This is a genomic window from Bifidobacterium sp. ESL0798, from assembly GCF_029395415.1.
In the GTDB taxonomy this organism is placed as follows: domain Bacteria; phylum Actinomycetota; class Actinomycetes; order Actinomycetales; family Bifidobacteriaceae; genus Bifidobacterium.
Genome location: NZ_CP113914.1, coordinates 575447 through 690789, shown reverse-complemented (window position 1 = coordinate 690789; position 115343 = coordinate 575447). Strand labels below are relative to the sequence as shown.

Genomic DNA, 115343 nt, shown 5'->3' with positions numbered 1-115343 from the left:
GAGAAATCACCGTAGAAAACGGCGAAAATGTAGTAATCTCTCAAATTCCAGATGATAATGCGAAATCCAGTAATACTTTAAAGTTATTCGATTCACAAGGACGGGTAACTGATGCTAAAGTTCAATTACCAAGTGATGGGCCAACTATGGATGTTCATTTTACTGAAGCTGAGGCTGGAGCTCCTACAAATTCAAAACCACAATTACGTGAATTCATTGAGACTTTATTACCTGTCTTAGTAGATTTGAGTTCGGATGAAAAGGAATCTTTAAATCAATTTTTCAACAGCACAGCACCGATGACGCTTTTTTAATATTGTCGATATTCGGAATCTGACATCGTATTTCAACATACAAAATAACAGCTAAGGTCTAAACTGATACAAACTTATATTGCATATCCACGGGAATATTAGCTAGCAGATCGTCTTCTGTTAGCTCGAAAGCTCTTGGGTCTACGGTCTGCTGCGTGAGAGCGTTGCCCCAGACCTTTGACACATCTGGACTAGCGTGTTGCCGTCAACCAGCTGCATGTTGCATTCGCGCGCGTAAGTGACGGCCTGAGCGGTAAAGGTGCTGGTGGTAATGAAAATCAGCCCCTGCGCATGCTGTATCTCATTGGCACCGGCAAGCTTGCGCAACAGTGGCAGACCGACGTGGCGATTAGGCTCGAAACACTTACATTCCGCAATGTACGTGCGGCCGGCTTTGGTCAGTTTCAGATCAAAGCCGCCATCGTTGTTGGACGGCGTGACCGCAACCTGGTAGCCATAGCGACGATACAAGTCGGCACAGAATGGTTCGAAATCGGTGGGATTCGACGAAAAACTGGACACTATCTCCTGAACGGATGAGGAACGCTGGTGTGCCTTGGCCCGTTGAACCACACGTTGGCGTTTGAACGATTCCATGCGAGAATAACTGATTGGATTCCCGTTATGCCGCATATCAAGAACAAGGCTATACAAAGTCAGAGGGTTCTTGGACTTGAATGAGAATCCGGCTACTTTGAGCGTGCTTTTCGGCTTGCAGCAGATTTTATTGTTCGTATGACGTCGATCGGCGGTGCCGTCTTTCTTCGGGAATTGCCAGTATGGGTAATTCAAAACGAAAGTTCCGATTCCATCAACATCTCGCGCATGGCCGATTCTGACGCCTTTCGGCACCTCGACGTTGCAGATTTTACGTATTCTCCCCTTCAGCCATAGCTGCCAAAGCTCACGGAGCAACAAGACAACCAGGATGATACCGACAACAGCTATCACCAGCGGAATCGCGTAAGTCTTCAATATTGGCATGAGCTTGTCGCCGTATCCGAAATCAGTCATAAATAAAATATTACCTTTAGATAATCCCTACCCCAACAACTGCAACAGATCGTCCTTGGTGAGGTTCGAGATGCCGGCGGAAGTGCCGGTGCCGGCCTTGTCTACGAAACGGTGGGCCAGGTCGGACTTGGACTGCTGCATCTTGAGGATGCGCTCCTCGATGGTGTCCTTGGCGACGATCTGGTAGACGTTGACGTCCTGGGTCTGGCCGATGCGGTGGGCGCGGTCGGTGGCCTGCTCCTGCGCGGCGGCGTTCCACCACGGGTCGGCGTGCACCACCACGCACGCGCCGGTGAGGTTCAGGCCCGTGTTGCCGGCCTTCAGAGAAATCAGGAACACCGGGGTATCGTCGGCGTTGAACTGGTCGACTAGCTCGAGGCGCTTGCGCTTGGGGGTGGCACCAGTGATGACGTTGTAGGTCACATGGTTCTTGCGCAGGCGTTCGGCAATCAGGTCGAGGAAGCTGGTGAACTGGGAGAAAATCAGCATCTTGCGGCCGGCGTCCTGGCAGCTGGAGACGAGCTCTTCGATGGCGTCGAGCTTGGCCGAGGTGACCTTGCGCGGCTTGGTTGACGTTCCGGCTTTCGAGACGTCCGAAACGTTACGGCCTGTTGGACTCCCATTCCCCACAATCGCGTTCGCCGACGTATCGGCGGTCTCGCTAAGCTCATCGACATACCCGTCGATCGGCTCGTCATCTGCGCGCTCGGTCTCTCGGCTGGGCATACCCCAGACGTGTGCGTCCTTCTTGACGACGTTGCTGCCGACATTGCTGAACAGCAGCCGCGGGTCGCAGCAAGCCTGGCGCAGACGGGTGAGCTGGGCCAGAATCTGAATCTTGCCGGTCTTGTATTCGATGTCGCGCTGCTTGTTCAAGGTAGCGCGCAGCTGCTGTTCGAGCGCGGCGTAAAGTCTGCGCTGCTCCCCCTCAAGCTGCACGGTGATGACGTTCTCGATCTTGTCGGGCAAATCCTTCAAGACCTGCGACTTCAGCCGCCGCAGGATGAACGGACCGACGAACGCCTGCAGCTTGGCCTGCGCGTTTTCGTCGCCGGAGAGAATCGGCATTTCGAAGCGGTCGCGGAAGTGCTTGTAGGCCCCGAGCATGCCCGGCATGAGGAAGTCGAAGATGCTCCACAGCTCGGAAAGCCGGTTTTCGATCGGCGTGCCAGTCAGAGCGAAACGGTGACGCGCGTTGACAGTTCGTACGGCGTGGGCGGACTTGGTGGCGTGGTTCTTGATATACTGCGCCTCGTCAAGCGTCATGCAATAGCATTCGAGGCCGTCGTAATCGTCGATATCACGGCGCAACAGGTCGTACGAGGTAATCAGCACATCCGGCGCAACCCATTGGGAAGCGGCAATGTCATCATCGTCAACCAACGCTTGCGGGCTGTCGGCACTCTGCCAGCCATCATCACCCGAAGCGGATACAACAGGACCACCGACGCGGGCCGCGGAAACCGAGGAGCCATCGACAGCACGCTTCCCCATGACCTGCTGGTTAGAAGTCAGCGACTCCGCGCTGCCGGATTCAGCGAGCATCTGATTGTGGTTCAGAAGGTCAACATCATCCATCTCCATATCGAAACTTGCCTGCTGTGCTCCGGAAACATTCTGATTGACAGTTAGAAGCTCGGTCCGACCGCCGTTCAAACCGGAACAATCAGCTTTACCGTACCGCTTCCCAGTCGCCGACCCAAAACTTCCAGCTCCAGACGCTTTCCTGCCTTCATACCAAGCTTTGGTGTTCTTGAGCGTCGCGCGACGGGCGGCTTTGGAACCAGCCAGCACCTGCACGTTGAGTGACGGCGCGAATTTGGCGCATTCGGCGGCCCAGTTGTAGACCAAGGAGGCCGGGCAGACGATGAGGTTCGGCCCGACCCGCCGCTGCTCGTCGCGCCGCGTAAGCAGATACGAAAGCATTTGTACGGTTTTGCCCAAGCCCATCTCGTCGGCCAGAATGCCGCCGAAACCCTTGTCGGCCACGGCGTTGAGCCAGCGGAACCCCTCGACCTGATAGGGCCGCAGGACGTACGCCAGCGACTTCGGCACCTTGTAGGTCTTCGGGTCGATGACGCGCAAATCGTTCAAGTAGCTGCGGAATTCGTCGCTCTTATCCTCGTCATCGGCCTCGTTATCAAGGTAATAGGCCTCGTAGGCAGGTACGGAGACAGCTCCGGAATCAAGGTCGACGGGTTTCAGCCCCAAGTCGCCGCTGACCTCGTCCAGCTTGCTGGTGTCGACGTCGGCCATGTTGACGAACGCACCGTTGCGCAGGCGGTGGAACTTGCGGCGCTTGCGATAGCTGTTGAGCAATGCCGGCACTTCGGACGGGTCGATTTCGTCGGCGATCGGCGAGATCTCGACCAAGCCGGATTTGATGGACAAACCGATTTTGAAGACCGGATGCGGCGAAGAGGTGAGCCCGTCGAAACTCGGCGTGGAGAACACCTCGCCCAACCCGCGCAAAACCGGCAAGCCTTCGTTCAAAAGCTTGTAGATGGCTTTGTCGTTGTCCTCGTCGATGCGCGCTATCGGGCCGTCGGGCATCGGGAAATACTGACGCACAGCCTCCACGGCCAGACGCTCGGTTTCGCGGTCCCGCGCGACCGGTTCGTTCGGACCGATGCCGGAGAAAACGTGGAAGCGCTCGTCGCCGTACCTGGCCTGCACATCGCAGGTGATGCCCTTGCGGTCGCGGTCGAGATACGTTTCGATGTGGCAGGGCACGTGGCGCATGCGGATCAGTTCGGGCGGCAGCTTGACGGCAATACCTTCGTGGGAAGTGTCACCATCACCATCATCACGGACTGGATCGAGCGCGGGCAGCACCGTGCGCGAAAACTCTTCGATATCGTCGCTGCTCAAATACAAATCCCCGCGCTCGTCGCCCACGCAAAGCACTCCAAGCAGGTTGCGGTTCGTGGTCATCGCACTGGAACAGCGATGAATTTCGGGAGTATCCAAAGCGAAGGCGTGGCTGGCATCCGGCGAACCGACGACCACGAACGACGAACCCCGGCCGATGATGAATTTTTGTATATTGAGGGAATGACGGATGACATAACCGTATTTTTGAGACGATTTATCATCTTTCCGTCCCGAAGATTGCCAAGCCTGCGAATTCCCACCATTTCCAGCGCCGTCATCCTCGTCATCGACGCGAACGACCTCAAGGCCCAAATCAGGATCGCCGTCAACCACGCGAACGGGCACGGCCGAACCGAAATTGCCATGAACCGGCACATAGTCCAGCGTCGCGTCGGCATCGACGAACAGATCGAGCAATTCCGCGGTCTCGTCGTCGGAGAGGCGCATTTCCTGGGCTTCCGCCTTGCTCTGGTAGAACTCGTAATCACCGGAAACGCTTTTGCGAATCTCGATGGCACGGCCGAGAATGGCCAGAATCGAGCGGGAACGTTCGTCGAACGAATCACGGGAATGCACGAACGCGAGTTTTTTACCATAGGTGACGAATTCGCGGCGCTGCACGGCCTCGACCAGCGCACGCACATCCTTGACCACGTAGGAAATACCCTTGGACGGCACCGCGATATGCAGACGCAGGTACCAGTCGCGCGCCGAATTCTCCAGCATCGGACGCAGCACGACCGAACCGATGGGCATGTGTCGGCTCAAGGCCACCCCGCTGCCGATATCGCCGGAAGCGCGGCTGCTGACCTCCTTCAAGAGGTCGAGCTGACGGTTCTTGGCCTGTTCGGCGAGCGCCGAATCCTCCTGCTCCATAAACGAACGCAGCACCCGCGAGGTACGGCGAACGACCTTCTGCCGGCGAGCGCCGAGCCCCGTATTGCCGTGGGAACCCGAGGCGGCCACGCCGTTGCCGAGTTCCTCGAACTTCTGCGGCGTGTCATTATATTGCATGATCAGCGCGATGACATGCTTACAAATCGTGCCGAAGCGACCGAACGCCGGGCAGCTACAGTCCGAGTCGAGGATTTCGCCATGATTTTCGTCGATGCGAGCGCTCACGGCGTAATCGTCGGCGAATTCGTCGGCCGGTTCGACCGACGCGGCCAGCAGTGTACCGTCTTCGCCGGGGGTACAGGTGAGGTTGTGCATGCGACCGCTGGAAATGACTTCGTAGGCACGATAGAAGCTTCTGCCGCCGCGCTGCCGCAAAACCTTTTCGGGCACTGCCGGTTCGTTGGCTCCGAAGGTCACACCGCCGTCAGGGTCAACGATGCCGCCGAACGTATCGTCGCCGGAACCGGCACCAAGCCCAAATCCCCCAGAGCTCCCGGTTCTCGACCCGTACACCGACGCATGCCAATCCAAATCGCGTCCCTCTTTTCGCTAGCCTATGTGCCGTCGGCTTCGATATCGTCAAATATCAAAGACCGCAAACTTCTATTCTACTCCACTTAGGAATTCGGTGAAATCCTGTGTCTTCCTGAAACAGGTGCAAGAAAGCGGCGGAAAACGCAGTATTTAAGCCCAAATTGAACGCATTGTGTCCTTTTGCCGCGGTTTGTGAGACACTGTCAACAACGCACGAATAATTGCCATGGCAGGAAACGGATATGGAGGAGACATGACGAACACAGATAACGCAGAAACGCAGACCGCCTACTTTGCGGGTGGCTGCTTCTGGGGCGTCGAACGCTATTTCCAAGGTGTCGACGGAGTGACCGCCACGCAGGTCGGCTATGCGCAGTCCCGCAAGGAGAACCCGAGCTACGAGGAGGTCTGCAGCGGGGCGACGGATGCGGCGGAAACCGTGCGCGTCGACTATGATACGAAGCGCGTGACCCTGCGGACGCTGACGCTGCTGTTCCTGGACGTCATCGACCCGTTCTCGGTGGACCGTCAGGGCAACGACACCGGACGGCAATACCGCACCGCGATGTTCTATCTCGACGAGGTGCAGAAAGCCATATACGACAAGGCTTTGCAGCAGCTTGTCGCGCGCGAGGGCCGTGAGGCGGCGGTGATTGTCGAGCCGCTGCACAACTTCTACCCCGCCGAGGGCTACCACCAGGATTATCTCGACAAGAACCCGGGCGGATACTGCCATATTCCGGTGGCCAAGCTCATGAACGTGGGCAAGCGGCAACGCTATATCGAGAGCATCTGGCGGCTCGACCCGGAGCAGTACGCGGTGACGCAGGAGGCGGCCACCGAGCGCCCGTTCGCCAACAAGTACGACCAGAACTTCGAACCGGGCATCTATGTGGACGTGGTGAGCGGCGAACCGCTGTTTCTCTCCACCGACAAGTTCGACGCGGGCTGCGGATGGCCGGCGTTCTCCAAGCCGATCGACAACTCGGCTCTGACCGAGCACCGTGACACCAGGATTCCCGGACGGCCGCGCATCGAAATCCGCACCGCCGACTCGCAGATCCACCTGGGTCACGTCTTCGATGACGGACCACGCGATCGCGGCGGGCTGCGCTACTGCATGAACTCCGCCTCGTTGCGTTTCGTGCCGCGCGAAAAGATGGAGGCACAGGGCTACGGCAAATATCTGAAGTTGCTTGACGAGGCTCAATAAGCCGGGCAGACAAGAGGCAAGTAAACCCAAATCGGTCGCCATCACCTGATTGCAGCCGAAGCTTTTAATACGTGAAGGGCGGTATGGATGACTGTTGTATCCATACCGCCCTTCAACACTGAACCCGTATTATTCCAACGATTTCAGACACGTTATAACGCGGCCGGCCAAAGCATATCCTTTAGCCTTGCATATGCTTGGCCAAGTAACGGCCGGTGACACTTGCGGAATTACTCGCGATTTCGTCCGGGGTGCCGGTGGCGACGATGGTGCCGCCTTCCTCACCGCCGCCCGGACCCATGTCGATGACGTAGTCGGCGTTGGCGATCATGTCGAGATCATGCTCGATGAAAACCACTGTGGCGCCGCCGGCGATCAGCCGCTGGAGCACGTCAATCAGCGTTCGCACGTCAAGTGGGTGGAGGCCGGTGGTCGGCTCGTCGAGGACGAACAGCGATGTGCTTTGCTTCTTGCCGAGTTCGTTGAAAAGCTTGAGGCGCTGCGCCTCTCCGCCGGAAAGGTTCGGCGTATCCTCCCCGAGCGTGAGGTAGCCGAGACCAAGGTCGTGTAACGTCTCAAGTGCCCTATGAATGCGCTTGAGTAAGGTCGGAGTGATCATATCGCCGGGTTCAAGCGGGTCTAATGGTCCATTGGATTTTGCAGAATCCGCCAGGACACTGAACCGATGCTGGCGCACGGAACCTGCCGGAACATCGGACTGTTGACGATTGGCAGAACCGTGTGAATCGGAAACGAAGGCCGGACCAAAATCATCGTTCAGATCATCCAGCGCGAAGACATCGAGAGCGTCATCCACTTCCAGATCAAGCACCTCGGGCAACGTCAGTCCTTGCGGGTGGGTCGGTGTCACCAACCGTATATCGTTGACTTCCGCTCGATATCGCCGACCAACGCAAGTCGGACAAGTGATGGTGACATCAGGCAAGAACTGGATATCGAAGCTGATCTGACCGGTGCCATCGCATTGCGGGCAACGCAACGTTCCGGTGTTGTAGGAGAACGCCGAGACCTTAAGCTTGCGCTTTTTGGCCGAGGCCGTCGAGGCGAAGGCCTTGCGCAGCATATCCATGATGCCGCTGTAGGTGGCGACCGTCGATCGCACGTTGATGCCGATGGGTGTGGAATCGACCAGCCGCACGCGGGTGAGGCCGGCGGCGTCGAGAGAACTGACATGGGCCGGAAACGGCATATGGTTCTCCTGCGCCTGCAAAGCGGGGATCAATGACTCCAACACCATCGTGGTCTTGCCGGAACCGGAGACACCGGTGACGGCCGTCATCCGCCCACGCGGAATCGCAACATGAAGCGAATGCACGGTATGGATGGCATCGGTTTTCATACTGATCCAGTCGGCTTTCGAAATCGGCGGCAACGTAAGGCGTTCGCGGATGACCACAGACTGGGAACCATCGAGGAAACCCGCAATGCGTGATTTCGGATTACGCAATATCTCGCCCGGTGCACCTTGCGCGAGGATACGCCCTCCCCGACTGCCGGCACCCGGGCCCATTTCGATAAAATAATCGGCGGCGGCAAGCACATGAACATCATGATCGACGAACACCACGGAATTGCCGGAAGCCAAGAGATCCCGCATCACTCCGATCAGCCCTTCGATATTGGCCGGATGCAAGCCTGTAGAAGGCTCGTCGAGCACGTAGAGCACGCCAGTGGTCTCGTTGCGTACCGCACGCGAAAGCTGGGCACGCTGCCGTTCGCCGGTGGAGAGCGTCGCGCTGGCACGATCGAGCGTCAGATAGCCCAGACCAAGCTGAATGAGCCTACGGCCCATATCCTCCAACGTATCGACCAAACTGTCGGCCATCTGCCGCATATCGCCCGGCAATGAATCCGGCACACTCTTGGCCCATTCAAGCACTTTGCGCAGCGGCCAGGAAGTGACCTCGTCCAGATGGTATTCCCCGATTTTCGGAGCCCTTGCGGCAGCGTTCAGCCTTGATCCGCCGCAATCCGGGCAGACGCGCTCGACCAGGAACTTCGAGACTTTGGCCATACGCTTCTCGTCGCTGGCTCGATCGAGTTCCTTGGTCACGGTAAGTCTCGCGTTGCGGAACGTGAAATCAAGATGATGCACACCCTTGATCGAGGTGATGGTGATGGGCTTCTTCTCTTCCGGCCCGTTGAAGACGATGTCACGCTCTTTGTCGCTAAGTTCCTTGAAGGGGACATCCGTGCGCACGCCGAATTCACGGACGATATCCGGCTGGACGTTGAAGCCGAAGGTGCGCCACGGCACGACGGCACCTTCGTCGATGGTGAGGCTTTCGTCGGGGACCAGCGCGGCGTCGTTGACCTCATGGATGGTCCCGGTCCCCTGGCATTTCGGGCAAGCGCCGGTGGAGTTGAACGCGAGCTCTTCGGCGCTGGGAGGCTCGACAAGAGCTCCGCAGGCCGCACAATGGATGGGAATTTCTGCCGCTACATCGAGCGTCGGCTTCTGGTAGTGACCGTTGGGGCAACGGTGCGAGGCAAGGCGCGAGAACATCAGCCTCAGCACGTTCAGCGTCTCGGTGGAGGTGCCGAAGGTCGAACGCATCCCGCCGACGCCTGGCCTCTGGCGCAAAGCCAAAGCCGGCGGAATGAACCGCACCGAATCGACCTGCGGCTTCTCGGCCTGTGTCATACGTCGGCGGGTGTAGGTCGAAAGCGCGTCAAGATAGCGCCGCGAGCCTTCCGCGTAAAGCACGCCCAGCGCCAGCGACGATTTGCCGGAACCGGAAACCCCGGCGATGCCGACAAGCTCGTTCAGCGGAATCGAAACGTCGATATCACGCAGGTTGTGGACGCGGGCACCGCGCACTTCGATGGCCTGCGGCACAGAAAAACCTTCGGAATCCGTCCGATCACATGCCCACTTACGTTGTCACCGTTAATCGCGTTCTTCATACATATTCCATTCCCGCTGTCGTTCACTATGCCAACTCTATTCGCCGCACCTACTTTGTTTCGCACTCAGCGGCAATTTTCGAAGATATGCAATGCAAAAGGTGCCATGGAATCCATGGCACCTTTGATGAGACAAATTGTCACTAATTGGTACCGAACCTCAGACGGTCACTACAAGTTTCAGTGGGAACGACGGAACGGGGTCGAGTTGCGCTTGCCATGCGAACGGTGGAAGCCGTCGGCCTTGCGGGAGCGCTGGTTGCGGTTGCCGTCGCGTCCGCGACCGCCGGAGCGACCTTCGTAGCTCTCATCACGTCCGCGACCACGGCCGCCGGACTTGCCATAGCCGCCGTGACGGTTTGACTTTCCGGAGCCGTAGGAATCGCCATAACCCTCGGAATAACCGCCGTTGCGTCCGCCGGAACGGTTGCCCTCATAACGGCCCTTGCCGCCACGCTTGCCGCGATCGTCAAAATCAGAATGGCGCGAGCGCTTGCCGCTGTTCTTGCGGTAGCCGTCATCGTAGAAATCACGCGAACGTCGGTCATCGCGACGTCCACGCGAGGAACGGCCGTCAATGGGGCCTTGGCCGTCATCATAACGGGGGTTGCGGTTCTTGTGGCCGTCATGACGATTGCCGTTCGATCGTGAATCGTTGAAATCACGGGAATCGAAGCCACCGTTACGACCACCACGACCGTTGAATCCCTCGTCACCGTCTTCATGACCGTGCCGGCCCGACGAACGCCGGGAACCTTCATGACGGTTGTTGCGGTCACGCCGTCCGCCACGATCCTTGCGACCATATCCGCCATGACCGCCACGGCCCTCATTGCGTCCGCCACGACCAGTGCGTCCGGCCCTGCGGTTGACCACCGGCACCGTCAGCGTCCAGCCTTCGACCAGCGGGGCGTGCTCCCCCACCAGTTCCTCAAGTTCCGGGGCTCCGGGAACAATCTGCTGGCTCTTGGCCTTGATGCCGGCACGACGCAGCATCTGACGCGCGTCACGACGCTGATTGGGTAGCACCAGCGTGACCACATCGCCGGATTCGCCGGCACGAGCGGTACGGCCGGAACGGTGCAGGAACGACTTCGGGTCCTCCGGCGGCTCGGTCTGCACGACCATCTCCACATCGCTGACGTCGATGCCACGCGCGGCCACATCGGTGGCCACCAGCACGTTGACGTCACCGGAAGTGAATGCGGCCAGATGGCGGTCGCGTTGGTTCTGCGAAAGGTTGCCTTGCAGATCGACGGCCGGGATACCTTCATGCACCAGCTTGTCGGCCATCTTCTTGGCCTGGTACTTGGTGCGGGTGAAGAGGATGCGCTTGCCCTTGCCGCTGGCGAGCTCGCGGATGACCTCGTATTTGTTGCCCTGCGAAACCTCGAAGACGTGGTGGGTCATCGTGTCGACCTGCGCGTCGGCGGGAGCGATCTCGTGAATCTTCGGGTCGTGCAGGAATTGACGCACGACCTTATCGACACCGTGGTCGAGCGTGGCGGAGAAGAGCATACGCTGGCCGTTCGGGTCGACTTGTTCAAGCAGACGCTGCACGGACGGAAGGAAGCCCATATCGGCCATTTCATCGGCCTCGTCCAGCACGGCCACTTCCACATCCTCGATGGACAGCGCACCCTGGCGCAGCAGATCCTCCAAGCGTCCGGGGCAGGCGACGATGATTTCGGCGCCGGCCTTCAGCTCGTTGATCTGACGGCTGTATTTGACGCCACCGTAGATGGTGGCGGTCTGCATGTCGTAAGCGGCGGCGAGCGGAGCCACGACCTCGTTGATCTGGTTGACCAGTTCACGCGTGGGAGCGAGGATCATGCCATGCGGATGCGGCAGCATCGCACGCTTTCGGGCATTGCGATCGCCGCGGTCCATACGCTCGAAGTCGCGCATCACCGCCTCGCCCTCACCCTGTTCGCCCAGCCTGGCGACCAGCGGGATGGCGAAGGCAAGCGTCTTGCCGCTTCCGGTCTCGCCCCGGCCGAGCACATCGCGCCCGGCCAGCGAATCGCCGAGCGTATCGGCCTGAATTGGGAACGCGACGGTCTTGCCGTCACGAGCCAATACGCTTACCAGCGGACCCGGCACACCGAGCTCGGCGAAGGTGCGCTCGGGCCGGTCGCCGGACTTGGCGTATGCAGCCGCGCTTTCGGCCGCTTCTTCAGCCTTCTTGGATTTGAAATTATGGGAATCAGGATTATTCATTTCGTATTCTGCATGCCGCTCGCCGCTAAAATCGGCAGAGTTGTCTGGATTATTTTCGTAAGTACGACGCCTCGGCACAATAGCCTTTCAAAAGATTGAAGCCGACCTGTCGTTTATAGTTGCGGACCCCGGCTTCGTAATGGACAATTCAGTATATCAGACACGCCCCACAACAGCGAGATAAGCGATTGCCGCACTCGTCGCAATAGCACCGCACGAAATCAAAGCTATGTCGAATACTATCGTTGAATATCAAAGAAACTTCGCCGACAATTCGCAGAGGACGACATCATGCAACAACCCATCACCACCTCACCCGCCTTTCTCGCCAAGCCGAGCGCACCTGCCACGCCGGAGGATCTGAAGTGCGCGGCTGACCTGAAAGATACGCTTGAGGCGAATGCCGAGCGTTGCGTCGGCATGGCCGCAAATATGATCGGCGTACACAAACGAATCATCGTGTTTTCCGATGATCTGACCGGACGCATCATGACGATGTTCAATCCCGAAATCATCGAAAAGGCCGAACCATACGAAACCGAGGAAGGATGCCTTTGTCTGGAATCCAAAAGAAAGACGACACGGTTCACATCCATTCGGGTGCGTTATCAGGACAGGCGGTTCAAAGAGCGCACCGCCAATTTCAACGGATGGACGGCGCAAATCATCCAGCATGAGATCGACCACTGCAATGGCATAGTCATTTGAGCCTATCTCAGCCGTGCAAACCTCTGCCGGAAGTTACCGGCCAACACTCTAAAACCAACCGTCGCGTTCACTCCGATTCCACGACGGCAGCGCTGGGCGGGGTCTGCTTCTTGTGGCGCGGGCTCGGCTGCTTGGCTGCGGGGACATCCGTATAAGGGTGGCCCATGCTGGCCGTGGATGTATAGAAGCTTTTCGTCGTACCGTTCGCATTGACATTGGGCAACGGCGAGCTGGGAGCGTTTGGGGCACCGTCGGGATGCCCGGTCTCCCCTCGACGGTAACGTTCCATCATCCGCTTCTGCAGATCGGCGGCGCTCGGCGGCGTCCATGTCAGGGCGTTGGCACCGGCTGCGATGGTTTCTCGAATCGATTCGGCCGACCCGCCGGAGCTGGCCACCACTGGAATCTCCGGGTAGCGCTCCTTGATGCGCGCCACCACCTCGGCGGTGTTCCTGCCGGCGGCGACGTTGATGATCTTTGCGCCGGCCTCGATCTTGCGTTGCACCGTATCGTCCCATTTCACGACCGTCGCCATCACCGGGACATGAACGGTCATCGACACCTCGCGCACGATCTCCACCTCGCTGGGCGCGTTGAGCACGACACCGGCGACTCCTTGCATTTCAGCAAACACCGCTAATTCGAGCACGCGTGTGCCGGTGGTGGTACCTCCCCCGACGCCCACGAACACCGGGGCCTGAGCCACGGAAAGCACCGCCTGGTTGATGACCGGCTGGCCGGTGAACGGATAGACCGCCAGAATGGCGTCGGCGTTCGTATTGTGAATCACCGCGGCGTCGGTCGTGTAGGCGAAGGAACGCAAGCGACGGCCCTGCAGCAACATTCCCGAGGACTGTTCAATCTCCACGGGTACACGGGCATCGGTCGAGCTCAGCGGGTTCTCAACAGGCAAAGCCTCTGGCAGATTCGCCGGAAGATTCGACATTCTCCGTTCCATAGCGCCGCTCCCTTCATAAGTCTCAGTATCATTCACCTCAGCCGGTCACAGCCGTCTTTCCTCAAACATTCTAATCGTATGACATCACAACATTTAGACCGGACCAAGCACATTACCAGACCCAACATATCAGCGCTGCCATTTGTTCCCGCTTACACGTCATTTCTTGACAAAACGCACAAAAGGGACATTAAACCGAGGGTAAAGATTCCTTGAAACGTCTACTCGATATGCCAAAATTGGCTTGAATCCGCGGGTTGGTCAAACCCGGCGGAATGGTTGAAACGCAATGAGACAAAGCACACATTAACAACAAAGGAACGAATACTTGGCTGAGTTTATTTTCCAGATGATCAATGCTCGCAAGGCCTATGGCGACCGTGTGATCCTTGACGACGTGACCCTGAGCTTTTTGCCGGGCGCGAAAATCGGCGTCGTCGGCCCCAACGGCATGGGCAAATCCACCCTCTTGAAGATCATGGCAGGTCAAGAGACCGTCTCGAACGGTGAAGCGAAGCTGACCCCCGGTTATTCCGTTGGCATCCTGCAACAGGAACCGCCGCTGGACGACACCAAGACCGTCGGCGAGAACATCAAGGCCGCTTTCGGCGAGATCACCGACAAGGTCGACCGCTTCAACCAAATCGGCGAGGAAATGGCCAACCCGGACGCCGACTACGACGCGCTGATGGCCGAGATGGGCAAGCTGCAGGAAGAGATCGACGCGGCCGACGGCTGGGATATCGACTCCCAGCTCGAGCAGGCGATGGACGCTCTGCAGTGCCCCGACCCAGACACCCCCGTGAAGGTTTGCTCGGGCGGCGAGCGCCGTCGCGTGGCCCTGTGCAAGCTGCTGCTCGAGGCTCCCGACCTGCTGCTCTTGGACGAGCCGACCAACCACCTCGACGCCGAGTCGATCCTGTGGCTGGAGCAGTTCCTGCACACCTACAAGGGCGCCGTCATCGCCGTGACCCACGACCGCTACTTCATGGACAACGTGGCCGAGTGGATCTGCGAGGTCGACCGCGGCCACCTCTACCCCTATAAGGGCAACTACTCCACCTATCTGGAGACCAAAGAAAAGCGTATGGAGATCCAGGGCGCCAAGGACGCCAAGCTCGCGCGTCGCTTGAAAAACGAGCTGGACTGGGTCAAGAGCTCCCCCAAGGCCCGTCAGGCCAAGAACAAGGCCAGGCTCGCACGCTACGACGAGATGGAGAACGAGGCGCGCAACGCCAAGAAGCTCGACTTCTCCGAGATCGTCATCCCCGCCGGCCCGCGTCTGGGCTCGCAGGTGCTGGAGGCCGAGCATATTCACAAGGCCTTCGGCGATCGCGTGCTGATCGATGACCTTTCCTTCACCCTGCCGCGCAACGGCATCGTGGGCATCATCGGCCCCAACGGCGTCGGCAAGTCCACGCTGTTCAAGACCATCGTCGGCAAGGAGCCGCTCACCAGCGGCAAGCTGACGATCGGCGATACCGTCAAGATCTCATATGTCGACCAGAACCGTGAGGGCCTCGACCCCAACAAGAACCTCTGGGAGGCCGTCTCGGACGGCAACGACTTCATCGAAGTCGCCGGCGTCGAGGTGCCGACCCGCGCCTACGTCGCCAGCTTCGGCTTCAAGGGCAGCGACCAGCAGAAGCTCACCGGCATGCTTTCCGGCGGCGAACGCAACCGCCTGAACCTCGCGTTGACCTTGAAGCAGGGCGGCAATCTGCTGCTGCTCGATGAGCCGACCAACGATCTTGATGTCGAAACGTTGGAATCGCTGGAAAACGCGCTGATCGAATTCCCGGGCTGCGCCGTGGTCATCTCCCACGATCGCTGGTTCCTCGACCGCATCGCCACGCATATCCTCGCGTGGGAGGGCGATGACGACAATCCGGCCAAGTGGCATTGGTTCGAAGGCAACTTCCAGGCGTATCAGGACGACAAGGTCAAGCGCTTGGGCGAGGAGGCCTCCCGCCCCCACCGCATCCATCGCAAGCTGACGCGTTAAGCTGAATAACAGAAACATTGGCGGTGCCCCGATTCTATGGTCGGGGCACTGTTTTTATCACAGCTCTATGAAAATCCAACAGGTTCAGATAACGGCGTAATCCGGCCGGAAAGTTCGGCGTCGCGGATAAACTCGACCAAGATACTTTTAACAGGAAATGAGGAGTGACATGGCGGAAGTCAAGGCAGGCGACCCGGCACAGCAAGCGGTTGAGGCGCTTGAACTCGAAGCCGGACAGGAGCGGGACGGACGCACCGTCTTCCATGACGCCACGAACCTCTACTACCCCACCGAACGCATCTACGGCGGCCAGATGACCGCGCAGGCCATCATCGCCGCAGCCGATACCGCCGATGACGACAAACTCGTCAACTCCATCCACGCCACATTCATCAAGGTCGGCAAGCTCGATGAAGAGACCCGCTACGAAGTGGAATCGCTGCGTGACGGCCGTTCCTTCTCCACACGCCGCGTGGATGCCAAACAGGGTGAACAGCTGCTGTTCACCGCCACGGTAAGTCTGCAGAAAGCCGGCCAGTCCGGCGTCGAATTCAATGACAGCATGCCCCAAAACCTTCCTGCACCGGAAACGTTGACCAGCGCCAAAGAGCTGATGGAACCCTACACCGACAAGTCCGGGTTCGCCAAATACTATGCCTCTCAATCGCCGTTCGATATCCGCCACATCGGTTCGACGGTGATGCTCGAGCCAGATACGCAGAGCGCCGACAAGGACTCCGGCAAACAGATGGTCTGGATGCGCATGGCCAGCCCGATCACGGCCTCGCGCAATGTTCATCGCGCACTGCTGGCACTGGAATGCGACCAGGTGATGATGGAGCCGGACTTGCGCCGCGCAGGTCTGAGCATTTCCACGCCGGGCATTTTCTACGCTTCGATCGACCACTCGATGTGGTTCTACGACAACATCGACATGAACGAATGGCACCTTTACATCCAGGATGCCCCGGTCGCCGGTCACGGCCGCGCACTGGGCATCGCCAAGGTCTATTCGGCCGACGGCAGGATGCTCGCCGCGATGACGCAGGAAGCCACCATCCGTGTGCCGGAACAGAAGGATTAGACTCCGGCGGCGAGCTTGCGCTGGCGCTCGCGGCGTTTGGCGGCCTTGATCTTCGGGTTCTCCGCGCCTTCGCTCGGCGGCAGCTGGCAGAGCCATTCGCCGACGATGCCCACCACCATATCGGCGATGCAGATGAAACAAGTCACCACGCACTGGATGATCACGTTCTGGAAATACGGGATGCCCCAATGGCCGAAGACAAGCATCGCCTGAGCCAGATACCAGCCGGCAAGCCCAGCACCGGCGATGCCCAACGCCTTGCACAGCACCAGCGTGTAGACGGCTTTGGTCGGATCGATCCAGCTTTTACGCTTGGCGGGATCGGTGATGGCGTATTGGTGAACCTGCAAGGCCAACAGCAGCACCACCGCGCCGAGCAGCACCAGGATGAAAGCGACGAACCATGGAGCACCAATCAGCGAAAGCCCGCTCATTTCATCGGATTTGACCAATATCGCGCCGAACAGCAGGCCGATCAACGCCGCTATTACGTAATACCACCAGGGGGTTCGTCGTGCACTCATCGCGTCTCTCCCAGGATCCAGCGGTCGTCGACTTTACCGACACGTGCGGCATCGGGCGCCATGGCAAGCAGGAAGGAAACCGGGTCGCCGTCAAGATGGGCATCGGGATCCATATCAAGCCAAGGCGCCAGGATCTCGGCCTCTTGTTTAGCCGCAGCCAACGGCAGCTCGACGGCAGGGGCGGCATCCTCCGGCATCTCTTCGGCAGCGCCGCCGGCAATAACACCGTCACCGACCGCACAGGACTTGCCATCCGCGTTGCCGGCTGCACCCAACGCGCCTGTGGCCTCACCCTCGACGTCGACCAGACGCAGCGTGACGGCCCCTTCATGTGACACCGACAGGGAATCGAGCAACGATACGATGGCATGCGGTTTCAGTTTGGTGGTCAGCCGGATAACGGCGGCACTGGCGTCGCCACTGTCGATGCCCATGACGTGATAGAGCGGCGAGATTCCTTCGACCTGGTTGCCCGGCACGGCATCCAACGAGACGATGACCGAACGGAACCGCTTGGCGGCGTCGCCGGTTTTGCTGCGCATGGCGATGATGGCGCGCCTCGGTACAGCATAGACGTCATCGGCTTGGTCGTGCTGCAGGGCCTGTGCCTGTTGCGCTTTGTCCCGACGCTGCTGCTCGCTTATCGTAGCCCCGGCCAATGAAGCCTTGGTGGGGGCGGCGCTTGCGGCCGAACCGGACGTTTGCGCACCCTGCCTGTCGGTGTTGCCTCCTCTATCGATCGTCACCGGCACATCGGTGAACGCAAGACCCGTTGCCGACTCGTAATCCGCAGCGTTGCCATCATCGTTGCGAGCAGCAAATGAATCATCGAATTTCAGTACGACCTGCGCATGCACCTTGCCGGCGGCAACGGCCTGAAGCACCCGCTGCCACACCTCGGCACCGGCGGCGACATCCTCGCTTGTCGTCTCATCGAACGAAAGCGAAAGCCGCGCGCCTACGCCGAGGGGCGTGCCATCAGCTGTCACGCCCCTCGACTCTTGCGAATCATCAATCAACGGATTCGACATAGCTCACTCAGACTCTTCTGCCTTCATGCCCACGGAACGCTTAAGCGATTCGGGAATCGGCACCGGCGGGATATCGGAATCGGGGCGCGACGCGTCGGAAAGCCAAAGCCCGCGTTCCGGAGACATCTTCAGATTGGCGAAGATGACCTTCAGCTCCTTCTCGTTCAGGGTTTCCTTGACGAGCAGCTGACGCACCAGCTCATCGAGCACATCGCGGTTGGCGGTGATGATCTTCCATGCCTCGGTGTGTGCGGTCTCAAGCATGTCGTGCACTTCTTCGTCGATGATATCCTGCGTACGCTCGGAGTAATCGTGGATGAAGTTGTTGGCGGAATCCTCGCCGTGGTCGGCATCGCCCCATTTGACGGCTCCCAACTTGGAGGACAGTCCGAATTCGATGACCATCTTGCGGGCGATCTGCGTCGCCTTCTCGATGTCGTTGGAGGCGCCGGTGGTCGGGTCGTGGAAGACGATCTCCTCGGCGGTGCGTCCGCCCATGGCGTAGGCGATCTGGTCCAAGAGCTCGTTGCGGGACTGCGAATAGCGATCCTGGGTAGGCATGACGGCGGTATAGCCCAAAGCACGGCCTCGCGGCAGAATCGTCACCTTCGTGACCGGATCGGTATGGTGAAGAGCCGCGGCGACCAACGCGTGTCCACCTTCGTGGTAGGCAGTGTTGCGCATCTCATCCAAGGCCATGCCACGCGATTGGCGTTTCGGACCGGATTGGACGCGGTCGATGGCCTCGTCGATGGCACGATTGTCGATCAGCTGGGCTCCCACACGGGCGCACAGCAACGCCGCCTCATTCAAGACATTGGCCAGGTCGGCGCCGGTGAAGCCCGGAGTACGCACGGCCACGGTATGCAGGTCGACATCGGGGACGAACGGCTTGCCCTTGGCGTGTACCTTGAGAATTTCCTCGCGGCCTTCCAGATCCGGGGCTTCGACGGCCACCTGACGGTCGAAACGGCCGGGACGCAGCAACGCCTCGTCCAATACGTCCGGACGGTTGGTGGCGGCGATGATGATGAGGTTCGTGTCGTTGTCGAAACCGTCCATCTCGACCAGCAGCTGGTTCAGCGTCTGTTCGCGTTCGTCGTGTCCGCCGCTCATGCCCGATCCACGCTTGCGGCCGACGGCGTCGATCTCATCGATGAAGATGATGGCCGGCGCGTTCTTCTTGGCCTCGTCGAAGAGGTCACGCACACGCGAGGCACCGAGGCCGACGAACATCTCGACGAAGTCGGAACCCGCCATGGAGTAGAACGGCACGCCCGCCTCGCCTGCCACGGCTCGTGCCAGCAGGGTCTTGCCGGTTCCGGGAGGGCCATAGAGCAGCACGCCACGCGGAATGCGGGCGCCCAACGCCTTGTATTTTGAAGGATCCTTCAAAAAGTCCTTGATCTCTTCGACTTCGGCCACGGCCGCTTCCTCGCCGGCCACGTCGGAGAACTTGGTGGTCGGGGTCTTGCCGTCCAGAAGCTTGCCGTTATCCTTCTTGCCACCCATGCCGAGCATGCCGTTCATACCGCCGCTCATACGGCTGAACAGCCACCAGCACAGCAGCAGCAGAATCACGAACGGCAACAGGGTCGAAATCAGGTATGCCATCATCGAATCGGACTGCATGTTCGATGTCCAGCCGTTCTTCGGGTCGGCTTTCTTGACGGCCTTCAGCACCTCGGGACCTTCGGCCAAGGTGTAATAGAACTGGACGTCGCGTCCGTAATCATGGTTGGACCTGGTGTTCGGGTCGATCTTGTTGAAGTTCTGGTCGAGTTTGAGTTTGACCATCTGCTTGTTGTCGATGATCTGGATACGATTGGCACTTCCCTGCTGGATCAGCTCCATGCCGTCCTTGGTATCGATGGTCTGTGTGCCGTTGAGATTGAACAGCTCGAAACCGGCGAACACCAAAAGCACCAATACCACGATCCACAGCACCGGCGACTGCCAGAGCGGACGCTTGTCGTTGGGGTTCCGATCGCCCTTATTGTTGTTGCGGTTGTTGTTCTTGTTGCCGTTATCAGGATTGTTGCCCCTGTTGAAGGGGTTGAAAGGATTGTTGTTATTGTTGTTCGATCCGTTTGGGTTGCCCATCGGCCCCATGGGGTTGCGAGGATTCTGAGGATAGCTCATGCTGCTGCTCCTTGGTAGACAGACGGCTTCAGTACTGCGATGGAATCAAGGTTGCGGAAATGCTCGTTATAGTCAAGACCGAAACCGACGACGAATTCATCAGGTACTTCGTAACCCTTATACTTCAGCGGCACCTCGACCTCACGGCGGGATGGTTTCTCCAGCAGCGCAAACACCTCAACGCTCGCCGCTCCGCGCTCTTTGAGCTCGCGAACCAACCAATGAAGGGTAAAACCGGAATCGATGATGTCTTCGACGATCAGAATATTGCGTCCTTTGACGTCACAGGACAAATCCTGGCGAACGGTGATTTTCCCGCTGCTTTGGGTTCCTTCCCCGTAGGTGGACAGGCTCATGAAATCCATCTGCGCGTCGATGCTCAACGCCTGTGAGAACGCGGCCAGCGTGTTCACAGCACCTTTGAGCACGGCCACAAGCAAGAGGTCCTTGCCTGCGTAGTCTTTGCTCACTTGCGCTGCCACTTCTTTGATTTTGCGCTCGATCTGTGCTTTTGACACGAGTTCATGGTCAATTTCATCCTGTACATCCGCAATTTGCATAGATACCATTTTTACACACGCGAATGACGTGTTTCTGCCTATTGACTGAATATCCTCTGGGAAGTGAAAGATCGCCCTGTCCGTGCCAGTCGGTTATCAACGCCTCTATCGAGAGCACATGTCCTAAAGTCAACCCTATGTTCAGTTCGGCGAGAACGCGGGCGATGACACGGCGACGAATCGCGGGATGGGCATCGCCAAGCGGCTTGACAAGCATGATGGCTGTACCCTCGTCGCTGTTTCTACGTACAGCCTTGTGATACAAATCGTTAGTCGAAATGTCAAGAAAATCACTATCTTCACGAGCGATCACCGTCCCTTTGGCCAAATGACCGGAGACATCGCCGTCGAAAAAGTCCGAAAGATAAGGCATCAGGGTATGTCGCACGCGAGAGCGCAACGGATAGCTTGCCGGCAAGGGCCGGTCCACCGCGATACTGTCGCCATTGGTCGGATCGTCCCACCAAGGCAGGTTCAGTTCACGGCAGATAGCAGTGGTCTGGACGCGGGTAAGGCCAAGGAAGGGGCGGAGGAAGAGCATGCCGTCACGCCTGAACGCTGTCGGCATACCCGCCAACGCATCGACGCCGGCGGAACGGGTCAGCACATCCATCAGAACCGTCTCCGCCTGGTCATCGCGGGTGTGGGCCAGCAAAACCGCAGTGGCACCCACATCGCGTGCGGCTTTACCGATGGCCTCGTAGCGCGCCTGTCGCGCGGCGTCCTCGACACTTCTGCCGTTTTCGGTCCCTTTGACATCGATGACGCGCACGATGACTGGGTCCAGTCCCAGATCTTCGCACCGCGACGCCGCAACGTGCGCGACTTGGCCGGAACCGGCCTGAAGCTGGTGGTCGACGATGACGGCCGCACAATGGATTCCCAACATCCCGCAGACGATGTGGCTCATCGCCGCGAGCGCCATCGAGTCCCGCCCGCCCGAGCATGCCACCAGGATTGTCGGGGCATCGGCAAGAGCGGCATGCTCGCCGTGCTTGGCAAAGCGTGGGTCCTGCCGCTCGATTCCCGCTGCCGCAAGCGCGTTGCGAACGCAACCGATAGCCTTTTTTATCGTTGCCGAATATGCCAATTTTCGCCCCTTACAGCCCGGCCAACGCGGAGATGAAGGCGTCCACGGCTTTTCTGGCCGCCAGATAGTCCTGCGGTTGGTTGACGATGACCGCGAAGGCGAGCACCCCGCCGTTCTTGCGTGAAATATTGCCGGCCATGGAGGTGACCTGATCCAAGGAACCGGTTTTGACACGCATCAGCCCCGCAGCGCTCGAATCGGCAAGACGGTTCTTGGCAGTGCCCACCAAACCGGGGATGGACAATCCTTCGGCTGCCGCCGCTCCGGGACCGGCTTTCAGGTTGTGGCTCTGCACTTCGACCAGAGTTTTGACCTCCAGCGCGGAGCCTTCCGAGAGTCCAGAGCAATCGGCCATTTTGAGGTTCGGTGTGTCGACGCCGAGCTTGCGCAGTCTGGCCCTGACCGCCTGTGTCGCACCAACCGGGCTGTTGGCCTCGCCTGTTTTGAGCGCCAGAAGCCTGCCGAACTCTTCGATCAGAGTGTTGTCGGAATGACGCAGCGTGAAAGCCATCACCTCGGCCAGCGTCGCCGAAGAGACCGTTGCGATACGTTTGGCGTTTGCCGCGGCTTTTCCGGCGGCTGCATCGCCGTCCACGCCGATGCCTCGTTGGGCGAGCAGGGAGCCGAACACCGTCGCCGCATCATGCGCCGGCGTGGTGGACATTTCCGGGTAAGCGCTATAGAGATCCGGATCGTGTTCCACGCCTTTCCATTGCCGTCCTCCGTCGATGGCCAACGAGGAGATGCCGGTGAAATTGGTATTGCCGACGTTGTTGGAAGCGACGGCGGCCGGGGAACGAACGGCGCCGAAAAGCGTGTCGTCGTAGTTGAGGCGAACCTGGCTGATGTTCCTTTTCTTCAGCTGCGCCGCGGTGTTCTCGGCAAGGGTGGCAAGGCCGGCCCTGCCGTTGATATGGTTGGGATCGCTCGCCCCTGCGCCGAGCAGCATATCCCCGTCCGATTTGAGTGTCAGCGTCGCTTCCCCTGTGGCGCCGGCCGCAGGTTCGAGCAAGGCATTGGTATGGAAAGTCGAGCCCATATCAAGCGTCGAAGAAACAGCCAGGGCGGTCAGGGTCTTCATGGTCGAAGCCGGCTCACGGGGTGTGTCCGGAGCGCGTGAATCGACGATTTTGCCGTCGGCGTCGGCAATGGCAAGCGAAAAATCAGCTCCCAGACCGGGGGTTGCGGCAAAGGCGTTGACCACCGCCTCCGTCGCGTTTTTGTCGATCGGCTTGTCCATATCCGCCGAGTCCGCAACGGATCCGGCGGCGTGAATCGAACCCGCAAGGGCAGGCGTCGTTTTCCCTGCAGGAAGTATCGTCAGCGGACCGGGCATCATCCCGTTGATATCGGCCATGAAATAGCCTGCGGCAAGCAGCAGGGTCACCAATGTGGAGACGACGATGCGCCACGCACGATTGCGTGCCGCATGATTCACCTTGCGTGCGTGCGCCCCATGACCGCAATACGATGATCCCGCTGTATTCACTGTCAACCGCTCCCCTATGCCTCACAAAGTTGATCTAGCCTTTGTGCGCAATGGGCTTCCATTGCGCCTTCGAGAAAATGGCCTGGAAGGAAATCGGCACGTAGCTGGCCATGTAGATGGGGAAGCTCAGCACATAGGCCAGAAGCTCCTTGTTGGTGGCACCGATCTGGCCGCGTTCGGCAAACACCGTGAGCGCTGCCAGAAGCATCATGCCCAAGAGGCCCGTACCTGCGCCTGTCAGCCATCCGGACAACGAACCGAGTTGGCTTGACCATGGGACGAAACCGAATGCGGCGAAAAGCAAACCGAGCACCACGCGCAGGACGCTGAGCACCATAAACGGGCAGATCAGCATGGTGAAATCGACTGCTGAGAAATCGCGTTCGCGCACCGCACGCTTGATCAGCTGAGGACCGTAATAGCGGAACACCTGCAGGAAGCCTTTGCTCCAACGAAGCCTCTGCCGCCAGCTTTGCATAAACGAATCAGGCTGTTCGTCGTAGAGGATGGCGGTGCCGCAATAGCCGATGCGGTCGCCGTGCAGCACGGAATCCATCGTGAATTCGAGGTCTTCAGTCAACAGATGGAACTTCCAGCCGTTGTTGCGCTGCATCACCTCGCGCGAGAACATGAATCCGGTGCCGCCGACGTGGCAACTGGAGCCGAAAACCATACGGGAGTTGTTGAGGAACCGGGATTCACGGATGAACCACAACGCGGAACCGGAAGAGACCCAATTGTCGGAAAGGTTGGTGGAGTTGCGGTAGCTGGTCAGTATCTTGAAGCCTGATTGGAAGGCCTTGTTCATCTCCTCAAGATAGTGCTTGTCGAGCTTGTTGTCAGCGTCGAAAACGAAGAAAGCGTCATAGTCGTTGGCCACGCCCTTATCGATCATCGCATTGAGCAGATAGGTCAGCGCATATCCTTTCCCGACCTGTTGCAGATCATGGCGTTCGACGACCTTGCATCCCATCGAGCGCACCACATCGGCGGTTTTGTCGGTACAGTTGTCAGCGACCAGCCAGATATCGACAAGACGCGAGGGGTAGGTCTGCGCCCTGATGGAATCGATGAGATTCGGGATGACGTTTTCCTCGTTGCGTGCCGAAATCAGCACGGCATAACGCTTGTCCATCGGGGCTTCGGGAAACGTGATACGGTGATGGAACAATGAAGCGACAATGCAGATCGCTTGGTAGCCAAGACTCACAGCACCCAAAATAAACATCAGGATATCAAGGATATTAAGCAATACCATTTCAGCGCCACCTGCTTCTCGGGTTATCCGTCTTTTCTTCTTCCATGTTGCCTGTGACCACTCTACCCGAGGTAGCCCCCTTGCCTTTCGTCACAGGGTCCCCGCCTTTTGCATCGCGGGCGTCTTTGGCCGCCTCCTGCCGCAGCTCCTGAGTGTCGAAATCGCCGGAACCGTCCAAATCGCCGCCCTTGAGCGGCTTGCGTGTGGCGTTCCCAGAGCCGGAAAGCACCCCCTTGGGGATGGCGATGGTCTCGGACTCGTCGAGGTCGTGGCCGGTTGATCTGGCATTGGACTCGGCCGAGATGCGATAGACCTCGTCGCGCAGGTTGCGCAGGCTGTCGTCGACGGGAACACGTGCGCTCGAGCCTTTGGCGGCACGCGGCATATGCTCGGCGACCGGTTGCACCACATGCTCGTTGAACGCCTCGGCCCCGGCGACGACCTTGGATTTCTTGACCGGCTGCGGGTCGCTCATCAGCGGGGACTCCACCAGCTCGTAGCGCTTGGTATACACCTTGAACAGGGCCTGCAGGCTGGCGGTGATGGGCAGGGCGAGGAACGCGCCGAGCGCGCCGAACACCGCCCCCAGGACCAATACCGACAAGAAGGCGATGGCTGGATTCAGGTCCATCGTGCGCTGCGAGACCTTGGGAGAGATGATGAGGTTCTCGATCTGCTGGTAGATGATGATGAAAACGACCACGGCCACCCCGTAGAAGAAGCCGCGCGAGGACCAGGCGAAGATCACCGGCAGCGCGCCGCCGATATAGGTGCCGATGGTCGGCACGAACTGCGAGACGATGCCGCAGAACAGGGCCAACGGCAGCCAGTTGGGCACCTTGATGGCCATCAGGAATATCGAAGTGAAGAAGGCGTTGAACGCGGCGAGAATCGTACGTGAGAAAAGGAAACCGGAAATCTGGTCCTGCACGATGGTCCAAGCCAGCAGAAAGCGACGCTGCGCCACAGGGCCCAGCCACTGGCAAAGGCTCCTGCGCATCTTGGGGCCGGCGGCGGAGACATAATAGGTGACCATCACAATAGTCAGCACGTTGAGCAGTGCGCTGAACACACCCATGGTGGTGCTCAATGCCTGCCCGGCGAAATCGGTGACCCATGAGGTCTGCACATTCTTGGCGATCTCACTGCCCAAATTGGATATCTTCGGAAGCTTGAAATCGGTATATTGGGCCACAAGATGCTGCGCCTGTGCGTAGAGATCGGGAATGCCCCTGAGCATCGAGATCATCTGCACGACGAACATGTTGCCGAACAGCCCCAACAAGGCAAGCACGATAACGATAAGGCCCACCAGGCATACGGCTGCTGCGGCCCCTCGTTTCCATCCGTGACGCACGAGGCGGACGACCAAGGGTTCCATGGCGAGCGCCACAAAAACCGAAATGACGATGTCGAGGACGATGAACGCGACCTTGCTCCAGGACCTGAAGAGGAAGATACAGACGAACACCGCTATCGCGGTATACAGCAGGGCACGCCCCCACCAATCCGGAGGCCTGCGGGAATCACCCTTCTGCGGGAACACCGACGCAAAATCTATCTTCTGGCTTTCGGCACCGTCGGCCTTTTGTCCACGTTCTTTCATGATCTTCAATCCTACCCCGCCCCATGTGTAGACGACTGGGAATATCCTGTTATATTATGATAAGAATATCCATTGTGATACCTGCGTACAACGAACAGGACCGCATCGTCAACTGTCTGGCGAATGCGGTGTGTCAATCCGTTGCACCCTACGAAATCATTGTCGTTGACAATAAGTCAACCGATCGAACCTGCGAACTTGTGCAACGATTTATTGACCAACAGTCTAATCCATCGCTGATCAAATTGGTCCATCAGGATAACGAACAGGGGCTCGTCCCCACGCGCAATTTCGGTTTCTCCGTGGCGAGTGGCGACGTATACGGCCGCGTCGATGCGGACTGCATGCTCAAACCCGACTGGGTCAAGGTCGTCACCGACATCTTCGAGCGAGACCCCGACGCCATGGGCGCCACGGGCCCTGCGGTCTATTACGACATGCCTGCAGGGCGCCTTGGCCTGAAAGGCGACGACAAGGTACGCAAGATCACCTATCGCGCCGACAACGGCAAGGTGCTGCTGTTCGGTTCCAACATGGCGGTTCGAGCCAGCGCCTGGGAGAAAATCAAGGACAAGGTGTGCCGCGACAAACCCGATATCATGCACGAGGACATCGATATCTCCCTGCATCTGCTCGACCAGGGGCTGAAAACCGTCTACTGCGAAAAGATGATCACCGGGGTCAGCGCACGTCGTATGGATTCCTCCTTCTCCTCATTCCGCAAGTACATGCAGCGTTTCCAGAACACGTTCGACGCCCATCCGAACCATACGCGGGCGCACGATACCGAACGCACGCTGTACGTGCTCTATCCGGCGGTGCGCGTCTTCTATCCGGTCTACCAGAAATACCTCAATCACAGATGCGTCAATCCGGCTCGACGCATCTGGAGCCGCGAACAGCATAATATAAAAACAGGTCAAACGCCGACCTTGGCAGGAAAGGAAAAGTAGCGGGAAATGGAAGCACAGCTGGTGACGTGGGGATGGCAGGCCCTTTACCTTTTTGAGGCATTGGTTCTCTCTACCCTCATCGGTCTCGAACGTCAGGCCAGGCACAAGGATGCGGGCACACGCACGCACGCCTTGGTGGGAGTGGGTTCTGCACTGTTCGTCATCATCGGCAAATACGGGTTCATAGATGTGCTTGCCGCCAACGTACGTGTCGATCCCTCGCGCGTGGCCGCTCAGATCGTTTCCGGTATCGGCTTCATCGGTGCAGGCGTCGTCTTCACCCAGCGCTCGCACGTCCGCGGACTCACCACCGCAGCCTCCATCTGGATGACTGCCGCCATCGGTTCGGCTTGCGGGGCAGGCCTGTTCGTACCGGCGTTGGCCTGCACGGTCTTCTACTTCCTGGCCGTCACGCTGTTGCCGTTCATCACCAAGCTCATCGCCCCCGGCATTGGCAACGACGACATGCTGCGGCTGAAGTATCGAGACGGGCATGGCATCCTACGTTCAATCCTTTCAGTCTGTGCCCAGCACGGGGTTTCCGTCGAAGGCTTTTCGACCAGGAAATCCAAAGATCACGATGACGAGGAACCCGGCAGCCGAGGCCATGTTGTTTCCGCTGACCTTGAAGTACGCGGGCGCGACAGCAAAGAGCTTATCGGGGACTTGAGCGACATCGACGGAGTGATTTCTGTCACAAGAATTAATAATAACGATTGACATAATACAAATATCGGTCAAATTACCTGCCGAAAGGACGGCTTCAAACCTGTGAGCGTACCGAATATCGTCAGTCATGCTATATTAGGTACGTCGTCTGAGTACTGAAGACTTTCGAGAGGTCGGGTAGGCATGTCAAATCAACAGGAACTCCTGTTGCGCGATGATTTGAAGCGCGTGGTGCAAACGATGCACTCAGAAGAGGACAATGTCACTCCCTATCGGGAGGATTACCGCCACCTGCTCGACAACCATGGCAAAATGGTTCGCGCCTCACTGGTATTGCTTTTCTCTTATGTCGTTCAAAACGATGAACCTCATCACGTCAGCGATAGAGTAATCACCGGCGCTGCGGCCATCGAGATGCTGCATCTGGCCACCTTGGTGCACGATGACGTGCTTGACAACGCCTCGGTGCGACGCAACCAGCCGACGGTGCAAACGATACGTGGCAACAAGGCCGCGATTTATCTTGGCGACCTCATCCTTTCGCGCTATATGGAAATCATGTCCATCATCTCTCCGGACAAGGCCTTCATCTCCGAGCAGGCCCACACCGTCAACGAGATCGTATCCGGCGATTTGTTGCAGGAATGTGCGCGACACGACACCAGCACCACCAAGGAATACTATGAGCGGGCCATCGCCGGCAAAACAGCGGCGCTTTTCCGCCTGGCCGCACTCACCGGCATCAAACTGAGCGTCAGCGAGCCCTCGCAGCTGTCTCTGGACCAAGCCAAGACATTCGGTTTGCATTTGGGCATGGCTTTCCAGATTCTCGATGACGTAGAGGATTTCAACGTCGCGCACGACACCGGCAAGCCGAAGCTTGAAGACATCCGCGACGGCATCTACACACTGCCCGTCATCCTGGCGCTTGCGGACGATTCCTCGTTTGCGGATATCATCAAACTCGAGGATCCGCTGCAGGTGCTCGACTATTTCAAGGTCCACCCGCAGTTCATCAAAGGCGCCAAAGACGAGGCATTGCAGCATCTTGAAGCCGCCAAAGGCATCATCACCGACACCCGGTATCCGTCGATCAACGCAGGCACGGTCAAAGCCTTGGTCGCCGTCATCGACAAGTACATCAGGATACTCTGAGTTTTAGGCACTTTACGCCAGTATCGAACCGGTTATTCCGACATCGCATTGGCTTTCGCTTCAACTATATCGAAATCATTGACGGGTGGATGCTCAAGTTGAGCCATCCACCCGTCAATTCATATTACTGAAATTCAGTTTTTCATTATCCTCAGCGCACTGTTTCCAGCTCGCCGACGTCCATGCGGTAGAGCTCGCGGAAACGCTCGTTGGTGCGGTAGAGCTCGGTGGGGGCGCCCTGCATGGCGATTTTGCCGTTGTCGAGGAAGATGACCTTGTCGGACTGTTCCAGACCTTGCAGATGGTGGGTGACCCAGAGCATCGTGCGCTCGCCTGCTGCGGAGAAAATCATCGACATCAGCTCACGCTCGGTAACCGGGTCGAGGCCGATGGTAGGCTCATCCAGCAGGATCACCGGCGTATCCTTCAAGACGATACGTGCAAGTGCGATGCGCTGGCGCTGGCCGCCGGAGAATCGCTGGCCGGCTTCATTCACGGACGTGCCTATGCCATCGGGAAGAGCCGCGACCGTCTCATCAAGCTGCACGGCCTTGAGCGCCGCCCATACGTCCTCATCGGTGGCGTCGGGTGCGCCCAGACGCACGTTTTCGGCGATGGTGGAGTTGAAAAGGAACGCCTGCTGGTTCAGGTAGCCGAAGATGCGGGCACGCTCGTCCTGCAACGCCGCGACGGGAATGCCGTTGATGGTGATGCTGCCCTGTTGCGGGACCAGATCGCCCAGCAACAGCTGGAGAATCGTGGTTTTGCCTTCGCCGCTGGGGCCAAGCAGCGCCACCTTTTCACCTGCCTTGATATGCAGGGTGAAATCGTCAAGCAACGTCGGCTGGCCGGGGCCATAGGCGAAGGTGACATGGTCGAAATCGATCGCCTCGATCGGGCCGCTGAGCTTGCGCTGCTCGACCGGTTCCGCTTGACGAGACTCGACACGATCGGTCAGGTCGTTCAGGTGTTCGAGCGAATCGCTGTACAGCGGCACTTCGGCGGCGGCCTGGGCCACGTTGATGAAGCAGTCGACGAGCGGGAAGACCGCAAGCACGATGGAAGCGGACCAGTCGGCGACGGACTTGGAACCGGTCATCGTCATTGCCGCACCGACCATCAGGCCGATGGCGATGATGCCGAAAACAACCTGGATGGCGAAGTTGCGCCAGCGTTCGAAGGTCTTCTGCTGGTCCTTGCTCTCCTGGATGCGCCGGTACTCCTCGGCTCCGATGGAGACGAAATCCTTGTCCTTGTGGGTGATGACCCAGTCGCTCAGGCCGAGGTAGCTTTCGGTGACCTTGGTGTATTCCTGAGCCTGCTGCTGCTTCTCCAACGCGAAATGACCGGTCGAGAAACTCAGCGAAACCAACGGGATGAGGATCAGAACCAACGCCAGCATCAGGAAGAGCAACAGCGAGGAGACCCACGAGAAGACGCCCATGGCTATGGTGACGATAATCCAAAGGATATAGGCCACTACGGTCGGGAAGATGGTGCGCAGGTAGAAGTTCTCAAGGTGGTCGAGATCGTCCGCCAGAAGGCTCAGAACGCTACCTGTGCGCTCGTGCTCGTTGAGGAAGGCGGCGTCTTTGGAAAGTGTGCGGTAGAGCTGTACGCGCAGCTTGGAGATGACGTGAAGCACCCAGTCGTGGCTTTTGAGCTGTTCGACGTATTTGAAGACGGGCCTGCCGATGCCGAAGGCACGGGTCAGGACGATCGGTACATAGACCAGAAGGATGTTATAGGGCATGCGCGCCGAACGGTTGATGAGGTAACCGGCGGTGAACATCAGGGCCGCAGCGCAGACGAACGTCATGGACCCCAAGAAGAAGATCAGAGCGAGCTTGCGCTTGTTTTCCCTCAAGTACGGCCAGAACCAATGGTCGTTGTCCCAGATCTTGAGGTAGTCGCGTAGCGTGGTCTTTCCGCCTTGTGCCGCCGTGGCCGTAGCTGCAGGATGCGTGGCTGCTGTCGATGCGTCGATGTTGTTCATTTCGTTGCCGTTCTTGCTGCCGCTTTTTGATGGGTTCATACTTGATGCCGTAAGCTTCTCAGTCGAGGTATTGGCCAATCTGGTTGCCTCCCATCTCGCTGATGAGGCGGTCGAGGGGACCACCTGAGCCGATGAGTTCTTTTGGTGAGCCGGATTCGACCACCTTGCCCTTGTCGAGCACCAGCACCTGATCGACGTTGGCGAGCCAGTGCAGGCGGTGCGTGGCCAGGATGACCAAGTGGTTGTCCATAATCGGCAGCAAGGTCTTTTTCAAGTCATATTCGGTTTCGATATCGAGGTGTGCGGTGGGCTCGTCAAAAAGCAGGACCTCACGCGACTTGTCGAGCAGGACCCGGGCAAGCGCGATGCGCTGGGCCTGGCCACCGCTGATACCCCGGTTGCCTTCCCCGATCAAGGTGCCTAACCCATCGGCAAGTTCATCCAACCACTCGTCGAGCCCGGCTTCGTGCGCGGCCGCCCGGACGTCCTGCTCGCTGGCGTCGTTGACGTAGAAACGGATGTTGTCGGCGATCGATCCATTGAAGATATAAGGCGTCTGGGGAATATAGCTGATGTGGCGCTGCCAAGCCACGGCATTGAAGTTCTTGAGCGGCCTGCCGTCAAGTTCGATGGACCCTGCATGAGGGCTATTGAATCCGGCGAGCAGATTGACCAGTGTCGATTTGCCGGCACCGGATTTGCCGATGACGGCGATTTTGCCGTACCCCTTGAGGTCCATCGAAAGATGGTGCAACGCATCCGGCTGGACGTCTGCTTGGGTTTCAGAAGTGTCGGTTTCGGCTTGAGCCGGATTTGCGTCTTGATCGCTGTCGCCCTCACGCTGCTGTTCCACAGCGTTCATCGCGACATTGTGACTTGCCATGCTCTGGCCCTCGTCCTCGCCTTTCGGCTTGCTACCGGCAGGATAGGCAAAGTCGACATCTTCGAGTTTGAGTTCGCTGTCTGCCTTCCATCCGTCCCATTCGGTTTCGGTGTCTTGCGGCGTTTCCGGGCTGTCGATGAAGCTCATGATGTCGTGCAGAGCGTTCTTGCCGTCGAGCGTGGCGTGGTAGTTGTCGCCGAACTGGCGCACGGGCAGGAAATAGTCGGGAGCCATGATCAGCGCGAACATGGCCGGGAAAAGCGGCATGGTGCCGTTGACCAGCCTCAGACCAAGGAAAACCGCCATGATGGCGATGCCGAGCGTGGTGAACCAGTCAAGAGCGAAGGTCGAGGTCATGGCCACTTTGAGCACGTCGATGGTACGCTTGCGGAAGCGTTCGCTGACGCTGTAGATCTCGCCTTCGTATTCCTTGTCGACACCGAGCATCTTCAAGGTCGGCAGACCGAGGATGCTGTCGACGAATTTGGTGTTGAGAATATTGAATTGGTCATACTGTTTGTTGGAACGGTCGCGTGCGGCCAGTCCCAGAATGACCATGAAGAAAATAATCAGAGGATACATCAGCAGCAGAACCAGGCCACTGACCCAATCCTGCCACCAGACGGCAATCAGGATGACCAGCGAGATCAGCATCATGTCGGTCATCTTCGGCAGAAGAATCTCGATATAGTGTTCGACCTGATCGAGGCCGTCAATCAGCATCGTCACCGTTGAGCCGGTGCCGCGTGAGGCCAAAGCCGATGGCCCCAGCCTGAAGATCTTGTGTTGCAGCTGCGGACGAATCTGCCCGGCCACGTATTTGCCGTACTTGCTGGAAATGTGTTGCTTGGCCACATCACACAGATGACGCAGCGCATAGAAGGCAATGAATTCCAAAGACGGACCTATGAGGGTGGAAACCGCGTGGAGCTTCCATATCTCCACCAGCCCCCGAGCCAAACCATGGGCCTGCCCGACGATGGACAACGCCTGCACCAACGAAAGCAGGGCCAAAAGCCCCATACGTTGCCGCACCCCGTCAAATCTGAATAGACTTTTATCGATCACGACCAGTCCCAACTACTAACGAATATTCCTAAGACAAAGAAAGCCCGATACTCCCCCGCACCAATGAATATTATTGCACATTCATCGCTGCGGGATAAGAGTATCGGGCATTGAGCTAACTTTCAATCGAAAGAGCGAACATCAGTCCGTCACTCGGCCAAAGCCGCCTTGATGGCTTCCGGAGAATTGTCCGTGAGCAAACGCTTGCGCTGGATGAAATAGGACCAGCTGAAGTAGATCAGGACAATCGGCAGCAAGCAGCAAAGCACGATGGTCATGATTTCCAGTGTGTACTGCGAAGACGAAGCCGCAGATACGGCCAGGCTCTTGGACGGATCGGTCGCGATCATCACGTTCGGGAAAAGCCCGTTGAAGATGAAGGCGATGATACCGGCAAGGGTGACGCCCGAAGCGAGGAAGGCAAAGCCTCCGCGCTTCTTGTTGGCTGCGAGATGACCACAGATCGTCGCGGCCAGGATGACCACGGTGATCAGCAGTGTGGACTTGGTGCGACGCTGATAGAAATCAGTGAAGAAGAACGCCAGAATGACGAAGACCACAAGCGCCGGATAGGCGATCCAGTAGGCCTTCTTCGAGGTGTTGAGCATTCTCGCGGACGTATTCTCGTCGAGCTTGAGGCTCAGGAAGTGCAGACCATGCAGGAAGCTGAAGAACACCACAGCCACGCCCCCGACGATGGAGAGCAGATTAACCACGTCGAAGAAACCGGCGTGAACATTGCCCTGAGCATCCATCGGAACGCCCTGGATGACGCTGGTGAGCATCATGCCGAGTCCGAACGGCGCGATGACGCTGCCCGCGAAGTTGGCCCACTGCCAGACGCTGCGTTCACGCTCGGTGATGGCGTGTGCGGCGAACTCGAAGGAGACGCCGCGCAGGATCAGACCGACCAACACGATGAAGAGCAGCAGGTAGTAGCCGGAGAAGAGGCTTGCATACCACAGCGGGAAGGACGCGAACATGGCGCCGCCGCCGGTGATGAGCCAGACCTCATTGCCGTCCCAGTGCGGGCCGATCGCACGCATGTACAGCGCACGTTCGTCACCGTTATGGGCCAGCACACGAGTGGCCATACCGACACCGAAATCGATGCCGTCGAGGAACAGGAAGATGGCGAACACCAAAGCAATCACAAAGAACCACAGCAATTGCAGGAAATTGTTGCCATCGATCAATGGCTTAGCGAGAAACTCAGTCATGCCAACGCCACCTTTCTGTTAGCCGCGTGAGCTCCGACATATGAACCCGCGGTAGCTGTCTTAGCATCTTCCGGCTCCGGCCCTTGATGGAGCACGCGACGAGAATAGAAGATCATCACGCCGCCCATGAGGCAGAAGAGCAGGAAGTAGACGATATTGGTAATCAGCAAGCTGGCCACCGTAGCCGTCGGAGAGACAGCATCGGCGATGGTCTGCAGGCCATAGACGATCCACGGATAACGGCCGAGCTCGGTGATGAGCCAGCCACCGGTGGTGCCGATGAACGGCAGATAGGTGCAGACACCCAGCACCCAGAGCTTCCAGCGGCTGTCCGCCAGGGTGTTCTTGGAAGCGCGGGTGAACCAAAGCACGCAGATGGCGAGGATCAACACGGCGAACCCGACGGCGGCCATGAAGCGGAAGCTCCAGAACAGCACATTGGCAGGCACGTAATAGTTCGAAATCTCAGGATGCTCGATGCCGTTCTTGATGATCTTGCCGTTCTCGCTCTTGAAGAGTTCATTCAGGGTGTTCATGCCCTGAATGGTTCCGCCATAGAGCTTATGGAAAGCAAGCAGGGAGAGCATGCCAGGAATCTCGAGGCCGGCAGCGGTATGGCTGCCTTCGTTCATGAAGCCGACGACCATCCATGGCGCCGGGCTCTTGAGGTCATTGTAAATACCCTCGGTGGCCGCGAACTTCATCGGCTGATCCTTGATGATCTCCAAGGTCTGCAGGTCGCCGGTGATGATGACGAGAATCGAGCCGATCAGCGCGATGATGGCGCCGACACGAATCGAACGGGTGAAGAAGGCGCGGTCAGCATTCTTGTGCATGAAGCCGAAAGCGCTCATGCCGACCACAACCATACCGCCGAGCATCAACGCGCCCGTAGCGATATGGGGGAACTCACGCCAGAGCTGGGGATTGCCGACAACAGCGGCGAAATTCGTCATCTCGGCATGTCCGGTCTTCTTGTTGATACCGAAGCCCACAGGGTTCTGCATGAAGCTGTTGGCCGCGAGAATCCAAATGGCCGAAACCGTGGAGCCCAACCAGGTCAGCCAGATGAAGACAACGTGTGCGCCTGGCTTGAAGCGGTTCCAAGTGAACATCCAGACGCCGATGAACGTGGATTCCATGAAGAACGCCAGAAGAGCCTCAATGGCCAACGGCGCCCCGAAGATGTCGCCCATGAAACGCGAGTAGTTCGACCAGTTCATACCGAACTGGAATTCCTGAATGATGCCGGTCACCACGCCAACAGCGAAGCTCAGAAGGAAAATCTTCCCCCAGAACTGCGCCATACGCTTATAAATGTATTTCCGCTTCGCTACGTATAACGTTTCCATTACCGCCACTGTAAATGCCAGGCCAATGGATAACGGCACGAAGAAGAAGTGGAAGACCGTCGTCATCGCGAACTGGAATCGCGATAACCCTAAAACAGTCATTTTTATCCTTTCTTCCCAACTATTCCTTACTTATAAAAGCATGGAATCAATCACTTTTCAGCATAGTACCAATATTGGTCAACTCCAAGACGGCACGATCGGCGATGAGCTTTTTCGCAACACTGGCAATCCATCCCTTAAGGTTCCAATGTCCGAACATGTCAATCGATGCAATCCCCGCAGTCGGTCCCAACGAGCATACCGTACCGAGAGCCTTGAAAACGAATTTCTTCGTGGGCTGCCCGTTCATCAGCGCGACCAGATTTTCTGCTGCACAATCGGCCTGGATGATGGAGATCTGGGCGGTCGTGGGGTACAGACGGCCGTTATACGGGTTCGTGACGGCGGAGACATCGCCGATAAGGAATTGGTCAGGCTGACCGTTGACGCGCAGATCATCGGCGACCACCACGCGGTTGCGCTTCTCGTCGTAACCGGAATCGGCGATGACATGGCTGCCGTGCACGCCGGTCGTCCAGATGATGGTATTGGCCGGGAATTCCTGGTCGTTGCTCATCACGGCATTCGGCTTTACCTCGGTGATGGGGGTGGACACATGGAAGGTCACGCCCTTTTTCTCAAGATACTTGACCCCCCACTGGGCCAGACTCGGTTCGAACATACCGAGGATCTTCGGCCCGGCTTCGATGCAGTCGATCTTGGCCTCACTTAGAGGGAAACCATATTCCTTGGCAAGGCGTGGAAGGCGATAGACGAGCTCGCCGATGTATTCGATACTGGTGAAGCCCGCGCCGCATACGATGATACGCAGGTCGTTGGGATCGTGACTGGTCTGGTAACGCTTCAACGTGTCTTCAAGATGCTTGCGAGCCGCAAGCGCGGTATCGATGTCGATGATCGGCCAACCGTTCTCTTCGGCACCCGCGATGCCGAAGGTCTCGGACTCGAAGCCCAGGGCGTTGACCAGAAAATCATAGTGAAGCGGCTCGCTGTTCTTAAGCTCGATGCTTTTGGCGTCCTGGTCGATGCGGACCACCTCGTCGATGATCACCTGGACGTTCTTCTTACTGGCGAATACCTGTTTGACGTCGAAAGTGATATCCGCAGGTTCCTTGGTTCCCGCGGCGACTTCGTGGAGCTGAGTTGACTGATAATGATACGGATTTTTGTTCACCAGTACGATTTGCGCATCTACGTCTGAACCGGCTAATTTCTTAACGGTACGCATCCCTGCGTAGCCTGCTCCAAGAACGACGATTCTCTTCATTCCGATCACTTTTCCTTATAGCTCAATCACAAAAAAGGATGGGTTCTTGTCAAACTCCATCATTGTCAATACGCTTCAACAATATATGAAAAGCTGAACAAAAAACGATTAAAATCAAGCCTAAAACCGCAAGAATTCAAAAAACGATTTTTTTATGGCGCGTATCACGTTTACGTCATTCTTTTATGCCGCAAAACCTTCGTACGACTAGGCTTTTACGACAAAGGAACACATGCAAGTAGTTTTGAAGAACATTCAAACATCAATCGATAATTGTAACTAAAACATAAAACAAAAATAGGGCGTGCGGGGAGATCGGCACTTCCCGAACACACCCTGGCTTTTAATAACTGCTTGGCGCTTTACAAGCAAGCCGAGACGACCGGCTACCCCTTCATGATGCCGGGCATATCCGTCAGCTCGGTGACCGAACGATCGGCGACAGCTTTCTTGGCGACAGATGCCTTGGCGCCCTTGAGCTTCCAATGGCCGCCCATATCAACCTCGGCGATGCCGGTCTTGGGTCCAAGCGAGCAAAGCGTGCCAAGGGACTTGTAGACGAACTTCTTCGGATCCGTGCCATTGATACGCGCGATGACGTTCTCCGCGGCGGTGTCGGCCTGTGCGATGGAAATCTGGGCGGTGGTCGGATACAGACGGCCATTGTCCGGATTCGGAACACCGGAGACGTCGCCGACGAGGAACTGATCGGGATGGCCCTTAATCGACAAATCGTCCTCTACGACCACGCGGTTGCGCTTCTGATCGTAACCGGAATCGGCGATGACGTGGCTGCCGCGCACGCCGGTCGTCCAGATGATGGTATTGGCCGGGAAAGCGGTGTCGTTGCTCATGACGGCATCGGGTTTGACTTCGGTGATCGGCGTGGCCGTATGGAACGTGACGCCGTGGTCCTCGAGGTACTTGACGCCCCAATCGGCCAGCTTCTGGTCGAACATCGGCAGGATCTTCGGCGTCGCCTCGATGCAGTCGATCTTCACTTTATCAATCGGGAAATCATATTCCTTCGCCAGATCAGGCAGCCGGTAGACCAACTCGCCCAAGTACTCGATGGAAGTGAACCCTGCACCGCAGACCACGATATGCAAATCGTTTTCGTCGTGGCTGGTCTTGTAGTTCTTCAGGGTGTCCTCAAGATGCTTGCGTGCGGCTACGGCGGTATCGATGTCGATAAGCGGCCAGCCGTTTTCCTCGGCTCCCTTGATACCGAACGTCTCGGACTCGAAGCCCAGAGCGTTGATCAGATAATCGTAGGCAAGCGGGTTGGAACCCTTCAGCTCGACCTTTTTGGCGTCCTGATCGACCTTGGTGACCTCATCGATGATCACCTTGACCTTGGGATCCACGGCCTTGCGTATATCAAACGTGATCTGATCGGGTTCCTTGGTACCTGCGGCGACCTCATGCAGCTCAGTGGACTGATAGTGATACGGATTCTTGTTGACCATGATGATATCAGCATCGACATTGGACTTGGCAAGTTGCTTCGCCGCACGCATTCCGCCGTAACCTGCGCCAAGAATAACAATCGTAGCCATTGTAAACCCCCTTCGTTGGGAATTGTATAAGAGCAAATACATATCCGATTCCGTGTATCGCTCTTGTCTAGTAATTACAGTCTTAAAATATCTTTTACTTAAGAAAAAACGATTGAATTTGCACAATCAGATACTTTTCTGCACCAACCGAATAGCCAATATGACATATTTCACAAATGTATGTCGAAATCCAAAACCCAAAGAAAAGCGTTTGCACCAATCAGGCGAAACAATTAGGCCTGCATCACAGCGAACAAAATGTACTACTTTTCGAGAAAGATGAATGTAATCGAAAACAAATCCAGTCCCGAAGGAAAATATCGATTGCATATATCCTGGAAGCACTAAAAGGAATGTTTGAAAAACTCTAGAAGAAGTACCCCCCAAGAGAGTCGAACTCTTGTTGTCAGATTGAAAGTCTGGTGTCCTAACCGTTAGACGAGGGGGGCTAACAACCTATTCATATTAAAATACGAACTCGACTCGAGCAAGTCTCGGCGTGTTGACCAACGCCGATTGATTGCAATGCTTTGGCAAACACACCTATCGTCATCGCGCAATACAATCACCTTGCCGATATATCTCCGCCGCACAACTGAGGAACAGGCAAAAAGCCATATGCTCAACATAACGGCCTCAATCGGACTACACACAGCCTCAAATGGCTCGATAGGTAAGGTCGTGAATCACACGGCCTGCCGCCAAACCCTTTTTCTCGAAATTGGTGAGCACTCGGCCGTCATAGCGCTCCGCTTCTCTGAAATCGGCGTGAGGCAATGACTTGGCCTCGTCCGCCGTGCCCTTGCCGACGTGTTCGGTAGGCAACGAAACGGCCAACGTACCGATATTGGCAAAATCCGCACGTCCATCCATCACTTCGTGAACGTGAAGCGCATAGTCCTCGATATCGGTGGCCAGCCTCCACACCTTCCCCTCGCCCAACGACTTGCGGATATCGGACGCAAGCGCAGGCTGGACGATACGCCGCTTGTGATGGCGCATTTTGGGCCACGGGTCGGGGAAGAACGTCCACACCTCGTTAGCCACACCCGGCTCACACACGCTGAAGAGCTCCGGGGCATTGATCTGGGCGACCCGCAGATTGGTCAGGCCGAGTTTACCGGCACGCAGCATGGTATGGGCCACACCGGGGTCGTAGACCTCAACCGCAAGGAAATTGACCTCGGAGTGCTCCTCTGCGGCAGCGATGATGTTCTCGCCCTGTCCCGTGCCGATTTCGATGACCAACGGATGGTCGTTGCCCCACGATCGGCGCACGAAACCAGCATCGAAGGCAAATCCCTCCTTCAGATCAAGCGAGCCCTCCCCCGCATTGACGTCAAGCAGGAAATCAGGCGCATAGCGCTGCCAGGCCCGCTTGTACCGGTCGTCAAGACGCCCTTTCCTCCGGACGTATGAGAGCACATGATGAATTCTTTTGTCGTTTTCCTGCACGACCCCCAAGTCTAACGGAAGGCAAACCCGGAAACTTCACTTTGCACGCGTAGACTGTTGGCTATGAACGACAATGATTTCAACGCGACCCCGCCACAGGGGCAGTCTTCCTACCAATATGGCGACTCGGCCTCGCAACCTAGGCAGCAGTCGGGGCAAACCCCCTTCCAAGACCCAAATGCGGGGCAGCAGACATCGAGCTACCAGCCATATGCAGGGTCGGTGCCGCCTTCCGGCCCTGGTTCAATGCCGCCTGTGGGCCCTCAGGTCTACTATGCCCCGGCCCCGAACCAGAAGTGGAACACACTGTGTATCATCGGCTTCGTTCTTTCCTTCCTTATGCCGGTTATCGGCTTGGTGCTTTCCGTGGTCGCACTCGTTCAGATCAATCGCAGCGGCGAAAAAGCAAGGGAATGTCCATAGCCGGAATCGTCATCGGTGCGGTCAGGACAGTCCTGAACATCATTATCATCATTGTGTTCGTTTCGGCGTTCGGCTATGCAATCAACCATTCGGATACCGACGATCAAAGCTGCCACGGTTCGGACTGCAGCTCCGACCCCTACGATGATGACGACGGCGACGATCCCGACGACGACAATGAGGACACGGACTATGCCTATTACCTTTACGATTCCAGCCAAGGAAGCCCCATCACGAATATGAGCACGTTGCCGACCGCAGCCTGAACTACACCTGACAAAGCCCGGTCTACAGTCATTCTCTCCGATTGGCTTAGTGGACGTGAACTATTTTGAATTACAAAAGATTCGTAGCGTCCCTAATCATTGGCATCATGGGCGACACGCTGAAATTGCTTCCGGGTTGCGCTTTTCCTGATTCTGAGTAATATTAACACTCGGCTGCTTGATGAAAGCAAGCCACGGCTCCGTAGCTCAGTTGGTTAGAGCGCCGCCCTGTCACGGCGGAGGTCACCAGTTCAAGTCTGGCCGGAGTCGCTCGAATGGTTGAAAACCCGGTTCGCCGGGTTTTTGATTTATTCATGGCTCTGTAGCTCAGTTGGTAGAGCGAACGACTGAAAATCGTTAGGTCAGCGGATCGATGCCGCTCGGAGCCACCACTTAGGTCTCGAAACCAAGTAATTGCAACGGTTTCGAGGCTTTTCCATTTCTTGCAGTTGTATAGATTCTAGTCAAAACCCAGTGTTTACCCAGTAGATTCGGATGGTGTACTGGTTATGTTTGTTGTGAAGGTGACTCACTGGAATCTAGCCGACGAATAAAGCTTTTATCTGATGAGGCCGTAACCAAGCACTAGGAGTAAGCTTAACTTTCAACATGCCTCGGCCCCGATGCTCAGAAAACGAACACCGGGGCCGAGGCATATCTGCTCTCAGAGCTGCTGGGCGACCCAGTCAACGATGTATGGGGCGACGCCGTCGATCTGGTCGATGGCTATGTCGAAATCGCGCGGGCCGCCGTACCATGGGTCGACCAGGTCGATGTCGGACTCATGACCAGGCGCAGGCTTGGGCAGATTCGGATCAAAGCTGCGATAGAGATGCACTTCAGGCTTCTTGTCTGTAGGAAGCAGACGCAGCAATCCCCTCTCATGTGAGGCGGTCATGGGTAGGAACAGATCGCTTTCCTCAATCTCTTCAGACGTGATGCGGTGCGCGAAATGGTGCTTGGGAATCTCGTAGCCCCGCTGGCGTAGCACGCGCACGGCACGAGGGTCGATGGGATGGCTGTGCTCCTCGTCGCTGACCCCGCTGGACATCACACGTACCTTATCGGCCAGACCGCGTTCCTCGAAGTTGGCGCGCAGGATGATTTCGGCCATCGGGGAACGGCAGATGTTGCCGGTGCAGACGGTCATGACGGTGTAAGGATGATTGGACATAGCTGAAGTATCTTTCCTCTTGTAAGACTCAATGATATTGCTACCATCATAACGAATCAGCCGTAACGATGAAGGCTCAAAAAAAGCGACATAGCAAACGACGCAGATGGATCGCGAAAGCAACCACATCTGCGTCGAATTGAAAGAACAATCTCACTGATTCTTTTGATAGGTGACGAAGCGATAGGCTTCGACGGCACCCTCACGCTTTTTAGGAGCCATCCACACCCCATCCTCCTGCAGACGCCAGGCCCCGGCACGCACCAGCTCGTCCATATCGGGCCCATACGTGTCCGCGTCGAAACGGCCGCGGATATAGGTGACATACGCCTTGTTGGCAAACGGCATAATGGATCGGAACAGCTGCGCTCCCCCAATTACCCAGATTTCGCTGCGATCGAGACCATCGTCGGGAATAGCCTCCTGACGGGCGAAATCAAGCGCGGCGTCGATATCGTTGGCCGTAGTCGCTCCGACCGCACTCCAGTTCGGATCGTGCGAGACGACGATATTGTCGCGGTTGGGAAGAGGACGATATTTCGGATTCAGCGAATCCCAGGTCTTGCGCCCCATAATGACCGGGTGTGAAACGGTCAGTTCCTTGAAACGCTTCATATCCTCGGCAAGATGCCACGGCATCCCGCCATTGAACCCCATCGCATCGGGACGGCCCTGCATATCCTGCGCGCACGCCCAGATGAGATTGACCGAGAACGTCTTGACGACATCGTCTCCCCAGTCCTCGATGACTTCTTGCCCGGCAGGTCCGGGCTCGGGTTCGTGATAGCCAGTTCGGCTACTGTCATGCTCCATTTCATGTGCTCCTTGAATTAGGCAGTAATTCTTTAGTCTAACCAACGGTTCAGACGCGTTTTCACACCCTCTGAAACCCGCCTGAACCGTGGCCGAAGAATTCTTGGAATTCAGACAGCCACCGGCGCTTTGATGGCCGGATGGTGCTGGTAATTGACGATGTTGAAGTCCTCGTAGTGATAATCGAAAATCGAATCGGCCTTCCTGATCTCGATTTGCGGGTAAGGGTACGGATCGCGTGAAAGCTGGGTCAGGACCTGCTCGATGTGGTTGTCGTAAACGTGGCAATCGCCGCCGGACCAGACGAACTCCCCCGGCTCGAGCCCGGTCTGCTGCGCCATCATCAACGTGAGCAAGGAATACGAGGCAATGTTGAAGGGGACGCCCAGGAACATGTCGCAGGAACGCTGGTAGAGCTGGCAGGAAAGCTTGCCGTCGGCCACATAGAACTGGAAGAGCGCATGGCAGGGCGGCAGAGCCATTTCTTCGACCTCCGCGGGATTCCATGCGGTGACGATCATCCGACGGGAATCCGGATGCGTCTTGATGAGATTGAGCACGTTGGAAATCTGATCGATGGTATGGTTCGGATCGTCGGCGGTCGGTGCCGGCCAGCTGCGCCACTGCACACCGTAAACCGGCCCCAGATCACCGTTCTCATCGGCCCACTCATCCCAGATATGCACGTTATGTTCCTGCAGCCAACGCACGTTGCTGGAGCCTTTGAGGAACCACAGCAGTTCGTAGGCGATGCCCTTGAAATAGACCGTCTTGGTGGTCAGCAGCGGGAAACCCTTGGAAAGGTCGAATCGCATCTGTCGGCCGAACAACGAAATCGTGCCCGTGCCGGTACGGTCGGTTTTGAGTGTTCCGTTGGTGAGGATGTCACGTACCAAATCCTCGTAAGGCATGGGGATGTCGGTGTTCGGACGCGCGGGAATGCTCTGACGAATTTCTTGCAGTTGTTCTTGGTTCAGCATAGCTAACCATTCTAGCAAGCAGCATCGGCCACGTCGATACCGAAACGATGAACTTCTGTCTATCGTAAGACACTGAATCCATGAGAATAATCCAAGAAAGCGTAATTGTGTCTTTTTATTTGCTTACTCACACCGACTAAGTAAAAGCTATATTTAGAGCCGCTATTTGTGTTTTTTACTTAAGATTACCCAGCAAGCAAGTAAAAAGCACAAATGGGCCGACGAATTACGCAACCGGCCACGCCACTTCCATTTCACTGACAGAAAAGGAACATATTCGGATGTATCCTGTTCGTCCACCACCTCCTGCACCGGATACACATAACGACGGGGCTTGGGGTTAGATTGGTAGGGAAACGCCTCTGCGAAAAGCGAGGCATAAACGCAAGGAGGTACACAATGGCAAAGAAACTGTGGGTGGAGCGCAATAAGGACGGCTCCTGGGATGCATTCAGCGACGAAGGCGCACACATCAAGTTCGGTCACGGCAAGGGCCAGTTCAACCCCGGCGACCTGATGAAGGTGGCGCTGGCGGCCTGCGGCGCGCTTTCCAGCCAGATGACCATCGAGAATTCGCTCGGCGAAGGCAAGGGCGCGAAGATTATCGTCGACGGTGATTCCGACCCGCATGCCAATGTCTACACCGCTTTCCACGAGCAGGTGGTCGTTGACGCGCAAAGCGCCGGTATCCACGGCGAGGATGTCGAGAAGCTCAAGGACCGTGTGGAAAAGCACATCGAGAAGTCCTGCACGGTGATGCACACCTATGAGCGTGCCACGCCGGTGACGATGGAAGTCAAAGTGCTCACCAAGTAGTGGTTCCTGTCGCAATAGGGTAATTGCTGGAAATGTGTCGGAAGCCTACTTTGGGACATTGCGAGACCGGCGGATGGTTCTGGAGCTTCTCCGGTCTCGCACTATACGAAAGAATGTTTTGAGGCTTATTCCGAACAGACTTTCTGGCAGGTAATCCATTCCAATTCGAAAAAGGGCGGTGCCGATATCCTTTACGGGAATCGGCGCCGCCCTTAATGTCTGAAAGGCGAAATCTGCAATCAGGCCTTGTGCTCCGGATCAATGGAGGACTCGATGGCTTCAGCTGCTGAGCTGTCGGCCGTCTTGACCGAAACCTGCTCGACACCTTCGATGCCCTCGATGGCACCATCGGAGCGGGACTTTTCGGCTTCGACATACTTGCGTGGAACCACATAGACCGGGCCGGCCGCGTGCTGGATAAGGCCTTGGCTGGTGGAACCGACCAGGAGACCGGTGAACCCGCCCTTGCCACGGGAACCGACCACCACGATATCGTGGTCGTAGCTGGCCTTGGTCAAAGCGCTGACAGCGGATTCCGGAACGATGGTCTTGGTGATCTTCAAATCCGGATGGGCCTTGCGGACAGGAGCGATCTGCGTTTCGAGGTCTTCCATATAGGAATCGTAAACGCCGTCCTCATCGCTGACGCCCTGCAGACCCGCGACCGCATCGATGACATCAAGCTCGGCGCCACGGTCGGCGGAGAGGTCGGCCGCGATCTGCAACGCCTTCAATCCCCAGGCACTGGCGTCGATGCCGACGGCCACACGCTTGATGGTGTTGTTCAAATGCATCGTCTTGCCGTCATCATCGGTATACGGCACCACGATGATCGGGCAATAGGCGTATGCCGGCAACGACGAGCTGGTGGTTCCCAGAAGACGTTCGGCCAAGCCGCCCTTGCCGCGGTTACCGATGACGATGAGGTTGTAGTTGCGGGAAAGTTCGACGAAAACAGAAGAGGGATCGCCGGTGACGATCAACGTCTGCGCCTCGACACCCTGTTCGTCGGCGATGGCCTTGGCCTTGGAAAGAATCTCCTGCGCGTCGATATGGGCCGCGTTGTCGTCACCCATGGAAGTGTAGGTGGAATCGAACGAGACCGCGGCATAGCTCGGCAGCGAATAAGCGCACACTATCTGTAGCATCAGCCCTGCGTGCTTGGCATAGTTTGCCGCCCACCAGGTCGCCTTGTAGCTGGCCTGCGAACCATCCACCCCTACCAGAATAGCCTTGTCGTTTACCATGACTACCTCCTTGAAGTACGTGACACCGTTGATAACGGTTCTACCTCAAGAATACCAGTCTTGAGAGCAAAGCACTAAATTCTTCGTTATATAAGAAAACGTGCCCCTTTTTCGAGACACGTTTCAATGTTTATCTAGGCGATAAAACTTTTTTATCTGGTTTCACCCATTAAAACTCAAAGAAGCCTGCGAATAACATAATTACCTGAAGAGAAGGCATAGCCTATGGGGCTATACGTGGTACCGGCAGCAGGATTAAGCGCATTGACCACCTGACCATTACCGACATAAATAGCGGAATGACCGGGACCTGCAAGCAAATCACCAGGCATCGCCTGTGAAATATCCGCGACGGGCCTGCCTGCACTCATCTGGGCGCCAGAACCATGCGGAAGGGCAATGCCAAAGTTACCGAACACATACTGCACAAAACCCGAGCAATCCCAACCAGCCGGGGTGTTGCCGGTATATTTATAAGGAACCACGCCGACGAATTGATTGGCGAAGGTCAACAAACTGGCAACCGACTGCCCATTGGGAGGCGTGACGGTGAAATTCTGCGGCTGCGAACTCTGAGCCAACGAATTCCTTGCAGCAGAACGTGAAGCGGCAGCAGCATCTGCGGCGGCCTGATCGGCCCGAGCCTTTGCCGCAGCAGCGTCCTTCTCGGCCTGCGATTGCGTCTGAGGCACATCAAGAGATTCGATGCCTCCCCAATTCGACTTGGCGTCGACATCGGTGGAGGTGGATTCCTTCAGCAGGTCTTTACGCACGGTATTGACCTTGCGGAACGAACGCGAGGAAGTGACCGGGTCGTTGTCCTCATTGGCAGCGGAGGCGGCAGGAGAGAATGCAAGGAGGGCCGAGGCGCTCAACGCCAGCGCGGCCAAGGATGCACAAATCTTCGAAGCTTTCATCATGTCATTCAGGCTATCATAGAGCAGCAACATAATCGGCCGGCGACGAGGTTCCGGAAGGATGATTCCAAGTGGCCCCTGTCCTGGTTTTCAAACGCAAGATTCCTTGCATTTCAGGCCAAATATAGGTAACCGAAATACGTTCACCGCCAAATACAACCTTCACAAATTTCTGTGAAAGCAAAAATGACGAAAAGAAAAACGCAAACTCAGTAATGAATAATCTGGTGAGCTGCAACCTGATCGGCGGTATAGATCTTCGAGAAGGTCTTACCCTGATAGGCGGCGCCACACTCCGAAGTGACAACGGAGCCGTCGGGATTGATCTGTTCGATGATGGCGACATGGCCACAGGTCGGGTTGGAACCATCCTGACCGGGCGCAAAGACCATGATATCGCCGACGTGGCGCGCCGAGCGGTCGACCCAATAACCCAAAGCACGGGCCGAATCCGCCCACTGGGCACCGTTACCCATCTGGGAACCCACGGGAAGCCCAAGCTGATGCCTACGCACATAAACCCACCAAGTGCACTGGCTGAACTCATAGTTGTTGCCGGAATCACCCGTGGCATGATTGGGATCGAAGCCTGCAGGCAACGTCTGGTAGTCCTGATCCATCAGATTCGCAACCTGCGGATTGTTGGCGATCGATTTCGACATTGCCGAAACGTCGAGCGAAGTATTCGATTCCCCAAGACTCCACGTGCCTTTCGAGCCGGAAGACTGCAGAGGAACACGGTCCTCGGAGCGCGAAGCGGCATTGATCGGCCTCAAAGTAGAGGTAGTCGTGGTTTCTGCACTTGCGCTAAAGCTCGGTTTGCCGGGATTGCCGGACATGACAGCAGTGGCGGTGGCACCGACCAACGCAGCCAGGGAAGCCGAGACGACAACTGCATGGCGACGGTTTTCGGCTTCACGAGCCAAACGGATGGAACGGCGCGTTTCAGGAGCGATTTCGTTGAGTTTGTCGATGACGTCCGGGGCCAATCCCACCATTGCTCCGCTGGTTGCAACAGCCTGCGCCTGCCGCATCGCGTTGCGCGAATGCGTCCCCTTTACAGGAGAGAAGAGGGACGATATAGCGGCAGACCGCTTCGTGCCTCCCCGAGCCTTGTGCGCAGCGTGAACCATAAACCAACTCCTTGCGGACAACATTCCAACAGAAAATGCCTTAACGAACTTTACCGGTACAACACCGTATCAATAAGACATCGTAAAACGCATCTGCCATTCTTGATTTCTGCTACTAGAATACTTCAAGCCCTGATTTTTTTACACACATGACAACCGCCGCGCTATAGAAACCGCAGAATCCATTCGATTCGTCGGCGTGTCACATTTTCTTCACAAAAAACATACCTACGCAACAGGCCGAATACCGACGTATCCGTGCATGTCGGCGACACTATCGCCCCATCCGCAAACTCCTGCGAATTCAACGAAACGACGGGTCTCATACCTGCGTGGAAGCCATAATGAACGTGCCTGCCTCGCCATCCGATTCCAGCTGCACACGGCCGTCGGCGGCCGGAACGAAAACAGCCTCCCCCTGATGCAGAATCCTGGATTCGCGGGAACAGACGACCTTTACCGCCCCTTCGACGCACACCACGATCCTTGGGCCAAAATGTCGGTTGTTGAGCGAGACCTTGGTCATGAGCCTGCCGTATCGGCGAGACAGCCGCTCCATCATTTCCCAAGGATGCTGCCCCGCGCCGACCCTACCGTAACTCAGCATGAATTCATCGATTTTCGGCCTGTAGATGACCCGGTCGCCGAACATGGCCCCCCAATCGGCCATCCAGCTGACACTCGGGTCGACAGGGAGAGACGAAACGCAATCGAGGCTTTGCAGAAAGTCGGGGATGTCCTTGTGCTTCACCGTCATTCCGGCGCGTAGCACATTATCGGAATTGGTCATGATCTCCACACCGGTGCCATGAATATAGGCATGAGGCGTGCCGGCCGGAATGAAGACCGACTCGCCCTCCTGCAACTCAAGCGGATTCATCATCAGCAATGCCAATACGCTGGGGTCACCCGGGAAAGCCTCTTCTGCGGCCAGAGCGTGGTGAAAAGCGAGCTGAGAGCGTTCGTCGGAAACCTCGGAAGCCGCTTTTTGCAAAGCCTTGCGCAGGCCCTCAACATGACCAGCCGCGACTGCCGTATAAAAAGCGCGGAAAATCCGTTTATGGGAAGGCTGCCAGACGGCAGAGGCTATCGGCATCAGCGCATCGGCCTGTGCGAAATCCTCGTCTGTCGGTTCCTGGTTCTGCGCCAATACATTGAACATCCCATACATGCCATCGACAACGTGCATGCCGTGATGGGCTTGCGGCGTCAGCGCCTCCACCATGCGTCCGGCGAGAGGATGATCCACCAAGGTCAGGTTGGAAAGCATGAAAGCAGGCGTCGCAAAGCCGACGGAAGCCTCAAAGGGTTCCAATGCGACCACCATCTCGTTTTTCGCCACCGCGTCCTTGAATGAGCGCTCGGGCGCATCCATCGGCACATGGTATGCATTTTCGGCGTTAAAGCCTGCACGTGCCTGAAAATCGATGGGATGGACCTGCAGGGAAAGCGGGATACGCGCGGAAATCACTTTCAGAAGATATGGCAGAACCGGACCGAATTTATCGGAACAGCGAGCGCCAAGCATGTCTTCGGGATCGGCGCGGATAAGGTCGGTCAGTGCCATCGAAACATCGAGATTCCCGGACTCTGCATGGCCAGGAACACGCGAATGGTGCAACCTCGCCAACGCCCTGTTCCATTTATGCCGTTTATCTTTCGAAAGCTCTCCGTCGGCCTGCCGCAAATCCAAATCCACCTGTGAAGGCCATTGAGCATGGCCGCTGAACCACATCTCCGCTATGGGGGCGTCAGCGGCACTGGCGACGGGACCACGCGTACTCGGCATATCCGCAAAGGCGATTTCACCCCTATCCGTTGAAGACTCGGTTTGCGACTTCTGAATTACGCCTGAGGAGAACCGCTCCTCCCCTTCACTGCTCTTCCCTACACCTTCAGCAAGGCTCGAAGACTCGGCCTGGGCGGTCAGCTGGGAGGCGAACATCGTCTGCAAACGGGTATAGGAGCCCCAGGCATACCGCTTGACGACCGGGTGAATCGAATACACTTGCCAGGACTCCTTATGGACTGCGTTGATTCTATGCTCTCACGGCTCTCATACCGATTCGCAAACGAAATCAGCGTACAGCCAACATAAGGTTAACCCCGGATACTAAAATCAGATGCATGAAGTTCGCACCGATCATCAACCCCGATGTCTGTAAGCCCGCACCGAAGCCGGTTCAGGTCGATTTGCGCAAGACGTTCCTGATCATCACCAGCTGGTGGCTGATTGCCCTTGCGGTCAGCGCCATATTGCTCGCCTGCGGGTTCCACGTCGTTGGAGCGATTATTCTATGCTCATCAGGTGTTGTCATCGGCGCACTGATGCTGATTTGGGAACATTTTGACCGCTGGGACTATCGTCGGCTCGGCGCCAACTGAAGCGACGGCAAAATGACCCGCCCGTCTTCAAAAAGGCGAACGTGCTCGGCGATTCGGCCATTTCCTGATCGCGTGTTCTCGGCAACTACCAAGAACCTTAAAACAACAACGCATAACCGGCATATCCAACCACTATGAAAGAAGCTCATATGCGCGTCATCTACAACGAAGAGCTCAAAGCAGTCGCCGATGATCTGGAACACATGGCCAATAATGTTTGCGACGCGATTCACGGTGCCGGAAAAGCGTTGATAGACAAGGACCAGGACGCAGCCAAAGCCGTTATCGACGGCGATGCGACTATCGATGCGCTGGAAAAGCAGGTTCTTGACCAGTGTGTGAAGCTGTTGGCCCAGCAAAGCCCCGTGGCCACAGACCTGCGCGTGGTCGTCGCCACGTTGCGGCTCGCCTCCACCATCGAACGTATGGGCGATCTGGCACAGCACATCGCGCGAACAGCGTACCGGGCTTACCCCGCCTCGGCGTTGCCGGACGATGAGCAGACACGCCATATTTTCGAAAGCATGCGCGCCCTGCTTGACGTCACCGCGGACAGGTTGCCGGAAATGCTCACCGACCGCGACACGACGTTGGCCCAGCGTGTCATCGCCGATGACAACAAACTCGACGAGCTGCATCGGCAAAGTTTCGAACTGGTGCTCGATGACTCTTGGAAAGTCACCAGACAGCAGCTTATCGACGTAGTACTGACCGCGCGGTTCATGGAGCGCCTCGGCGACCATGCCGTTTCCACGGCCCGCCAGGTGGTCTACATCGTTTCCGGCTTCGATCCAAGCAAGGAGCCACGCGACCTCGACGAAGACTAAGCATAACGAATCCACGATTGGGGTGAGGGCTGAACGGCTCGATTGGGAACCGGACGCATGCACGTTATCTCTGACCGTTATGTGCTTGTGCGAGTAACAGGTCAATCCTGCGAGAAAACATACGTTTTGAACGTCAAAGCCATACGAAAGTTAGCAGGGCTGGCCGGTTACTCACAGAATTGACCGGTTACTCGCCGCAGATTCGTAAGTAATCATCCATACGTGGTACTGCCGTCCTTTTAGATAAAACAAAAGGACGGCCAACGACACGATGTCGTATGGACCGTCCTTTTTAAAAAGTCAGCGACTTACTTCTTGGCCTGGCCTTGGGCAGCCACGGCGGCGGCACCGGCCTTGGCGGCTTCGGGATCGAGATACTCGCCACGGGGCTTGATCGGCTTCATGTCCTCATCAAGCTCATAGACCAGCGGAATACCTGTCGGAATATTGACCTTGGAGATCTCCTCTTCGCTCAAGCCGTCAAGCATCTTGACGATGGCGCGCAGCGAGTTGCCGTGCGCGGCGATCAGAACGGTCTTGCCGCTCTTGAGCTCGGGAACGATGTCGGACTCCCAGTACGGAGTGACGCGCTTGACGACGTTGGACAGAGCCTCGGCCTCGGGCACCGGATCGCCGGCATAACGCGGGTCGTTGTTCTGCGCGAACTCGTCGTTCGGATCGATGTCTGGCGGCGGGGTGCCGTAGGAACGACGCCAGATCATAAACTTCTCATCGCCGTACTTCTCACGGATCTCGGACTTGTTCTTGCCTTGCAGGGCGCCATAGTGACGCTCGTTGAGCCTCCAGCTGCGCTTGACCGGAATCCACAGGCGATCGGCCTCGTCCAGTGCGTAGTTGGCGGTGTTGATTGCACGACGCAGCAGCGAGGTGAAGACGATGTCGGGAAGAACATTCTTCTCCTTCAAGAGCTGGCCACCGTGCTTGGCCTCTTCGACGCCCTTATCGGTGAGCGGAACATCCACCCAGCCGGTGAACTGGTTTGTTTTATTCCATGCGCTCTGGCCGTGCCGGAGCAAAACTAATCTATAAGACATAATTCAATATTAGTCGAAGAAACGGACAATGTAATAAGAAATCGTTAGCGCTAACAATCATCCGAATATAACACTAAAGTTAATTGCCTCACTAAATAAACCGACTAATCGTCAGGCAGCAAACACAACGGCTGCGAAGACACTACAAACGAGTAAAGCAACGCATCAACGCTGACCATCGGCAGAACCGTATGGGGATCCATCGGCCTGACGCCGCCCATGACCTTGTGGCCGGACCTTCGTCTACAGCGTCAACGCAATCTCCACAACGATAAAGACGATAGCAAACAGCAAAACCGTCATGCTGCACATCGGCAGAGCCTTCACAAAGTTGCCGCTGTTGATGCTATGCACCAAGTCCGCTGCCGCTTTGACGCACACCAGCGCGAAGACGACGGCGAGAACGGCCAGAACGATGCCGGCCACGCTGAAATGACGGAAAAGCATAGCCAACGGAACCAAAGCGCCGACCACTGTAATCACCAGCGGAACAAGGTAGGTGATAAACAGCACGGTCTGTGCGTTCTTGCGTCCCAGACGCACGCCAAGCGTCATCTTGCCGCTGATCTTGTCTTCGTCGACGTCACGCAAGTTGTTGACCATGAGAATGGCGCAGGAGAAGAGGCCGCAAAGCACCGCTCCCAGAACGCCTTCGGCGTTGAACCGTCCAGTGAGCACATATTCCGTACCCAATACCGCGACCAGACCGAAGAAGACGAAGACGCCGACCTCGCCGAAACCGGCATAGCCATACGGATGTTTGCCGCCGACGTAGAACCATCCGGCAAGCAGGCACAGCACGCCGAGCGCGATAAGCCACCAGTGACCGGTGAGGATGGTGATGGCAAGACCCGCCACACAGGCGATGAAGGCATTGACGCCGGCGGCGGCCAACACCTGCCGAGGAGTGACCTGGCCGGAGACCGTCAAACGCTGCGGTTTGGCGGTTCTGCTCTCCGTGTCGCCTCGCCCCGCGTCGGTACCACGGATACCGTCGGAATAGTCGTTGGCGAAATTGGCGGCAATCTGGATGAACAGCGCGACGATGACGCAAAGCACGGCGAGCAACGCGAACATACCCCAAGACGTGTTCGCGGCCAGAACGCTCAAGGGACTTGGCCCCGCTGCACAAGCCTCAAGCTGCTCTTTGCTGGTAACGCAACCCGACGGCTGAGATTTCAGCATACGATAGCCTGCCGCGACGCCGACCAATACTGGGGCGATGGATGCCGGCAATGTTTTCGGGCGGAGCCCGTTGACCCACAAATCCAGATTCTTCAACGCAATCCCAACTTCCTAAAAAGCAAACCGGCGTTTTATTGCGACGGCACAATTTGTTTAACCAGTAAAATCATAGCAGATTTGACTGCATTCCCGCTTATGCAAAGATTGCCGAGCTGTCGGAAAGCGAGAAACCAGTCACATCAATCGATGCATTAAACAGATGTATCAACAAGCATCAATTGTCATCGTGAGCATTCTCCGGTTCCTTGGCCGCAGACACCCGCGTACGGCGGTTGATCAATGCCGAAGCGCTCAAAAGCATAAGGTCGAGCACGGCGAAAACAGGGAACGGAACCTGCAGATTTGCTCCCCGCTCAGCGCCTCGACCTGGGCCTGGGTGACGTGCAACGAATCACGCATCTGCGGCAACGCGCCATTGACCGAGGGGGCGCTGACCAGTATCGTCGAGATGGAGAGCACCGCCAGCTTGACGGGCCAGCCGTCAATCTTTCTGCGTTTCACTGTAATATTATAAAATAGATTCTTTTTGCCGGGTTTAAAACACCCGCCTGTTCTCACTATTTTTTAAAAAATCGCCTACCCCACATTGTGTGGAATAGACGATTCTCGAATGTCTGTTTTATCTACTGGATGCTCAGTTCAGCGGCTTCACCAACGGGAAGGTGATGGTCTCGCGGATCGTCGCACCGGTCAGGGCGATCAGCAGGCGATCGATGCCCATGCCCATGCCGCCGGTCGGAGGCATGCCCACGCCGAGTGCCTCGAGGAAGTCCTCGTCGATATCCATCGCCTCGACGTCGCCCGCGAGCGCGTCCTTGGCCTGATCGACCAGGCGCTGACGCTGAACCACCGGGTCGTTGAGCTCGGAGTAGCCGGTGGCCAGCTCGAAGCCACGCACGTAAAGGTCCCACTTCTCGACCATGCCGGGCTTAGAGCGGTGGGCCTTGACCAGCGGGCTGGTCTCCACCGGGAAGTCGCGCACGAAGGTCGGCACCGTGGCTCCCAGATCGGCCTCGTAGAAGTGTTCCCAAAGGTGCTCGATCAACTTGCCGTGGTTCTCGACCTCGTCACGTTCCACGCCGAGCTTGTCGGCGATGGCGCCCAAGTGCTCGACGCTGGTCTCCGGGGTAATCTCCTCGCCCAGCGATTCGGAAAGCGAGTCGTACATGGAGATCTTCTTCCATTCGCCGCCGAAGTCGTATTCGCTGCCGTCGAGCAGGGTGACCTTGGTGGAGCCGAAGGCGTCGATGGCCGCACGCTGGATGAGCTTCTTGGTCAGATCAGCGATAGTGTCGTAGTTGCCGTAGGACTGGTAGGCCTCGAGCATGGTGAACTCCGGGGCGTGCGTGCCGTCGACGCCCTCGTTGCGGAAGTCGCGGTTGATCTCGAACACACGCTCGATGCCACCGACCAGGCAGCGCTTCAAGAACAGTTCCGGGGCGATGCGCAGGTAGAGGTCGATGTCAAAGGCGTTCATGTGGGTGGTGAACGGACGGGCCGCCGCTCCCCCGTGCACGGTCTGCAGCATCGGGGTCTCGACCTCTAGGAAGTCATCTTGCGCGAAGGTGTTGCGCAGCGAGGAGACGACCTTGGAACGCTTACGGACCATGTCGCGGATCTTCTCGTCGGCGATCATGCCGATATACGGTTTGCGGGTGCGGGTGTCCTCAGTCAGCTCCTTGTGAAGCGCCGGCAGGGGCTGCAACGCCTTGGACGCGATCTTCCACTCGCTGGCGAAGATGGAAAGCTCGCCGGTCTTGGAGGCAATCACGCGCCCCTTCAAGTAAAGGTGGTCGCCCAGGTCGACGAATTGCTTGAACGCCTTCAGCGAATCCGCGCCGATCTCCTTTTTCGAAATCATGCCCTGGATCTTGGTGCCGTCGCCTGCGGAAAGCTGCACGAAGCAGAGTCCTCCGCCGTTGCGCAGGAACAGCACGCGCCCGGCGATCGAAACCACATCCTCGGTCTCCTGGCCGGCCTCGAGCTTGCCGTCGTACTTGGCGCGAACGGCGGGAATCGTATCGCTCGGACGCACGACGACGGGATAGGGGTTGACGCCGTCCTTCAACATCTGGGCACGCTTGGCCACGCGCATCTGCACCTGCTCGGGCTGACCTTCCGGGCCGAACTGTTTGTTGCTCGGGTCGATGGCCTCGTCGAAGGACTTGCCTTCATTGATGTTTTCAGCGATGGCCTCGTCCTGTTTAAGCCGCAGCTCTGCACGCTCGACGGTGGACATTACCGGGGCCTCGGCCTCTTCTTCATTCCGGTTTTCGCCGGTTTCTTTGGTTTCGCTCATAGTTAACGAGTGTACCGAGCAGCCGATACACGTTTTTATCCCCAAAAAGACGCTCATTCAGGTTTTTATTCAAATCGAATGATAATTATTACTACAACCAATAGCGTTATACACCTTATAGCAATCCGGCATATTTGCGTTAAGGAAGCACATCATCAACGACACGCATACTGGACTCGTCTATGGGTTCGTTGTATCATGATTGCTGTTGTTCATCGGGCTGTAGCGCAGCTTGGTAGCGCGCTTCGTTCGGGACGAAGAGGCCGCGAGTTCAAATCTCGCCAGCCCGACCAACTAGAAACCCCTTGTTTTGCAAGGGGTTTCGTCATATCTGAAGCAGGCACGACCACTCTATGGCTGCACTTGCACGGTGAGGCCGTTGACGCCGTCGCGGCATACAGGCGTTATTGCTCGGACTGATGAGGCTTCTGTTCTCTGCCGCTGCACACGAATCCAATCACCATAGGCGTCAGCAAAACCAGCTGGAAGACAAACCGCGTGGGCGAAGGGCGTCCTGGGCGCGACAGGCTTTCTGCACAAACGTAAAGACTGGCGGCGGTCAAGAGCCACGGCAGACATTTAAGCAGTAGGCTTCGGCCGGCAGATACGGCATGAACCATAAAAGCGGCATAAGGCCGATGACTTTGACCATAGGTATCGGTTCGGTTGAATCGGCTTGCCTCATTGTCGCTTTCACCCATGGTCAGAATGTCCCGTCGCTGTTCTTTCCTGCGCCTCCACAAGTAATACAATACGAATCCGGGCAGAACCGACGTCCACAACGCCATGAAGAACGGGATGTTGATTCCCGGCGTATCGACGACGCTGCGATAGAGCTGTTTGACTGTCTCACTGGCCTCGGTGGGCGGCGTATGAGGCTGGAGCACGCCGTAGGTGTAGGAGGCCGTGTCGGAAGTGGTCATCGGCAGCATCACCACGGAAACCGGCTTGGGGATGGGCTGGTATTTGACACTAAAGGCATCAAAAGTCATCCATCCGGCTTCCAGGCAGAAGAAGCCCTGCAGATACGAATCGGGATGGCGCATTCCGACATCGAGCCAAGCCTTGGCAAACCGGGAGATCGGGACCTTGCCCTTGACTGTCCAGCCGATGGCAGGCACCGCAAGCCACGGGTCGTAGTTCCGGCTGATCTCATCCCACGAATATTCGATGTAGTTGTCGACGGCGTCGCGGTCCGACGCGCTGATATCGTCGGGATGGTCGTGCGCGGCACGGGCCATCATCTGGATCGGCAAGGCGAGCGCGGCTTCCGGCGTGCCCGGCACCACGTTGATACGTTGAAAGGCGAATTTCGGTATCGCCATATCAACGATGACGAACAGCACCACAGCGAGTGCGACGGCGGCCGCTTTGAGCAACGCCCGAAACTTGCCGACAACCAGCGCCAGCAGACACAGCACGATGATGTAAAGACCGAGTTTGCGGGTCAGCGCCACCAGCAGTCCGTCAAATGCGAACGCCACGACGAACCACGGGTTACGTAATAATTGAAGCTTGGTATCGACCAATTTGCAATACATAATCGCCCAAGGGACGAAAAACATCGCGCTGGTCGTGTCTTTGGCGATGGACATGACGCACATCGGCACCACCGGGAAGAAGCAGAAGAATGCGGCGCAACCGTGCAGTACCCTGCGATTGAGGTCGGTTCTGCCGAGGTACGCCAGCATCCACGCGACGCCGAAAGCGAACCCTACGGCCTGCAAAAGCGCGTATATATACATGCCAATGTTGTAATTGCCGAACAGCGTCTTGCCGATCGAGGCGAACCAACCGTAAAGATAGGTGTCGAGGAAGGGGTGATGGTCCCAGATCTTGCCCGCGTTCATGCCATACAGCGGCATCCCGTAATATTCCGCGATCTGGTCGCCGGTATCGAAATGAATCACGCCGGGAAACAGCAAAATAATATACGGCAGCCAGCAACACAGCAATATCGATGCATCGGCGGCGATGGCGGAAGGACGTTCGACATAGCGGAAGTGGAAATAACGGCGGACTGCGGCGAAACGCTTGTGGGGCGAAACGGCAGAATTGACAGATGTAGTTTCCCTGCTTGCGGTTGCCTTGGAACCGTCGAATACGCGGGTTCTCATGAATTCCACACCGCGGTATGCGATCATATACAGCACGGCGAACAACACTGCATAGCCGACCGCCTGCAAATAGAGATAAACGTGGTCAAAAGGAACCCAGCCGAACTGCGCGGCCTGACTCGAGCAGGCAACCATAAAGCCGAGCACGGCGGGAATCAGCAAGCCGACTTTCGAAGGCTGCAGGAAATTTCGAATCTTGAACCACACGCTGGTGTCTCTCGATTTGAGCGGAATATCGGCAATCACTTCCCGAACCGCCGACGTATCGCCGGACCGGCCAATTCGCTTATCCTCCACCACTGCTCCCCTGCCATATTGCCGGCAATCGCCGTACAAGACCCGTTTCCTATCTCTACGGTTAGTCTAGCGTGCCGGTTCGTCGAAATAGCACAAGTTTCCCGGATACAAAGGTTTATCGGGAAAACCAAAATCCTGTGATGTAGCTCACATGGAAATGAGACCTCTGGACATCATCGCCGGCAATAGACTTGGAACCAGCAAACGACAAAGGAGCAGTCATGGACGACAACGCGCAGGGCCAGACGCCCGAAGAGCTTTTGAGGGCTTTCAGCAAGGCACATTCCTCGGTTTCCGAAGAACCCGAAAACGATGCCAGCGATCCGAACAACGCGGCCGCACCCGCAACCAACACGACCTTCGACACCGACGAATTCCTCAAGGGGCTCGACGCCCTCTTCGACGCCCACGTCGCCCGCGACAAGGCCGAACCGTACCTGAAACAGGCGATGGCGGACGCCGAGAACGCCGGCGATGACGCGGGACTCTTGACCGTCTTGAACGAGACGATGGGCTTCTACCGTTCACACGGAAAACACAAGGACAACCAGTGGGTCATTCAGCGAGCGCTGGAACTCGGGTTGAAAATGGGCATCGAAGGCACGGAAGCGTGGACCACCACGCTGATCAACGCGGCGACCGGGATGCGTGCGGCCAAGCAGTACGACCAGGCCGCAGACCTGTACCAGCAGGCGTTGGCAACGGCCAAGAAGACGCTCAAACCCACCGACCGGCGCATGGCGGCGCTACACAACAATATTTCCATGTTGTATAGCGAGACCGGAAAGCTGGAGGCGGCGCAACGCGAACTGGAAACGGCGCTTTCCATTCTCGAGGCTTCAAGCACCAATCCACAAACCGATATCGACGTGGCCTCCACGCATACCAACCTTGCGCTGGTGCTGCTGCAACGGGCGAGCGAAGCGGCGAAAAATAAGCAGAACAGACAAGCTCAAGATTCAGGAAATTCCGATTCTCCGGAAACCGTTGACTCCTTGCTCGATCAGGCGATGAAGCACTCCCTGAAAACGCTGGAAATCTATCGGAACGGGCATCTTGAGCACAGCGCCCACTTCGCCTCGGCACTGGCCGGATACGCGCAGACCTGCTTCGCGGCAGGACTGTTCGACAAGTCCATCGACTCCTACCGTCAGGCGCTCAAAGTCATCAAGGAATGCTACGGCACCGACACCGATTACTACCGCATCACCGCGGGGAATCTCGCTCAGGTCGAGGAAACTGCGCGCGCGGCCAAAGAAGCGGCCGGAAATTCCAAGACATCAGAATCGGATAATAACCCCACTCAGATTGGAAACACTGAAGAAGCCGACAATAATGCCACATCTCCAGCCCCACCTGAACACTGCAAAAATGACGTCTCTCCAACTTCTGACCATTCCGAGGCCAACCATATAACCTTAGAAACCAAACCGGCCATCTCTGGACTCAAGCTCGCTCGCGCCTACTGGGAACAGTACGGCAAGCCGATGATTGCTGAGAAATACCCAGAATATCAAGGTCGCATCGCCGCGGGTCTAGTCGGACATGGCTCGGAATGTTATGGCTTCGACGACCGATACTCGCAGGACCACGACTTCGGTCCCGGCTTCTGCCTGTGGCTCACCGACGAGGATTACGACGCCATCGGCGAGCATCTGCAGGCCGATTACGAGGCGCTGCCTCAGGAGTTCATGGGCTTCGGTCCGCGGCAATCCACGGCACGGGCACAGGGTGGCTCACGACGTACCGGCGTTTTCCGCATCGGCGATTTCTTCGCCGGCATCACCGGCTACCCGGCAGCGCCCAGCAACGACAAACCGCACGAATGGCTGCTGCTGGACGAATCCACGCTCGCCGCGGCGACCAACGGCGAGATCTTCGCCGACCCGCTCGGCGCCGTCTCCAAAACGCGACAAGGCTTCAAAATGATGCCCGACGACGTGCGGCTTTCCCTTATTTCCCGCCGACTCGGCATGATCGCACAGGCGGGCCAGTACAACCTCCCCCGCATGCTCAAACGTGGCGACGGGGCGGCGGCATGGCTCTCCATCCGCGAGTTCACCACGAACGTCTGCTCGTTCGTCTTCCTGTTGAACGAACCCATCCGCGCCGGATACATGCCCTACTACAAATGGCAGTTCGCGGCGCTTCGCCGGCTTTCCGGACGCATGTCGACCGTCCTGCCGGATGTCTGCGAACAGCTTGAAACCGTCCTGCGCCTTTCTTCGGCGGCCTGCTTCGGCGGCTCCGGATTCGGCGAGGGCGGCAAGGGTTCCGCTCCGGCGCAGAAGCAGATACAAGACACCATCGAGCACATCTGCGCCGAAATCGTCGCGGAGCTCAAGGCCGAGGGGCTGACCAACAGTGACGAGGAATTCCTGGAGTGGCAGCGACCGTACGTCGAGGCGCACATCGGCAGTGACAATCCGGTGCTGCACAGCCTGTAAACGCGTAAAAAGCGAAAATGACCTGCCGACACTACTAGAGTTGGTAGCAGCACATTAACGAACGAACCAATAACGGCGGGCGAAACGGGCATAACGAGGAAAAGAGCAACAATGACCGAAAACACAACAAATCAAGAGACACCGGAAAACGTTTCGGCGGAAGATCAGGCGAGAATCGACCTGATGGAACGGGTGGTCAGGCACGAATGGGACCAGTTCCAGAAGACGGACAACGAGGGCGGACGCGCGGCCTGCCAAGGCAACTGGCCTACCTTCCACCAGATGCGCTTCAGCCAGTTCGCCACCTGGCCCGTGCCGCTGCTGGAAAGCTATGCCGACGACCTCGACGAGGCGGACAGGATCGGCCGCAACCTCATCACCGAAAAATACGGGCGCATGATGATCTCGACCTGGCCGGAGGAATACCACGCCAACATCGAGCCGTACGTCCCGGCGCGTTCCGCAGAACGCGTGGCGGCGCAGGAAAAGGTGATTACGCAGCAAGTGGCTTGGGCCGACGATTTTCGCGGTCGCTACCCCAAACTCGGCCGTGAGATGCGCGTGCTGCACACCAGCGAGGACACCCACGAAAACACGTCGTTCGAAACCTACCTGCGCGGCGAACTCGGCACGTATTCCGATAAGACGTTTAGCCTGTATCAGGACTTCATCGCGCAGCTCGCCGACGCCGATCGCAACCTCACCGAAGAGACCATCCGCAACACCGTGCTGCTCGGCGGATTCAAGTCGCTCGATGACGCCGAGGCGTTGCAACAATGAATCTACGACCATCGTTGTATGTTCTGTGATTTTTATAACGTAGACCACTGAATGCTGACACGAAATCCGTCAATGCAGCACTGAACATCGTAAATCCAAGATCCTGTGTTCCGTTCTGCGAATGAAGGATGACCTGAAATACATTACCGCGCAAACAAGCCATTCTTGCGATTGGCTTATGTTGGTTTCACAGCACGGAAGCATGAAAGGCCACCCTATTTCTCCTTCCCTGCTACGTATTTACAGCTTTATTACACAATTTTCCCGAGATTCCCGTTCCCTGCTATCGAGGACGCAAAATATCGAGAATGAGATAGAGTGGCACGCATGCGATTCCTGAAACGATTCCTGCCGTCTGTGGCTGTCTTCGTCACCCTTGTTGCCATTTTGGCGACGTTGAGCGCGGCGATGATGCCAGGATGGGACGTGGAACCGCTGACGCACCATATCGAAGTCGCTTCCGACTATTCCGCCATCCAAGCCCGCGACACGGCAGCTGCAGGAAATACAGGTATTCAAGCCGGGAAAAATGGAAATGGCACCAACGCCAAAGGCGTGCTGAAAACCGCTCAGGAAGGCACCTATCAGGTGAAAGCGGAAAACCTGCGGATCAGGCTCACTGCGAACGTCACCATCAACGCCATCCTGCGATCTCCGCTCGGCGCGCCCGGTAAAAGGCCTGCGACATTATTCATCCACGGGGCAGGCACCGGCAAAGCCAGCGAGGTCTACGGCGACATAGCCTCAGCCCTGAGTTCGGCAGGCATCGTCACGCTCGTGCCCGACAAACGGCTCGATACCTACACCACGTTCCACCGCAACTATTACGCGATGGCCGAAGACTACATGACCTCGCTGCACACCCTGCAAGCGCAGCCCGACGTCGATCCGGCGCATACCGGCATCTATGCGGAATCCGAGGGCACATGGATCGCCGAGGCGATGGCGTACCGCCACCCCGGGGCGATTCCCTTCATGATGCTGACCTCGCCGCCGGTGGTTTCCGGGCGCCGGCAGATGACCATGGCCGCCAACACCTACGTCGATTACATCGGAGCACCCAAAGGACTCAACCGTGATATCGACAAGTTCGTCGGACTCGATTTCTCCCCGCTCGGGCTGCAATATGCGGATTTTCCGGGCCAACAATACCTGAAAGACCTCACGATGCCGCTGTTGGTCAGCTTCGGCACCGACGACCTTTCCATGCCCATCGAGCAGGGCGCGACCGATATCATCGATGGCGCCGGCTCATCCGGCAACGACAACGTGCTCGTGCGCTATTACCGTGCCAACCACCAGATGCGTGTCGGCGCACACACCTCCGCGCCTGGCCTGCCGCTCGACTCGCACTATACCCACAATCTCGAGAATTGGACCAACGCCATCGCCGACGGCACGAAAGCCGACGATTGGGTTACGCCGCAAATCGCCGGGAGCCAGCCACACCAACGATTCGGCGTTCCCACAGCCGTCAGGCCCGGGCTGGTTCGATCGCTGAGCACAATATTGACGCTGCTGGTCTCGATTGCTCTGTGCACCGCGATGGCGGGAATCGTCGGTATTTGTATCGCAATTGGACATTTACGACAACGCTCCAAACAAAAGAATCAAGATTCCTCAAGTTCAATCGACAAGAATGTTGATGGACAATCTTCGGCAAAGACTACAAGAGTCCGACTCTCTTGGGGAGATGCTGCACAAAACCGATTCCCACACCACCTCACAACAGCTCTGACCCTAAACGGCTGCTGCGCGGTACTTGGCATCGCGGCATTCTTCATCTACGTCATCATCGCGGCGAAATCCGCGTTGACGCTGACTCCACGCGGCACTCTGCTCAACTGGGGCTGGGTGCTTTTGCAGGTCATCGCGCTCATCAACGTCGCGTTGCTGACCTGGCTGATTATGGAACTTTGGCGTTCGCGCGGCAGCAGGAGTTCAGAAGGCAAACAATCCCAAGGTTTCTGGACTCCCGCACACTTCATCGTCGCAGTACTGTGTATCATCGCAGCGGTGATCTCACTGACGATGATGGCATTCTTCGGGCTCTTTAGTCTCTAAAAGGTACTTGCAAAATCTTTAAGAACCAAAGCAATGGAAGCAGCAAGTCTCACTGTTTCTATACTTGCTTAATACAATGTTCATCAAGCCAAACGATGCCTGCGCAACGCCATAATCGTCACGCAAGCATCGTTGATACACCACCATTTATTCCGCAAACTGCTTATTGCCGTCTTCTAGCCTTCCATTTCGCAGTACCCTTCTGAATCAGCGACGCCAAACCGAGCAACGCCGCCAGCACGATCAGTAACGCGCCCAGCATGACGATGGCCATGGCAATCAGCGAGCGCACATCGACACCACCGGGTATCGACGCGAAGACCATCGGGGACGCCGAACCGATGAACAGCATCAATGCTCCCAGAAACAGCGGCAGCAGGCTCAGCACGATGGTCGCTTTGCTGGGCCCGGCCGGCGGTTGCGGTTTCGGCATCCGCGGCGGCACGTCACGCGGCACACGCACGTAGGCTCCGGAAGGGGCAGGCCCATTGGCAAAGTTCGATGGCGACACATATCCGGCCTGATTGGGTGCATCCGATGTGGTACTGCCGGTTCCAACTCCGGTTTCATACTCGCTCTCCGACCCCGTTTCGGTCTCGGCTCGGCTTTCTTCCGCTTCTGACGAATCACTTACAGCATTACTGTTTTGCGCAAGATCATCATCTTCGGCATCATCGGCAAAGACATCAGAGTCCTGGACCGAAACGATCTCGGTAGCGTCATCATTACCGTTTTGAACTGCAACAGCCTCGATATCGGTCCTGTCGCCGGTATCAATATTCTGAATTGGCATAGTCTCAGTAGTATCGCCGTTGCCATTTTGAGCCGGCATAGCGACGGTATCAATCATGTCATTGTCGGTTGCAGGGTTCGTCATTTCGTTCTCCTCATTCGATTCGTCACTCATCGTCATCGCCTCCATGCTCCCGTTGTCTTGCCTTTGACGAATTGCGCATAACTCGGCACCGTGCTTTCGGCAGGATACTGCACCGTCACGCGTCCTTCGACGATATAGGGGGCGTCAACGGTAAGCTCCGGCCCGTTCTTCGGCATCTTCTTCGTCTCCGTATACCATTGGTAGTCTTGATCGTTGCCATAACCGCTGCCGTAGCCGATGCGCTGATAACTCATCCCGCCAAAACCGACTTGCATGGCACGACTGATGGCAACATATCCGCTGCCCAATGATTTCGTGCCGGTCGCCGGGTCATCGCCAACCCATGAACCCATGACGAGATTGCCATCGCAGAAGCCATAGCAGAATCGGTAATCCCAACTTCCGTCAGCGGTACCGTCATAATAGTCGCTGTCGTCGTCGCCGATGTAATCATCGTCATCGTCATCTGTTTCACAACCGTCAGCTTCATCGCATTCATCATCATCGTCGGATTCATCGTCATCAGACCTGCTGTGCTTTGCGGAAGTGTCCGGCTTCGAGGTTTTCGAGTCTTCACGACGCTTCTGGTTCTGGGCATGCAAATCCACATTGGTGCCGTGGCTGAGCCGGTACGAGCAGCCTGCGGGCAAAGTGACGAACACCGTCGTCTTCCTGTCTGTCAAATGGATCGTTCCGGTCGGACAACCGGACTTGACGGTGCTGCCGTCCTTCAACGTGACATCGTGGGTACTGTGTGTCTTGGCGTAATCGCTGAAGTCGATGTTGACCGCGTCGTCATCGAGCCTGTGGCCTTTAATCGCGGTCCCGTGCGTCAGTTTTTTAAGCTGCTGGTCGTTACCGGCATCGATGGCTTTGAAACCGCTGACGTTGACCTGGCTATAGGACGTACTTTCCTGTTCCAAACCGGTCAAAACCACGGAATAACCGATATCGCTAATAATAAAGACCACCGCTATGAATGCCGCGATCCACACCAGGGGATGCAGCCCTCCGGCGCGATGCCCAGCCAAACCGAGTATGGCAATAACCACGCCTAGGAATATCAGAATCCCGCCAGTCCAGTACGTTCCATATTGAAGAATCGTGCCCATATAGCCGCCGTTACCAAAGCACTGTATTGCAACTAGCGCACCCGAAAGAAGAATAGCACCGAGCACGAGCAAGACGAGCACGAATCCGGCGGGTTTGCGCCGCGCGCGCCTCGGACCCCACGTTTTCGTCGCGCTCTGAGCCGTGCCTTGCGGATAAGGCTGCGCCGGTTCGGCCATATAAGTGGGAGGAGCGGCTGAGGCCGGAGATGCGCCAGTGGCAAACGGCGAAGCCCACGACCGCCCGGAAGGCTGGCGGTCATTGAAACCGGAAGCGTTCTGACGTCCATTCCAAGGCCCGTTTTGTGAGGTTTGGGTATCGGCGGAATATGTCTGATTGCCATCGTCAAAGCGGTTCTGACCGGTTACGGCATCGTTGGAATCAGGGTTATTGATATCGTTGTCCGACCCATCCACTTCCGGATTGGAATCAGCCTGACGCATATTCGCATCGTCGCCTCCGAAACGATTGCCCGCATTCACGCCGTCCTGTTGACGAAAGGTCGCCTCGTTAGCCCTCTGAGTTTCTTGCGTTCCTTGGGCTCCGGCTTGCGGATTTCCCTGCGTTTGCTGCCAGGATTGCGCAGCATACGGCGCACAATTCGCGCTCCCATAGAAAGTCGGGTTTGCGTTGCCGCTTGGATTATAAGGCATCGGCCTAGCCTGATATTGGCCTTGCGGCTGACGTGTCTGACCTTGAAACTGACCCCGTTGCGCGTTATTGAAATAAGCGGCCCCACGCTGCTGTTGCGCCTTGTTGGCGAGGCTGTTGATCATAATCAGCAACACCGCCACCGCGACGATGGCCAGCAGAACGCCGATGCCCGGGAAGCAGAACGCAATGACCATAAAAACAATCGGGCCGAGCAATGACCATTGCCAATGCCCGTACACCAGCTCCTCGCCGGAAATCCTGCCGTCTCGGCAATCGGGAAGCAACACCCACGCCGCCGCGTAGAAGGCCGCACCAAAGCCGAAGGCCAACGTAGAGGCGGCAACCACTGCACGGACGAAAACGGGACTCAGCCCGTAACGCACCGCAATACCATCGCAGACCCCAGCAATCCAGCGGTTGTTGCCTCGCATCAGGCCACTGCCGCGAATCCATGCGAAGAAACGGTCGATCTTGTCGTGACTGGGAGGCACGGGATTGTTCATGTTGGTCGGCTGTTGGCGGCCGCTGCCGTATGTGTTGTTGCTCATGGTTCCATTACAGCATTCCGAAACGCTCAAAAGGGTCAGGGAACACCCTGATTTAACCCTGATTTTTATCCGAACGCACCCTGAACCTTGCAAAATCATGCACAATGGAGGTATGAAGTCATCGAATCACCGGCCAGACGACCGACCGCATCAGCCAGCCTACACGTGGAATCAGTATGCACCGGCCAGTGGCTTCCCGGTGACTCCCAGGCTTCGTCTGCCGCTGCTACGCCCGAAAAAGAAACGCGTCTTCTGCGGGGTATGCCGGGGGCTGAGCCTGCATCTGGGCATGCCGGTGGTTTGGATCCGTCTGGCTTTCGTAGCAATGACGTTCCTGTTCGGCGCCGGTATCGCGGCCTATATCTTCTTGTGGGCATTCGTTCCCGCAGGAGATCCGCTTACCGCCGTGCAGCAACAGCGCGAGAACGATTGGCAAGCCGCGCATGCACCATTGTCATATGGCAATGCCAACAATATGGCACCAGGTCAAGCCGGCGATTCAGAAACCGCCAATGCCGACGGGCAACGAACAGCACAACGTTTCTCCTCCCCGTCGAACGCGGCCAACGTCGATACATCCGAAGGCGACGAGGCAGGCAACGGCCCGGAAAACCTTGCCCAGGCATTCAAGAACGCTTCAAAACCCTCGATCATCGCGCTTACCGGCATCGCACTGATTGCACTGGCCGTAATTCTTGAAAACAGTCCGCTGCCCAGCGACCTCACATTCGGCATTTTCATGGCCCTTTGCGGCATCGGTGTGGCCTGGATCCGTTTCAACGCCGAGGACGGACAGATACGGTACCTGCTAATCGGCGTGGCGCTGATGGCTCTGGGCTACTTCATTTGCGCCGATTCCGAGACATTCAGCCACCACCTTCCGTTTTCCGCCGCAATCGCCGGGGTGGCGCTACTGGCAGGGGTGGCGCTGGCCATTATTCCACTTGCCAACCGGTTCATCCACGAACTGAGCCACGAGCACGCACTGAAGGAACGCGAGGAGGAACGCGCCGACATGACGGCCCACCTGCACGACGGCGTGCTGCAGACCCTCGCGCTTATCCAGCTGCACAGCGATGAGCCCAAAACCGTGTTCACGCTAGCCCGCAAGCAGGAACGCGAGCTGCGCCGATGGCTGTATCAGGAACGCATCCCCTCCGACCGATCGGTGAGCTCGGGGCTGAAGGAGATAGCCGCGCATATCGAGGATGAATTCGGCGAGCCGATTGACGTGGTGAGTGTGGGCGACACCCGACCCAGCGCCCAGACCGATGCGCTTTTGAACGCCAGCGAGCAGGCGATGCTCAACGCCGTGCAGCATGGAGCGGAACCGATCTCGGTCTATTGCGAGGTCGGAGCGGCACAGGCCGAGGTCTTCGTGCGCGATCACGGCGACGGGTTCGATCAGAACGCCATTCCGCCGGACCGGCTCGGCATCCGCCAATCCATCATCGGCCGCATCGAGCGTCGCGGAGGCAACGTCAAAATCGTCTCACGTCCGAGCTGGGGCACAGAAGTGCATATGACCATGCCGATACCGAAGGAAAACGGCAGCGCTGATGGCACAACGACAGAAGATAGGCAACCGGAAACAGGAAAACAAAGAAATACAAAATCCGAAAAATAATCATAGATGGTTATCAAGGTTTTTGACAAAGACAAGCGGACATGATTGGCAACAGCGCCAATACAATGGAAACATCTACAGCGAGGGAACATGAACGGCGACAGCTCAAATCAGACCACAAATGGCATTCGTCAAACGAATGGAGACAACGCGCAACACAGCAACGAATCAGACGCAGGCCATCGCGATATCCGCGTGGCCGTGGTCGACGATCATGAGATGTTCCGCGCAGGGGTGATTGCGACGTTGAGCCCGCATTTCACCATCGTCGGTCAGGCGCCCGATGTGGAAGGCTCGGTGGCGATGATTGCTGCCACATTGCCAGACGTAGTGCTGCTCGACGTCCACGTGCCAGGCGGGGAAGGCGGCGGCGGCGCGGAAATACTGCTCAAATCACACCCGCTCTCCCCCGATTCCGCGTTTCTTGCACTCTCCGTCTCCGATTCACCGAAGGACGTCGGCGCGGTCATCCGCGCGGGCGCACGCGGCTATGTCACCAAAACCATCAGCGGCGACGACCTGATTTCCTCGATCATCCAAGTGAACGAAGGATATGCCGTCTTCTCGCCGAAACTGGCCGGATTCGTGCTCTCGACCTTCCAAGGTGCGGGGGCCGCCAAGCACGACGACGAACTCGACAAGCTCACGCAGCGCGAGCAGGAGGTCATGCGCCTCATCGCCCGCGGCTACACCTACAAGGAGATCGCCGCGGAACTGTTCATCTCCATCAAGACGGTGGAGACCCATGTCAGCGCGGTGCTGAAAAAGCTCCAGCTCTCCAACCGCACTGAGCTCACCCGCTGGGCCGCCGATCGCCGGATTGTATGAAAGCGCGGGGCTTCAGACAACTGTTGGAATCACGTTTCGCAGGCTGTCTGCATCTTTAAATTTGACCGATTGGAAACCAAGCTCCCCAATCCTCTTGACAATCTGCTCATTGTTGTTGACAAACAAAGTAGTTCCTGAATCAATACCAAAATGTTCGATGGCGCGACGCACCGGAACCGGATCAGGCAACCGAAGCTTTTCCTCAGACGAAACCACGAAATCACGCAATAAACGAAGTTCGGAGAAACGTTGCAGCGCCAGTTGCAGATGTTTTCTCGTCGTGTTCGCCAGTCCCCATAGACGAATTCCGGCAGCGTCCAAATCTCCCAGCAACTCAGGCATTCCCGGCATCATGCCAACGAACCCGTCCTTTTCATGGTCAAGGTACATCTTAAGTACCCACGCAATGGCCGGCCCGTGGTGTTTATTGTAGGAAGCGAGCACGCGTTCTTCGCTCCACCCGCTTTCAAGCATCGCCAGGTAAAATTCCATTCCCCACTCGTCACACGGATCAAACATCATATCGGCGATGCCTTGAGGATATTGCCCGGTAATCGGCCGCCGCCCGTCCCACTCGATGAGCACCCCATCGAGCCCAAACACCACGTCGGTTATTGATGTTGCCACAACCGTCATACCTCTTTACAAGCCGTCAATCGGAATCCTAACTTCTCTATTCTTATAGACGATTCACACGACCCAGCTAAATAAAACACTCTCTATTCGTTTACCAAACAGAAAATTATTGATATAAATAGAGAATTTTAAACATAATATGATATATAATTTCATATGTTCTCTCTGTTGCATATTTGCCGCTTGACAACCAAACAGCATGCATGTAACCAAATCAAGCTCTTAACGAAGAACAAGGAACGATAATGAACAGAAAGATACTTGCCGCCATAACATCCGTGCTGCTGATTTTCGGCGTTTCGGCCTGTTCCGAATCATCAACAACGAGTAACGATGCCCCGGCTTCAACGTCTTCTTCATCCAAACAAAATGCCGAAGCAAAGAAGAAGGCCGCGGAAAAGAAAAACAGGAAGCCAAAGAAGAGCAGGAACTCAACACCGCCAAAACCGCGTTAAACGACAAAATCGACGAGGCGCGCTCCCTGCTCGACTCCTCGGACAACAACGTCGCAGATCCTCAAACACGTGTTGACCTCACCAATGCCATTAATACCGCCACGGCATTTACCGGCACAAATTCGGCTGAATACAATCAAGCGACTGATTCGTTACAAAAAGCCATGGCTACCGTGACGAACAGCATCAATCAGAAGAGCCAGAATGATGCGGCTGCGGCCCAAGCCGCGCAGCAGGCACAACAGCAGGCCCAGGCACAACAACAGGCTCAACCTCAAAACCAAGGCGGCACAGGCTCACTGTATGCTACCTGCCGTGACGGCTCACAATCCGTATCCCGGCCTGGAGCACCGAACTATCAAGGTATGTGCTCCCACCATGGCGGCATAGCCCAGAAACTGGGGCCACGCTGAAAGGAAGCCCAACCTTCCATCACGAAGACGTTGACAGTAAGTTCAGTGTATTGCAAGGACAGATCTCAAGAATGAGTTATGGCGATTGCTGTCAGGTGGCCCTATCAACCGTCCCCATCACGAAGACGAGCAAATAGACCTTGGTGGCGGAACCACAAGACAGGCTAGATGCTTTCAGATTCCGGAACCCGTTAATATCCGACAGCTTGTCCAGATTGGGTTCTGATTTTTGAATGGGGACTCGGCTCAATGAACGGAGGATTTCCTATTGCCAATTCGAATGCCGTCGATCGAAAACCAAACGGGACCAGGTCTCTCAACTAGCCCCAAAACCTAATTTGCGTAAATTATTGGACAACATCTATACTTACCTTAGTTAGCGATATTTATTATCGCTTAAAAATATTGTTTACTATCAGCAACATCTCAGAGAGAAAAGGTTGACGATGACACGGGAACAGCACAGAAAACGGTTTGGGAAGTGGACTTTACAAGGCATAACAAGCGCAAGTACGGCCATCTTGGCTACGCTCCTGCTTGTTCCAACCTGCGCCCAGGCCGTTGAACCGGCAACGTCAGCTCCCCAAGAGGCAAAGGATTCTACAGCAAGCGCGGAAGTTGCTCGAGATTCGGCACAACATTCGCTGCTGCGAGAAGCACCACAACAAGTAAACGCCCAAGACAGCACACCGTCTGACGTGAGCGTGACACAGGCAAACGCCGATGAATTATTGAAGGTTTTGCTTGCCGACGATTCCCTCGCGGCTTCGAATGTGAAGTTAACGGGTTCCCCTCTTGCGGCTGGAACCTTTGCTCACGGACAAACCACATTGGGAATCGATAATGGTCTCCTCTTTTCCACAGGCGACATCACTGGAGGACATTCGGCGCTAGGCACTCCCGGCGACTCCGACTTGGATACGATTCTTGGCGCCCCAGAGACTCATGATGCGATCTCATTGGAATTCGATTTTGTGCCCAAAGGCTCCACGCTGTCGTTCAACTATGTATTTGGGTCAGAGGAATATCCGGATTACGTGGGAAGCGAATACAATGATACTTTTGCTTTCTTGGTAAATGGCGCGAACGTTGCGTTGATTCCCGGATCGAATAACCCCGTGAGTATCAATACCGTCAACGCCAACGAGAACAGCGGATATTTTATCGATAATTCCAATTCCGCGATAAAACCTCTTCCGGGAACCCAATTCGGAGGACTTACCAAAGTGCTGCCAGTAACAGCTCCAGTGATCAAAGGTAAAACAAACCACATCAAAATCGTGCTTGCTGATGCGAACGACAATATATACAATTCATTTGTCGCGATTCAAAAAAACAGCATGAAATCACTAGGTACCGTGAATGTTCATTATGTAGACCAAGCAGGGAAGCATCTGTCAGACGACGTTGTCCTTACCGGCAATATAGGCGATCCATATACGACTGATAAAAAGAGCTTTAACGGATATGTATTCCAACAAGTGCAAGGCAATGAACACGGGACCTTTGCCAATCAGACGCAGGAAGTGACATATGTCTATTCAGCCGTTCCGACGCCTGTGGGCCAGAGCCAAACGAGCCAAACCAATTCGCTTGCGGATACAGGAACGGTGATACTTCCCGCGCTGAGTCTGATGTCTCTTCTGCTGACAGCCGCCTGTGGAATGCTGGTATGCAAACGTCACAACAGCTAAAAATACCTTCCGTTCGGTTCAGGCTACGGAAAGGCTCCACGCCCGCAAATTAGTTCATTACCTCGGGCACCGGTGAACTGTGCCACTCCAGCCAGCTCCAACCCTCTGAATTCGAAGATGCCGGTAAAGACGCCTAGCAACTACTGCGAAGGGCTACCTGGGGCGGTGACATCGCGTACGGCAGCATGAACGCCGACGACCTGCACGCCGACATGGACGCCATCAACCTTCAACAACGCCTCACCGAACACCTCAGCCAGGATCCGATGAAGATCTTAAACGACTACAACCGCCAGGTCGACACGACCCGCGCCGAAGGGCCGACAATGGCAACAACTAGCGGCATATGCCGTTTAACGGCCATACGAATTCTCGGCTTTTCCTATTGCCCTCCATATAACATTATTCCCTTTATCATTACACCAAAGTCGACAGAATTGCCCGGCATGCGCAGCCTACTAGCAAATCGGCGAACAGGTATCATCTGAATAATCGATATGTGCAGTGATCCAGCGGTCGGTATTGTTCTTGACAACGATTGTGTAGTGCTCACCGACCACTGTCTTCCAATTCTTCTTCACGCCGCGGAAAGACCCGTAGCTAACGCCATCATCGCTCTGAACTTTCACTGTTACGTCAGGGCTGTCACTGCTCACATAGAGAGAGACACCTTCAATCAGCTCAATACGGTTTTTCACATTGAACTGCTTCTCCTGATACGGATAATATATGGCGTCGAACGTATAGTACTTGATAGCCGCAAAAGAAAACCAGAACACAAGCAGCAAAACGGGAACCAGAAGCACAACAATAATCGAGGTCGCCACCTTGTGACGTTTAATGGCGTTTTTTATCATGTGTTTTGCCATAGTCTTTGATTCCTTTGTCAATATCATCGGAATCCCCCTGGTTATCGCCATGGAAATTGAATTTAAAATTGCACAGATCCGACAGTATCTGTGCATCACCTTCCCCGTTATGCAATGTCCCCAATCCGATTCCGACGCTGCTGCCATAGTAGAGTCATAAGATCATGGTAAAAGGAATACCGACAGCTCTACGATAACGGTCTTATGCCGCTTGACAGCAGCTCACAACCCATGCCTTCCCATAACTTTTGGCCATATCTCGAATCCTTTATGTTTTATACTTCAGCTGTAAGTGTCGCATTCATGCACGTTAGCATGAATCCAATTGCCAGTAGCATTCTTGGCAACGAATGTATATGTCGTCCCCGGAGGCACAACGACCTGCAAATGTCCGACACTGTTGAAAGACCGGATTTGACGGCCTTTGTCGTTGTAGATTGCGATCCTTATATCCGCACTGTCATTACATACAGCCGTCAATGTTCCGTCATCACCCGGGTCACCTCGATTCTCTACCTTGGACACCGTCTTCCCCTGATGCGGCCAGTAGGTCGGATCAATCACATCCCACTTCAGCATCAACCCCAAAACCAGAAGCACAACCAGCAGGATTGCGGTAAGAGGAATACCGACGGCCACAATAGCCGCCTTATGCCGCTTAACCCCGATCCAGATTCCATTCTTCTCGCATTGCTTATCATGCATTTCTAATCGTCTCCGACTTTCCACAGATATCCGTGCCACCTTGGCACAGCTACAGCACATACCGGAACGAATCTAGCAGCAAACGCTAGCAACCCAACGGAGAGCATGCATTATCCCAATAATCGACATTGGCACGTATCCAACGGTCATCAGCACACACAGGCGACGCCCCAGTATCCCACATCGGCATGCACCCAGTGGTCGGTGTCGTTCTTGACCACAATCGTGTAACGACCATTAGTGGTGGTTCTGAAAACTTTCTTGACACCACGGAAAGAACCCACATTGGAGCCATCTCCGCTTAGCACCGTGACCGTAACATCCGGACTGCTGCTGCTCACATCGACAGCAACAGCAGACTCATTCTCCTTGAGGTCGACCGTTTCGCTGAACCGTTTCTCTTGGTAGGGGTAATACACCGGGTCAATCACTCTCTGTTGAATAAATTGTCCTAGAACCACAACCACAACCAGCACAATGGCAACAAGAGGAATGCCAATAGCGGTCGAAACGACCTTATGTCGTTTAATGGCGTTTCTTATCTTGCGCTTTGCCATAGTCCTCGATCCCTTCGTCAATATCAGAAGAGTCTCCCGGGTTATCACCGTGGAAATTGAGTTGGAACCTACCTAAATCCGACATCACCTGTGCTCCACCTGCACCGGTATGCAACATTCCCGAACCGATACCTACACTACTTCCGTAGTAACCATAAAGATAGTTCCCAAGGAAATCTGGCGAAGGATAACCTTTGTTTTTCTCATCTTGCGGATTGCCATCCCATCCTCTTGACCAGATGGAATAATTGTCTCTGCCGTAGGTATGAGACTTTAAATCCAATGGATGTCCGGTTTGCACCATGTTGTAAAACTCCGTTAAATCGTTTTTGGACGAAATCTTTGCGACATCATCACCGAGGCCCTGTGCAGCAACACGAATATTGACATGCGTATTATGCAGCACTTTGGAAAGCTTCTTGTCGGCAGCGATGACATCAGGATCGTCAGCTAAACGGTGATATTTATTCTTGCCATACTTCTTTTCGTATTCCTCCTTTGCCTTGTCATATTTCCTTCTGGCCTCGGCATATTCGTCGAAAGCGCTAGGAGCCAGAGAATGTAGCCAGTCTTCGTAGAACTGCTCAATTTTTTGGGCTTTGTCTTCAGGCTTGAGATTCGGATCATCTTGAATCTCCGTGACCTTGACTCTGTAGGAGACAGGAAGAGTATTCGGATCTAGGCCTGATTTCAGTTTGTCACCCCGCAAAGCGTCTAGCCAACTCATATTTACACCGGTCGGGAATATGATTGACCCGTCGGCGTTGGCGCGTGTACTGTTGATAGCCTTCACGCCCCGCATCGCGTCCTTGAACGCCTGCGAGCTGTCCTTGAACAACGGAGCCGTATCGTCAGCGAAAGCCCGAAGCGCAGCCAATTCCTCATCATATTCGGTTTTAAGTTTCTGCAAATTGTGAAGTTGCTTCTGCAGCTTCCCGTAGTCCGTCCCCAAAGCCTTTGCATCCTGCGCTGAAGAGCCAGCGGTTCCCATCGAATTGAGCTTGTCCTGATCCGTCTTAATCTTTTGCTGCACGACATCGATCATATGGTTTGTGTTGTCGAGCTGTTTCTGGACCAAGTCGCCGTCGATGTGGGTGTCGATCGCGCGTATTTGCCCATCGGAGGTGCGGTATGCGTTCAGATCGTTCTGTATGTCTTCGACGGCCTCGTTGAACTTCTGCACCATCGGATCGATATAGGCGACGAACATCAGGCTTCCTGCATTGTATGCTGCACCCTTCAATTTTCCAGAGTTGACGGCATCCACAAGATGACCGCTGCCTTTTGAAAGCCGTCCGAACACCTTGCTGGCACCCTTCAGGTTGGCTTGCAAGGCATTCATCAGGGCGTCCGAGTCACCGGAATCATAGACTACCATCGCGAATCCCTTCTTTTCTTCTTGAGTTCGTCAGCCTCTTCCTCCAGTCGCATCGAAGCGTCCAAACAGTATTTGTTGACTTCATCGCTATGACGTTCCGCCGACTCACGTACGTTTCGTTCAACATCCTCTATGACGGCCAATTGTTCCTGCTTACGTTGCGAAAGAGCAACCCCAGCATTTTCGTATAGTTGCCGCGTTCGCCCTGCAAGCGTCGAGAACTCCTCGACAAACTGCTCATCGCGAGCGTTCTCACGCCAGCGCAGACTTTCCAGATCCTCCTGTTCGGAAGTGATCTGACGAAGACGTTCAGCTCGTTTCAGATCTTCTTCCTCATCATCGGAAGGTTTCGAATGAACGACAGAATTCCTCGAATAATCTCCCATAGCGTTTCACCTCACTTCCATCGCTGTGCAGCGGCTTCGTCTCGTTCCTCGATGACATGCGCGATCTGCGGAAACTTGTTGGCCTGAGACAGAACACAAGAGACTACATCGGAAACGTCACCCATCAACGCGTTGCACAGACTCGCCCCGGCCTTCATAGACGCGACCGTGGCCGACCCCATGGTCACCGACTGGTTCGCGAAACGCGATGCATCAAGACCCGTCAGTTCGCCGATTGCCTCTTGGGCTTCCACAGCACCCGATTTGATTTCCCCTTTGGCCATACCATATCTTCCGATCCATAAACAAAAACAAAAGTTATATCAGACTATCGTATAATAATTATTAGCAATACTTTCGACTAACTCTTTTTTGCACCACTCACTCATAAAAATCAGTCGAACTGCACATCCTCTGCACATCTCCAGACATCCCATTCAACGTTGAGGGTTACAGACGGCAGAGGCATGAAAATTAAACAAGGGTTAAAATGTCTGAGATATCAGGATTGTTTGCAATATCCTCAAAACAAAAGGCTTCAGGCGCTAACCCGAATCCTTTGGCAGCGGGCCGGGCGAGATTCTAGTGAAAGCATGTCCTGTTTCGCGGAAAACATTGACTCTATTGTTTTCCGTCTGTATCCGCTGCACCCTGCATCTCACTCTGTTACATATGTTTCCTCAAGGCTACATACGGATCTACACGACACTCTGAATAATGACAGAACCTACCGGGAATGGTCAAATCGACATCACGAAATCCAACAATCAGTCATCAATATCCAACGGTCGACAATGAGAAGAAATCCGGTTTCCATAGTTTTTGATTATTTGTTCAAAAACTGTTATCGTGATAGCCATGGCAAGACCAAGAAGTTTTGACGAGCAACAGGTGCTCACTCAGTGCGGCGAGGTGTTCCGCCGCCAAGGCTACGAAGCGACTTCGGTCGACGACTTGGTCGCCGCGACCGGATTGAAGCGCGGCAGCCTGTATCAGGCTTTCGGAAGCAAGCAGGGCGTGTTTCTGACTGTTTTACAAAGCGTGTTACAGAACATGCTAGACGACACGTTGCGGGACCTTCCCGCAGACGCTTCCATAGATACGTCCGACGCCGACGAGCCGAAGACGAAGGCCAATCGAACCAGCATAACTTCGGAATCAGGTTTTACCGAAGAGGACAACGGAGAAAAATCATCTGAAATCCAGACCCCTTCGAACAGCATGTTTTCCGACGATGCCCTCACGCTCGTCGCCATCACATGCCTGGAATTGGCACCGCATGATGCAAAAGCAAGAAACATTCTCACAGACTGGTTTTCCCGGCTCGCCCTGCCACAGAAAATACGGTTGGGTGAGGCTCTTGGCCAGTGCCTACTCAAACGGGCCGGAATCGGCACCTCATCAATATATAAACCCGAAGAAACACAAAGACCTCATAAGCAGTGACAATAACCATTATCAGGAGGAAACATGACCGCAAACAGCGAAGAGCCAAAGGATACGGCGATGGGCGGAAGCAAGATCGGCAATGCCGAAATTTCCGACAGAAATACCGACACGGCAAAAGCAAGCAACACCGTGACCGTCGATGACACAACCCTGACGGTAACGGTCAACGGCCTTGACAGGCTATGGTCGTTCACCAAAGGCATGAAGATACCGCTGGCGCATGTGATGGGAGCGACGGTCGATCCCGGGATGCGCCTTGCCAAGCGAGGAGCAATCCGCACGCCCGGACTGTCGACACCCGGCAAGCACGCGGGCACATTCAAATTCGAGGACGGGGACACCGAGTTCTGGAACATCCAGCAACCCGAGCAGCCGCTGGTCATCCAGCTGCGCAACGAGAAGTTCGACCGGCTCATACTGGGTGTGGCCGACCCACGCGACACCGCCGATGCCATCAACAACCTTTTGACGACAACGGAAAGATAAAAAAATAAAATCATCGCAAGGTAAGCTCATCGTACCTCTAAAGGACGAATCTCCACAGATGGGTTATAACTGGATGACGTTGGGGGTTCTATTATCTGTCCGCATCATAAAGTCGGGCAAACAAAGCTCTAGCGAACGGTACCGCACGACAGGAATATTTATATTTCTCTTCTATCGGGCTGCGGGTCGGCATCCGATTCAATTCGGATGCCGACCCTACGGATTTAATCAGAACAATTGCCGGATTATCGATTGCACGAACCCGGTCGCATCTGCGAGAGCCCCGTCATCCAGAACAAGTGAATCGATGATGTTTTGCCGCACCTTGCATGATTCCTTGGCAAGCCGCTCGCCCTTGGCAGTGAGGCTGATGAGCATGGCACGGCCGTCTTCCGGCGAGGGCGCGACCTCGACCAGCCCGCTCCGGCGCATCCGGGCGACGAGACGGCTTGGATGGCCCGATTCCGCGATCAAGTGAGTTGACAAATCCTTCAGACCACATGGCTGAAGGCCCTGCAGAGCCATGAGCGCATCCGCCTGCACGCACGATATGCCCAGCGGCCGCAAGCCCTCGTTGAGACGAGCGTCAAGCCTGTGGTTCAACGCGCGCAGCTCCCGAACAAAATCCAGACAAGCCGAGCTGTCCATAACGGCCTTTCATTTGCACGATTATGATGACACACCGATTATACATGATATGTCACCTAACTGATATGATCGATAAACATGACATATCACCTAATCGATATCGCACAAATAGACGACATGTCATCGAATTATCGACCGAGCATTCATTTTCCACAGACAATGCTCCAACCACGAAAGAACAACCATGAACATCCTCGTCATCCAAGGCTCCCCGGACCCCGCAAGCATGAGCGCCAAACTCGCGCAAGCCTATACCGACAAGGCGAGGCAGGCCGGCCATGACGTCGAGGCCATCGATCTGAGCCACGAACCCAACTTCGACCCGGTCCTGCGATTCGGCTACCGCAGGCACATGGCCGACGAGACGCTGCCCAATCGATGGCAGGAGCAAATCAGGCAAGCCCACCACCTCGCGTTCTTCTTCCCTATCTGGTGGACGGCCGAGCCTTCCATCCTCAAAGGATGGGTCGAACGAGTACTTACCCCACACTTCGCCTACCGCCACGAGCAAGGCAAACTCATGGAGACGGGTCTCCTCGGCGGCAGGACGGCCTCCATCACCACCAGCTGCCAAGGCCCGGCCGCCTATGTGCGAATGCCCGGTGGCGTCATCACCCGCTGGAAGTACTTCATCCTTGGCAACTGCGGCATCAAGCTCATCCACACTGACGTCCTTGGCCGCATGGACTCAACCAAAGACACCCCGAAACGCAGAGAAGCCTTCGAACGCAGAGTACTCGCCAATATGCCAAAAGCTTGCTAGACCAAAAGAATACTCCGAATAAAGAACGCCAAACCCGCTGCCACCATTGGCTTTTCGGCAAAACAAAAGGGTTCCGAGCACATGCTCGGAACCCCGTTTGCGGACAGGGCGAGATTCGAACTCGCGGAGGATTGCTCCTCAACGGTTTTCAAGACCGTCTCTTTCGACCGCTCAGACACCTGTCCATGCTGCGCATCCGGCTTGCACCGCAAACGCAACGAATGGAATTATAGCAACCGCCCACAGACAGCAGGCGCGTCACCAAAAACGCAACGGATCACGCCTCCCACTTGGTGGGCTCGATGACCTCGCGGCCGCCCATGTAGGGGCGCATGGCCTTCGGAATCTCGATGGACCCGTCCTTCTGCTGATGGTTTTCAAGGATGGCGACGAGCCAACGGGTGGTGGCCAGCGTGCCGTTGAGCGTGGCGACGGCGCGGGTGGAGCCGTCTTCGCAACGTTCGCGGATGTTCAGGCGACGGGCCTGATATTCGGTGCAGTTCGAGGTGGAGGTGAGCTCGCGGTAACGGCCCTGCGTCGGCACCCAGGCCTCGTTGTCGAACTTACGCGCGGCGGAGGAACCAAGATCGCCAGCGGCGGTATCGATGGTGCGATAGGGCACCTCGACCTTGGCCAGCATCTGCTCTTCCATGCCGAGCAGCTGCTGGTGCATGGCGCGGGAGTCCTCCTGCTTGCAGTAGACGAACATCTCCACCTTGTCGAACTGGTGGACGCGGATGATGCCGGAGGTATCCTTGCCCGCGGCCCCGGCCTCGCGGCGGTAGCAGCTCGACCAGCCGGTGTACTTCAACGGCCCGTCAGACAAATCAAGGATCTCGTTTTCGTGCATGCCCGCGAGCGCCACTTCCGAGGTGCCCACCAGGTACTGGTCATCGGGTTCGCGCAGGCGGTAGATCTCGTCTGCGTGCGAGTTCAGGAAGCCGGTTCCGGCCATGACCTCGGGACGCACCAGCGTCGGGGTGATGGCGAGCGTGAAGCCGTTCTCCTCGGCCTGGTCGACGGCCATGGTGAGCATCGCGATCTGCATGCGGGCCACAGCGCCGCGCAGGAAGTAGAAACGCGAACCGGAGACCTTGACACCACGGCGCATGTCGATGCCTGCCACGCCGACGCCCAACGTCAGGTGGTCCTTGGGCTCGAAGCCCTCGGCCTTGAAGTCGCGCGGCGTGCCGACCTTCTTGACCACCACGTAATCATCCTCGCCGCCTTCGGGCGCTTCGGGCTCGACGATGTTGGAGAACTGCCACATGGCCTTGGTATAGGCCGCGGAGGCGTCATCCGACGTCTTCTTGTATTGCGCGACCTTGCCCGCCAAATCCTTGGTCTGCGCAATGAGTGCGGCCTTTTCGTCGCCGGTGGCCGAAGCGACCTTCTTGCCCATGGCCTTCTGGCTGGCACGCGCCTCTTCGTACGATTTCAGTGCGGCGCGACGGGTTTCGTCCTGCTTCAAAACCTCGTCGACGAGTTCGACGGATTCTCCGCGCTTGCGCTGGGAATCGCGCACGACGTCGGGATGTTCACGAATAAATTGGATATCTAGCATATCCTCAAGCCTACTTCCGTAAAAGGACACCTACGGGCGGATCGCGGCCCGTCTATAAGCGCCGGTATTGATGTTTTTATTTATTGAAATTACCTCTATCGATTATCGCCCGATCACCGCCTTTGTTTTGGAATCAAAGTCGGAGCAAGACAAAGAACAATCAGACAATCGACTTATAGGAACAGCCCAACGATGTTGTAGAAAATCGCGCTGACCGCAATGACGCCGACGACCACGATGAACACGTTGCTGATCTTGCGGGAGTACTGCCTGAGCGCCGGCACCTTGTGTACGCCGTACATCGGCAGCAACAGAAGGATGAAGGCAATCAGCGGACCGGCCATGGTCTCGATCATACCGATGGCCGAGGGGTTGGCCCAGGCCACGAACCAGCAGGCGAAGAACATCAAAACGCTGACGATGACGTTGAGCTTTTTGCGCTCGACCACCACACCTTTGGCGTGCGCGACCTTGCGGATGATGCCGCCAAGCCCTTCCTCAACGCCCAGATAATGGCCGAGGAACGCCTTGAAGATGCAGACGAACGCGGTAATCGAGGCAATCCACGAGATGGCCGGGGTGCCCAGCATATTGGCGAGATAGCTCAAAATGGAGACGTTCTGCGCCTTGGCCTGCGCCAAATCGCCGGGGGTGAGCGCCAGATCGCTGCTTAAGACGAAGAAGAGCACGACGGTGACCATCATGGGCTCCCCGACCTTCAAAATCCTGCCGATCTTGTCGTCGGAATATTTGCCGTACCGTCTGCGCACGTTGACGGAGAAGGACGAGACGATGGCGGAATGATCGAAGGTCAGCACGATAACGGGGACAAGCAGCCACAGATCAAGCAGAAGGGTGCCGAAATCAAAACTGCCGGCGGCGTTACGCGGGATACTGGTCAGCATGGAAGGGTTCCAGCGAGGGATGAGGTAGAGCGCGAAAATCACCAGCACTGCGATGACCGGCCAGGTCAGCCAGCTCATCACACGGGTCACGGCGCGGGTGCCGCAGGCCACGATGAGAATCAAAACCGCGACGAGCACGAGGGAAAGCAGCCAGCGCGGCGGGGCGGGCACATGCAGCTGGTTGACGATGAAGCTTTCGGCCGTATTGGTGATGGAGACCGAATACATCAGCAGGATGACCAGCACCTCGACGAAGTAGATGACGGTGAAGACCATGCCGAAACCGAAGCCGAAATGCTGCTCGACCACGTCGGTGATGTCGTCATCGGGGTTACGGGCCGAAAGCACGAACCGGCACATCGCCCGGTGTGCGAAATAGGCCAGCGGATAGGCCATCAGCAGCATGAGCACGATGCCGACCACGCCCGCCCCACCGGCGTCGATCGGCAGAAACAGGACGCCGGCACCAATGGCGGTGCCGAAAAGACTCAGCATCCAACGCACGTCCTGGCCGTGCCATTTGAGCGCAGAGACCCTGTCGGCCTTATCATCCTTGTTCGTTGTCCACTCTTTTCCGGCTGCATCGACTTGCGCGCTATCCGTCTGTTTTTGTGGTTGCCCTTCTTCACTCGTCATGAATCCACTTTCCCTCATGTTTTGTCGGAATTTTTAAAACCGCTTCGAATGGGTCACCGCCCTTTGCGAAGCAAAACACCACACGTTACGGGCAGATCATGCCGTTTCGATAATGCAATATTTGAATTTTGCGAAACCTGATAAATCAATCCGAAATATCGCTGCAAACGACGGTCGACGACGAATACGATCGACGAATCGAAGCGAGAATGCTGGTATTCAGGGCAATCAAGGAGCGGCACACGGCATTGGCCATGACGCCTGTTTCCATTCCTTTATCCAGCATGTTTCCCAAGTATATTGAAGCCGGTCCACGGCCGATCACCCGATGACAAATAATGAGACGGCATTGTTTCGTTTATGTTTCCTCGCGGCGCATCCGTTCTGCCGCCTCGGCGCCGGAATGCCGTCGTGCCTCCGTGCCGGCAGCCAACAACCAATCATCCCGATCGAACACCAACCGAAGCAAGCCACGACGGGCCAACGTGCAGGCTTCGTTCATCTTTTTCAACCGCAGGCGCAACGTCAATGTATTGCGACACAATAGGACCATGTCTCGAACTGTGCTTTTCATCGTCATCGCCGTGGTTGCGGTATGCGTTCTCACCGTTGCCGCCGCGCTGGCATGGCGCTCCTGGTGGCGCTGGCGAAGGGTGCAGAGATTCAATAAGCGCGACGATGACCAGGTCCGTTACGCCTTCATCATCAATCCCTCGAAACCCCAGGCCGCACGCTCACGCCTGCACATCGAGGAATTCTGCAAAGACCACAACATCACCGAGATCGAATTCATCGAAACGACGCTTCAACGCGACGGGCGGGTTTGCGCGTTGGAGGCGCTTGAACATGGCGCCGACGTCCTGGTGGCGGTGGGCGGCGACGGCACCGTGCGCACCGTCGCGAGCGCCGTAAGCGGTACGGGGCACACCTTGGGCATCATCCCCATCGGCACCGGCAACCTCTTCGCACGCAACATGGGCATCCCGGTCGACGACATCAACGCGGCCCTGGCCATCGCTACTTCGCACGGCGAGCGGATGGTCGACATGGGACGTATGGCGCTGCTCGACAGGCCCGACGAGGACCACGCCCACGCATTCCTCATCATCGCGGGCATCGGTTTCGACGCCGATATGATCAGCGACACCGATCCGGAACTGAAGAAAAGCATCAGCTGGCTCGCCTATTTCTCCGGCGGCATGAAGCACCTGTTCGCTCCGAAATACCGCGGTGCCGTCGCCGTTACCAGCGCCGACGGCAGCTCACACACCATCGGCGAGTTGCATTTCCGCACGTTCATGGCCGGCAATTGCGGGCAGATCCCCGTATTCTCGCTGATGCCGGACGCCTCGTTCGACGATGGCCTGCTCGATTTCGAAGTCATCGACACTTCAGGCGGTCTTCTCGGATGGATGAACCTCTTCGGCGACGTGATGCACCAGACCATCACCGGACGTGCGCAGCAAAGCCCGCTTTCCACCAATTCGACCATGGAACAGATCCAAGGGGTCAAGGCAGAAATCAAGCTCGAAAAGCCCGCGCTGGCGCAAGTCGACGGCGATATGCTCGGCGCAACCAGCCATATCCGTTTCAGTGTCGAGCCCAAGTCGCTGCGTGTACGCGTTCCGGCCAAGGCCGAACTCGAACAATAATTTCTACTTCGCGTAACCGGTCAGTTCCAGCTTCCTGGAGACGTACTCGCCGATATACACGCCGTTGGTGCCGTCGTAGCCCTGCTTTTTGACCTCGTTTTCAAGCCAGTCCTTGTCGTGGCCGATGGCTTCCAGCACGTCCGTGTCGACCTGCCCGTCGACGATCAGCGGCAGTCGCAGCGTCTCGTCGCCATAGCAGATGACCGTCAGCTGGCCGTTCTGCTCGAAGTAGGCCTTCAGGACCTTGGAGATCTCGTAGACACCCTGCGCGCGCAATTTGAGCATCAGGTCGCTGGCCGAAACGCCTTTGCGCATGCAGGTGGCGACGTCGACCTTGCCGTGCGAGATGAGCATAACCGGGCTGCCGTCGATGAGTTTCTTGATCGGTCGGCTGTTCTCCTTGCCGAACTTGATGAGCATACACAGCAGCATCCACGTGATCAGCACGAAGACGAACTGAAGCACAGTGATCTGCTCGTTGTAGATCACGCCGCCGATGATGGCGCCGAGCACGTAGTTCTGGATCTGGTCCATGGCGCTGGTGGGCGCGAGGTTGGACTTGCCGAAAAGATTGATGTGGACGATCAGAAAGGCGATGCCCACGACGAGTTTGACGATGAGTGTGGTGCTAATGAGCATGATGACTCCTTTTTCTGAAGCAGACAATGAACGATAGGCTTGCCGTGCGCTAACGGCGCGATACTGCTGCTAAGTGGTCACAGCTGGTGCAAAGTGGTCATTTCACCCTCTCAAAATGACCACTTTGCACCAGTATCGACCACTTTGTGCCACAGCATGACGGATATACGTTCACTTTTCTTCCTTGACGTCGGTGAGCATGTGGGTTTCGGTGAGTTTGTAAGCGGTATAGTCCGTGTTGAGGTTGACCGTATAGTACTTGTCGCCGATTTTGACGATGACGTCCTGGTTCAGGTATTTCGAATTGACCAGCACATCATCCTGCGAAACGTGCCGCTCCTTGGCGACGTGTGTCACAAAACTGACCATCTGCTCGCTTTTCGCGCTGGCCGTCTCGCTTTGCCGGAATTGCGTATAGCCGCTGCCGAGCACCAGCACCACCAGCAGCAACGCGATGATGCCCAAGTCGCGGTATTTCGTTTTGAGCCGGTGCCGCAGATACAACACGAAGAACGCGACCAGCGCCACGCACAACGCGATGATGACGACGAATCGGATGACCTGATTGATGCCGTGCTGGTTCTGCAGGTAATTGATACCGTAAAATGTCATGGAAACGCCTCAAACATAGGTTGATAGGTTATTTCTCCCGCTTCATCGTAGTGCGTCGCAATACGTAACGTCCCTTTTGGTGCTTACAGAAGAATTTATATGACATTTTCCAGCACGCTGACCGCTATAGGCACCAAATCGCCTAGCAATGACCCGCTCGTTTCGCTTCGCATTTCCAACAATGTTTATTGCCAATCTACAGATCAGTGTCGGAAACCATGTATAAAAAGAAGTCAACATTCGTTTGCCGGCACCGATGGGTCGCGCAACCTCACAACGCCGGTGTGTGATTGATTGTGACAGCGCACAAAATCCACGCTTTCGCCGCATGACTGTGGCACAATGGAGGCATGGTTGCAAATAATGCGGGCAAACCCGCCACACAAGCCGACCTCATCGACGTCAACGAGGTCATCGGCAAATATTATGACGCCATCCCCGACCCGGCCGACCCGGCACAGCGCGTCTCCTTCGGCACCTCCGGACACCGCGGCTCATCGCTGAAGACCTCGTTCAACGAGGCGCACATCGTCGCGATCAGCCAGGCCATCGCCGAATACCGCAAGCAGGCCAACGTCACCGGGCCGCTCTATCTCGGCCGCGACACGCATGCGCTTTCCGGCCCCGCGATGAAGACAGCCATCGAAGTGCTCGTCGCCAACGGCGTAACCGTGCGTATCGATTCGCGCAACGACTTCGTGCCCACCCCGGTCGTCTCGCACGCCATCCTCACCCACAACCGCGCCGCCGACGGCTCACAGCGCTTCGAAGGCGAGGGCCTGGCAGACGGCATCGTGGTGACCCCTTCGCACAACCCGCCCACCGACGGCGGTTTCAAGTACGATCCGGTCACCGGCGGTCCGGCCCCGGCCGAAGCGACCGAAGCCATCGCCAACCGCGCCAACGAGCTCTTAGGCCACTTCCGTGATGTCAAGCGTGTGCCCTACAACGAGGCCATCAAGTCCCCGCTGGTCGAACGCTTTGATTACCGCGACCATTACGTTTCCGATTTGGGTGACGTCATCGATTTCGACGCCATCCGCTCCTCCGGCGTGCGCCTGGGGATCGACCCGCTGGGCGGCGCGAGCGTGAACTATTGGCCGCTGATCAACGAGAAGTACGGTCTCGATATCGGCGTGGTGCGCCCCGAAGTCGACCCGACCTGGCGGTTCATGACCATCGACCACGACGGCAAGATCCGTATGGATCCGAGCTCGCAGTATGCGATGAAGGGCCTGGTCGACGAACTCAACGCCGGAGCTTGGAGCAAGTACGACCTCGTGGGCGGCACCGACCCCGACGCCGACCGCCACGGCATCGTCTGCCCCGACTGGGGGGTCATGAACCCGAACCACTACCTCGCCGTGTGCATCGCCTATCTCTTCGGCGGCGCACGCCCGGGCTGGCCCAACGGCACGGGCATCGGCAAGACGCTCGTCTCCTCCTCACTGATCGACCGCGTGGCCGCCTCCATCGGTGCGCCGCTGGTCGAGGTGCCGGTCGGCTTCAAATGGTTCGTCGACCCGCTCTTCACCGGCAAGGTCGCCTTCGGCGGCGAGGAAAGCAGCGGCATGAGCTTCCTGCGTCGCGACGGCCGCGTATGGACCACCGACAAGGACGGCATCATCCCCGACCTGCTGGCCGCGGAGATCACCGCCCAAACCGGCAAGAACCCGGCCCAACTGCATCAGGAGCAGGTCGCGCAGTTCGGCGAAAGCTGGTACAAGCGCGTCGACACCCCGACCACGCTCGAACAGAAGCAGAAGTTCGCGGCCTTGACCCCGCAATCCGTGTCCGCCACGACATTGGCCGGCGAGGACATCACCGCCAAGCTCACGCAAGCGCCCGGCAACGACGCGCCGATCGGCGGCATCAAGGTGACCACCAAGAACAACTGGTTCGCCGCCCGCCCCTCCGGCACCGAGAACATCTACAAGATCTATGCCGAATCGTTCGTCTCCCCCGAGGCGCTCGACAAGGTCCTCGCCGAAGCCACCGACGTGGTCGACAAGGCGTTGGGCGAATAGCAAGCGGCACGAAGGCCGGCCGATAGTGCAACAGGAACGTCAGCGGTTCCGCGATTGTCGAAAGCACTTTCGACTGGTCTTTGCAGCATCCGCCCCGATTTCGCCGCCGCAACGTAATCTTAGAGATATGACTATTACGGTTTCTACGGACGGCAGCGCGCTTGGCAACCCCAATGGGCCGATGGGCTGGGCTTGGGCCGATCACGCGGCAAATGCGGCACGGACGAACGGGCACCAGCACGATGGGGACAGCGACGCGGGTGGCGCCACCAACGGCACCAACCAGATCGGCGAGCTGTGCGCGGTGCTCGAGGCGCTGCGGGCACACCGTGGAGCGGAACCGCTGACCATCGAGACCGATTCGCAGTATGCCATCAACTGCTCGACCACCTGGGTCAAGGGCTGGAAAAAGAACGGCTGGAAGAACTCACAGAAAAAACCGGTGAAGAACGCGCCGCTCATCAAAGCCATCGACGCCGAAATCGCACGCCGCGAAGGACCGGTGAAGTTCGTCTGGGTCAAGGGGCACAACGGCAATCCCGGCAACGAAAAAGTCGACGATCTCGCCCACACCTATTCCGGCGATGCACGTAGCGGAGTCAAAGACGGCTATCTGCCGCTGGAAGGCTGGCAGTCGCTGCTCGCTTCCACTTACGCCAAGGGAGTGGATATTCCCGCCGACGCGAAAATGCTCATCGAAGGCAAAATCACCGAGGAACAGTATCATCTCGGACGAGGGGCTGAGTCGGGCGATGAAGACAACGATAATTGGGACGATTCCGAAGACACCGAAAACACAACGCCGAACCGCAATGAACCGAACGGAAAGCAAATCGCAGGTGATGGAAGAGCCGCAAAGCAAACCTCCCACAAACCGACACTGGCCGAACGACTTGCGGAACCTGAAGGTGTGCCCGAATACGATTTCAGCGATCGCAAGCCAATAGTCGCGCATCATCGCGCAGCCGAGAGCGACAAACCCTCGGATGGCGACGATCGCCGGAGCGAAGACAATCATCGTGCAGGCGAATCCCCAACCATCGGCCGGACGGTGCGTTCCCATCCGGATTTCGGCGCGTCCCCGGTCGGCGATGACATCACCATTCCCGCCGACAGAAGCGATGGCATCGTTGGGCAAACCGAACCGCCTGCCGTGAATCCCACTTCCGTATCCGAGCAACCGACGGCTGACACCATTGCAGAGAGCAATGAAACGGACAGGGCGAGCGCGACACCAGACAGCGGACGCAAAAACGATTCCACCGACGACGATGCTGACAGCAAGGTGACAAACGACGTATCCGCTGATTGCGCAAATACACAGGAATCCGGACAGGCAAACAATGACGCGACGACCGCCATTGCACCAAAACCGCCGGAAACCTCCGGTAAGCCTGAGCCGAAGCAGGCCGTGCAGGCAGAAACAAATCCAACACCTTCATATCTGCCCAGCGGCCTGAGCGTAAGCGGTACGTTGCGCTTTTCCCCGCCCCGCAGACCAGCCCGACATACAACGGTCGGCCGCGACACATCCGCGGCGTCATCGCAATTGACGGATACGTGGCCGGAAACGGTGCAATCACGCTGAACAATGTCCCGTTCCTCATCATGAACGAGAATCACAAAAAGTGACAAAAACAAACAAAACATGAACAAGAGCAAAAGTATCGGAACACCGATACTATGGAAAGTGACGCTCGTCACTACATGACGAAGCCAGACCTGTTAAAAGGAGTATCAATGGACAGGGAACAACAAGACGCGCTTAAGAAGGCAGCCGGCATCGAAGGTGCCAAGTTCATCAAGGACGGTATGATCGCAGGTCTCGGCACCGGTTCGACCGTACGTTTTCTGGTCGATGAGCTCGGCCGCCGCACGCAGGAGGAAGGCCTCAAGTTCACCGGCGTGACGACTTCGCGCCGCACCGCCAGGCAGGCCGAGGGCTACGGCATCAAGATCGTCGACATCGACGACGTGGACCACATCGACCTCGCCATCGACGGAGCCGACGAAGTGGACAAGAACTTCAACGGCATCAAGGGTGGCGGCGCGGCCCTGCTCTGGGAGAAGATCGTCAACGAGAACGCCAACTACAACATCTGGATCGTCGATGCCTCCAAGGTGGTCGACACCATCGGTGCGTTCCCGCTGCCCGTCGAGGTCATCCCCTACGGCTCCGCACACGTCATCAAGAAGTTCGAGGACAAGGGCTACAAGCCGGTGCTGCGCAAGAACGCCGACGGCACCGAGGTGCGCACCGACGAGAACAACTACGTCGTCGACCTGCACCTCGAGCGCATCGACCATCCGCAGGATCTCGCCGAGGACCTCATCAACACGGTCGGCGTGGTGGAGCATGGCCTCTTCCTCAACCGCGTGGACAAGGTCATCGTCGGCAACCCCAACGGTCCGCGTGTGCTGACCGTTTCCGAGAACTGAGTTCGATAAAGCCTCGGCCGACTTCGGCCGATCTGGTCCGATAAACAACAACCGGCACGCAATTTGCTTGATTCGCATTGCGTGCCGGTTTTGTATTTCCACCTCGTCAGACCGTATTCATACCTGCTGACGGGGAATATGCGCTCAATATGACGCTCAGATTGATTCATCGTCGCGGCTAGCGCATAATCCGAAAGGAAAGGCTAAACGCGACACTCAGACTCACTCAGTGTCGCGTTTAGCGCATGTCTCAGTTGTTCCCCGCTACTTGAGCGCCTCAACCGCCTTGCGAGCGGCATCATAATCGGGCTCGGTGCCGATTTCGGGCACCTGCTGCGCGTAAGCGACGTTACCGTCCCGGTCAACGACGACCACAGCGCGGGAAAGCAGCCCCTTCATGCCGCCGTCGGCGATGGTGACGCCAAAATCCTCGCCGAACGAGGAGCGGAACGCAGAACCGGTGATGACGTTCTTGATACCCTCCGCGCCGCAGAAGCGCCCCTGAGCGAACGGAAGATCCTTGGAGACGCAGACCACGACGGTGTCTTCAAGCTCATCGGCCATCTGATTGAACTTGCGCACCGACATCGAGCAGACATCCGTATCGACGGACGGAAAGATGTTGATGACGACCTTTTTGCCGGCGAACTTGGACGAGTCGAAATCGTTCAGGTCGCCGTCAGCGAGGGTGAAAGCCGGGGCCTTGGATCCGACGGCCGGGAGATTTCCTACAGTGTTGGTGGCCACGCCACCCAAAGTTATTTGTGTCATGCTTTCATGGTTCCACGGCAAAGGCCGGTACGCCAGTCTTTTGCGCTCTATGCCAAGCGTCCGGCATTATCTGACGCGATTGCGACACCCGCACGGACAATGCCTGCGAAAAGAAAAAAACAACAAGGCCCGGAGCCGAACGACCCCGAGCCTTGCACGAAAAGCTTTACTACTACTTGCGCTGATGACGAGTCTTACGCAGCAGTTTGCGGTGCTTCTTCTTGCTCATCCGCTTGCGGCGCTTCTTGATGACAGAACCCATCTGAAGCCTCCAATCCTTGACTATAAGTTTGCAACTTTACCTATGTTACTCGCTCTTGCCGACTTAAAACGCCATGGAGCCAATTTTCGGCAATCGCGCACAAATCACGCAACGAACAAATTACATCGAACGTTCAACACGATGGTTGCGAGAAATCGGTTTAGAGCGGGAATTTCGAATAGAACCGCTGAATCGAGGCCTTGGGGCCTGTGGCCTGAAAGACAACGGTATCGTTCTGCCAGACCGCCGTCGCGGTCTTGCTCTTGTCGCTGTCGGCTTTGACCACATATTTGCCCGTGGCATTGCCGGAAACCTTGACATCGCCACTGGCCAGATCCGTGCCTTTGAGCGCATCGGTCAGCGTGTCATATTGCGTTTTCGCCGTATCATTGCCAGACCACTGAGCCACCACAAGCGTGACGTCCTTGGCTATGTTCCCTGTCGAATACGTGAGCGTGTACTCCTCCAGCGGCGAAGCCGATGTCCAATTGGCGCTGGGAGCGGCTTCTGTACGCGCAAAATTGACAACGGTATCGGGCATCGCCTTCAACAGCGGCGTGGCGTCCTGCGGCAGTTCCTTGGCCTTGATACTCGGCGTGGTCGGCTCCGGCTTGGCGGCCGTCGTTATCTGCTGCTGCTTCTGTTCCTCGCCGGCACCTTTGTTCATCGCCCAGCCCGGCCATACAAACGCGGAAAGCAAGGCTAGTACTATTACCACCGCGGCCGCGACCACAACGGCGATCAATTTGCCATGAGAAGAAGAGGGATACCTTTGTTGAGTTGACATAGCCGTAATTATTTCACAGTGTACTGACGCTGTCGTTATCAGACAGACTGTCTCGTCTCGCTTGAATTACAACGTTTTAAGGGTAAACAGAACATTCGTGTCTGCCGACCGCCCGCGTCAAAACCTTGAAAGGACTTGCCCTTGTCGGCAAAATTGGCTAGCGTCGGCATCATGGCAAAGAATGCGACACAGTATGTCTGCTCGGAGTGCGGATGGAACGGCGTGAAATGGTACGGGCGCTGTCCAGAATGCGGCGCGTGGGGCACCATCGAGGAATTCCACGAGGCACGTCCGGCCGCCGCATCACGCACGGCTGCGCCCGGACGCACCTCACGCACACAGGCCAGCTCCGCCGTCATCGCGGGCAGTGCCGCGGCCAAGCCGATCACCGAAATCTCGACTGAAGGCGCGAAGCGCATCCCCACAGGCTTCGGCGAATTCGACCGCGTGCTCGGCGGCGGCATCGTACCGGGGTCGGTCGTACTGGTCGCCGGCGAACCGGGCATCGGCAAGTCGACGCTGCTGCTCGAAACGGCCGGAAACGTGGCACGCGGCAACTCCAAGAAATCCGTTCTTTATATATCCGGTGAGGAATCGCAGGCACAGGTGCGCATGCGGGCCTCGCGCATCAACGCGCTTGAAAGCAATCTGCTGCTCGCCTCCACCACCGACCTGGCGACCGTACTTGGTCTGATCGAACAGGAGAAGCCAAGCCTCGCCATCGTGGATTCGGCGCAGACCATCGTCTCGCAGGACGTCGATGGCATCTCCGGCGGCTCCACGCAGGTACGTGAGGTTGCCAGCGCCCTGATTGACACCGCCAAAACGCTCGACATCCCGGTCATGCTGGTCGGCCACGTCACCAAGGATGGATCGATCGCCGGCCCGCGCACGCTCGAGCATCTGGTCGACGTGGTCTGCCAGTTCGAGGGCGATCGCGTCACCGCGCTACGCCTGTTGCACGCTGCCAAGAACCGTTTCGGCCCAACCGACGAGGTGGGCTGTTTCGACATGAGCGGCGAGGGCATCGAAGAGGTCAGCGACCCCTCCGGCCTGTTCCTTTCGACCGAAGATGCACCGGTGGAAGGCACGTGCGTCACGTTCACGCTCGACGGCCACCGCAGCCTGCCGATCGAGGTGCAGGCGCTGGTCACCAAATCCGTTTTGCCGACGCCGCGCCGCAACACCAACGGCATCGATTCGAATCGTCTGGCCATGCTTTCGGCAGTACTGTACCGCCACGGCCGCGTGAATCTTCTGGCCAATGACCTCTACGTTTCCACCATCGCCGGCGGTCTGGCGAAAGAACCGGCCTGCGATCTCGCCATCGTCGCCGCATTGGCGAGCGCCGCCACCAGCAAACCCATCGCCCGCACCACCTGTGCAATGGGAGAGATATCACTCACCGGCCAGGTACGCCCCGTCCCCCAGCTGAGCCATCGCCTGAACGAGGCCGCACGCCTGGGCTTCACCCGCGCTGTGGTGCCCACCAACCGCAGCCGCCGCAAACTCAAAGCCGTCAAGGGCTTGGAAATCATCGAGGTCTCGTCCCTGCGCGATGCCCTCGATGCGCTAGGCGTTTCCAAAGGAAGATAGTCTCAGCGGTTTTCAAAAGCCGGAACAACACCAATGGCGACTTCGCCGGGCACGGCACAAGAGTTCGCGAAATCCTGATACGGCAAGGACCATCGGCGAAAATCCTTGACGTTTCCATGCGCTTCCGCCCTGTAACAAGACAAGAAAATATAGGACCCTCCGGCTTTTGCCACGCTTCATGCCAAGGCAAATTGCTAGAATCGTCTCAAACGGCAAATTGGAATTGAACCATATGAGTGAAGCCTTCAACAGGCTCCACTCGACTTCCGCAAAGGACAAGGCAATGAGCGTCGCATTTGAGGATATGAGCGAATATGCACAGCAGATGGTCAAGAGTCTGGGACTTGAGGCACATCCCGAGGGAGGCTGGTACCGGCAGACCTGGCTGAGCTTGCAGGCCGCGGCGGGGTCGGCGACGAAACAGGCCGCGGAACGCGGAGACGCACAGCGCGGCATCGGCGCTACAGGCGCATCGATGGATTCCGACGCTACCGGCATCACCATCACACCGGCGGATTCCGATGACACCTATGCGGCAACCGAGGCCGACCTGGAATCGATGAAGGCAACCGAGGGCCGGCCTTGGGCCTCGCTGATCTATTTTCTTTTGGCACAGGGTGATGCGAGCGCCTGGCACAAGGTGGATGCCACGGAAATCTGGCTCTGGCACGGACCGGCCACCGTCGGCCTTGAGCTGGGCGGATACGGCGACGCCCCGGCCGACGAATCCGGACGTACGCTATATACGCTCGGGCAGGCAATGGCATCGGTCAATCCGGCTGCGACCGGCACCACGCCCCAGGCCAATGCGCCAGCATCCGATGCCTCATCGGCACCAATCGGCCAAGTGGTCATCCCCGAAGGCTGCTGGCAGCGCACCGTGCCCGGCAAAGGCGACGCACTGGTCTCCTGCGTGGTAAGCCCCGGCTTCACCTTCGACGGCTTCACACTCGAATAGGACGAAAATGAACATTGTCAATCATCCCTACCGTGATTTCGCTTCATGGGCACAAACGTTTTCACAGCACACCAATCAATCGTTGGCCGGGGCAAGCCTGGTGATTGACGAGTCGCACGACAAAAACAAGAAAGACAACGCCCTGCTTCGCAGTCAAGCCGCGGCTTGGGGCATGAACGTCGTCAAAGGCGACACCACGAGAGACGATATCCCATTCGCCTATCCATATGTTCCAGCCTCCGGAATCCATGAGTATGACGATGGTGCAGGAAACACCGCGCCTTTTAAGGACATGCGCAAGGTCAGTGGACTTGACGCGATGGACTACGCGCAAGAACACATGCCGGTCACACACAAACTGATGGAGCGGCTCGCCAAGACTGTCGATTTCCATGGCATCCGCATCGCCACCTGCCTGATTCTCGAGCCCAAAACCGCCGTGCTGCTGCGTGAGCTCAAGGCAGTGGGGGCGCAGGTCGGCGTGTGCTGCGAACCCGGAGGGGTGGACGAACGAGTGGCCGAACAACTGCGTGCCGAAGACATCACGGTGGAAGCCAAAAACGACTGGACCTCCGCCCAGTACCACGACGGCGCGCTACGGCTTCTGGACACGCTCAAGCCGAACATCATCATCGACGACGGCGCCAGCTTCGCCCGTCTCGCCGCCCGCGAGCGCCCGGAAATCGTCAGGAACCTCATCGGCGTGGCCGAGGAGACGACCAGTGGCGTCCGCGCGTTCCAGGCCATGCAGGGCGACGACGCGCTGCCTTACCCCGTCGTCGCCGTCAACGACAGCGCACTCAAGACCGAGTTCGACAATGCCCACGGCACCGGCGAGACCTGCGTGACCACCATCCAGGAAATCCTCGGCACGCAATGGTTTGCAGGCAAGAATCTCACCGTCATCGGCTACGGGCCGGTCGGACGCGGCTTCGCCCTGCGCGTACGGGCGCTCGGCGCACACGTCACCATCTGCGACACCGATCCGGTGGCCTGTCTTAAGGCGGTATTCGAAGGTTTTCCCACCACCGATATCAGCGAGGCGCTGCCAGACACCGACATGGCCGTCTCCGCTACCGGCGTGCGGCACACGCTTGCGCTCGAACACTTGCATTTGATGAAGCCGAACGCCGTGCTTGCCGTTATCGGCGGCATCGCCGACGAAATCGCGCTGGACGATATCCCCTCGTTCCATCACCAGCCCGGAAATAGCATCACCACAATCAGCGTTCCCGACGGTCCTGAACTCCGGCTGCTTGCACAAGGTGACGGCGTCAATTACACGGCCGGCGGTGGCAATCCCATCGAGATCATGGATCTGAGCTTCGCCGTCCAGCTGAGCGCGGTCGCCCATCTCATCGGCAACCGAGGGAATCTGCCGAACCAAATCATCCGCCTCGATGCCGCCACCGACCGTGAAATCGCCAGTATCGCCTTGCAGGTCCGCGGCCACCAAGCCAGCCACGCAATCGCCGACAACGGCTACAGCTGGAAGACCACCCGTTTCGACGCGATGCAGGACTGATACGTCTCTGGGCCAATAAGCAGGATGATTCCCGACCCGGAAAAACTTGAGTCTCCCACAGTAACGGCCACGAAAATCGTCTGTCACCCTGCAGTGAAAGCAATCATGAAATGACACCACGATTTCTATGAGATAATCGTTGCCAGCGTCAAAGCAAGAAAGCGACTTATGAACCTGTCCCCCACCTCCATCGGCATTACCAAGAACGGCCAAGCCGACGAGAAGACCGTCTACCTGTACTCGGCGAAACTCGTCATTCCCGTGACCGCGCCCGTCATCCCGAACGGCGCGGTGGCCATCCTCGGCGAACGGGTCCTGCATGTCGGCACACGGCGTTGGGTGCTTGGTGAGCTCAAGGAAGAGGGCATCGATCCAACCAAGGTGGTTGAGCGGCATTTCGACGGCGTGTTGATGCCGGGACTGGTCAACGCACACACCCATTTGCAATACACCGGCATGTCGAGCGTCGGGCAGGGGCATTACCAGGACTTCCATGGCTGGGAGCTGGCGTTCGACAAAGTCTACGCTCAGGGCGAGCAGACCAAGCCGTGGCAGCAGTGGGCCTATGCCGGGGCACGGCAACTGGTTCAAAGCGGCACCACAGCGGCCGCCGACATCGTCACCGACATCGAGGCAGCAGGGGCGCTGGCCTCTCAGGGCCTGCACGGCATCGCCTATTGGGAGGTGATGAACTGGCATAACCAGGACTGGGAGGACCACGGCAAGAAGGCACTCAAGGAAAGCCTTACCAAGCTCAAAGCGCTCAACCTGCCGAATATCGGCATCAGCCCGCATGCGCCCTACACCCTCGATGCCGAGCCGTTCATCGACCTGCCCGACATCGCCCGCCGCCTCAACATGCGTCTGCATATCCACCTGGCCGAAACGCCGCTGGAAGCCGGCTCGCATCCGGCGATTCTCACTACCTACACCGCCAAGGACTGGAGCGACGAGCGCTGGGCCAATTACCTCGAGCTCAAGAAGCATGGCAGAGGGGCTTCGGCCATCCAGTTCGTCGACAGCCTGGGTTCGCTGGGGCCCGACGTGCATATCGCCCACGGCGTCTGGGCCAACCGCGAAGACCGGCGTATCCTGCGCCAACGCGGGGTGGCCGCGGCCCTGTGCCCGCGTTCCAACGAGATCACGCATACCGGCAAGGCCGCGCCCATCCGCCGCTATATGGACGAGGGCAACATCCTTTCGATCGGCACCGACTCGCTTTCCAGCTCCCCCAGCCTTGACCTCTTCGACGAAGCCGCGGTGGTTTATGCCATCGCCCGCGAGCAGGGTTACGCCAAGGACGATCTGAGCCACCGCATCATCCGCATGATGACGCTGGGCGGGGCGGAATCGATGGGCATGCACGTCGGCGCCCAGCGCATCGGGCAGATCAACGCCGGTGCGCTGGCTGATCTCGCCTTCATCAATATGCCGGTCGAAACCCACACCCCGCGCGAAATCGAGCACACGCTTGACGAGCTGGTGCGACACGGTGCTGGGCACAATCGCGCGACAGTGATTTCCGGCAGAGTTGCGTATAACGACAACGCTTTCTAACTTATATAGCCACCCTCGGCAGTCATGTTCAAAGTCCCTTGCCGCCCCTTTCGAATATTCGATAACACGTTATCAAATATCTAAATAATGAAGGCGTGTGTCCGCATCTTTGAAAGAGTTGATAAATGCTATGATACAGACGTCGAGCCTGCCACAAGGGCAACATTCATGCTTGTCGGTATGGTTTATATCGTATTCAGATTCTCACAAGAGCAAGAGGTCATCAACTATGTCATCGCCACTTTCCAAACGCCTTGTCCGCGGTCTCACCGCCACGCTGAGCGTCGCCATGCTGGTCGTGGCGCCGCAGGCTGCGGTTCCGGAAAATCCGGCAATACGTCAAGCTCCGCCAATTCAAACGACATCACCCAACAGACCATGACGCCGGGAACGTTGACGATCGGCACCGGCCAGCCCACCTACGAACCTTGGGTCATCGGTGACAAGCCCGAGACCGGCAAGGGCTACGAAGCGGCGGTCTCCTACGCGGTGGCCGAGAAGATGGGCTTCAAGAAGTCGCAGGTCAAGTGGACGCGCACCACCTTCGACCAGGCCGTCGCACCGGGCGCACAGAAGGACTGGGATATGAACATCCAGCAGTTCTCCATCACCCCCGAACGCAAGAACGCCGTCGACTTCTCCCCCAGCTATTACAACGAGACACAGGCCGTCGTCGTCCTGAAAAACGGCAAGTACGCCAACACCAAGTCGCTTTCCGACCTCAAAAACGGGACCATCGGCTCCATGGTGGGCACCACCAGCTATGACTTCACCGTCTCCAAGATCAAGAAGGACATCAAGACCTTCAACGACAATGCGGCGCTGGCCCAGGCCTTGGATTCCAACCAGATCGACGCGCTCGTCGTCGACACCCCCGATGCCGTCTATATGGTGCAGAGCGGGCAGGTCAAGAACGCCAAGGTGATCGGCCAGATCCCCGGTTCCGAAGACAAGGACGGCATGGGCATCGTCCTGCCGAAGGGATCGAAGCTCACACCGGCCGTCACCAAGGCCGTCAATGCCCTGCAGAAGGACGGCACCATCGAAAAGCTGCAGCACGAGTGGCTCAAGGAATACACCACCGACATTCCGATGCTCAAGAACTGATTGCCGGAAATCTCAACGAATTCCTACTCATGTGACCCTTTAACCGACTTCGGCACCGCCGTTTTCGCCGGTTAAAGGGTCACACTATAATTGTCCCGTCGACCCTCGATTCCTCATACAAGATTGGTCATGAATGACGCAGACTGCAACACAAAACATTAGCGCCGTCGAACTTGAACGCCAAGGCTACCTACGCCGCCAGAACCTTCGTTCCGTCGGCATCAGCATCGTTAGTACTCTTGTTCTCGCCGCGCTGATCGTCATCGGGCTTAAGGTCTCCCCGGCTGGCCGAACGTGCGCGAATCGTTCTTCTCGGGCAAGTATTTCGTCCAGTCCTTCCCGACAGTGCTCAAAGGCCTGTGGCTCAACCTCGAAGTGTTGTTCTTCGCCACCATCGGCGTGGCGATTCTGGGAACCCTTCTGGCCATGATCCGCATCAGCACCTCGCCGTTGCTCTTCCCGCTTCGTGCGTTGGCGACGCTGTACACCACGTTCATGCGCGGCATCCCGATGATCGTGCTGCTCTATCTGATCGGTTTCGGCATCCCAGGTCTCAACATTTTCGGGCGCATCCCCGCGGCCGTGCTCGGTACCATCGCCATCACCCTTGATTACGCGGCTTTCGTGGGCGAGGTGCTGCGCGCCGGCTTCCAGGACGTGCACCCTTCGCAACGCGCCTCCGCCCGCTCTCTGGGGCTTACCAGCGGCCAGACCATCCGCATGGTCATCATCCCCCAAGCGCTGCGCAACGTTGCCCCGGCGCTGATGAACGACTTCATCTCCATGCAGAAGGACGCGGGCCTGATCTCCACACTCGGTGCGGTCGACGCGGTGCGGGCGGCGCAGATCAGCGTGGCGCAGACCTACAACTTCACCCCTTACGTCGTGGCCAGTGTGCTCTTCATCTGCACCAGCGTGCCCTTCATCCTCCTCAACGATTGGTATTCCAAGCGACTGCGCAGCCGTGAGCAGGGCATGGGCGTGGTATGAGCAAAAACGGCAACCAATCCGATCAATCCGTTTCGGCGTCGAATTTTGAAAGTCAGGCACCAATGAGCGAGATCAACATACAGACGCAAGGCCAAGGCGCTCCAGTACAATCGCAGCGGCAGGATACGCCAACGGCCGGAGTCACCACCACCCCCGCCAACAACACCATCAAGCCCGTACTGCACCTCGACAATGTGAAGAAGACCTACCGCAATGGCAAGGTCGAAAACCAAGTGCTCAAAGGCATCTCCTTCGATGTCAACCCGCACGAGGTCGTGGCGCTTCTGGGGCCTTCCGGTTCCGGCAAATCGACACTGATGAAGTGCATCAACCTGCTTGAGCGCGTCGACGACGGCCAGATCTGGCTCAACGGCACCGACATCACCGACCCGCGCGTCAACGCGGACAAGTCGCGCGCACGCATCGGCGTGGTGTTCCAGCAATTCAACCTGTTCCCGCACATGAGCGTCATCAAGAACGTGACGCTGGGTGCCATCAAGGTCCATCACTGGCCCAAGGAAAAGGCCGAAACCAAGGCGCACGAGCTGCTGCAGCGCATCGGCATGGACGGCAAGGCCAAGGCCTATCCCGATCAGCTTTCCGGCGGTCAGCAGCAGCGCGTCGCCATCGCCCGTGCGCTGATGACCGACCCTGAGCTGCTCCTGCTCGACGAGATCACTTCGGCACTTGACCCGATGCTTGTGGGCGAAGTGCTGGAAATGGTCACCGAGCTGAAAGACCGCGGCACCACCATCCTGATGGCCACCCACGAAATGGAATTCGCCCATCACGCCGCCGACCGCGTGGTCCTGCTCCGGCAGGGCGTCATCGCCGAGAACGGCACGCCCAAAGAGGTCATGGAAGAATCGCAGAACCCCGACACACGCGAATTCTTCAGCCATTTCCGCGAGGTGTGAACAGTCAGCCGGGATTCGTAGCCATTTACGCGGGTATTTCTATAGACCGATAACGGAAACGTCGTAATCACATCAGCGCTCAAAATCGCGATATGATTACGACGTTTCCGTATCCTCATGGACGGGCTTGCCCTGCCTCAAAGTCGGCAGACCTGCAAGCGTGTTCGTCACTTCGCGCCGGTAATCTCCAGCGTCTGATCGGCATAATCCTTCAACGCGGTCTTCAGTTCGTCGGTGCCGTTGAACTTGACCTGGCCGCGCAGGAATTGCGTGAATTCCACGCGTACCTTGTGGTCGTAAAGATCCAGCCAATCGTCGGTGACGCAATACGGCTCGATGACCCGCTCGTTGATGCCGGTCTCGTCGCTATACGTCGGCTTGGTGCCTATGGAAATCGCGGCAGGCCAACGCCACGGCGAGCCCTTGGCCATACGCATCTGCGCCGAAGGAGACGCCAGATTCGCGGCATTCACACCGCTGGATGCAGTGCTTTTAGCAGCGTCTTTCGCGTTATCGTCGCCACTACCGCTATGGTCGCTTCCGCCATTATCAATCGGCCCCATATCAACCAGCCAACCGGCGTATACGCCGTCGACGGGCACATAGCCTTCCACCATCTGCGCCAGGTTCGCGGTCGGGAAGCCGATCTCGCGCCCACGCTGCTCGCCGTGCACCACGGTACCTTCAACTGCATGCTCGCGTCCGAGAATCTCGGCGGCGGCCTTCACACACCCCTGCGAAAGCAGGTAGCGCACGTTCGACGAACTCCAGACGCGTACCTTGCGGCAATTGTTCTGTTTGCTCCATGCGCGCAGTTCGGCCTTGTTCATGGTTTCTCGTGGATCCTGCGGTTCACCGGTGCCTTCCGGCACCCTCGGTTCGAAATGCGACGGCACCCACGTATAGCCCGGCCCCAGGTCATCGACCACGTCGAGCTCGAACACGCGCGTGGCCTCGCAAAGCTCCTGGATGGCTTTGATATCGCCCTTGCGGTTCGCGCCCATTGCCGCGTCCTGGCCGAGCACAAGCGTACGCATGCCCAGCTTGCCGACCATCTGGCCCAGGAAGAAGCGGAATGATTTGGCCGCAAACGCCATCGTATAGTGCAGCACCAGCACACGGTCCACGCCGAGCTCGCCCATGACCCGCGCCCGCTGCTCAACCGAACTCAACGCCTGGGTATCCACGAACCCCTCCGGCAAATCCATGCCGTCATGCTCATTGGCGTAGGTATGTGCGAGCGCCGGCCGTGGGTCGAGAATCATCGCCACGGACAAGGAATCGGTCTTCTTCGCCAGTTCCACCACGCGACGCACGAGCGCCTGATGCCCCTTGTGCATGCCGTCGAACACGCCAATCGTCATCACTACGCGCTTGTGCGAGCTCAGGGTGGGCCAATCCACCAATCCGTTATCGTCGGGTGTCAACCTGGTGATCTTCATCAAAATCCTTTGTCTTGTCTGCCGCAAGCCATCTTATCAGCCAAGCCACCCGCGCGAAAGCCCCTTTTCTTTCAGCCTTTAAACCGTCGGCGGGAAAACCACCACTGATTTGAGCTCATGGGCATTAGCCGGTTCCACGATGCCTACAATCTCACCGGTTTGCGGCAGATATACCGCAGCGATGGTATTCGTCCCGTTGCTTCTGTCGTTCTGAGCACAAGAATCGGCGCCGGGGATCGTATTGGAGTCTGTATTGTCCGCCACCGGCATCGGCAGTCTGCGGCCGAAACGGAGGTTCTGGGCAGCGGCATCGGTTATGGGAATGGTCGGCATCGTACGTTGCGCGGCCTCAAGCATGGTCAGAGAGCGACGCTTCAGTTCTTCGGCATCAACGTCAAGCACGGCCTTGTTCAACGTCAGCGTCACGCCCTCACGATTGGTGAAGGTGTGCGGCTTGGCATGGGCAGTGACCACTCGCCCAGCCAGTTGCGAATCTGCCAAGTCAAATCTGCCGACCCTCGTGCGACGCAGCTTTGTCAAGTAACCGCCGACCCCCAGAAGTCGGCCCAAATCGCGGCCCAACGAACGGATATACGTGCCCGTCGAGCAGCTGATACGTACATCGAGGTCGACAACGGAAGTCGCAGCCGCCGTCTGCTTATTCCCGTTATCGTCAAAATCAGAAGTATCGGTTTGTGTATCTGAAGACGAAGCCGCCGTCTTTACAGCTTTCCTCTCCCCTGTTTCATCGGTGCCCCCAGCCGATGCCACGTTGGCATTCGTCGGAGTTTCCGATTTTTCCCCAACTGCTTCACTATCCACAATTTCGACATTGCGAGCGCCAAGCACAGTGAACTCGCTGATGGTGACCGGACGGGCATCGAGTGTTACAGCCTTGCCCTGACGGGCCAGCTCGTACGCGTGACGACCGTTGACACGAACGGCGGAATAGGAACTCGGCACCTGCTCGATGTCGCCGGTCAGATGCTCCGCGATGGTTTGCTCGATCTGCTCAATCGTCAGCACACGGACGCTGCCTGAGCTTCCATCAGAATCCGAAGTAGAATCCGATAACTGACGTGAGCCATCTGCTAATGGCGCAGATACAATCTCTGCGGTCTCGCCTTCAGCGCCATCCGCCAATCTCACCGGCGCAACCGTCGTGATCTCGCCTTCGGAATCGTCTGTAGTACTTGTCTGCCCCAAACGGATGGTGGCCTCATAAGTCTTGGTATGATCGACGATATAGTTCAAAAGCCGCGTACCATGGCCAAAACCGATGACCAATACGCCAGAGGCCTGCGGATCGAGCGTGCCCGCGTGGCCGACGCGGCGCATGTGCAGTTCCCCGCGTACGGCTGCCACCACGTCGTGGCTGGTCACGCCGAGCGGCTTATCGACCACGAGAAGTCCGGAAAGTTCCGGCTGCTTATTCTTCTTCGACACCATCATCCTCAAAATCGGCGGCGGTCTTCTTCTTGCGCGGCTCGACGTACGGATTCGCCTCGCCGGCGTACTGCGCGGTCTCGCGGGCCTTGTCGAGCTCTTCGTCGCGCCTGTGGGCGGTGACCAGAATGTCTTCGATCTCGTGTGCCTCGCTCGGCACTTCGTCATAGATGAACTGCAGCTGCGGGGTCAACCGCAACCCGGCCTTGGAGCCCACCAGCGAACGGAGCCTGCCGGTGGCCTGCTTCAGCGCCTGCTCGGCACGCTTGCGCTCACCCTGCGCCTTACCCTCCTGGCCAAGCTGGGTCCAGTAGACGCGTGCGATCTGAAGGTCGCCGGTGACGCGCACATCAGTGATGGTGACGCCGTTGAGGCGCTTGTCGTGCAATGTGCGTTCCATCGACGAGGCGATGACACGCTGAATCAACGCCGCGATACGCGCGGCCCGTGGATTGGTTCCTGCCATAACGTTTCCTTTTATTACTTACTCTAACTGTTACGTTTCATGATACAGACTGACGAGAATACGTGTTCTCCTACTGAATTATCACTGTGCTGCTGGTAAACGGACTCCAGACTCATATTATGAGCCGTTTTCCAGCATAACCACACTTTCCTGCTGGAAAACGGATTCTAAACTCTTACGAGAGTCCGTTTTCCAGCACCTCCATTGACTTGATGCTGGTAAACGGACTCTAGCCGCTTGCTATATGCCGTTTACCAGCACAACACTTGTTCTGATGCTGGTAAACGGACTTTTAGTTCACGTCACAGTCCGTTTACCAGCACTAAACGTTTTCGTACTAACTCAATCAGACACAACAGAGAATGCGTAGACACTCCAACGGCAAAAATGACAATTGCCACCCGCTGCGCTTTGACGCTGCAGATGGCAATCCATCAATACCGATTAATCACTTCTTCTTGGAATCAGTTTTCGGTTCGGGTGCCTTGAGGTCGCCTTCGGACTTCCCGGAGCCCTTGTCATCCTTCTTTGAAGGCTGACCGTCCTTGCGCTCGATCTCCTTCATCTCGAAGGTCTCGATAATGTCGCCTTCCTGGATGTCGTTGAAGGAACCAAGGTTGATGCCAGCCTCGTAGCCTTCCTTGACGGACTGCACGTCGTCCTTGAAACGACGCAGCGAGGAGATCTCCAGGTCGTTGACCGTGGCCACGCCATTGCGCAGAATACGCGCCTTGGTGCCACGCTTGACCTCGCCGTCCTGGACCATGACGCCGGCGATGTTGCCGAACTTGGAGGAACGGAAGATCTGGCGAATCTCGGAATGGGAGGTGGTGACCTCTTCGTACTCCGGCTTGAGCATGCCCTTCAAGGCGGCTTCGATATCTTCAATCGCCTTGTAGATGACGGAGTAGTACTTGATCTCCACGCCCTCGCGGTCGGCAAGATCGGCGACCTGACGGTTCGGACGGACGTTGAAGCCGATGATGACGGCCTTGTCGACCGTGGCCAGATTGACATCGTTCTGGGTGATCGCACCGACACCGCGATGGATGACCTGGATGCCGACCTCGTCGGACACCTCGATCTTCATCAGGGAATCTTCCAACGCCTCGACGGAACCGGAGGAATCGCCCTTGATGACGATGTTGAGCATGTCGACCTCGGACTTGGCGAACTGCTCCTTCAGGCTCTCGAGCGAAACGACCTTGCGACGCTTGGCCAGCTGGGCCGCGCGTTCGGAGGCCTGACGCTTTTCGGCGATCTGGCGGGCGGTGCGGTCGTCGGGTGCGACCAGGAAGAGGTCGCCGGCGCTCGGCACGCTGGTCAGGCCCAGCACCTGGACAGGTGTGGAAGGCGCTGCGGCCTTCATGGTCTTGCCGTCCTCGTTGAGCATGGCACGCACGCGGCCGTATGAAGTGCCGGCCACGATGGCGTCGCCCACATGGAGCGTACCCTGCTGCACCAGCACGGTTGCCACGGCGCCGCGTCCCTTGTCGAGCCTTGCCTCGACGGTCGCGCCACGAGCGTCCATATCGGGGTTGGCCTTGAGATCGAGTTCCGCATCGGCGGTCAGGAGAATCGCTTCAAGCAGCTTGTCGACGTTGGTGCCCAGTTTCGCGGAGATGTCGACGAACATGGTGTCGCCGCCGTATTCCTCGGGGACCAGGCCGAACTCAGTGAGCTGTCCGCGTACCTTTTCAGGATTCGCGCCTTCGACATCGATCTTGTTGACCGCGACCACGATCGGCACCTTGGCCGCCTGCGCGTGGTTGATGGCCTCGACCGTCTGCGGCATCACGCCGTCATCGGCCGCGACGACGAGCACCGCGATATCGGTCAGTTCGGCACCACGGGCACGCATGGCGGTGAACGCCTCGTGGCCAGGGGTATCGAGGAAGGTGATCTTGCGCGGTTTGTCTTCCAAGTTGACAGTGACCTGATAGGCACCGATACGCTGGGTGATGCCACCGGCCTCTCGCGCGGACACATTGGTCTTGCGGATGGTGTCGAGCAGGCGGGTCTTGCCGTGGTCGACGTGGCCCATGACGGTGACCACCGGCGGACGCGGTTTCAGATCCTCATCATCCTGCAGTTCTTCCTCATCAAGATTGATGTCGAACTGCTGCAGGATCTCCTTGTCTTCCTCTTCGGCGGAAACGATCTTGACGTTCCAGCCGATTTCCTCGCCCAGAATCTGGAACGTGGCTTCATCGAGGGACTGGGTGGCCGTGGCCATCTCGCCCAAGTGGAACATGACCGTCACCAAAGCGGCGGGATTGACATTGATCTTTTCGGCGAGGTCGGCGAGCGTGGCTCCCTGACGAAGCTTTACGGTCTGACCATTACCGGCGGGAATGCGAACACCGCCGATGGTAGGAGCTTTGATCTCCTCGTAATCACGACGTTTCGCAAGCCTGTTCTTGCGGGCCCTCGAAGATTTGCCGCCCTGACGGCCGAAAGCACCTGCGGCACCGCCACGACCGCGACCGCCGCCACGCGACGGGCCGCTACCCTGATAGCCGCCGGATCCGCCACCGAAGCGATTGCCGCCACGGCTTTGGGATTCGCCTTGGGCCTGCCCAGGGCGATTGTGCCCCCACTGCCCAGGACGTGCGCCCTGATTCTGCCCGGGACGTCCGTTGCGGAATCCACCACGGCCACCACGGCCTCCATTGCGGCCGCCACGGCTGTTGTTGACCGTGGGACGGGCCATCGGATGCGGGCGCGGGATGCCGCTGGGCATCGGCACATGCATGCCCTGCTTGCGGCTGAATGGATTGTTACCCGGACGAGGCCCGGAACCTGCGTGCTGAGCGTGCGGCGCGGGCTGCGCACCACCATTGCCGGGACGAGGGGCACCACCGTTACGCGAACTGTTCGCGCCTGGCTTCACGCCACCGTTGTTGCCATTGAAATGCTGGTTGTTGCGCGGCCCGGGCATGCCACCCTGACGGCGCCCATGATCGCGACCACCATGCTCATTGCGGTTGCGACCTTCATATTCATGGTTCCCGCCTTCCTGACGCGAACCATGGGTCTGCTCGCCACGAGAAGATTCATGATGCTGGCCTTGGCCGGGCTTGGCCGGGAAATGCGAGCGAGACTGCTCGCCCGGTTTCGCCGCATTCGCGCCCTGACGCGGATGAGCGGCGCCGGGTTTCGTACTGTGGGCGGAAGGTTTGGATTTTGGTGAAGCACCATCGGCCCCGGAATTATCGTTCTGCGGGAACGCGGCCCGCAACTTGCGGACGACCGGCGCCTCCACTGTTGAGGATGCGGATTTGACGAACTCCCCCATGTCCTTCAACTTCCGAAGGACGGCTTTACTGTCTACGCCAAACTCTTTAGCGAGTTCATATACGCGCTGTTTTGCCACTCAGTTTTCTCCTACTATTGTGACCGCGCGTACATGCACGGTCAATGTATTGTTACGGCGAGCTTACCCAGACTCATCGTGCGACCATGATTGTGTTACCTCGTCTCCGACCGATGTACAGACGCACTTCGCGCCGGTAACCGGATTACTGCAATCCAGCATACTCGTGATGCTGGATTGCAGACTATTGTTCGTTTTCTAGTGTTTTACCCTCTTCGGCGGCTTTCGCAGCAGCCTGTGCCTGGGCGGCGGCATGGGCCTCGCTGGACTCGATGCCGATCTTCCAACCGGTGAGTTTGGCGGCAAGCCGGGCGTTCTGCCCCTCTTTGCCGATGGCAAGCGAAAGCTGGTCGTCGTGAATGTAGGCGATGGCCGTCTTGTTCTTCTCGCTGACGATATCGACACCGGTTGCGACCGCCGGCGAAAGCGCGGAGCCGACGAACTTTGCGGGGTCCTTCGACCAATCAACGATGTCGATCTTCTCCGGTCCGAGATTCTCCATCACCGCACGCACGCGAGCGCCGCCAGGACCGATCAAGGCACCCTTCGGGTTGACGCCTTCAGTGTTGGCACGAACCGCGATCTTGGTGCGGGCGCCGGCCTCACGGGCGATGGCCATGATCGAGACGGCACCGCTCACCAACTCCGGGACCTCACGCTCGAAGAGTTTGCGCACCAGTTCAGGGTGCGAACGCGACACGACGATTTCAGGGCCCTTCAGCCCACGACCGACAGTGACGACATAGACGCGCAGACGGTCGCCATGACGATAATGCTCGCCCGGCACCTGTTCGCGTTTGGGCAGAATTGCCTCGACGTCGCCAACCGCGACATGCACATTGGCCGGGTCCTTCGTATCCTGCTGGATGACGCCGGTGATGAGCTTGCCTTTCTGCCCGGCAAAGGCGCCGAGCACTCGTTCGTCCTCCGCATCGCGGAAAAGCTGACGAATCACCTGACGGGCGGTCGAAGCCGCCAAACGTCCGAAATCATGCGGGGTGTCATCGTATTCTTCGCCGAGTTCCGGACGCGGGTGCGGGTCCTCCTCGGTGGGCTCCACCGGCTTTTCGTCCCTCGCCCAGACGGTGAAGGTGCCTGCACGATCGTCGAGTGCGACGCGGGCGTGCTTCGCCGCATGCGGTGTTTTGCCATACGCCAATAGCAATGCTTCGGAAAGTGCGTTGTCAAGTGTTTCAGAATCGATTCCCTGCCCTGCCGCGAGCTGATGAATACCTGTCAGGTCCAGTTCCATGGTCGCAAGACCTCCTATATGAAATTATCTGCCGAGCTTTTCAAAGCCCCATTAAGTCATAATCATTCGGTATTCTAGTAGTTTATGCAGACACGTCGTATTTTTTCCTCTTTGCGCAATTTCCTGAGACGACGTGTCGTTCCAGCGCTTGCCGTGGCCGCTCTTGTCGTTCCTTTGGCGGCCTGCAACGCCCCGCGAATCGAATCTCCTGTGGAATCGGCAGGGCCCTGCAGAACCGCCTATGACAATGCCGTCTCCGACAGTTCACAGTCAGACGCAGGCCATCCGTTCATCGACCGTTACCTATCCGCCGGAAACGCAGCGCAATCCTGGCGTGAGGCCGCTATTCTCTGCCCGTCGCAATTCAGCATATACACCATAAAAAGCGCGCAGATGCAATGGCTTCAGCGCAGTCTTTCTGTACAGGTCGGTGTCACACCCACACAACCCAACGCGGCACTGGCCAATCTCGACAACGTCTTCGCCTTGCATGTCAGCCGCGACACCCTCGCTTCCATGGCTTTGGCGGAGGACCGTGCCGGTTTTGAAATCGCGGTCCTTGCGGCAAAAGGCGTCGGCAATGCCACTCTGCGTCTAAGCGATGGCCACAAAGCCGTCGCCTCGCGCCTTATCTCTTTGGAGACCAAGAACGCAAGTGCCACCGCCTCCAACGACCCGCGCAAGAAGGTCTACGACGTGACCGATCTCCTCGCCCACCCCGAGACCATTACCGATCCGAGCACCGGATTGCAGACTTCCACCATCGGCGTCGTGGAGATGGATTGCGCCCGCGAATCGCTCGCTGCGCTCTCGCGGGCGCTGCCGGTATCAAAAAGCGATGATTCCTCTGTCGGCAATGACACTTCATCCAAAAACTCCAAAACCGAAAGCAGCGGCAAAACGCTGGCGGTGCTTGCCGATCTCATCTCTTCACGCATTTATTTCGCGTTGTCCCTAGGCTATCCGGCCTTCGACGCCGCCTTATATGAGTAGATTTCGACACTTCGGGGCTGCTGCAGATACGAAAACGCCTCCGAAACCGAAGTTCCAGAGGCTTAACGCGGATAAGGCGAGATTCGAACTCGCGGAGGATTTCTCCTCACACGCTTTCGAGGCGTGCTCCTTAGACCGCTCGGACACTTATCCATTTGTTACGAAAACGCAACTTTTCTAGTATAAGGCAACGTGCCAACCATCGCAACCGGGCGTGGCGCACTCAACCATTGTTCGAATTCCACCATAAATGGGCCACTTACCCGGGCTCAGCGGCTTGTTCGAAACCCAAGAATCGCGCCACAAACGCGCCACTAGATTGTGCATCATCGTCCAAAACATAGCTGCTGTGAAGGCGAACGGGCGCCGAATTCCGAATCCACTCGTATGTCAACGATCAAGAGATGGATACAGCAAACCAAGCAACGCTCATCAGCCATTTGCCGCCAAACAACCGCGCAAATCAGTCAAGGGTTCGGCGGGCACGTATGGATTGTGCTCTGGTTGCCAGCTCGGTGTCCGGCGGATAAGCGACATGCTCCAGTGTTAGACCGCAGGCGGCGATGGGCCCGGTCGAGCCTTCACGCACGGGTTCGGCCATCTTGCGCGCGAACCAATCCAAAGACTTGCGATGCCGACCGACCTGTACGCACGCGTTGACCAGCGAACGCACCATGTTGTGCGCGAAAGCATCGGCCACTATGGTGAAACAGACCAATCCGGATTCCAGCGATGGGACGGTATAGCCCATATTCGTTGCGTTGTCCGCATTCCTTTTTGATACACCGCGCTGGGTTTCATCGCAAGCGACAATTCCCGCCTCTTCTCCATTCCCAGCATTGCCAAACATATCTGTCATCGGTACTCGTTGCCATATCGCCTGCTTAACCTCACGAATCGTGGTGCCGCCGGGGTTCGGAGTGGCGAAGGAACCGAAATCGTGCAGACCAATGGTCATGACGGCAGCCTCGTTCATTATGGGTATATCGAGTGTATCTTCAAGCTTCCATACGAAACCACGCATTCTGGGGTCGGCAGACCTTGTTCCGTCAGCAATCCGGTATACATATGTGCGTTCCAATGCCGAGAAACGGGCGTCGAAACCGTCCGGCGCCACTTGCACGCCGTGCAGTGCGATATCATCGGGCAAATCGTGGCTCAGACGACGACGCAACGCCTCTACAGCGGGCACTTGCATGTGTCCCACGCAACGATCGAGGGTAGGCTCCTCCACGTCCAGATGGCAGACCTGATGGGCGGCATGCACACCAGTATCGGTGCGCCCGGCGACCACCAGACGCAAGGGCTCATCGGTATCGTCGGCCGGTACGCGCATGACAGTATGCAACGCGGTCTCAACGACCCCTTGCACGGTACGCAGGCCGGGCTGCTTCGCCCAACCATGGAAACCGCCGCCGTCGTATGCCAAATCAATTCGTAATCTCATCGTTGCCAGTATACGTGCCTCGCTGGTTTGCAAAACTCCTGAATCAAAGATGCGATGAAAATCAGGAAAATCACCACAAAATCGTGAGTTCGCTCGCATGTTCGATTGAACATGCGATGAAAATCATGGAAACTCACGAGTAAGCCTGATTTTCCTCGCATGTGCATCGGCTATCGGCCAGCAGGCAGCACGAACCAGACCATGCACTTGCTAGGCCCAGAAACCCGACCACATACGCGAGAGGACCGGAGACTTGCATCTCCGACCCTCTTGATGAAGAAACCTCAGTGAAGCCTAACGGTTCACTTCTCTTCCTTGTCAGCCTTCTTGGCGGCAGACTTCTTCGCAGGAGCCTTCTTGGCAGCGGGCTTCTTGGCCTTCGCAGCCTTCTTGGCTTCCTTGTCGTCATCCTTGGCTTCGGTCTTCTTGACCTCGGCCTCATCGGCAGCGACATCAGCCTTGACTTCGGTCTCCTTGGCCTCGGCTTCATCCACGGCCTTATCCGTCTTGGTCTTGGCGGTCTCGGCAGTGCCCTTCTGAGCCTTCGCTTCGGTCTCTTCGACCTCGGCCTTGTCAACGGCAGCCGCAGCAGAGGCTTCGGCTTCCTTGACCACGGACTGCTTGGCGCTGACCGGCTCGGTGACGAGCTCGATGATGGCGCGCGGCGCGTTGTTGCCCTTGGACGGGGCAATCTTAACGATGCGGGTATAGCCACCCTCACGCTGCTTCATCTGCTCGGCGATCTCCGTGAAGAGCTTGTGCACGATGGACTTGTTGCGCACGACGCGCATCACGCGACGACGATGAGCGAGGTCACCCTTCTTGGCGAAGGTGATCAGGCGCTCGACCACGGGGCGAAGACGCTTGGCCTTCGGCAGCGTGGTGACGATGCGACCGTGCTCGAACAGGCTGGTCGCCATGTTCGCGAGCATCAAACGCTCATGAGCCGGGCTTGAAGCCAGGTGCGGCCCTTTTCTAGGTGTAGGCATTATTACTCCTTAACGCCTCGGAATTACCCGTTCAGGTGGGCATACGCCCGAACATCCGAACGGATACCGAAGCTTAAAATGAAGTTGGCTCTTACTCGTCTTCAGGCGAGAAGAAGGTGCCACCTTCAAGGTTGTTGGTATCGAAGCCCAGCGGAGAGGCCTTCAGCGAGAGACCCATGCTTTCGAGCTTCTCCTTGACCTCGTCGATAGACTTCATACCGAAATTACGGATGTCGAGCAAATCCTGCTCGGTGTGGGACACCAATTCACCGACGGTGTGGATACCCTCCCGCTTCAGGCAGTTATAGCTGCGCTGGGTGAGATTGAGTTCCTCGATCGGAATCGACATCTCCGGATTGACTTCTTCCTCAACCGGAGCCGGGCCGACCTCGACGCCTTCCGCTTGCGTGTTGAGTTCACGGCAAAGGCCGAAAAGTTCAACCAAAGTGGAACCGGCGGATGCGACGGCATCGCGCGGCGAAATCGCCGGCTTGGTCTCCACATCGAGGATGAGCTTATCGAAATCCGTGCGCTGTTCGACACGGGTGGCCTCGACCTTATAGCTCACCTTGAGAACGGGCGAATAAATGGAATCGACCGGAATACGGCCAATCTCATCGTCATCCTGCTTGTTCATCTGCGCCGGGACATAGCCACGACCACGCTCGACAGTGAACTCGATCTCGAGTTCGCCGTCCTCGGCGAGAGTGGCGATATGCATATCCGGGTTGGCGATGGTGACGCCGGCCGGAGGGGTGATATCCCCCGCGGTGGCCTCGCCCTTGCCGCTCTTACGCAGATACATGACAACCGGTTCGTCATATTCACTGGTGAGTACGATTCCCTTGATATTGAGCAGGATCTCAGTGACATCCTCGACGACGCCGGGCAGAGTGGTGAACTCGTGCAGGGCACCGGAGATGCGCACTGAAGTGACTGCGGCTCCAGGGATAGAACTCAACAGAGTACGACGCAACGAATTACCAAGCGTGTAACCAAATCCAGGCTCGAGCGGCTCGATAGTGAAACGAGAACGCTGCGGATTCAGTGATTCCTCAGTAAGTTGCGGACGCTGTGCAATAAGCACTGTGTTATCCTTTCAGCTTTTGATCGTGGTGCACTCACTGGTCATAAGCGGGTTGGACGGATGGTTAAATGAAGTGCTTCAGACGCGGCGGCGCTTCGGAGGGCGCACACCGTTATGAGCCTGCGGGGTGACATCGGTGATGGAACCGACTTCGAGACCTGCGGACTGCAGGGAGCGGATGGCGGTTTCACGACCGCTGCCCGGACCCTTGACGTAGACGTCAACCTTCTTGACGCCGTGCTCCTGCGCCTTGCGGGCGGCCGATTCAGCGGCCATGCCTGCGGCGTACGGAGTGGACTTACGCGAGCCCTTGAAACCGACATCGCCACCGGAAGCCCAAGCGACTACAGCGCCCGAAGGATCCGTGATGGAGATGATGGTGTTATTGAAAGTGGACTTGATGTGCGCTTGGCCGACCGGTACCGATTTACGGTCACGGCGACGTGGCTTGCGCGCGGCTTGCTTTGCAGCTGCCATTGATCCTCGTTTCCTAATTACGAATGATTCCTACGTCACGAAGAGCCTGGAACGCTGCAAGAACCTTGCGACGCCCCGTCCCTCTTCATAACTGCTTTAAGCCTTACTTAACGGCCTTTTTCTTTCCAGCGACGGTACGCTTCGGACCCTTGCGGGTACGGGCGTTGGTCTTGGTGCGCTGACCGCGCACGGGCAGACCATGGCGGTGACGCTGGCCCTGATAGCAGTTGATCTGAATCTTGCGACGAATATCCGCATCGACTTCACGACGCAGATCGCCTTCAATCTTGTAATTTGCCTCAAGATAGTCACGCAGCGTAATAAGCTGCTCGTCGCTCAGATCCTTGACGCGGGTATCCGGATTGACTCCGGTGGCGGCAAGCGTTTCCTTCGCGCGAGTACGACCGACACCAAAGATATAGGTGAGGGCGATCTCGATGCGCTTCTCATTGGGGATGTCGACTCCGGCAAGACGTGCCATTGCGATTCCTTCTATGTTCCGTAGGTTTGTACCAAGTCATCCGGTCTCCCGGCTCGGGCCTACGTACCCGAGGTTCAGCGATTTGCGCTGCGACTCAATACCTTTTATCTGGTCGGAGGTTTTCCGCTCAGCCTTGACGCTGCTTATGGCGCGGGTTGGAGCAGATCACCATGACGCGACCGTGACGACGGATCACGCGGCAATTCTCGCAGATCCTCTTCACACTAGGGCTGACCTTCATGGTTTTCCTTTTCTGTACCTTTACTTATAACGGTACGTAATTCGGCCGCGGTTCAGATCGTAAGGGCTCATTTCAAGGACCACACGGTCCTGCGGAAGGATGCGGATATAATTCTTGCGCATCTTGCCTGAAATGGTGGCCAGCACGATGTGCTTGTTTTCAAGTTCGACGCGAAACATCGCGTTCGGCAGTGCTTCCACTACCTGACCTTCAACTTCAATCACACCGTCTTTAGCCATGAGCCTCATTCCGTTCTTTGGCTGATATTACATGTATGATGCATCCGAAAACACACCAACTTCTTACTATAACAAAAGAAGGGACCAAGCGCGACACGGCGTGTTGCATTTGGTCCCTTCTTGTGGTAATGGACTATTTGTACGTTATCGGTTCAATTGACTATCCAATAACGAGCATGTCATATACCGAAGGCTTCCATCAATCCAGGGCTGCAAAGATGTTCTTGGAAATGTCTTCGATCTCGCCCTGCCCGTCAATGGCGACGAGGCAACCACGTGACTTGTAGGTATCGAGCAGCGGGGCGGTCTCTTCGTCATAGGTCTTGAGACGCTGGGCGATGGCCTCGGCGTTGTCATCGGCGCGGCCTTCTTCGGCGGCGCGCTTGGCGATGCGACCCATCAGGATGTCGCGGTCGGCATCGAGCGCCACTACTTTGTCGAGCGGCGTGCCCAATTCTTCGAGCATCTTGTCGAGTGCCTCGACCTGGGCGGCGTTGCGCGGATAGCCGTCAAGAATCCAGCCGTTCTTGGCATCGTCCATGGCCAGGCGGTCCTTGACAATCTTATTGGTCAGCTCATCGGGAACAAGCTGTCCCTTGTCGGTATAGCTCTTGGCTTCCTTACCAAGCGGGGTATTGTTCTTCATGTTGTAGCGGAAGATGTCTCCGGTGGAGATGTGCGGAATGCCGTAATGTTCGGCAATCAGCTTGGCCTGTGTACCTTTGCCCACTCCTTGCGGGCCCATAATCAATAGACGCATATCACATCAACTTTCTTTCATTGTTGTCGTTATCAAATGATGCCCATCCGTTTCAAAGACAGATGAGCACCATTCATTATTTTTTCTTTACAGCTGTTGTCAACGACTCAATCTAGCGGTCATTCGGACTTATCGTCTGAATCGCTATCCTCCTCAGAGGATTTCTCGTCACTGGTCGAATTTTCTTCGTCGGACTCGTCACTTTGTGCGGCCGAATCTTGGGAATCGATAGTCTCAGTGCCTTTA

95 protein-coding genes, 6 tRNA genes and 5 pseudogenes (1 of these 106 cut by a window edge) are annotated in these 115343 nt (G+C 57.0%); 40 read left to right on the top strand and 66 right to left on the bottom strand.

All coding sequences use genetic code 11. From position 1 onward, the window contains the following. A protein-coding gene (locus OZX74_RS02850) for a hypothetical protein (protein ID WP_277157045.1) crosses the window boundary here: on the top strand, window positions 1–314 show its 3' end. Its footprint begins 1117 nt before the window's first position; the window shows 314 of its 1431 coding nt (coding positions 1118–1431); the start codon falls outside the window, past its left edge; it ends in the stop codon at window positions 312–314. 141 nt (window positions 315–455) lie between these two features. Here the strand turns inward: OZX74_RS02850 and OZX74_RS02845 are convergent, their stop codons facing one another. Both OZX74_RS02845 and OZX74_RS02840 read right to left on the bottom strand, forming a co-directional pair. Beyond that, on the bottom strand, window positions 456–1328 hold the full coding sequence (locus OZX74_RS02845) for a restriction endonuclease (protein ID WP_277157044.1): 873 nt from the start codon (window positions 1326–1328) through the stop codon (window positions 456–458). 27 nt (window positions 1329–1355) lie between these two features. Continuing rightward, complete coding sequence (locus tag OZX74_RS02840; RefSeq protein ID WP_277157043.1) at window positions 1356–5630, bottom strand: DEAD/DEAH box helicase; 4275 nt, start codon at window positions 5628–5630, stop codon at window positions 1356–1358. Window positions 5631–5886: 256 nt separating this feature from the next. On the opposite strand from OZX74_RS02840, the gene msrA reads away from it, so the two are divergent. Next, the gene (gene msrA, locus OZX74_RS02835) at window positions 5887–6846 is read left to right on the top strand and encodes a peptide-methionine (S)-S-oxide reductase MsrA (RefSeq protein WP_277157042.1); all 960 of its coding nucleotides are present in this window, start codon (window positions 5887–5889) and stop codon (window positions 6844–6846) included. 181 nt (window positions 6847–7027) lie between these two features. On the opposite strand, the gene OZX74_RS02830 is transcribed toward msrA, so the two are convergent. Then, the gene (locus OZX74_RS02830; protein WP_277157041.1) at window positions 7028–9706 is read right to left on the bottom strand and encodes an excinuclease ABC subunit UvrA; all 2679 of its coding nucleotides are present in this window, start codon (window positions 9704–9706) and stop codon (window positions 7028–7030) included. A gap of 248 nt (window positions 9707–9954) precedes the next feature. Continuing rightward, window positions 9955–11994 carry a DEAD/DEAH box helicase gene (locus OZX74_RS09090; protein ID WP_348519555.1) on the bottom strand — a complete coding sequence of 680 codons (2040 nt, stop codon included), beginning with the start codon at window positions 11992–11994 and terminating at the stop codon, window positions 9955–9957. A 291-nt stretch (window positions 11995–12285) separates the two neighbouring features. Between OZX74_RS09090 and OZX74_RS02820 the strand changes: the two genes are divergently transcribed. Then, window positions 12286–12702 carry a peptide deformylase gene (locus OZX74_RS02820; RefSeq protein WP_277157040.1) on the top strand — a complete coding sequence of 139 codons (417 nt, stop codon included), beginning with the start codon at window positions 12286–12288 and terminating at the stop codon, window positions 12700–12702. A 67-nt stretch (window positions 12703–12769) separates the two neighbouring features. Here the strand turns inward: OZX74_RS02820 and OZX74_RS02815 are convergent, their stop codons facing one another. Next, complete coding sequence (locus tag OZX74_RS02815; protein WP_277157039.1) at window positions 12770–13648, bottom strand: dioxygenase; 879 nt, start codon at window positions 13646–13648, stop codon at window positions 12770–12772. Between the two features lie 340 nt (window positions 13649–13988). On the opposite strand from OZX74_RS02815, the gene ettA reads away from it, so the two are divergent. Together ettA and OZX74_RS02805 are read left to right on the top strand one after the other, a co-directional pair. Then, window positions 13989–15665, top strand: a complete 1677-nt coding sequence (gene ettA, locus OZX74_RS02810; RefSeq protein WP_277157038.1) for an energy-dependent translational throttle protein EttA — start codon at window positions 13989–13991, stop codon at window positions 15663–15665. Between the two features lie 169 nt (window positions 15666–15834). Further along, window positions 15835–16749 (top strand): acyl-CoA thioesterase domain-containing protein, encoded by a 915-nt coding sequence (locus tag OZX74_RS02805; protein WP_277157037.1) that lies wholly within the window; start codon window positions 15835–15837, stop codon window positions 16747–16749. On the opposite strand, the gene OZX74_RS02800 is transcribed toward OZX74_RS02805, so the two are convergent. Genes OZX74_RS02800 through OZX74_RS02765 form a run of 8 tightly spaced genes read right to left on the bottom strand, consistent with a single transcriptional unit; the run spans window position 16746 to window position 26449 of the window. Next, window positions 16746–17273: a DUF3180 domain-containing protein gene (locus OZX74_RS02800; protein WP_277157036.1), complete on the bottom strand. Its 528-nt coding sequence runs from the start codon at window positions 17271–17273 to the stop codon at window positions 16746–16748. The two genes, OZX74_RS02805 and OZX74_RS02800, sit on opposite strands and share 4 nt — an antisense overlap. After that, window positions 17270–18304, bottom strand: coding sequence for a hypothetical protein (locus tag OZX74_RS02795; RefSeq protein ID WP_277157035.1), 1035 nt, complete (start codon window positions 18302–18304; stop codon window positions 17270–17272). Before OZX74_RS02795 ends, OZX74_RS02800 begins: the two co-directional genes overlap by 4 nt. Before the next feature lie 3 nt (window positions 18305–18307). Then, entirely contained in the window at window positions 18308–20446 is a 2139-nt protein-coding gene (gene ftsH / locus OZX74_RS02790; protein ID WP_277157034.1) for an ATP-dependent zinc metalloprotease FtsH, read from the bottom strand. After that, the gene (hpt, locus tag OZX74_RS02785; RefSeq protein WP_277157033.1) at window positions 20443–21006 is read right to left on the bottom strand and encodes a hypoxanthine phosphoribosyltransferase; all 564 of its coding nucleotides are present in this window, start codon (window positions 21004–21006) and stop codon (window positions 20443–20445) included. The genes ftsH and hpt overlap by 4 nt, the downstream gene beginning before the upstream one ends. Continuing rightward, on the bottom strand, window positions 20981–22096 hold the full coding sequence (tilS, locus tag OZX74_RS02780; protein ID WP_277157032.1) for a tRNA lysidine(34) synthetase TilS: 1116 nt from the start codon (window positions 22094–22096) through the stop codon (window positions 20981–20983). The genes hpt and tilS overlap by 26 nt, the downstream gene beginning before the upstream one ends. Window positions 22097–22106: 10 nt before the next feature. After that, window positions 22107–23585, bottom strand: a complete 1479-nt coding sequence (locus tag OZX74_RS02775; protein ID WP_277157393.1) for a D-alanyl-D-alanine carboxypeptidase — start codon at window positions 23583–23585, stop codon at window positions 22107–22109. Between the two features lie 34 nt (window positions 23586–23619). After that, on the bottom strand, window positions 23620–24843 hold the full coding sequence (locus tag OZX74_RS02770; RefSeq protein ID WP_277157031.1) for a glycosyltransferase: 1224 nt from the start codon (window positions 24841–24843) through the stop codon (window positions 23620–23622). A 1-nt stretch (window position 24844) separates the two neighbouring features. Next, window positions 24845–26449 (bottom strand): AI-2E family transporter, encoded by a 1605-nt coding sequence (locus OZX74_RS02765; protein WP_277157030.1) that lies wholly within the window; start codon window positions 26447–26449, stop codon window positions 24845–24847. Between the two features lie 56 nt (window positions 26450–26505). Here OZX74_RS02765 and OZX74_RS02760 point away from each other — a divergent pair, with 56 nt between their 5' ends. The 3 genes from OZX74_RS02760 to OZX74_RS02750 all read left to right on the top strand — a co-directional run bounded on the left by OZX74_RS02760 (window position 26506) and on the right by OZX74_RS02750 (window position 29226). Further along, window positions 26506–27402, top strand: coding sequence for a glycosyltransferase family A protein (locus OZX74_RS02760; protein WP_277157029.1), 897 nt, complete (start codon window positions 26506–26508; stop codon window positions 27400–27402). A gap of 6 nt (window positions 27403–27408) precedes the next feature. Beyond that, complete coding sequence (locus OZX74_RS02755) at window positions 27409–28122, top strand: MgtC/SapB family protein (RefSeq protein WP_277157028.1); 714 nt, start codon at window positions 27409–27411, stop codon at window positions 28120–28122. A 132-nt stretch (window positions 28123–28254) separates the two neighbouring features. After that, entirely contained in the window at window positions 28255–29226 is a 972-nt protein-coding gene (locus tag OZX74_RS02750) for a polyprenyl synthetase family protein (protein ID WP_277157027.1), read from the top strand. A 151-nt stretch (window positions 29227–29377) separates the two neighbouring features. Here the strand turns inward: OZX74_RS02750 and cydC are convergent, their stop codons facing one another. The 8 genes from cydC to trmB form a co-directional block, all read right to left on the bottom strand. Further along, the gene (gene cydC, locus OZX74_RS02745) at window positions 29378–31261 is read right to left on the bottom strand and encodes a thiol reductant ABC exporter subunit CydC (RefSeq protein WP_277157026.1); all 1884 of its coding nucleotides are present in this window, start codon (window positions 31259–31261) and stop codon (window positions 29378–29380) included. Between the two features lie 19 nt (window positions 31262–31280). Further along, window positions 31281–33128, bottom strand: a complete 1848-nt coding sequence (locus tag OZX74_RS02740) for an ABC transporter ATP-binding protein/permease (RefSeq protein ID WP_277157025.1) — start codon at window positions 33126–33128, stop codon at window positions 31281–31283. Window positions 33129–33322: 194 nt separating this feature from the next. After that, on the bottom strand, window positions 33323–34393 hold the full coding sequence (cydB, locus tag OZX74_RS02735; protein ID WP_277157024.1) for a cytochrome d ubiquinol oxidase subunit II: 1071 nt from the start codon (window positions 34391–34393) through the stop codon (window positions 33323–33325). Then, window positions 34390–35847: a cytochrome ubiquinol oxidase subunit I gene (locus OZX74_RS02730; protein WP_277157023.1), complete on the bottom strand. Its 1458-nt coding sequence runs from the start codon at window positions 35845–35847 to the stop codon at window positions 34390–34392. Before OZX74_RS02730 ends, cydB begins: the two co-directional genes overlap by 4 nt. Before the next feature lie 46 nt (window positions 35848–35893). Beyond that, the gene (locus tag OZX74_RS02725) at window positions 35894–37075 is read right to left on the bottom strand and encodes an NAD(P)/FAD-dependent oxidoreductase (RefSeq protein WP_277157022.1); all 1182 of its coding nucleotides are present in this window, start codon (window positions 37073–37075) and stop codon (window positions 35894–35896) included. Window positions 37076–37461: 386 nt separating this feature from the next. Then, the gene (locus tag OZX74_RS02720; protein ID WP_277157021.1) at window positions 37462–38634 is read right to left on the bottom strand and encodes an NAD(P)/FAD-dependent oxidoreductase; all 1173 of its coding nucleotides are present in this window, start codon (window positions 38632–38634) and stop codon (window positions 37462–37464) included. Window positions 38635–39011: 377 nt separating this feature from the next. After that, window positions 39012–39083 (bottom strand) — tRNA-Glu (locus tag OZX74_RS02715). Between the two features lie 208 nt (window positions 39084–39291). Then, window positions 39292–40098 (bottom strand): tRNA (guanosine(46)-N7)-methyltransferase TrmB, encoded by an 807-nt coding sequence (gene trmB, locus OZX74_RS02710; RefSeq protein ID WP_277157020.1) that lies wholly within the window; start codon window positions 40096–40098, stop codon window positions 39292–39294. A gap of 54 nt (window positions 40099–40152) precedes the next feature. On the opposite strand from trmB, the gene OZX74_RS02705 reads away from it, so the two are divergent. From OZX74_RS02705 to OZX74_RS02690, 4 genes are all read left to right on the top strand, one after another. Further along, entirely contained in the window at window positions 40153–40512 is a 360-nt protein-coding gene (locus OZX74_RS02705) for a DUF4190 domain-containing protein (protein ID WP_277157019.1), read from the top strand. Then, complete coding sequence (locus OZX74_RS02700) at window positions 40503–40778, top strand: hypothetical protein (RefSeq protein ID WP_277157018.1); 276 nt, start codon at window positions 40503–40505, stop codon at window positions 40776–40778. The genes OZX74_RS02705 and OZX74_RS02700 overlap by 10 nt, the downstream gene beginning before the upstream one ends. A gap of 196 nt (window positions 40779–40974) precedes the next feature. Beyond that, a tRNA-Asp gene (locus OZX74_RS02695) sits at window positions 40975–41048 on the top strand. Window positions 41049–41094: 46 nt separating this feature from the next. Then, a tRNA-Phe gene (locus tag OZX74_RS02690) sits at window positions 41095–41170 on the top strand. A gap of 272 nt (window positions 41171–41442) precedes the next feature. Here OZX74_RS02690 and OZX74_RS02685 read toward each other — a convergent pair. From OZX74_RS02685 to OZX74_RS02675, 3 genes are all read right to left on the bottom strand, one after another. Beyond that, a complete protein-coding gene (locus tag OZX74_RS02685) occupies window positions 41443–41952 on the bottom strand; it encodes a low molecular weight protein-tyrosine-phosphatase (RefSeq protein ID WP_277157017.1) in 510 nt (169 codons plus the stop codon). A 153-nt stretch (window positions 41953–42105) separates the two neighbouring features. Further along, window positions 42106–42765: a dihydrofolate reductase gene (locus OZX74_RS02680; protein WP_277157016.1), complete on the bottom strand. Its 660-nt coding sequence runs from the start codon at window positions 42763–42765 to the stop codon at window positions 42106–42108. Window positions 42766–42875: 110 nt separating this feature from the next. Then, window positions 42876–43745, bottom strand: coding sequence for a thymidylate synthase (locus OZX74_RS02675; protein WP_277157015.1), 870 nt, complete (start codon window positions 43743–43745; stop codon window positions 42876–42878). Between the two features lie 399 nt (window positions 43746–44144). Here OZX74_RS02675 and OZX74_RS02670 point away from each other — a divergent pair, with 399 nt between their 5' ends. Further along, window positions 44145–44561: an OsmC family protein gene (locus OZX74_RS02670; protein WP_277157014.1), complete on the top strand. Its 417-nt coding sequence runs from the start codon at window positions 44145–44147 to the stop codon at window positions 44559–44561. 239 nt (window positions 44562–44800) lie between these two features. On the opposite strand, the gene OZX74_RS02665 is transcribed toward OZX74_RS02670, so the two are convergent. The 4 genes from OZX74_RS02665 to manA form a co-directional block, all read right to left on the bottom strand. Then, window positions 44801–45808, bottom strand: coding sequence for a universal stress protein (locus OZX74_RS02665; protein WP_277157013.1), 1008 nt, complete (start codon window positions 45806–45808; stop codon window positions 44801–44803). Between the two features lie 176 nt (window positions 45809–45984). Beyond that, window positions 45985–46728, bottom strand: coding sequence for a C40 family peptidase (locus tag OZX74_RS02660; protein ID WP_277157012.1), 744 nt, complete (start codon window positions 46726–46728; stop codon window positions 45985–45987). A gap of 206 nt (window positions 46729–46934) precedes the next feature. Beyond that, entirely contained in the window at window positions 46935–47858 is a 924-nt protein-coding gene (locus OZX74_RS02655) for a CHAP domain-containing protein (protein WP_277157011.1), read from the bottom strand. 322 nt (window positions 47859–48180) lie between these two features. Then, window positions 48181–49866: a mannose-6-phosphate isomerase, class I gene (gene manA, locus OZX74_RS02650; protein ID WP_277157010.1), complete on the bottom strand. Its 1686-nt coding sequence runs from the start codon at window positions 49864–49866 to the stop codon at window positions 48181–48183. 119 nt (window positions 49867–49985) lie between these two features. Between manA and OZX74_RS02645 the strand changes: the two genes are divergently transcribed. Together OZX74_RS02645 and phoU are read left to right on the top strand one after the other, a co-directional pair. After that, a complete protein-coding gene (locus OZX74_RS02645) occupies window positions 49986–50243 on the top strand; it encodes a hypothetical protein (protein ID WP_277157009.1) in 258 nt (85 codons plus the stop codon). Between the two features lie 149 nt (window positions 50244–50392). Beyond that, entirely contained in the window at window positions 50393–51070 is a 678-nt protein-coding gene (gene phoU / locus OZX74_RS02640) for a phosphate signaling complex protein PhoU (RefSeq protein WP_277157392.1), read from the top strand. Between the two features lie 308 nt (window positions 51071–51378). Here the strand turns inward: phoU and OZX74_RS02635 are convergent, their stop codons facing one another. The 4 genes from OZX74_RS02635 to lysS all read right to left on the bottom strand — a co-directional run bounded on the left by OZX74_RS02635 (window position 51379) and on the right by lysS (window position 55669). Further along, complete coding sequence (locus OZX74_RS02635; RefSeq protein ID WP_348519406.1) at window positions 51379–52125, bottom strand: phosphoglyceromutase; 747 nt, start codon at window positions 52123–52125, stop codon at window positions 51379–51381. Between the two features lie 243 nt (window positions 52126–52368). Then, the gene (gene menA / locus OZX74_RS02630; RefSeq protein WP_277157008.1) at window positions 52369–53406 is read right to left on the bottom strand and encodes a 1,4-dihydroxy-2-naphthoate octaprenyltransferase; all 1038 of its coding nucleotides are present in this window, start codon (window positions 53404–53406) and stop codon (window positions 52369–52371) included. A gap of 255 nt (window positions 53407–53661) precedes the next feature. Next, window positions 53662–53871, bottom strand: coding sequence for a hypothetical protein (locus OZX74_RS02625; RefSeq protein WP_277157007.1), 210 nt, complete (start codon window positions 53869–53871; stop codon window positions 53662–53664). 133 nt (window positions 53872–54004) lie between these two features. Beyond that, window positions 54005–55669, bottom strand: coding sequence for a lysine--tRNA ligase (gene lysS / locus OZX74_RS02620; protein WP_277157006.1), 1665 nt, complete (start codon window positions 55667–55669; stop codon window positions 54005–54007). A gap of 216 nt (window positions 55670–55885) precedes the next feature. Here lysS and OZX74_RS02615 point away from each other — a divergent pair. After that, window positions 55886–55962 (top strand) — tRNA-Pro (locus OZX74_RS02615). Window positions 55963–56073: 111 nt separating this feature from the next. On the opposite strand, the gene OZX74_RS02610 is transcribed toward OZX74_RS02615, so the two are convergent. Further along, window positions 56074–58083, bottom strand: a complete 2010-nt coding sequence (locus OZX74_RS02610) for a DUF6020 family protein (RefSeq protein WP_277157005.1) — start codon at window positions 58081–58083, stop codon at window positions 56074–56076. Window positions 58084–58304: 221 nt separating this feature from the next. Here OZX74_RS02610 and OZX74_RS02605 point away from each other — a divergent pair, with 221 nt between their 5' ends. The 3 genes from OZX74_RS02605 (at window position 58305) to OZX74_RS02595 (ending at window position 63374) form a co-directional block, all read left to right on the top strand. Then, complete coding sequence (locus OZX74_RS02605) at window positions 58305–60530, top strand: DUF4037 domain-containing protein (protein ID WP_277157004.1); 2226 nt, start codon at window positions 58305–58307, stop codon at window positions 60528–60530. A gap of 183 nt (window positions 60531–60713) precedes the next feature. Further along, window positions 60714–61310 (top strand): DUF4125 family protein, encoded by a 597-nt coding sequence (locus OZX74_RS02600; RefSeq protein ID WP_277157390.1) that lies wholly within the window; start codon window positions 60714–60716, stop codon window positions 61308–61310. Window positions 61311–61628: 318 nt separating this feature from the next. Then, window positions 61629–63374, top strand: coding sequence for an alpha/beta hydrolase (locus tag OZX74_RS02595; protein ID WP_277157003.1), 1746 nt, complete (start codon window positions 61629–61631; stop codon window positions 63372–63374). Between the two features lie 163 nt (window positions 63375–63537). Here the strand turns inward: OZX74_RS02595 and OZX74_RS02590 are convergent, their stop codons facing one another. Together OZX74_RS02590 and OZX74_RS02585 are read right to left on the bottom strand one after the other, a co-directional pair. Next, window positions 63538–64281, bottom strand: coding sequence for a hypothetical protein (locus tag OZX74_RS02590; RefSeq protein WP_277157002.1), 744 nt, complete (start codon window positions 64279–64281; stop codon window positions 63538–63540). 2 nt (window positions 64282–64283) lie between these two features. Beyond that, a complete protein-coding gene (locus OZX74_RS02585; protein WP_277157001.1) occupies window positions 64284–66563 on the bottom strand; it encodes a PspC domain-containing protein in 2280 nt (759 codons plus the stop codon). Window positions 66564–66675: 112 nt separating this feature from the next. Here OZX74_RS02585 and OZX74_RS02580 point away from each other — a divergent pair, with 112 nt between their 5' ends. After that, the gene (locus OZX74_RS02580) at window positions 66676–68190 is read left to right on the top strand and encodes an ATP-binding protein (RefSeq protein WP_277157000.1); all 1515 of its coding nucleotides are present in this window, start codon (window positions 66676–66678) and stop codon (window positions 68188–68190) included. Between the two features lie 90 nt (window positions 68191–68280). Further along, window positions 68281–69018 carry a response regulator transcription factor gene (locus OZX74_RS02575; protein ID WP_277156999.1) on the top strand — a complete coding sequence of 246 codons (738 nt, stop codon included), beginning with the start codon at window positions 68281–68283 and terminating at the stop codon, window positions 69016–69018. A gap of 12 nt (window positions 69019–69030) precedes the next feature. On the opposite strand, the gene OZX74_RS02570 is transcribed toward OZX74_RS02575, so the two are convergent. Together OZX74_RS02570 and OZX74_RS02565 are read right to left on the bottom strand one after the other, a co-directional pair. Beyond that, entirely contained in the window at window positions 69031–69654 is a 624-nt protein-coding gene (locus OZX74_RS02570; protein ID WP_277156998.1) for an HAD hydrolase-like protein, read from the bottom strand. A 214-nt stretch (window positions 69655–69868) separates the two neighbouring features. Then, the gene (locus tag OZX74_RS02565) at window positions 69869–70018 is read right to left on the bottom strand and encodes a hypothetical protein (protein WP_277156997.1); all 150 of its coding nucleotides are present in this window, start codon (window positions 70016–70018) and stop codon (window positions 69869–69871) included. 255 nt (window positions 70019–70273) lie between these two features. Here OZX74_RS02565 and OZX74_RS02560 point away from each other — a divergent pair, with 255 nt between their 5' ends. From OZX74_RS02560 to OZX74_RS02550, 3 genes are all read left to right on the top strand, one after another. Beyond that, window positions 70274–70522 (top strand): hypothetical protein, encoded by a 249-nt coding sequence (locus tag OZX74_RS02560; protein WP_277156996.1) that lies wholly within the window; start codon window positions 70274–70276, stop codon window positions 70520–70522. A 446-nt stretch (window positions 70523–70968) separates the two neighbouring features. Then, window positions 70969–72216, top strand: coding sequence for a choice-of-anchor L domain-containing protein (locus OZX74_RS02555; RefSeq protein WP_277156995.1), 1248 nt, complete (start codon window positions 70969–70971; stop codon window positions 72214–72216). Between the two features lie 185 nt (window positions 72217–72401). Beyond that, the gene (locus OZX74_RS02550) at window positions 72402–72704 is read left to right on the top strand and encodes a hypothetical protein (protein ID WP_277156994.1); all 303 of its coding nucleotides are present in this window, start codon (window positions 72402–72404) and stop codon (window positions 72702–72704) included. Here OZX74_RS02550 and OZX74_RS02545 read toward each other — a convergent pair. From OZX74_RS02545 to OZX74_RS02520, 6 genes are all read right to left on the bottom strand, one after another. Further along, complete coding sequence (locus OZX74_RS02545; RefSeq protein WP_277156993.1) at window positions 72675–73085, bottom strand: hypothetical protein; 411 nt, start codon at window positions 73083–73085, stop codon at window positions 72675–72677. The genes OZX74_RS02550 and OZX74_RS02545 overlap by 30 nt on opposite strands. 282 nt (window positions 73086–73367) lie before the next feature. Beyond that, the gene (locus OZX74_RS02540; protein WP_277156992.1) at window positions 73368–73790 is read right to left on the bottom strand and encodes a hypothetical protein; all 423 of its coding nucleotides are present in this window, start codon (window positions 73788–73790) and stop codon (window positions 73368–73370) included. 149 nt (window positions 73791–73939) lie between these two features. Next, on the bottom strand, window positions 73940–74347 hold the full coding sequence (locus OZX74_RS02535) for a hypothetical protein (RefSeq protein WP_277156991.1): 408 nt from the start codon (window positions 74345–74347) through the stop codon (window positions 73940–73942). Beyond that, a complete protein-coding gene (locus tag OZX74_RS02530; protein WP_277156990.1) occupies window positions 74316–75725 on the bottom strand; it encodes a polymorphic toxin type 44 domain-containing protein in 1410 nt (469 codons plus the stop codon). Before OZX74_RS02530 ends, OZX74_RS02535 begins: the two co-directional genes overlap by 32 nt. Further along, the gene (locus OZX74_RS02525; protein ID WP_277156989.1) at window positions 75719–76111 is read right to left on the bottom strand and encodes a hypothetical protein; all 393 of its coding nucleotides are present in this window, start codon (window positions 76109–76111) and stop codon (window positions 75719–75721) included. Before OZX74_RS02525 ends, OZX74_RS02530 begins: the two co-directional genes overlap by 7 nt. Window positions 76112–76122: 11 nt before the next feature. Beyond that, window positions 76123–76395, bottom strand: coding sequence for a hypothetical protein (locus OZX74_RS02520; protein ID WP_277156988.1), 273 nt, complete (start codon window positions 76393–76395; stop codon window positions 76123–76125). Between the two features lie 574 nt (window positions 76396–76969). Between OZX74_RS02520 and OZX74_RS02515 the strand changes: the two genes are divergently transcribed. Beyond that, window positions 76970–77557, top strand: a complete 588-nt coding sequence (locus OZX74_RS02515) for a TetR/AcrR family transcriptional regulator (protein ID WP_277156987.1) — start codon at window positions 76970–76972, stop codon at window positions 77555–77557. A 24-nt stretch (window positions 77558–77581) separates the two neighbouring features. Next, a complete protein-coding gene (locus tag OZX74_RS02510; protein ID WP_277156986.1) occupies window positions 77582–78046 on the top strand; it encodes a hypothetical protein in 465 nt (154 codons plus the stop codon). 228 nt (window positions 78047–78274) lie between these two features. Here the strand turns inward: OZX74_RS02510 and OZX74_RS02505 are convergent, their stop codons facing one another. Next, complete coding sequence (locus tag OZX74_RS02505) at window positions 78275–78694, bottom strand: MarR family winged helix-turn-helix transcriptional regulator (RefSeq protein WP_277156985.1); 420 nt, start codon at window positions 78692–78694, stop codon at window positions 78275–78277. 184 nt (window positions 78695–78878) lie between these two features. Between OZX74_RS02505 and OZX74_RS02500 the strand changes: the two genes are divergently transcribed. Further along, window positions 78879–79457, top strand: a complete 579-nt coding sequence (locus tag OZX74_RS02500; protein WP_277156984.1) for an NAD(P)H-dependent oxidoreductase — start codon at window positions 78879–78881, stop codon at window positions 79455–79457. A 100-nt stretch (window positions 79458–79557) separates the two neighbouring features. On the opposite strand, the gene OZX74_RS02495 is transcribed toward OZX74_RS02500, so the two are convergent. The 3 genes from OZX74_RS02495 to OZX74_RS02485 all read right to left on the bottom strand — a co-directional run bounded on the left by OZX74_RS02495 (window position 79558) and on the right by OZX74_RS02485 (window position 82562). Beyond that, window positions 79558–79642 (bottom strand) — tRNA-Ser (locus OZX74_RS02495). 92 nt (window positions 79643–79734) lie between these two features. Continuing rightward, window positions 79735–81021 carry a serine--tRNA ligase gene (gene serS, locus OZX74_RS02490; RefSeq protein ID WP_277156983.1) on the bottom strand — a complete coding sequence of 429 codons (1287 nt, stop codon included), beginning with the start codon at window positions 81019–81021 and terminating at the stop codon, window positions 79735–79737. Window positions 81022–81194: 173 nt separating this feature from the next. Further along, entirely contained in the window at window positions 81195–82562 is a 1368-nt protein-coding gene (locus tag OZX74_RS02485; protein ID WP_277156982.1) for a hypothetical protein, read from the bottom strand. Between the two features lie 551 nt (window positions 82563–83113). Between OZX74_RS02485 and OZX74_RS02480 the strand changes: the two genes are divergently transcribed. Further along, window positions 83114–84214, top strand: a complete 1101-nt coding sequence (locus tag OZX74_RS02480) for a diacylglycerol kinase family protein (protein ID WP_277156981.1) — start codon at window positions 83114–83116, stop codon at window positions 84212–84214. Between the two features lie 3 nt (window positions 84215–84217). Here OZX74_RS02480 and OZX74_RS02475 read toward each other — a convergent pair whose 3' ends face one another. Then, window positions 84218–84853, bottom strand: coding sequence for a DUF421 domain-containing protein (locus OZX74_RS02475; RefSeq protein WP_277156980.1), 636 nt, complete (start codon window positions 84851–84853; stop codon window positions 84218–84220). 171 nt (window positions 84854–85024) lie between these two features. Beyond that, window positions 85025–85465 carry a DUF3290 domain-containing protein gene (locus tag OZX74_RS02470; RefSeq protein WP_277156979.1) on the bottom strand — a complete coding sequence of 147 codons (441 nt, stop codon included), beginning with the start codon at window positions 85463–85465 and terminating at the stop codon, window positions 85025–85027. A 350-nt stretch (window positions 85466–85815) separates the two neighbouring features. On the opposite strand from OZX74_RS02470, the gene pgm reads away from it, so the two are divergent. From pgm to rpiA, 4 genes and pseudogenes are all read left to right on the top strand, one after another. Next, complete coding sequence (gene pgm, locus OZX74_RS02465) at window positions 85816–87492, top strand: phosphoglucomutase (alpha-D-glucose-1,6-bisphosphate-dependent) (RefSeq protein WP_277156978.1); 1677 nt, start codon at window positions 85816–85818, stop codon at window positions 87490–87492. Window positions 87493–87619: 127 nt separating this feature from the next. Further along, window positions 87620–88228: pseudogene (locus tag OZX74_RS02460) on the top strand (ribonuclease H); the annotation flags it as partial. A 711-nt stretch (window positions 88229–88939) separates the two neighbouring features. Then, window positions 88940–89124: pseudogene (locus OZX74_RS09085) on the top strand (hypothetical protein); the annotation flags it as partial. A 108-nt stretch (window positions 89125–89232) separates the two neighbouring features. Further along, complete coding sequence (gene rpiA / locus OZX74_RS02455; RefSeq protein ID WP_277156977.1) at window positions 89233–89931, top strand: ribose-5-phosphate isomerase RpiA; 699 nt, start codon at window positions 89233–89235, stop codon at window positions 89929–89931. 264 nt (window positions 89932–90195) lie between these two features. Here rpiA and tpx read toward each other — a convergent pair whose 3' ends face one another. From tpx to OZX74_RS02440, 3 genes are all read right to left on the bottom strand, one after another. Continuing rightward, window positions 90196–90702, bottom strand: coding sequence for a thiol peroxidase (gene tpx, locus OZX74_RS02450; protein WP_277156976.1), 507 nt, complete (start codon window positions 90700–90702; stop codon window positions 90196–90198). A gap of 172 nt (window positions 90703–90874) precedes the next feature. After that, window positions 90875–90964, bottom strand: coding sequence for an AURKAIP1/COX24 domain-containing protein (locus OZX74_RS02445; RefSeq protein ID WP_004268639.1), 90 nt, complete (start codon window positions 90962–90964; stop codon window positions 90875–90877). Window positions 90965–91124: 160 nt separating this feature from the next. Next, the gene (locus OZX74_RS02440; RefSeq protein WP_277156975.1) at window positions 91125–91751 is read right to left on the bottom strand and encodes a hypothetical protein; all 627 of its coding nucleotides are present in this window, start codon (window positions 91749–91751) and stop codon (window positions 91125–91127) included. A gap of 171 nt (window positions 91752–91922) precedes the next feature. Between OZX74_RS02440 and radA the strand changes: the two genes are divergently transcribed. From radA to OZX74_RS02405, 7 genes and pseudogenes are all read left to right on the top strand, one after another. Continuing rightward, window positions 91923–93347, top strand: a complete 1425-nt coding sequence (radA, locus tag OZX74_RS02435) for a DNA repair protein RadA (RefSeq protein WP_277157389.1) — start codon at window positions 91923–91925, stop codon at window positions 93345–93347. Between the two features lie 178 nt (window positions 93348–93525). Further along, on the top strand, window positions 93526–94305 hold the full coding sequence (locus OZX74_RS02430; RefSeq protein WP_348519554.1) for a cupin domain-containing protein: 780 nt from the start codon (window positions 93526–93528) through the stop codon (window positions 94303–94305). Between the two features lie 7 nt (window positions 94306–94312). Next, window positions 94313–95830 (top strand): adenosylhomocysteinase, encoded by a 1518-nt coding sequence (locus OZX74_RS02425; RefSeq protein ID WP_277156973.1) that lies wholly within the window; start codon window positions 94313–94315, stop codon window positions 95828–95830. A 168-nt stretch (window positions 95831–95998) separates the two neighbouring features. Next, on the top strand, window positions 95999–97387 hold the full coding sequence (locus OZX74_RS02420; RefSeq protein ID WP_277156972.1) for an amidohydrolase family protein: 1389 nt from the start codon (window positions 95999–96001) through the stop codon (window positions 97385–97387). A gap of 289 nt (window positions 97388–97676) precedes the next feature. Beyond that, a pseudogene (locus OZX74_RS02415) lies at window positions 97677–98494 on the top strand (ABC transporter substrate-binding protein). 133 nt (window positions 98495–98627) lie between these two features. Then, window positions 98628–99484, top strand: a pseudogene (locus tag OZX74_RS02410) (amino acid ABC transporter permease). A gap of 62 nt (window positions 99485–99546) precedes the next feature. Continuing rightward, on the top strand, window positions 99547–100401 hold the full coding sequence (locus OZX74_RS02405) for an amino acid ABC transporter ATP-binding protein (RefSeq protein WP_277156970.1): 855 nt from the start codon (window positions 99547–99549) through the stop codon (window positions 100399–100401). Window positions 100402–100568: 167 nt separating this feature from the next. Here the strand turns inward: OZX74_RS02405 and OZX74_RS02400 are convergent, their stop codons facing one another. From OZX74_RS02400 to nusA, 5 genes and pseudogenes are all read right to left on the bottom strand, one after another. Next, a complete protein-coding gene (locus tag OZX74_RS02400) occupies window positions 100569–101843 on the bottom strand; it encodes a riboflavin kinase (protein WP_277156969.1) in 1275 nt (424 codons plus the stop codon). Between the two features lie 78 nt (window positions 101844–101921). Next, window positions 101922–103289: a tRNA pseudouridine(55) synthase TruB gene (locus tag OZX74_RS02395; RefSeq protein ID WP_277156968.1), complete on the bottom strand. Its 1368-nt coding sequence runs from the start codon at window positions 103287–103289 to the stop codon at window positions 101922–101924. Continuing rightward, complete coding sequence (gene rbfA / locus OZX74_RS02390; RefSeq protein WP_277156967.1) at window positions 103273–103755, bottom strand: 30S ribosome-binding factor RbfA; 483 nt, start codon at window positions 103753–103755, stop codon at window positions 103273–103275. Before rbfA ends, OZX74_RS02395 begins: the two co-directional genes overlap by 17 nt. Before the next feature lie 544 nt (window positions 103756–104299). Further along, window positions 104300–107131 (bottom strand): annotated as a pseudogene (infB, locus tag OZX74_RS02385) (translation initiation factor IF-2); the annotation flags it as partial. A gap of 184 nt (window positions 107132–107315) precedes the next feature. Next, window positions 107316–108383, bottom strand: coding sequence for a transcription termination factor NusA (gene nusA / locus OZX74_RS02380; protein WP_277156966.1), 1068 nt, complete (start codon window positions 108381–108383; stop codon window positions 107316–107318). 84 nt (window positions 108384–108467) lie between these two features. On the opposite strand from nusA, the gene OZX74_RS02375 reads away from it, so the two are divergent. Further along, window positions 108468–109376 (top strand): hypothetical protein, encoded by a 909-nt coding sequence (locus tag OZX74_RS02375; RefSeq protein WP_277156965.1) that lies wholly within the window; start codon window positions 108468–108470, stop codon window positions 109374–109376. Window positions 109377–109444: 68 nt separating this feature from the next. Here the strand turns inward: OZX74_RS02375 and OZX74_RS02370 are convergent. From OZX74_RS02370 to OZX74_RS02330, 9 genes are all read right to left on the bottom strand, one after another. Further along, window positions 109445–109529, bottom strand: a tRNA-Ser gene (locus tag OZX74_RS02370). Between the two features lie 310 nt (window positions 109530–109839). Further along, on the bottom strand, window positions 109840–110823 hold the full coding sequence (locus OZX74_RS02365; RefSeq protein WP_277156964.1) for a tRNA pseudouridine synthase A: 984 nt from the start codon (window positions 110821–110823) through the stop codon (window positions 109840–109842). A 302-nt stretch (window positions 110824–111125) separates the two neighbouring features. Further along, the gene (rplQ, locus tag OZX74_RS02360) at window positions 111126–111812 is read right to left on the bottom strand and encodes a 50S ribosomal protein L17 (RefSeq protein WP_277156963.1); all 687 of its coding nucleotides are present in this window, start codon (window positions 111810–111812) and stop codon (window positions 111126–111128) included. Window positions 111813–111903: 91 nt separating this feature from the next. Next, a complete protein-coding gene (locus OZX74_RS02355; protein WP_277156962.1) occupies window positions 111904–112899 on the bottom strand; it encodes a DNA-directed RNA polymerase subunit alpha in 996 nt (331 codons plus the stop codon). 78 nt (window positions 112900–112977) lie between these two features. Then, on the bottom strand, window positions 112978–113376 hold the full coding sequence (rpsK, locus tag OZX74_RS02350) for a 30S ribosomal protein S11 (RefSeq protein ID WP_277146299.1): 399 nt from the start codon (window positions 113374–113376) through the stop codon (window positions 112978–112980). 103 nt (window positions 113377–113479) lie between these two features. Further along, entirely contained in the window at window positions 113480–113857 is a 378-nt protein-coding gene (gene rpsM, locus OZX74_RS02345; protein ID WP_277143870.1) for a 30S ribosomal protein S13, read from the bottom strand. A gap of 127 nt (window positions 113858–113984) precedes the next feature. Continuing rightward, window positions 113985–114098, bottom strand: coding sequence for a 50S ribosomal protein L36 (gene rpmJ / locus OZX74_RS02340; RefSeq protein ID WP_043164480.1), 114 nt, complete (start codon window positions 114096–114098; stop codon window positions 113985–113987). A 20-nt stretch (window positions 114099–114118) separates the two neighbouring features. Continuing rightward, a complete protein-coding gene (gene infA / locus OZX74_RS02335) occupies window positions 114119–114337 on the bottom strand; it encodes a translation initiation factor IF-1 (protein ID WP_003808114.1) in 219 nt (72 codons plus the stop codon). 199 nt (window positions 114338–114536) lie between these two features. Next, complete coding sequence (locus OZX74_RS02330; protein WP_277156961.1) at window positions 114537–115097, bottom strand: adenylate kinase; 561 nt, start codon at window positions 115095–115097, stop codon at window positions 114537–114539. Window positions 115098–115343 lie beyond the last annotated feature (246 nt).

Excerpts from the sequence above, each read along its gene's own strand:
- OZX74_RS02755 (WP_277157028.1), top strand. The coding sequence starts at position 27,409 with ATGGAAGCACAGCTGGTGACGTGGGGATGGCAGGCCCTTTACCTTTTT.
- OZX74_RS02365 (WP_277156964.1), bottom strand. The coding sequence starts at position 110,823 with ATGAGATTACGAATTGATTTGGCATACGACGGCGGCGGTTTCCATGGT.
- OZX74_RS02720 (WP_277157021.1), bottom strand. The coding sequence starts at position 38,634 with ATGGCTACGATTGTTATTCTTGGCGCAGGTTACGGCGGAATGCGTGCG.
- OZX74_RS02575 (WP_277156999.1), top strand. The coding sequence starts at position 68,281 with ATGAACGGCGACAGCTCAAATCAGACCACAAATGGCATTCGTCAAACG.
- OZX74_RS02420 (WP_277156972.1), top strand. The coding sequence starts at position 95,999 with ATGAACCTGTCCCCCACCTCCATCGGCATTACCAAGAACGGCCAAGCC.
- OZX74_RS02505 (WP_277156985.1), bottom strand. The coding sequence starts at position 78,694 with ATGGACAGCTCGGCTTGTCTGGATTTTGTTCGGGAGCTGCGCGCGTTG.
- OZX74_RS02680 (WP_277157016.1), bottom strand. The coding sequence starts at position 42,765 with ATGGAGCATGACAGTAGCCGAACTGGCTATCACGAACCCGAGCCCGGA.
- hpt (WP_277157033.1), bottom strand. The coding sequence starts at position 21,006 with ATGCAAATTGCGGATGTACAGGATGAAATTGACCATGAACTCGTGTCA.
- OZX74_RS02750 (WP_277157027.1), top strand. The coding sequence starts at position 28,255 with ATGTCAAATCAACAGGAACTCCTGTTGCGCGATGATTTGAAGCGCGTG.
- OZX74_RS02400 (WP_277156969.1), bottom strand. The coding sequence starts at position 101,843 with ATGAAGATCACCAGGTTGACACCCGACGATAACGGATTGGTGGATTGG.
- OZX74_RS02485 (WP_277156982.1), bottom strand. The coding sequence starts at position 82,562 with ATGACGAGTGAAGAAGGGCAACCACAAAAACAGACGGATAGCGCGCAA.
- phoU (WP_277157392.1), top strand. The coding sequence starts at position 50,393 with ATGCGCGTCATCTACAACGAAGAGCTCAAAGCAGTCGCCGATGATCTG.
- OZX74_RS02760 (WP_277157029.1), top strand. The coding sequence starts at position 26,506 with ATGATAAGAATATCCATTGTGATACCTGCGTACAACGAACAGGACCGC.
- ftsH (WP_277157034.1), bottom strand. The coding sequence starts at position 20,446 with ATGAGCTATCCTCAGAATCCTCGCAACCCCATGGGGCCGATGGGCAAC.
- nusA (WP_277156966.1), bottom strand. The coding sequence starts at position 108,383 with ATGGAACTGGACCTGACAGGTATTCATCAGCTCGCGGCAGGGCAGGGA.
- OZX74_RS02795 (WP_277157035.1), bottom strand. The coding sequence starts at position 18,304 with ATGTCGAATCCGTTGATTGATGATTCGCAAGAGTCGAGGGGCGTGACA.
- OZX74_RS02570 (WP_277156998.1), bottom strand. The coding sequence starts at position 69,654 with ATGACGGTTGTGGCAACATCAATAACCGACGTGGTGTTTGGGCTCGAT.
- OZX74_RS02375 (WP_277156965.1), top strand. The coding sequence starts at position 108,468 with ATGCAGACACGTCGTATTTTTTCCTCTTTGCGCAATTTCCTGAGACGA.
- OZX74_RS02730 (WP_277157023.1), bottom strand. The coding sequence starts at position 35,847 with ATGACTGTTTTAGGGTTATCGCGATTCCAGTTCGCGATGACGACGGTC.
- rpsK (WP_277146299.1), bottom strand. The coding sequence starts at position 113,376 with ATGGCAGCTGCAAAGCAAGCCGCGCGCAAGCCACGTCGCCGTGACCGT.
- OZX74_RS02545 (WP_277156993.1), bottom strand. The coding sequence starts at position 73,085 with ATGGCAAAACACATGATAAAAAACGCCATTAAACGTCACAAGGTGGCG.
- OZX74_RS02605 (WP_277157004.1), top strand. The coding sequence starts at position 58,305 with ATGGACGACAACGCGCAGGGCCAGACGCCCGAAGAGCTTTTGAGGGCT.
- OZX74_RS02585 (WP_277157001.1), bottom strand. The coding sequence starts at position 66,563 with ATGAGCAACAACACATACGGCAGCGGCCGCCAACAGCCGACCAACATG.
- OZX74_RS02515 (WP_277156987.1), top strand. The coding sequence starts at position 76,970 with ATGGCAAGACCAAGAAGTTTTGACGAGCAACAGGTGCTCACTCAGTGC.
- cydC (WP_277157026.1), bottom strand. The coding sequence starts at position 31,261 with ATGAACCCATCAAAAAGCGGCAGCAAGAACGGCAACGAAATGAACAAC.
- rpsM (WP_277143870.1), bottom strand. The coding sequence starts at position 113,857 with ATGGCACGTCTTGCCGGAGTCGACATCCCCAATGAGAAGCGCATCGAG.
- OZX74_RS02445 (WP_004268639.1), bottom strand. The coding sequence starts at position 90,964 with ATGGGTTCTGTCATCAAGAAGCGCCGCAAGCGGATGAGCAAGAAGAAG.
- OZX74_RS02470 (WP_277156979.1), bottom strand. The coding sequence starts at position 85,465 with ATGACATTTTACGGTATCAATTACCTGCAGAACCAGCACGGCATCAAT.
- OZX74_RS02540 (WP_277156992.1), bottom strand. The coding sequence starts at position 73,790 with ATGCATGATAAGCAATGCGAGAAGAATGGAATCTGGATCGGGGTTAAG.
- OZX74_RS02580 (WP_277157000.1), top strand. The coding sequence starts at position 66,676 with ATGAAGTCATCGAATCACCGGCCAGACGACCGACCGCATCAGCCAGCC.
- rbfA (WP_277156967.1), bottom strand. The coding sequence starts at position 103,755 with ATGGCAGGAACCAATCCACGGGCCGCGCGTATCGCGGCGTTGATTCAG.
- OZX74_RS02800 (WP_277157036.1), bottom strand. The coding sequence starts at position 17,273 with ATGAGTGCACGACGAACCCCCTGGTGGTATTACGTAATAGCGGCGTTG.
- rpiA (WP_277156977.1), top strand. The coding sequence starts at position 89,233 with ATGGACAGGGAACAACAAGACGCGCTTAAGAAGGCAGCCGGCATCGAA.
- OZX74_RS02590 (WP_277157002.1), bottom strand. The coding sequence starts at position 64,281 with ATGAGTGACGAATCGAATGAGGAGAACGAAATGACGAACCCTGCAACC.
- OZX74_RS02845 (WP_277157044.1), bottom strand. The coding sequence starts at position 1,328 with ATGACTGATTTCGGATACGGCGACAAGCTCATGCCAATATTGAAGACT.
- rplQ (WP_277156963.1), bottom strand. The coding sequence starts at position 111,812 with ATGCCTACACCTAGAAAAGGGCCGCACCTGGCTTCAAGCCCGGCTCAT.
- OZX74_RS02600 (WP_277157390.1), top strand. The coding sequence starts at position 60,714 with ATGGAACGGGTGGTCAGGCACGAATGGGACCAGTTCCAGAAGACGGAC.
- OZX74_RS02665 (WP_277157013.1), bottom strand. The coding sequence starts at position 45,808 with ATGGTAAACGACAAGGCTATTCTGGTAGGGGTGGATGGTTCGCAGGCC.
- OZX74_RS02670 (WP_277157014.1), top strand. The coding sequence starts at position 44,145 with ATGGCAAAGAAACTGTGGGTGGAGCGCAATAAGGACGGCTCCTGGGAT.
- lysS (WP_277157006.1), bottom strand. The coding sequence starts at position 55,669 with ATGAGCGAAACCAAAGAAACCGGCGAAAACCGGAATGAAGAAGAGGCC.
- OZX74_RS02555 (WP_277156995.1), top strand. The coding sequence starts at position 70,969 with ATGACACGGGAACAGCACAGAAAACGGTTTGGGAAGTGGACTTTACAA.
- OZX74_RS09090 (WP_348519555.1), bottom strand. The coding sequence starts at position 11,994 with ATGAATAATCCTGATTCCCATAATTTCAAATCCAAGAAGGCTGAAGAA.
- OZX74_RS02550 (WP_277156994.1), top strand. The coding sequence starts at position 72,402 with ATGAACGCCGACGACCTGCACGCCGACATGGACGCCATCAACCTTCAA.
- OZX74_RS02765 (WP_277157030.1), bottom strand. The coding sequence starts at position 26,449 with ATGAAAGAACGTGGACAAAAGGCCGACGGTGCCGAAAGCCAGAAGATA.
- OZX74_RS02820 (WP_277157040.1), top strand. The coding sequence starts at position 12,286 with ATGCAACAACCCATCACCACCTCACCCGCCTTTCTCGCCAAGCCGAGC.
- OZX74_RS02770 (WP_277157031.1), bottom strand. The coding sequence starts at position 24,843 with ATGGTATTGCTTAATATCCTTGATATCCTGATGTTTATTTTGGGTGCT.
- OZX74_RS02500 (WP_277156984.1), top strand. The coding sequence starts at position 78,879 with ATGAACATCCTCGTCATCCAAGGCTCCCCGGACCCCGCAAGCATGAGC.
- OZX74_RS02530 (WP_277156990.1), bottom strand. The coding sequence starts at position 75,725 with ATGGTAGTCTATGATTCCGGTGACTCGGACGCCCTGATGAATGCCTTG.
- OZX74_RS02740 (WP_277157025.1), bottom strand. The coding sequence starts at position 33,128 with ATGGGGCTTTTGGCCCTGCTTTCGTTGGTGCAGGCGTTGTCCATCGTC.
- OZX74_RS02635 (WP_348519406.1), bottom strand. The coding sequence starts at position 52,125 with ATGTCTTATAGATTAGTTTTGCTCCGGCACGGCCAGAGCGCATGGAAT.
- rpmJ (WP_043164480.1), bottom strand. The coding sequence starts at position 114,098 with ATGAAGGTCAGCCCTAGTGTGAAGAGGATCTGCGAGAATTGCCGCGTG.
- OZX74_RS02405 (WP_277156970.1), top strand. The coding sequence starts at position 99,547 with ATGAGCGAGATCAACATACAGACGCAAGGCCAAGGCGCTCCAGTACAA.
- OZX74_RS02675 (WP_277157015.1), bottom strand. The coding sequence starts at position 43,745 with ATGCTGAACCAAGAACAACTGCAAGAAATTCGTCAGAGCATTCCCGCG.
- infA (WP_003808114.1), bottom strand. The coding sequence starts at position 114,337 with ATGGCTAAAGACGGTGTGATTGAAGTTGAAGGTCAGGTAGTGGAAGCA.
- OZX74_RS02645 (WP_277157009.1), top strand. The coding sequence starts at position 49,986 with ATGAAGTTCGCACCGATCATCAACCCCGATGTCTGTAAGCCCGCACCG.
- radA (WP_277157389.1), top strand. The coding sequence starts at position 91,923 with ATGGCAAAGAATGCGACACAGTATGTCTGCTCGGAGTGCGGATGGAAC.
- OZX74_RS02425 (WP_277156973.1), top strand. The coding sequence starts at position 94,313 with ATGAACATTGTCAATCATCCCTACCGTGATTTCGCTTCATGGGCACAA.
- OZX74_RS02330 (WP_277156961.1), bottom strand. The coding sequence starts at position 115,097 with ATGCGTCTATTGATTATGGGCCCGCAAGGAGTGGGCAAAGGTACACAG.
- OZX74_RS02480 (WP_277156981.1), top strand. The coding sequence starts at position 83,114 with ATGTCTCGAACTGTGCTTTTCATCGTCATCGCCGTGGTTGCGGTATGC.
- tpx (WP_277156976.1), bottom strand. The coding sequence starts at position 90,702 with ATGACACAAATAACTTTGGGTGGCGTGGCCACCAACACTGTAGGAAAT.
- OZX74_RS02685 (WP_277157017.1), bottom strand. The coding sequence starts at position 41,952 with ATGTCCAATCATCCTTACACCGTCATGACCGTCTGCACCGGCAACATC.
- OZX74_RS02475 (WP_277156980.1), bottom strand. The coding sequence starts at position 84,853 with ATGCTCATTAGCACCACACTCATCGTCAAACTCGTCGTGGGCATCGCC.
- msrA (WP_277157042.1), top strand. The coding sequence starts at position 5,887 with ATGACGAACACAGATAACGCAGAAACGCAGACCGCCTACTTTGCGGGT.
- OZX74_RS02560 (WP_277156996.1), top strand. The coding sequence starts at position 70,274 with ATGGCTACCGTGACGAACAGCATCAATCAGAAGAGCCAGAATGATGCG.
- OZX74_RS02655 (WP_277157011.1), bottom strand. The coding sequence starts at position 47,858 with ATGGTTCACGCTGCGCACAAGGCTCGGGGAGGCACGAAGCGGTCTGCC.
- cydB (WP_277157024.1), bottom strand. The coding sequence starts at position 34,393 with ATGACTGAGTTTCTCGCTAAGCCATTGATCGATGGCAACAATTTCCTG.
- OZX74_RS02430 (WP_348519554.1), top strand. The coding sequence starts at position 93,526 with ATGCCAAGGCAAATTGCTAGAATCGTCTCAAACGGCAAATTGGAATTG.
- OZX74_RS02525 (WP_277156989.1), bottom strand. The coding sequence starts at position 76,111 with ATGGGAGATTATTCGAGGAATTCTGTCGTTCATTCGAAACCTTCCGAT.
- OZX74_RS02725 (WP_277157022.1), bottom strand. The coding sequence starts at position 37,075 with ATGAAGAGAATCGTCGTTCTTGGAGCAGGCTACGCAGGGATGCGTACC.
- OZX74_RS02535 (WP_277156991.1), bottom strand. The coding sequence starts at position 74,347 with ATGGCAAAGCGCAAGATAAGAAACGCCATTAAACGACATAAGGTCGTT.
- OZX74_RS02805 (WP_277157037.1), top strand. The coding sequence starts at position 15,835 with ATGGCGGAAGTCAAGGCAGGCGACCCGGCACAGCAAGCGGTTGAGGCG.
- OZX74_RS02700 (WP_277157018.1), top strand. The coding sequence starts at position 40,503 with ATGTCCATAGCCGGAATCGTCATCGGTGCGGTCAGGACAGTCCTGAAC.
- OZX74_RS02815 (WP_277157039.1), bottom strand. The coding sequence starts at position 13,648 with ATGTCGAATCTTCCGGCGAATCTGCCAGAGGCTTTGCCTGTTGAGAAC.
- OZX74_RS02660 (WP_277157012.1), bottom strand. The coding sequence starts at position 46,728 with ATGATGAAAGCTTCGAAGATTTGTGCATCCTTGGCCGCGCTGGCGTTG.
- OZX74_RS02705 (WP_277157019.1), top strand. The coding sequence starts at position 40,153 with ATGAACGACAATGATTTCAACGCGACCCCGCCACAGGGGCAGTCTTCC.
- pgm (WP_277156978.1), top strand. The coding sequence starts at position 85,816 with ATGGTTGCAAATAATGCGGGCAAACCCGCCACACAAGCCGACCTCATC.
- OZX74_RS02510 (WP_277156986.1), top strand. The coding sequence starts at position 77,582 with ATGACCGCAAACAGCGAAGAGCCAAAGGATACGGCGATGGGCGGAAGC.
- OZX74_RS02440 (WP_277156975.1), bottom strand. The coding sequence starts at position 91,751 with ATGTCAACTCAACAAAGGTATCCCTCTTCTTCTCATGGCAAATTGATC.
- OZX74_RS02520 (WP_277156988.1), bottom strand. The coding sequence starts at position 76,395 with ATGGCCAAAGGGGAAATCAAATCGGGTGCTGTGGAAGCCCAAGAGGCA.
- serS (WP_277156983.1), bottom strand. The coding sequence starts at position 81,021 with ATGCTAGATATCCAATTTATTCGTGAACATCCCGACGTCGTGCGCGAT.